The sequence below is a fragment of the Microbacterium halotolerans genome, from assembly GCF_003569805.1.
In the GTDB taxonomy this organism is placed as follows: Bacteria; Actinomycetota; Actinomycetes; order Actinomycetales; family Microbacteriaceae; genus Microbacterium; species Microbacterium halotolerans.
Genome location: NZ_KZ984053.1, coordinates 1 through 114,887, shown reverse-complemented (window position 1 = coordinate 114,887; position 114,887 = coordinate 1). Strand labels below are relative to the sequence as shown.

At 68.7% G+C, this 114,887-nt stretch carries 107 protein-coding genes and 1 rRNA gene (1 of these 108 running past the window's edge); 84 read left to right on the top strand and 24 right to left on the bottom strand.

Annotation, left to right across the window (positions count from 1 at the left end):
- A protein-coding gene (locus DZG09_RS12620) for a DUF5719 family protein (protein WP_119698113.1) crosses the window boundary here: on the top strand, positions 1-756 show its 3' portion. The gene continues 1,002 nt to the left of window position 1, outside the view; only the last 756 of its 1,758 coding nucleotides appear in the window; its start codon lies off the left edge, out of view; the stop codon is at positions 754-756.
- Between the two features lie 13 nt (positions 757-769).
- On the opposite strand, the gene DZG09_RS12615 is transcribed toward DZG09_RS12620, so the two are convergent.
- Positions 770-1,198, bottom strand: coding sequence for a hypothetical protein (locus DZG09_RS12615; protein ID WP_338039999.1), 429 nt, complete (start codon positions 1,196-1,198; stop codon positions 770-772).
- 63 nt (positions 1,199-1,261) lie between these two features.
- Between DZG09_RS12615 and DZG09_RS12610 the strand changes: the two genes are divergently transcribed.
- Positions 1,262-1,465, top strand: coding sequence for a DUF3499 family protein (locus DZG09_RS12610; protein WP_205529171.1), 204 nt, complete (start codon positions 1,262-1,264; stop codon positions 1,463-1,465).
- 8 nt (positions 1,466-1,473) lie between these two features.
- Here DZG09_RS12610 and DZG09_RS12605 read toward each other — a convergent pair whose 3' ends face one another.
- A complete protein-coding gene (locus DZG09_RS12605) occupies positions 1,474-2,310 on the bottom strand; it encodes an RDD family protein (protein WP_119698110.1) in 837 nt (278 codons plus the stop codon).
- Positions 2,311-2,326: 16 nt separating this feature from the next.
- On the opposite strand from DZG09_RS12605, the gene DZG09_RS12600 reads away from it, so the two are divergent.
- Positions 2,327-3,322 carry a stage II sporulation protein M gene (locus DZG09_RS12600; RefSeq protein ID WP_119698109.1) on the top strand — a complete coding sequence of 332 codons (996 nt, stop codon included), beginning with the start codon at positions 2,327-2,329 and terminating at the stop codon, positions 3,320-3,322.
- A gap of 136 nt (positions 3,323-3,458) precedes the next feature.
- Here the strand turns inward: DZG09_RS12600 and aqpZ are convergent, their stop codons facing one another.
- The 8 genes from aqpZ to DZG09_RS12560 form a co-directional block, all read right to left on the bottom strand.
- A complete protein-coding gene (aqpZ, locus tag DZG09_RS12595; protein WP_119698108.1) occupies positions 3,459-4,211 on the bottom strand; it encodes an aquaporin Z in 753 nt (250 codons plus the stop codon).
- 186 nt (positions 4,212-4,397) lie between these two features.
- Positions 4,398-5,846, bottom strand: coding sequence for a catalase (locus DZG09_RS12590; protein ID WP_119698107.1), 1,449 nt, complete (start codon positions 5,844-5,846; stop codon positions 4,398-4,400).
- The gene (locus DZG09_RS12585) at positions 5,839-6,282 is read right to left on the bottom strand and encodes a Fur family transcriptional regulator (protein WP_119698106.1); all 444 of its coding nucleotides are present in this window, start codon (positions 6,280-6,282) and stop codon (positions 5,839-5,841) included. Before DZG09_RS12585 ends, DZG09_RS12590 begins: the two co-directional genes overlap by 8 nt.
- A 126-nt stretch (positions 6,283-6,408) precedes the next feature.
- Entirely contained in the window at positions 6,409-7,719 is a 1,311-nt protein-coding gene (locus tag DZG09_RS12580; RefSeq protein WP_119698105.1) for a DUF58 domain-containing protein, read from the bottom strand.
- A 10-nt stretch (positions 7,720-7,729) separates the two neighbouring features.
- A complete protein-coding gene (locus DZG09_RS12575) occupies positions 7,730-8,851 on the bottom strand; it encodes an AAA family ATPase (protein ID WP_240424014.1) in 1,122 nt (373 codons plus the stop codon).
- Entirely contained in the window at positions 8,848-10,050 is a 1,203-nt protein-coding gene (locus DZG09_RS12570) for a DUF4350 domain-containing protein (protein WP_240424012.1), read from the bottom strand. The genes DZG09_RS12575 and DZG09_RS12570 overlap by 4 nt, the downstream gene beginning before the upstream one ends.
- Positions 10,047-10,718, bottom strand: coding sequence for a DUF4129 domain-containing protein (locus DZG09_RS12565; RefSeq protein ID WP_119698104.1), 672 nt, complete (start codon positions 10,716-10,718; stop codon positions 10,047-10,049). Before DZG09_RS12565 ends, DZG09_RS12570 begins: the two co-directional genes overlap by 4 nt.
- The gene (locus DZG09_RS12560; protein WP_162893310.1) at positions 10,715-12,085 is read right to left on the bottom strand and encodes a glycerophosphoryl diester phosphodiesterase membrane domain-containing protein; all 1,371 of its coding nucleotides are present in this window, start codon (positions 12,083-12,085) and stop codon (positions 10,715-10,717) included. Before DZG09_RS12560 ends, DZG09_RS12565 begins: the two co-directional genes overlap by 4 nt.
- Before the next feature lie 173 nt (positions 12,086-12,258).
- Between DZG09_RS12560 and mtrA the strand changes: the two genes are divergently transcribed.
- The 5 genes from mtrA to hpf all read left to right on the top strand — a co-directional run bounded on the left by mtrA (position 12,259) and on the right by hpf (position 17,930).
- Entirely contained in the window at positions 12,259-12,945 is a 687-nt protein-coding gene (gene mtrA, locus DZG09_RS12555) for an MtrAB system response regulator MtrA (protein WP_119698102.1), read from the top strand.
- A 51-nt stretch (positions 12,946-12,996) separates the two neighbouring features.
- Positions 12,997-14,574 (top strand): MtrAB system histidine kinase MtrB, encoded by a 1,578-nt coding sequence (mtrB, locus tag DZG09_RS12550; RefSeq protein WP_119698101.1) that lies wholly within the window; start codon positions 12,997-12,999, stop codon positions 14,572-14,574.
- On the top strand, positions 14,571-16,280 hold the full coding sequence (locus DZG09_RS12545; RefSeq protein ID WP_119698100.1) for an LpqB family beta-propeller domain-containing protein: 1,710 nt from the start codon (positions 14,571-14,573) through the stop codon (positions 16,278-16,280). Before mtrB ends, DZG09_RS12545 begins: the two co-directional genes overlap by 4 nt.
- A 129-nt stretch (positions 16,281-16,409) precedes the next feature.
- On the top strand, positions 16,410-17,081 hold the full coding sequence (locus tag DZG09_RS12540) for a ComF family protein (RefSeq protein ID WP_119698099.1): 672 nt from the start codon (positions 16,410-16,412) through the stop codon (positions 17,079-17,081).
- A 192-nt stretch (positions 17,082-17,273) separates the two neighbouring features.
- Positions 17,274-17,930 (top strand): ribosome hibernation-promoting factor, HPF/YfiA family, encoded by a 657-nt coding sequence (hpf, locus tag DZG09_RS12535; RefSeq protein WP_119698098.1) that lies wholly within the window; start codon positions 17,274-17,276, stop codon positions 17,928-17,930.
- Positions 17,931-18,012: 82 nt separating this feature from the next.
- Here the strand turns inward: hpf and DZG09_RS12530 are convergent, their stop codons facing one another.
- The 4 genes from DZG09_RS12530 to DZG09_RS12515 all read right to left on the bottom strand — a co-directional run bounded on the left by DZG09_RS12530 (position 18,013) and on the right by DZG09_RS12515 (position 23,819).
- The gene (locus tag DZG09_RS12530) at positions 18,013-19,329 is read right to left on the bottom strand and encodes a coiled-coil domain-containing protein (RefSeq protein ID WP_119698097.1); all 1,317 of its coding nucleotides are present in this window, start codon (positions 19,327-19,329) and stop codon (positions 18,013-18,015) included.
- Positions 19,330-19,376: 47 nt separating this feature from the next.
- On the bottom strand, positions 19,377-22,274 hold the full coding sequence (locus tag DZG09_RS12525; RefSeq protein ID WP_119698096.1) for an ABC transporter permease: 2,898 nt from the start codon (positions 22,272-22,274) through the stop codon (positions 19,377-19,379).
- 37 nt (positions 22,275-22,311) lie between these two features.
- The gene (locus DZG09_RS12520; protein ID WP_119698301.1) at positions 22,312-23,019 is read right to left on the bottom strand and encodes an ABC transporter ATP-binding protein; all 708 of its coding nucleotides are present in this window, start codon (positions 23,017-23,019) and stop codon (positions 22,312-22,314) included.
- 200 nt (positions 23,020-23,219) lie between these two features.
- Complete coding sequence (locus DZG09_RS12515; protein ID WP_119698095.1) at positions 23,220-23,819, bottom strand: PadR family transcriptional regulator; 600 nt, start codon at positions 23,817-23,819, stop codon at positions 23,220-23,222.
- A 235-nt stretch (positions 23,820-24,054) separates the two neighbouring features.
- Between DZG09_RS12515 and secA the strand changes: the two genes are divergently transcribed.
- Positions 24,055-26,814 carry a preprotein translocase subunit SecA gene (gene secA, locus DZG09_RS12510; protein WP_119698094.1) on the top strand — a complete coding sequence of 920 codons (2,760 nt, stop codon included), beginning with the start codon at positions 24,055-24,057 and terminating at the stop codon, positions 26,812-26,814.
- Between the two features lie 102 nt (positions 26,815-26,916).
- Positions 26,917-28,143, top strand: coding sequence for a pyridoxal phosphate-dependent aminotransferase (locus DZG09_RS12505; protein ID WP_119698093.1), 1,227 nt, complete (start codon positions 26,917-26,919; stop codon positions 28,141-28,143).
- 248 nt (positions 28,144-28,391) lie between these two features.
- On the opposite strand, the gene DZG09_RS12500 is transcribed toward DZG09_RS12505, so the two are convergent.
- On the bottom strand, positions 28,392-30,491 hold the full coding sequence (locus DZG09_RS12500; RefSeq protein WP_119698092.1) for a S9 family peptidase: 2,100 nt from the start codon (positions 30,489-30,491) through the stop codon (positions 28,392-28,394).
- Positions 30,492-30,566: 75 nt separating this feature from the next.
- Between DZG09_RS12500 and DZG09_RS12495 the strand changes: the two genes are divergently transcribed.
- Both DZG09_RS12495 and DZG09_RS12490 read left to right on the top strand, forming a co-directional pair.
- Positions 30,567-31,463: a phosphodiesterase gene (locus DZG09_RS12495; RefSeq protein WP_119698091.1), complete on the top strand. Its 897-nt coding sequence runs from the start codon at positions 30,567-30,569 to the stop codon at positions 31,461-31,463.
- A gap of 87 nt (positions 31,464-31,550) precedes the next feature.
- Complete coding sequence (locus DZG09_RS12490; protein ID WP_119698090.1) at positions 31,551-32,993, top strand: aspartate ammonia-lyase; 1,443 nt, start codon at positions 31,551-31,553, stop codon at positions 32,991-32,993.
- A 13-nt stretch (positions 32,994-33,006) separates the two neighbouring features.
- Here the strand turns inward: DZG09_RS12490 and DZG09_RS12485 are convergent, their stop codons facing one another.
- The gene (locus tag DZG09_RS12485; protein WP_119698089.1) at positions 33,007-33,876 is read right to left on the bottom strand and encodes a fumarylacetoacetate hydrolase family protein; all 870 of its coding nucleotides are present in this window, start codon (positions 33,874-33,876) and stop codon (positions 33,007-33,009) included.
- Positions 33,877-33,933: 57 nt separating this feature from the next.
- Between DZG09_RS12485 and DZG09_RS12480 the strand changes: the two genes are divergently transcribed.
- The 3 genes from DZG09_RS12480 to DZG09_RS12470 all read left to right on the top strand — a co-directional run bounded on the left by DZG09_RS12480 (position 33,934) and on the right by DZG09_RS12470 (position 36,541).
- On the top strand, positions 33,934-35,163 hold the full coding sequence (locus tag DZG09_RS12480) for a PrsW family intramembrane metalloprotease (protein ID WP_240424010.1): 1,230 nt from the start codon (positions 33,934-33,936) through the stop codon (positions 35,161-35,163).
- 273 nt (positions 35,164-35,436) lie between these two features.
- Entirely contained in the window at positions 35,437-35,808 is a 372-nt protein-coding gene (locus tag DZG09_RS12475) for an FKBP-type peptidyl-prolyl cis-trans isomerase (protein WP_119698088.1), read from the top strand.
- Between the two features lie 184 nt (positions 35,809-35,992).
- Positions 35,993-36,541 (top strand): YceI family protein, encoded by a 549-nt coding sequence (locus DZG09_RS12470; RefSeq protein ID WP_119698087.1) that lies wholly within the window; start codon positions 35,993-35,995, stop codon positions 36,539-36,541.
- Between the two features lie 191 nt (positions 36,542-36,732).
- Here the strand turns inward: DZG09_RS12470 and DZG09_RS16640 are convergent, their stop codons facing one another.
- On the bottom strand, positions 36,733-36,912 hold the full coding sequence (locus DZG09_RS16640) for a hypothetical protein (protein WP_162893309.1): 180 nt from the start codon (positions 36,910-36,912) through the stop codon (positions 36,733-36,735).
- Positions 36,913-37,024: 112 nt separating this feature from the next.
- Here DZG09_RS16640 and rpsO point away from each other — a divergent pair, with 112 nt between their 5' ends.
- The 15 genes from rpsO (at position 37,025) to DZG09_RS12390 (ending at position 53,577) form a co-directional block, all read left to right on the top strand.
- On the top strand, positions 37,025-37,294 hold the full coding sequence (rpsO, locus tag DZG09_RS12460; protein WP_119698085.1) for a 30S ribosomal protein S15: 270 nt from the start codon (positions 37,025-37,027) through the stop codon (positions 37,292-37,294).
- Between the two features lie 216 nt (positions 37,295-37,510).
- Positions 37,511-39,163 carry a thiamine pyrophosphate-binding protein gene (locus tag DZG09_RS12455; protein ID WP_205529170.1) on the top strand — a complete coding sequence of 551 codons (1,653 nt, stop codon included), beginning with the start codon at positions 37,511-37,513 and terminating at the stop codon, positions 39,161-39,163.
- Positions 39,164-39,205: 42 nt separating this feature from the next.
- On the top strand, positions 39,206-40,192 hold the full coding sequence (locus DZG09_RS12450) for an ABC transporter substrate-binding protein (protein WP_119698084.1): 987 nt from the start codon (positions 39,206-39,208) through the stop codon (positions 40,190-40,192).
- A complete protein-coding gene (locus tag DZG09_RS12445) occupies positions 40,170-40,991 on the top strand; it encodes an ABC transporter permease (RefSeq protein WP_119698083.1) in 822 nt (273 codons plus the stop codon). The genes DZG09_RS12450 and DZG09_RS12445 overlap by 23 nt, the downstream gene beginning before the upstream one ends.
- Complete coding sequence (locus tag DZG09_RS12440) at positions 40,988-41,767, top strand: ABC transporter permease (protein WP_119698298.1); 780 nt, start codon at positions 40,988-40,990, stop codon at positions 41,765-41,767. Before DZG09_RS12445 ends, DZG09_RS12440 begins: the two co-directional genes overlap by 4 nt.
- 11 nt (positions 41,768-41,778) lie before the next feature.
- On the top strand, positions 41,779-42,576 hold the full coding sequence (locus DZG09_RS12435) for an ABC transporter ATP-binding protein (protein WP_119698082.1): 798 nt from the start codon (positions 41,779-41,781) through the stop codon (positions 42,574-42,576).
- 44 nt (positions 42,577-42,620) lie between these two features.
- The gene (locus DZG09_RS12430) at positions 42,621-43,550 is read left to right on the top strand and encodes a LysR family transcriptional regulator (protein ID WP_205529168.1); all 930 of its coding nucleotides are present in this window, start codon (positions 42,621-42,623) and stop codon (positions 43,548-43,550) included.
- Positions 43,551-43,796: 246 nt separating this feature from the next.
- Positions 43,797-44,993: an LLM class flavin-dependent oxidoreductase gene (locus DZG09_RS12425; RefSeq protein ID WP_420845909.1), complete on the top strand. Its 1,197-nt coding sequence runs from the start codon at positions 43,797-43,799 to the stop codon at positions 44,991-44,993.
- A complete protein-coding gene (locus tag DZG09_RS12420; RefSeq protein ID WP_119698079.1) occupies positions 44,990-45,637 on the top strand; it encodes a CE1759 family FMN reductase in 648 nt (215 codons plus the stop codon). The genes DZG09_RS12425 and DZG09_RS12420 overlap by 4 nt, the downstream gene beginning before the upstream one ends.
- Before the next feature lie 220 nt (positions 45,638-45,857).
- Positions 45,858-47,876: a glycosyltransferase gene (locus tag DZG09_RS12415; RefSeq protein ID WP_119698078.1), complete on the top strand. Its 2,019-nt coding sequence runs from the start codon at positions 45,858-45,860 to the stop codon at positions 47,874-47,876.
- 254 nt (positions 47,877-48,130) lie between these two features.
- Positions 48,131-50,377, top strand: a complete 2,247-nt coding sequence (locus DZG09_RS12410) for a polyribonucleotide nucleotidyltransferase (RefSeq protein WP_119698077.1) — start codon at positions 48,131-48,133, stop codon at positions 50,375-50,377.
- Positions 50,378-50,490: 113 nt separating this feature from the next.
- Positions 50,491-51,564 carry an aldo/keto reductase gene (locus DZG09_RS12405; RefSeq protein WP_338039998.1) on the top strand — a complete coding sequence of 358 codons (1,074 nt, stop codon included), beginning with the start codon at positions 50,491-50,493 and terminating at the stop codon, positions 51,562-51,564.
- Positions 51,565-51,701: 137 nt separating this feature from the next.
- Positions 51,702-52,304, top strand: a complete 603-nt coding sequence (locus DZG09_RS12400; protein ID WP_119698076.1) for a histidine phosphatase family protein — start codon at positions 51,702-51,704, stop codon at positions 52,302-52,304.
- Between the two features lie 29 nt (positions 52,305-52,333).
- Positions 52,334-53,140, top strand: coding sequence for a 4-hydroxy-tetrahydrodipicolinate reductase (gene dapB, locus DZG09_RS12395; protein WP_119698075.1), 807 nt, complete (start codon positions 52,334-52,336; stop codon positions 53,138-53,140).
- The gene (locus DZG09_RS12390) at positions 53,137-53,577 is read left to right on the top strand and encodes a tetratricopeptide repeat protein (protein ID WP_119698074.1); all 441 of its coding nucleotides are present in this window, start codon (positions 53,137-53,139) and stop codon (positions 53,575-53,577) included. Before dapB ends, DZG09_RS12390 begins: the two co-directional genes overlap by 4 nt.
- A 79-nt stretch (positions 53,578-53,656) precedes the next feature.
- Here the strand turns inward: DZG09_RS12390 and DZG09_RS12385 are convergent, their stop codons facing one another.
- Entirely contained in the window at positions 53,657-54,079 is a 423-nt protein-coding gene (locus DZG09_RS12385; RefSeq protein WP_119698073.1) for an OsmC family peroxiredoxin, read from the bottom strand.
- A gap of 240 nt (positions 54,080-54,319) precedes the next feature.
- On the opposite strand from DZG09_RS12385, the gene DZG09_RS12380 reads away from it, so the two are divergent.
- The 16 genes from DZG09_RS12380 (at position 54,320) to dapF (ending at position 70,209) form a co-directional block, all read left to right on the top strand.
- Positions 54,320-54,754, top strand: coding sequence for a TlpA family protein disulfide reductase (locus tag DZG09_RS12380; protein WP_119698072.1), 435 nt, complete (start codon positions 54,320-54,322; stop codon positions 54,752-54,754).
- Positions 54,751-55,347 (top strand): DUF4395 domain-containing protein, encoded by a 597-nt coding sequence (locus tag DZG09_RS12375; protein ID WP_119698071.1) that lies wholly within the window; start codon positions 54,751-54,753, stop codon positions 55,345-55,347. The genes DZG09_RS12380 and DZG09_RS12375 overlap by 4 nt, the downstream gene beginning before the upstream one ends.
- A 67-nt stretch (positions 55,348-55,414) precedes the next feature.
- Positions 55,415-56,224, top strand: a complete 810-nt coding sequence (locus tag DZG09_RS12370; protein WP_119698070.1) for a thymidylate synthase — start codon at positions 55,415-55,417, stop codon at positions 56,222-56,224.
- A 4-nt stretch (positions 56,225-56,228) separates the two neighbouring features.
- Positions 56,229-56,735 (top strand): dihydrofolate reductase, encoded by a 507-nt coding sequence (locus DZG09_RS12365; protein ID WP_119698069.1) that lies wholly within the window; start codon positions 56,229-56,231, stop codon positions 56,733-56,735.
- Between the two features lie 59 nt (positions 56,736-56,794).
- On the top strand, positions 56,795-57,772 hold the full coding sequence (gene dapA, locus DZG09_RS12360; protein WP_119698068.1) for a 4-hydroxy-tetrahydrodipicolinate synthase: 978 nt from the start codon (positions 56,795-56,797) through the stop codon (positions 57,770-57,772).
- 90 nt (positions 57,773-57,862) lie between these two features.
- Positions 57,863-59,539, top strand: a complete 1,677-nt coding sequence (locus tag DZG09_RS12355) for a ribonuclease J (RefSeq protein WP_119698067.1) — start codon at positions 57,863-57,865, stop codon at positions 59,537-59,539.
- Positions 59,540-59,763: 224 nt separating this feature from the next.
- Positions 59,764-62,529, top strand: coding sequence for an FtsK/SpoIIIE family DNA translocase (locus DZG09_RS12350; protein WP_119698066.1), 2,766 nt, complete (start codon positions 59,764-59,766; stop codon positions 62,527-62,529).
- A gap of 1 nt (position 62,530) precedes the next feature.
- Positions 62,531-63,109: a CDP-diacylglycerol--glycerol-3-phosphate 3-phosphatidyltransferase gene (gene pgsA / locus DZG09_RS12345; RefSeq protein ID WP_119698065.1), complete on the top strand. Its 579-nt coding sequence runs from the start codon at positions 62,531-62,533 to the stop codon at positions 63,107-63,109.
- Positions 63,106-63,591: a CinA family protein gene (locus DZG09_RS12340; protein WP_119698064.1), complete on the top strand. Its 486-nt coding sequence runs from the start codon at positions 63,106-63,108 to the stop codon at positions 63,589-63,591. Before pgsA ends, DZG09_RS12340 begins: the two co-directional genes overlap by 4 nt.
- 160 nt (positions 63,592-63,751) lie before the next feature.
- The gene (locus DZG09_RS12335) at positions 63,752-64,060 is read left to right on the top strand and encodes a helix-turn-helix domain-containing protein (protein WP_119698063.1); all 309 of its coding nucleotides are present in this window, start codon (positions 63,752-63,754) and stop codon (positions 64,058-64,060) included.
- A 4-nt stretch (positions 64,061-64,064) separates the two neighbouring features.
- Positions 64,065-64,286 (top strand): DUF3046 domain-containing protein, encoded by a 222-nt coding sequence (locus tag DZG09_RS12330; RefSeq protein ID WP_119698062.1) that lies wholly within the window; start codon positions 64,065-64,067, stop codon positions 64,284-64,286.
- Positions 64,287-64,576: 290 nt separating this feature from the next.
- Complete coding sequence (recA, locus tag DZG09_RS12325) at positions 64,577-65,632, top strand: recombinase RecA (RefSeq protein WP_119698061.1); 1,056 nt, start codon at positions 64,577-64,579, stop codon at positions 65,630-65,632.
- Positions 65,633-65,707: 75 nt separating this feature from the next.
- Positions 65,708-66,610: a regulatory protein RecX gene (locus tag DZG09_RS12320; RefSeq protein ID WP_119698060.1), complete on the top strand. Its 903-nt coding sequence runs from the start codon at positions 65,708-65,710 to the stop codon at positions 66,608-66,610.
- 71 nt (positions 66,611-66,681) lie between these two features.
- On the top strand, positions 66,682-68,229 hold the full coding sequence (gene miaB / locus DZG09_RS12315; RefSeq protein ID WP_119698059.1) for a tRNA (N6-isopentenyl adenosine(37)-C2)-methylthiotransferase MiaB: 1,548 nt from the start codon (positions 66,682-66,684) through the stop codon (positions 68,227-68,229).
- Between the two features lie 4 nt (positions 68,230-68,233).
- Positions 68,234-69,172 (top strand): tRNA (adenosine(37)-N6)-dimethylallyltransferase MiaA, encoded by a 939-nt coding sequence (gene miaA / locus DZG09_RS12310; RefSeq protein WP_205529167.1) that lies wholly within the window; start codon positions 68,234-68,236, stop codon positions 69,170-69,172.
- Between the two features lie 155 nt (positions 69,173-69,327).
- The gene (gene dapF, locus DZG09_RS12305) at positions 69,328-70,209 is read left to right on the top strand and encodes a diaminopimelate epimerase (RefSeq protein WP_119698058.1); all 882 of its coding nucleotides are present in this window, start codon (positions 69,328-69,330) and stop codon (positions 70,207-70,209) included.
- An 80-nt stretch (positions 70,210-70,289) separates the two neighbouring features.
- On the opposite strand, the gene DZG09_RS12300 is transcribed toward dapF, so the two are convergent.
- Positions 70,290-70,928: a class I SAM-dependent methyltransferase gene (locus DZG09_RS12300; RefSeq protein ID WP_119698057.1), complete on the bottom strand. Its 639-nt coding sequence runs from the start codon at positions 70,926-70,928 to the stop codon at positions 70,290-70,292.
- Between the two features lie 49 nt (positions 70,929-70,977).
- Here DZG09_RS12300 and hflX point away from each other — a divergent pair, with 49 nt between their 5' ends.
- Positions 70,978-72,510: a GTPase HflX gene (hflX, locus tag DZG09_RS12295; protein WP_119698056.1), complete on the top strand. Its 1,533-nt coding sequence runs from the start codon at positions 70,978-70,980 to the stop codon at positions 72,508-72,510.
- A 21-nt stretch (positions 72,511-72,531) separates the two neighbouring features.
- Here hflX and DZG09_RS12290 read toward each other — a convergent pair whose 3' ends face one another.
- Together DZG09_RS12290 and lexA are read right to left on the bottom strand one after the other, a co-directional pair.
- A complete protein-coding gene (locus tag DZG09_RS12290) occupies positions 72,532-74,514 on the bottom strand; it encodes an alpha/beta hydrolase family protein (protein ID WP_119698055.1) in 1,983 nt (660 codons plus the stop codon).
- A gap of 171 nt (positions 74,515-74,685) precedes the next feature.
- A complete protein-coding gene (lexA, locus tag DZG09_RS12285) occupies positions 74,686-75,381 on the bottom strand; it encodes a transcriptional repressor LexA (protein ID WP_119698054.1) in 696 nt (231 codons plus the stop codon).
- Between the two features lie 255 nt (positions 75,382-75,636).
- On the opposite strand from lexA, the gene DZG09_RS12280 reads away from it, so the two are divergent.
- From DZG09_RS12280 to DZG09_RS12255, 6 genes are all read left to right on the top strand, one after another.
- A complete protein-coding gene (locus DZG09_RS12280; RefSeq protein ID WP_119698053.1) occupies positions 75,637-75,987 on the top strand; it encodes a LysM peptidoglycan-binding domain-containing protein in 351 nt (116 codons plus the stop codon).
- A 46-nt stretch (positions 75,988-76,033) separates the two neighbouring features.
- Positions 76,034-77,116, top strand: a complete 1,083-nt coding sequence (locus DZG09_RS12275) for a histidinol-phosphate transaminase (protein WP_119698052.1) — start codon at positions 76,034-76,036, stop codon at positions 77,114-77,116.
- Positions 77,117-77,209: 93 nt separating this feature from the next.
- Positions 77,210-77,815, top strand: a complete 606-nt coding sequence (hisB, locus tag DZG09_RS12270) for an imidazoleglycerol-phosphate dehydratase HisB (RefSeq protein WP_119698051.1) — start codon at positions 77,210-77,212, stop codon at positions 77,813-77,815.
- Entirely contained in the window at positions 77,812-78,456 is a 645-nt protein-coding gene (gene hisH, locus DZG09_RS12265; protein ID WP_119698050.1) for an imidazole glycerol phosphate synthase subunit HisH, read from the top strand. The genes hisB and hisH overlap by 4 nt, the downstream gene beginning before the upstream one ends.
- A 178-nt stretch (positions 78,457-78,634) precedes the next feature.
- A complete protein-coding gene (gene priA / locus DZG09_RS12260) occupies positions 78,635-79,381 on the top strand; it encodes a bifunctional 1-(5-phosphoribosyl)-5-((5-phosphoribosylamino)methylideneamino)imidazole-4-carboxamide isomerase/phosphoribosylanthranilate isomerase PriA (protein WP_119698049.1) in 747 nt (248 codons plus the stop codon).
- A 4-nt stretch (positions 79,382-79,385) separates the two neighbouring features.
- Positions 79,386-80,168: an SseB family protein gene (locus DZG09_RS12255; RefSeq protein ID WP_119698048.1), complete on the top strand. Its 783-nt coding sequence runs from the start codon at positions 79,386-79,388 to the stop codon at positions 80,166-80,168.
- Between the two features lie 30 nt (positions 80,169-80,198).
- Here the strand turns inward: DZG09_RS12255 and DZG09_RS12250 are convergent, their stop codons facing one another.
- On the bottom strand, positions 80,199-80,627 hold the full coding sequence (locus DZG09_RS12250; protein ID WP_119698047.1) for a DUF1844 domain-containing protein: 429 nt from the start codon (positions 80,625-80,627) through the stop codon (positions 80,199-80,201).
- A gap of 222 nt (positions 80,628-80,849) precedes the next feature.
- Here DZG09_RS12250 and infC point away from each other — a divergent pair, with 222 nt between their 5' ends.
- The 10 genes from infC to DZG09_RS12200 all read left to right on the top strand — a co-directional run bounded on the left by infC (position 80,850) and on the right by DZG09_RS12200 (position 88,464).
- Positions 80,850-81,479, top strand: coding sequence for a translation initiation factor IF-3 (gene infC, locus DZG09_RS12245; RefSeq protein ID WP_119698046.1), 630 nt, complete (start codon positions 80,850-80,852; stop codon positions 81,477-81,479).
- A gap of 74 nt (positions 81,480-81,553) precedes the next feature.
- The gene (rpmI, locus tag DZG09_RS12240; RefSeq protein WP_087056570.1) at positions 81,554-81,748 is read left to right on the top strand and encodes a 50S ribosomal protein L35; all 195 of its coding nucleotides are present in this window, start codon (positions 81,554-81,556) and stop codon (positions 81,746-81,748) included.
- A gap of 29 nt (positions 81,749-81,777) precedes the next feature.
- On the top strand, positions 81,778-82,161 hold the full coding sequence (gene rplT / locus DZG09_RS12235; protein WP_119698045.1) for a 50S ribosomal protein L20: 384 nt from the start codon (positions 81,778-81,780) through the stop codon (positions 82,159-82,161).
- Between the two features lie 178 nt (positions 82,162-82,339).
- On the top strand, positions 82,340-83,140 hold the full coding sequence (locus tag DZG09_RS12230) for a glycosyltransferase family 2 protein (protein ID WP_119698044.1): 801 nt from the start codon (positions 82,340-82,342) through the stop codon (positions 83,138-83,140).
- The gene (locus tag DZG09_RS12225; RefSeq protein WP_119698043.1) at positions 83,137-84,231 is read left to right on the top strand and encodes a lysylphosphatidylglycerol synthase transmembrane domain-containing protein; all 1,095 of its coding nucleotides are present in this window, start codon (positions 83,137-83,139) and stop codon (positions 84,229-84,231) included. The genes DZG09_RS12230 and DZG09_RS12225 overlap by 4 nt, the downstream gene beginning before the upstream one ends.
- Positions 84,232-84,240: 9 nt before the next feature.
- Positions 84,241-85,035: a TrmH family RNA methyltransferase gene (locus DZG09_RS12220; RefSeq protein WP_119698042.1), complete on the top strand. Its 795-nt coding sequence runs from the start codon at positions 84,241-84,243 to the stop codon at positions 85,033-85,035.
- 116 nt (positions 85,036-85,151) lie between these two features.
- The gene (locus DZG09_RS12215; RefSeq protein WP_119698295.1) at positions 85,152-85,892 is read left to right on the top strand and encodes an amino acid ABC transporter ATP-binding protein; all 741 of its coding nucleotides are present in this window, start codon (positions 85,152-85,154) and stop codon (positions 85,890-85,892) included.
- A 56-nt stretch (positions 85,893-85,948) separates the two neighbouring features.
- Positions 85,949-86,845 carry a glutamate ABC transporter substrate-binding protein gene (locus DZG09_RS12210; RefSeq protein WP_119698041.1) on the top strand — a complete coding sequence of 299 codons (897 nt, stop codon included), beginning with the start codon at positions 85,949-85,951 and terminating at the stop codon, positions 86,843-86,845.
- Positions 86,846-86,905: 60 nt separating this feature from the next.
- Complete coding sequence (locus DZG09_RS12205) at positions 86,906-87,562, top strand: amino acid ABC transporter permease (RefSeq protein WP_119698040.1); 657 nt, start codon at positions 86,906-86,908, stop codon at positions 87,560-87,562.
- Positions 87,559-88,464 (top strand): amino acid ABC transporter permease, encoded by a 906-nt coding sequence (locus DZG09_RS12200; RefSeq protein ID WP_119698294.1) that lies wholly within the window; start codon positions 87,559-87,561, stop codon positions 88,462-88,464. The genes DZG09_RS12205 and DZG09_RS12200 overlap by 4 nt, the downstream gene beginning before the upstream one ends.
- A gap of 60 nt (positions 88,465-88,524) precedes the next feature.
- On the opposite strand, the gene DZG09_RS12195 is transcribed toward DZG09_RS12200, so the two are convergent.
- The gene (locus tag DZG09_RS12195) at positions 88,525-89,397 is read right to left on the bottom strand and encodes an IclR family transcriptional regulator (protein WP_119698039.1); all 873 of its coding nucleotides are present in this window, start codon (positions 89,395-89,397) and stop codon (positions 88,525-88,527) included.
- A gap of 132 nt (positions 89,398-89,529) precedes the next feature.
- On the opposite strand from DZG09_RS12195, the gene DZG09_RS12190 reads away from it, so the two are divergent.
- From DZG09_RS12190 to DZG09_RS12135, 12 genes are all read left to right on the top strand, one after another.
- Positions 89,530-90,192, top strand: coding sequence for an ABC transporter permease (locus DZG09_RS12190; protein ID WP_119698038.1), 663 nt, complete (start codon positions 89,530-89,532; stop codon positions 90,190-90,192).
- Positions 90,189-91,253 (top strand): ATP-binding cassette domain-containing protein, encoded by a 1,065-nt coding sequence (locus DZG09_RS12185; RefSeq protein WP_119698037.1) that lies wholly within the window; start codon positions 90,189-90,191, stop codon positions 91,251-91,253. The genes DZG09_RS12190 and DZG09_RS12185 overlap by 4 nt, the downstream gene beginning before the upstream one ends.
- Before the next feature lie 17 nt (positions 91,254-91,270).
- Positions 91,271-92,035: an ABC transporter permease gene (locus DZG09_RS12180; RefSeq protein WP_119698036.1), complete on the top strand. Its 765-nt coding sequence runs from the start codon at positions 91,271-91,273 to the stop codon at positions 92,033-92,035.
- Between the two features lie 61 nt (positions 92,036-92,096).
- Positions 92,097-93,029: a glycine betaine ABC transporter substrate-binding protein gene (locus tag DZG09_RS12175; protein WP_119698035.1), complete on the top strand. Its 933-nt coding sequence runs from the start codon at positions 92,097-92,099 to the stop codon at positions 93,027-93,029.
- Between the two features lie 109 nt (positions 93,030-93,138).
- On the top strand, positions 93,139-93,915 hold the full coding sequence (locus tag DZG09_RS12170; RefSeq protein ID WP_119698034.1) for an SDR family oxidoreductase: 777 nt from the start codon (positions 93,139-93,141) through the stop codon (positions 93,913-93,915).
- 68 nt (positions 93,916-93,983) lie between these two features.
- Entirely contained in the window at positions 93,984-95,459 is a 1,476-nt protein-coding gene (locus DZG09_RS12165; protein ID WP_119698033.1) for an FAD-binding oxidoreductase, read from the top strand.
- Between the two features lie 10 nt (positions 95,460-95,469).
- The gene (locus DZG09_RS12160) at positions 95,470-96,927 is read left to right on the top strand and encodes an FGGY-family carbohydrate kinase (RefSeq protein WP_119698032.1); all 1,458 of its coding nucleotides are present in this window, start codon (positions 95,470-95,472) and stop codon (positions 96,925-96,927) included.
- Positions 96,928-96,938: 11 nt separating this feature from the next.
- Positions 96,939-97,979, top strand: coding sequence for a phenylalanine--tRNA ligase subunit alpha (gene pheS / locus DZG09_RS12155; protein ID WP_119698031.1), 1,041 nt, complete (start codon positions 96,939-96,941; stop codon positions 97,977-97,979).
- A complete protein-coding gene (gene pheT, locus DZG09_RS12150) occupies positions 97,979-100,477 on the top strand; it encodes a phenylalanine--tRNA ligase subunit beta (RefSeq protein WP_119698030.1) in 2,499 nt (832 codons plus the stop codon). Before pheS ends, pheT begins: the two co-directional genes overlap by 1 nt.
- Positions 100,478-100,610: 133 nt before the next feature.
- Complete coding sequence (locus tag DZG09_RS12145; RefSeq protein ID WP_119698029.1) at positions 100,611-101,300, top strand: DUF2306 domain-containing protein; 690 nt, start codon at positions 100,611-100,613, stop codon at positions 101,298-101,300.
- 10 nt (positions 101,301-101,310) lie between these two features.
- Complete coding sequence (locus tag DZG09_RS12140) at positions 101,311-102,468, top strand: sensor histidine kinase (protein ID WP_162893307.1); 1,158 nt, start codon at positions 101,311-101,313, stop codon at positions 102,466-102,468.
- The gene (locus tag DZG09_RS12135) at positions 102,465-103,124 is read left to right on the top strand and encodes a response regulator (protein WP_276116246.1); all 660 of its coding nucleotides are present in this window, start codon (positions 102,465-102,467) and stop codon (positions 103,122-103,124) included. Before DZG09_RS12140 ends, DZG09_RS12135 begins: the two co-directional genes overlap by 4 nt.
- A 159-nt stretch (positions 103,125-103,283) precedes the next feature.
- Here DZG09_RS12135 and DZG09_RS12130 read toward each other — a convergent pair whose 3' ends face one another.
- Complete coding sequence (locus DZG09_RS12130; protein ID WP_162893306.1) at positions 103,284-104,630, bottom strand: CoA transferase; 1,347 nt, start codon at positions 104,628-104,630, stop codon at positions 103,284-103,286.
- 337 nt (positions 104,631-104,967) lie between these two features.
- Between DZG09_RS12130 and argC the strand changes: the two genes are divergently transcribed.
- From argC to DZG09_RS12085, 9 genes are all read left to right on the top strand, one after another.
- Entirely contained in the window at positions 104,968-106,011 is a 1,044-nt protein-coding gene (argC, locus tag DZG09_RS12125) for an N-acetyl-gamma-glutamyl-phosphate reductase (RefSeq protein WP_119698026.1), read from the top strand.
- Complete coding sequence (gene argJ, locus DZG09_RS12120; RefSeq protein ID WP_119698025.1) at positions 106,008-107,165, top strand: bifunctional glutamate N-acetyltransferase/amino-acid acetyltransferase ArgJ; 1,158 nt, start codon at positions 106,008-106,010, stop codon at positions 107,163-107,165. Before argC ends, argJ begins: the two co-directional genes overlap by 4 nt.
- Positions 107,162-108,064, top strand: a complete 903-nt coding sequence (gene argB / locus DZG09_RS12115) for an acetylglutamate kinase (protein ID WP_119698024.1) — start codon at positions 107,162-107,164, stop codon at positions 108,062-108,064. The genes argJ and argB overlap by 4 nt, the downstream gene beginning before the upstream one ends.
- Positions 108,061-109,278, top strand: coding sequence for an acetylornithine transaminase (locus tag DZG09_RS12110; protein WP_119698023.1), 1,218 nt, complete (start codon positions 108,061-108,063; stop codon positions 109,276-109,278). The genes argB and DZG09_RS12110 overlap by 4 nt, the downstream gene beginning before the upstream one ends.
- Positions 109,275-110,213: an ornithine carbamoyltransferase gene (argF, locus tag DZG09_RS12105; RefSeq protein WP_119698022.1), complete on the top strand. Its 939-nt coding sequence runs from the start codon at positions 109,275-109,277 to the stop codon at positions 110,211-110,213. Before DZG09_RS12110 ends, argF begins: the two co-directional genes overlap by 4 nt.
- Positions 110,214-110,235: 22 nt before the next feature.
- Positions 110,236-111,357 carry a heparan-alpha-glucosaminide N-acetyltransferase domain-containing protein gene (locus DZG09_RS12100; RefSeq protein WP_240424006.1) on the top strand — a complete coding sequence of 374 codons (1,122 nt, stop codon included), beginning with the start codon at positions 110,236-110,238 and terminating at the stop codon, positions 111,355-111,357.
- 9 nt (positions 111,358-111,366) lie between these two features.
- Entirely contained in the window at positions 111,367-112,806 is a 1,440-nt protein-coding gene (gene argH, locus DZG09_RS12095) for an argininosuccinate lyase (RefSeq protein WP_119698021.1), read from the top strand.
- A gap of 87 nt (positions 112,807-112,893) precedes the next feature.
- Positions 112,894-114,189, top strand: a complete 1,296-nt coding sequence (gene tyrS / locus DZG09_RS12090) for a tyrosine--tRNA ligase (RefSeq protein ID WP_119698020.1) — start codon at positions 112,894-112,896, stop codon at positions 114,187-114,189.
- Positions 114,190-114,786: 597 nt separating this feature from the next.
- Positions 114,787-114,887: ribosomal RNA gene (locus DZG09_RS12085) — 16S ribosomal RNA — on the top strand; the annotation flags it as partial.

Sequence of the window (114,887 nt, the reverse complement as noted above, 5' to 3'; positions counted from 1 at the left end):
GGTGTCGCCGGTGGTGAGGAAGCGCCCGTGGTGCGGGTGACGGCGGAGGGGGCACCTGTCCGCGCGGCGCTGCAGTCGACGAGGGTGAGCACACTCGATCCGGTCGGAGTGGACGCGCAGGATGCCGTCACCGCCGGTGAGAGCCAGGTGTTCCCCGGCGTCGCGATCGCCGAGGACGCCATCGACGCTGATGAGACGCCCGCGGCCGTTCGCCTGCTCGCGCGGAAGGACGGCGAGGCGACGGTGACCATCACGGCGCAGGGCGAGACCAGTCCCTCCTCGACGCTCTCGCTCGACGTGCAGGCGGACGTGCCGGTGCAGGCGGCCCTCGACGCCCTCGAACCGGGGCGCTACACCGTGACGGTGTCGGGGGACGTCGGCCCCATCGTCTCGGCGGTGTGGCAGACGACGGGCCCGAACGGCGACGAGGACTTCGCCTGGCAGACCCCGTCGCCCGAGGTCGCCGACCCCGTGACCGTCGCGGTTCCCGACGGCCCGCTCGCGCGGGCCTACCTCGTGGGCGATGCGGACGAGGCCACGACGGTGACCATCGCCGGCGGAGACGTCGACGAGGAGATCAGACTCGCGGCAGGAGACAGCGCGTATGTGACGCTCGACGCTGACGAGGCATACACCCTCGCCTCGGACGGGGCGCCCGTGCACGCTGTCGTTGCATACCGTGACGGCGGCTCGCTCGCGACGCTGCCGGTTTGGCCCGACCCGGCCACCTCGGACGACGTGACCGTCTTCCCCTGACCCGCCCGCAGGTTCAGAGAGCGGGCCCGAGATCCCACGGATCGCGGCCGAGATACTCACCGACGGCCCTGAAGACGATGCCTTCGATGATCAGTCTGCGCTGGAACGCGTCGACGCGATCGAGGCGTTCGAACCGTTCGATGGGTGTGCGGTAGAGCACGATGCGGTTCTGCGAGCGGTCGATGCTCCAGCGCGGCACGCCGTCCTGACCGGCCGCAAATGGGATCCCGCCGATCTCGAAGTGCACGTCGCGCAACTCCGGCCACGCGCCTCTGAGGTACTCCACCGTTGAGCCGAGAACGACGTCGAACCGCTCGTAGCGCGTGTCGATCGGCGGCAGGGGAGGACGCACGACGGGGCTGCGCCAGACGCGTCCGTGCCGTCCGTGCCGTGCCGCCCGCGCTCGGGGCGCAGGGCGAGAGAACCGCCCCCATGTCACCATGCCTCAAGGCTACCCGGCGTGGGGCGGCATGCGCGGCGGGCCGGAGCCGTAAGGTGGCACTCGATGGAGAGAATCTGCTCGAAAGTGGCATGCACGCGCGAGGCGGTGTCGACGCTGACCTTCGACTACGAGGGCCAGATGGCCGCAATCGGTCCGCTCGGCGCGGGAGACGACCCGCACGCTCACGATCTCTGCGCGATCCACACGGAGCGAATGAGCGTTCCCACGGGCTGGACGGTGCTGCGCCACTCGACCCTGTCGTTGTAGCGGCGGTCTCAGCGCGTGAGCTGAGCGACCCGTTCCGTCTCGAGTGAGAGTGCTCGCAGCTCCCGCTCGCGCCGCACGGCCGCGATGGCACGCACGACGCTCTCCGGGTCGCCGACCGGCATGGGGGAGACGAAGGGAGCCAGCTCGGCGGCCAGCTCCGCTGCGACGCGTGCTCGCGCAGGCGGGAACATGGCGGCCGCTCCGGAGACGAACTGATTCATCCGGCGCCCCGCGCGATCCGGGACCCGCGCCACGTCGGCGACTGATGCCCACCCCTCCATGCCTGGCGGGAGCAGCGGCACCACGTCGGGCAGCTTCGGAGTGCGGGTGCGTTCGGCATAGGTTCCGGCGGCGAGGTCGCCGAGGCGCTGTGCGCGCGGCGTGAACATCCCGACGATCACGGCGAGGGAGCCGACCGTCATCACGATCTCGAGCACGCCGAGGATGCCGCGGATGAAGGCGTGGCGGAAGCCGATCGAGCCGCCGTCGCCGCGCACGATCCTGGCACCGACCGCGAGCTTGCCGAGACTGCGACCCTTCGTCGCCGTCTCCACCGTGACGGGGATGCATACGAACACGATCACCAGCAGCACGATCGACGCGATCCTGACGGCCGGGGCGGGAATGACCCCGATGCGCAGCAGCTCGTTGGCCGCCCAGACGAACCCGATGTACAGCACGGCGTACGTGACGAGGTCGATGAGCGACCCCGCGGCGCGGAGGATGAGCCCGATCGGCTGCACGTCGAGGGCGACGGCCTCGCCGGTGAGCACCTCGTCCTCGTGGATCTGCGGCCGCGTTCCCGCGCCGTTCGGGCGCGGGGCGTGTGCATGGGGCGTCGACATGGATACAGTTAATCAGGTGGACCTCGATGCGCTCAGTGCCGCTCGCCGTGACGAATGGAAGCGGTTGGACGACCTCTCGCGATCGCGCGGCCTCGACGGGCCGAGTGTCGACGAGTTCGTGGCGCGCTACCAATCGGCGTCGGCGGACCTCGCCGACATCAAGACGTCGGCGGGGCGCACGCCGCAGGGCGACCACGTCTCGACGATGCTCTCGCGCGCCCGACTGCGGCTGACCGGGACGCCGGACAACGTGCTCCGCCAGATTCCGCGCTTCTTCATCGACCAGCTTCCGGCAGCCCTCTACCAGTTGCGATGGACGACTCTCGCCCTCACGTTCGCGTTCATCGGCATCGTGTGGCTCACGGGCGCGTGGATCGTGTCCGATTCCGCCTTGGTGGCGACCCTGGGCTCGGAGTACCAGCTCGAGCAGTACGCGGAGGAGGACTTCGTCGCGTACTACAGCGCGCACAGCGAGGCGATGTTCGGTGCGATGGTGTGGACCAACAACGCCTGGATCGCCGTGCAGAGCGTGATCTTCGGCATCTCCGGTGTGTGGCCGCTCTACGTGTTCGTGCAGAACGCGGTGGGCCTGGGCACATCGGCCGCGATCATGTTCGAGTACGACAGGGGAGCCGACTTCGTTCTCTACATCCTTCCGCACGGCCAGCTCGAGATGACCAGCATCTTCGTGGCGTGCGCCGCGGGTCTGCATATGTTCTGGGCGTGGGTCGTTCCCGGACACAGGAGTCGGATGGACGCGCTCGCAGGGCAGGGAAGGGCACTGGCGACGGTCGCCATCGGACTGGTGCTCTCGCTCGCGCTGTCCGGAGTCGTCGAGGGATGGGTGACGCGCCAGGAGTGGCCGTGGGCGATCAAGATCGGAATCGGCACGCTCGCGCTCGCGGCGTTCCTCGCCTACATGCTCGTGCTCGGGCGGCGAGCGGCGACAACCGGAGAGACGGGCGATCTCACGGAGTACGAAGCCGGCACGCCGCGGCTCGTCGCGGGCTGACGCTCGACGGCGTGTGCTGAGACGCCGCTCTCAGCACACGCCGTCGAGCGTCAGCCGTCGGAGAGCGGTCGCCGAGGAGGACGCTTCCGACGGCCCGGCACACGGAGGTCTGCGGGGCCGCTTCGAGCAATCGCGACTACATCTTCTCTGTGTCGAACAGCGCCCGGTAGGAGAACCCGGCGATCAGGGCGCCGACGATGGGGAACACGAGGAACACCCACAGCTGCACCAGGGCCTCCGGCCCGCCGTAGATCGCGGCGGCGATCGATCGCGCCGGGTTCACGGAGGTGTTGTCGACAGGGACCGAGATGAGGTGGATGAGCGTCAGCGTGAGACCGATCGCCAGGCCGGCGAACGCTGTTCCGCGCTTGGCGTGCGTGACGCCGAGGATCACAACGACGAACAGTCCCGTCAGCACGATCTCGACGATGATCGCAGCCGGCATGCCGAACCCGCCCGGGGAGAGCTCGTCCCAGCCGTTGCTGGCGAAGCCGCCGTCCTGCGCCGTCTGCAGCCATCCCTCCGGGCCGAACAGGGCGATCAGGAAGACGACCGTCGATGCGATGGCGCCTCCGACGACCTGTGCGGCGATGTAGCCGCCGACGTCCTTCCACGGTGTGCGGCCCGCGGCAGCGAGCCCGAGCGTGACGGCCGGGTTGAAGTGTCCGCCGGAGATCGGCCCGAACGCGTAGACACCGATGACGACGGACAGACCGAACGCGAGCGCGACGGCCGTGTAGATCGAGCCGATCGGTGCGCCGTCGACGAAGGTGTTCGACGCGAACACGGCAGTTCCCACACCGCCGAGCACGAGCAGGAAGGTGCCGAACGCCTCTGCCGTGAGCTTGGCGGTCGTCGTCGGGTTGACGGTGGTTTCTGACTCGGACATGGTGCCCCCTCTGAGATGGAGTCCGCGATCTCGCTTCGGGACCGCGGCTGATCGTGACACGCACGCATCACCCGCATAGTGGCAGAAAAAAGCGGGGCAGGCGGTACAACCCGCCCACCCCGCTTCGGGAACGTGATGTCGAATCGTCGGATTCCGTGCTCCCGGATCGGACGATTCAGACGCAGATCAGCCCAGTTTCGCCCTGATTCCGGTGACGATCTTCTCGTCGACCTGGCCCCAGTACCAGAAGAAGCGCTCCTTGATCGCGTCGATCGTCAGGCCGGAGTACTGCCCGGCGAGCGTCTCGTGGAAGCGGTCCTTCGTCTCGGCGTCGAACACGTCGTTGTAGAGCGTGCGCGCTTGGCCGAAGTCGTCGTCCTCGCTGTGCAGCGTGTACGCCGAGCGCACGAGTTCGCCGTCGGACTCCCAGCTTGCCTCCACGGCGCGCTCCGGCTCGGCGTGCGGGTAGCCGAATGAGTTCGGCGCATACACCGGGGTGCCTGCGGGGTTGAAGTGGTACTGCATCGGACCCTCGTGCATGTAGTTGAACGCGGGTGCAGCGTGTGCCTGGTTCACCGGCAGCTGGTTGAAGTTCGCGCCGATGCGGTGGCGGTGCGCGTCGGGGTAGGAGAACACCCGGGCCATCAGCATCTTGTCCGGCGAGATACCGGTGCCGGGCACCTGGTTGCCGGGCGAGAACGCTGCCTGCTCGATCTCGGCGAAGAAGTTCTGCGGGTTGCGGTTGAGCACGAACTCGCCGACCTTGATGCGCGGATAGTCCTCGAAGGGCCACACCTTCGTCATGTCGAACGGGTTGAAGCGGTAGCTCTTCGCGTCGTCGTACGGCATCACCTGCACGTAGACGTCCCATCCGGGGAACTCTCCGCGATCGATGGCCTCGTAGAGGTCGCGCCGGTAGTAGTCGGCATCCTCACCTGCGATGCGCTCGGCGTCTGCCGCGTCCATCCGCTCGACGCCCTGCTTCGAGACGAAGTGGTACTGCACCCAGAAGCGCTCGCCCGCGGCGTTGACCCACTGGTAGGTGTGCGAACCGTAGCCGTTGACATGGCGCCACGACTTGGACAGGCCGCGGTCGCCCATCAGATAGGTGACCTGATGCGCCGACTCGGGCGAGAGGGTCCAGAAGTCCCACTGCATGTCGGCATTGCGCAGAGCGGAGGATCCGAGACGCTTCTGCGAGTGGATGAAGTCGGGGAACTTCATCGCGTCGCGGATGAAGAAGATCGGGGTGTTGTTGCCGACGATGTCGAGGTTGCCCTCTTCGGTGTAGAAGCGCAGCGCGTAGCCGCGTACGTCGCGCCATGTGTCGGGGGAGCCCTGCTCGCCGGCGACCGACGAGAAGCGCAGCACGACCTCGGCCTCGGCACCAGGCTGGAAGACCTTGGCGCGGGTGTACTGCGAGACGTCCTCCGTGACGGTGAAGGTGCCGAAGGCGCCGCCGCCCTTGGCGTGCGGGTTGCGCTCAGGCACCCGCTCGCGGTTGAACGACGCCAGCTTCTCGACCAGATAGCGGTCGTGCAGGGCGGTGACGCCGTCGGCGCCGGTGGTGAGCGAGTACTCGTCGCTCGTCACCGGGGTACCGGTCTGCGTCGTGGTGTAGGAGATGTCAGCCATTGCCGTTCCTTTCACATTCTGGACAGATGGCACGGAACGTCACGCTCGCCTCGAGGACGCGCATGCCGTGATCGTGCGACGGATGAAGACACGGGGCATCGCCGACGACGCACGGCACGTCTTCGACGCGGCCGCACACCACGCACTGCATGTGGTGGTGGTTGTCCCGCGCCGCGATCTCGTACAGCGCGCTCGCCGCGCCCGGCAGGCTCACCCGCTGCGCGATGCCCGCTGCGGTGAGGTCGTTGACCACACCGTGCACGGTCTGCAGGGCGATGCCTGGAATGCGGCCGAGCACGTCGGCGTGCAGCACATCGACTGCGGCGTGCGGGTGGGCGGCCATGCTCTCCAGAACGGCGACGCGCTGGGCGGTCACGCGAAGACCGGCGCGTCGGAGCGCGTCCGTCTGTTCCGAGGAGGGTGCCGTGGTCGTCATCGTGATGACATCCTAGCTTGTTCTGAGTCGTTCGTAAAAACGAACGGCACGTAAAAGGTGCGTGGCGTGTCTCATGATCTGAGCCGTAGCGACCTGCGCAGCAGGCGACTGATCGTGCGACACGCCCTAGAGTCGGCCGGCCTTCTTCAGCGAGAGGTAGCGGTCGGCGATGCGCGGAGGGAGGTCATCCGGGGTGTCGGCGATGGCGTCGGCGCCCGATCGCCGCACGCCGTTCGCGACCTGAGTCGCCGAGGCCAGCGCGGCTTCCGCGGCGGCTGCGCGATAGATCTCGTCGCTGGTGCCCCTGCCGAGTGCCAGGTCGTCGAGCCCAGTGTCGGTCGCCGTGCCGACCAGCACGGCGGTTCCCGCCCTCACCATGGTCCCGAGCGTGCCGAGGAAGCCGCGCGCGGCATCCGGGGCCTCCTGCGCCGTGAGCACGACGAGCAGAGACGGATTCGCGTACAGAGACCTGGCCTGAGCGAAGGCGGCGTCCCAGTCGGTGTCGATCAGCTGAGCCTCCACGGGCGCGAGCGCATCGACGAGCGCGGGAAGCAGGCCGGGGCCGTCGATGCCCGTCACGCGCGCGCGCACAGCACGGTCGAACGCGACGAGGTGCACGTGGTCGCCCGCGCGGTTCGCGAGCGCGGCCAGGAGCAGCGCGGACTCGAACGCCGCATCCAGGCGGGTGCCGTCGCCCACACGTGTCGCGGCCGTCCTGCCCGAGTCGATCACGATCACGACATGCCTGTCGCGCTCGGGACGCCAGGTGCGCAGCATCGTGGTGCCCGCCCGCGCCGTCGCCCGCCAATCGATCGAACGGACGTCATCGCCGCGCACGTACTCGCGCAGCGAGTCGAACTCCGTGCCCTGGCCCCTGACCTGGATGCTCGTGTTCCCGTCGAGCTCCTTCAGCCTGGCGACGCGGCTGGCGAGGTGCCTGCGCGCATGGAACGGAGGAAGCACGCGGATGGCGCCTGGCGCCGCGATAGACCGCTGCTTCCCGGCGATGCCGAGCGGACCGGCGACGCGCACCACGACGAACTCGCTGCGCAGCTCGCCACGACGGCGGGGCAGCAGCGGAACGGGAACGGTGCGGGACTCGCCGGCGGGAACATCGATCGCGATGCGGTCGCCGGGCGCACCCGCCGTCGGCTGCCACGCGTCGCGCACGCGCCCCCTGACGCGCCTGTTCGTGGGGTTTCCGAATCGGATGCGCGTGCGGACCGGGTCGGAGAGCTTGGCGCGCCGCGGCACGTCGCGGGAGACGATCAGGCCGCGGGGATCGACCGCCGCCAGCACGTCGATCCAGGCGAGCACGATGCACAGCCCGATCCACAGCCACGCCACGAACCACGGGTCGGCGCCGACCGCGTTCAGCAGCACGACGGGGATGATGCCGACCGCGACGACGATCGACGAGCGTCCGGTGAGGAACACGAGCGCGGCCTCAGATCGGGACGCGGGTCTGCTGCAGCACCGAGTTGAGCACGGCGTCGACCGAGACCCCCTCGATCTCCGCATCGGGACGCAGCTGGATGCGGTGGCGCCACACCGGTACGATCATCGCCTGCACGTGATCGGGCGTCACGGCGGGGTAGCCGCTCAGCCACGCCCACGCCTTCGCCGCCGCGAGCAGACCGGTCGAGGCGCGAGGGCTCGCGCCGACCTGAACGGAAGGGCTCTGCCTCGTCGCCCGCGCGAGATCCACGACGTACGCGAGCACGTCGTCCGTGACGGTGACGGCCGCAGCGGCGCGCTGTGCATGGAGGATCTCGTCAGCGGTGACCACGGCTTCGACCCCGTCGAGCTCGCGCGGGCGGAACCCGTCGGCGTGGCGGCGCAGCACCGTGACCTCGGCATCGCGCTCAGGAAGATCGATGACCAGCTTGAGCAGGAAGCGATCGAGCTGGGCCTCGGGGAGGGTGTAGGTGCCCTCGTGCTCGATCGGGTTCTGCGTCGCGCAGACGATGAACGGGTCGGGGAGTGCGCGCGTGACACCGTCCGCCGACACCTGGCGCTCCTCCATCGCCTCGAGCAGCGCCGACTGCGTCTTCGGGGGCGTCCGGTTGATCTCGTCGGCGAGCAGCACGTTGGTGAACACCGGTCCCTCGCGGAACTCGAACTCGCCGGAGCGCGCGTCGTAGATCAGCGAGCCCGACACATCACCTGGCATCAGGTCCGGCGTGAACTGCACCCGCTTGGTGTCGAGGCCGAGAGCACGGCTGAACGCACGCACCATCAGCGTCTTCGCGACGCCCGGCACACCCTCCAGCAGCGCGTGCCCGCGGGCGAGCAGCGTGATCAGCAGACCGGTGACGGCACCGTCCTGGCCGACGACGGCCTTGGCGACCTCGTCGCGCACCCTGGCGATGGCCTGCTGCGACTCGTTCTGCGCTGGCCCTGATGCCGGGGCGGGCACGTTCGCGACCGGGGGCTGCGACGCCGGCACAGGCTGCTCGGGCGTCGGCGAGTACCGGGGTGCACCCGGCTGCTGCGGTGCCTGCGGCTGACCGTGCTGCGGAGCTGCCTGTTCGCCTGGCGGGGCGGGGCGGGGCGGGATGTCGCTCATAGCGTCTTCCTTTCGGTTCGGACGGCGGCGTCGACGGCCGCCTCGAGGTCTCTGATGCGGTTCCCGAAATCGGCGAGGTCCGCGTCGGTCGTCGGTCGGTGTGCGAGGATCGCTCGCGCATCGGCGCGGTTCGCGCCGATGCGCGCCGCAGCGGCATCAGCGACCTCTTCCGGCGCGACCCCGAGGTTCAGGCCGAGCCGCACCGCCATACGAGCGACCGCGCCACGACGCACGAGGTCCGCGGCATGCGCCGCATCGCCTGTGCGCTGGTAGAGCCTGGCCCGGCCTTCGAGCGTTTCGCTGCCGCGCACCGTGACGGGAAGCGTCTCCGCCACCAGTGGTCCGAATCGGCGCCCGCGCCAGATGCCGCAGGCCACGGCGGCGACGGCGGCCAGCATGATCGCAGGCGACAGCCACGGCGGGGTCAGCTCGCCGAGCGTCGGGGGAGCAAGCGTCTCGTCGACGTCGCCGGGGCTCGGCACGTACCAGACGAGCTCGCCGGCTGTGCCGAGCAGGCCGATGCCGAGCGATGCGTTGCCGTTCTGGGCGAGGTGCTCGTTGTCGAAGAGTCGGGTCCCGTCGACGAGCACGACCTCCGCACCCGCCGCGTCTCCCGATAGGAGGCCGAAGGCCGATCCGACCGGGTAGCACCCCGTGTCTGCGGATCCCTGCTGCCAGATCATCCCCGGCTGCACGCCTCCCGCCCGTTGCGGTTCCGGCAGATCGCAGGCGGGCTCGGCGACGACATCCGCGGTGCCGGCGTAGAGCGAGGTCTCGCCGTCGCCGAATGTGATGCGCGTATCGCGCGAACTCGGGTCGATCAGCACGGCGCTCTGCGCAGAGCCGATCAGTTCGGTGAGGTCGGCGTCGCTGAGCACGCCTGTGTCGTTGATCACGAGCGTGCCGTCGGCCGCTGCGGCCATGGCGTCGTCGCGGCTGCGGACGATCTCGACGTCGATTCCCTGCCCGCGCAGCAGCTCGGCCAGCGCCATGCCGCCCGTAGGGCCAGGATGCTCCGGATCGAGCGCGTCCTTCTCCTGCCACTGCTGGATGGGAATCAGGGCCATCCCGATCCCCACGACCACGAGTGCGACGACGAGGGCGACCCATCCCCACGCGCGCCGCCGTCTGCCGCGGGAGGCCGCGTCAGCGGCCTGGCCGACGCCGGCCTCGTCCGATGCGACAGCGATCTCGCTCACGACGCGGCTCCGAACGCGAAGGCGAGCTTGACCGGCGTCGTGTGCGCGACGTCGTCGTCCACGCGGGTGACCTCTGCGTATGTCTCGGCGGTGCCGGGCCGGCGGAGATACCTCACGTCGTCGAAGCGGGCCGCCGCGCGCCGCAGCGCATCACCGTGCTCTGGGAAGAACTCGGCGGCCACGTCGGCCAGACCGATCGCCGTGATGCCGGGCACCGGGTCGAGGATGTCTCGCTCGTCGAGGGCGCGCGCGAGCGCGCGGAAGCGGTCGGTGATCGCCTGCTCCCACCGACCGGAGGCCGCGTGGGAGTCAGCGTCCGCGCGCAGGTCGGCGGCCGAGCGGCGGTCGTCCTCGCCGAAGAGCAGCGCAGACGGCTGCGACTGCCGATGTGCGAGCTTCGGCCTGCCCCAGAGGATGAGGCCGGCAGCGATCAGCGCCGCGAGCAGCACGATCACGACGATGACGACGAGCGGGCTCCACGAGACGCCCACTCCGCGCAGCGTGAGCGAGGAGAGGAAATCGGCGATGGCGAGGGCGATCCTGTCGATGAGGTTCGGCTGCGCCGCCTCGTACACCTGCCGGGACAGCTCCTCTTCGGCGAGCCTGCGGGCGTCGTCGGGCTCGGGCAGATCGGGGAGCGCGGTCAGAACGTGGGCGAATGGACTCACGGCGCGGGTGCGCCCCCCTGTGTGCCTCGGTCATCGTGCTCGCGCGGCGGGGCGTAGGGCGGGACGGGCGGCGCCTGGGGCGGGTACGGCTGCTGCGGAGGCCGGCCGTACGGCGCTGCCGATGTACCGGGCGCCGCGTATGGATCGGGCTGCACGCCCGGTGCCCGGTACGGGGCCTGCTGCCCGTAGCCGGCCTGCTGCCCCGGCGCGGCGTACGGGCCCTGCGGCTGGTAGCCGTATGCGCCCTGCTGTGCGTAGCCGGGGGCGCCCTGCACCGGGAATCCCGGAGCGGGATATCCGTAGCCGAACGTCGCGCGCGGAGGGGCGACGTCGTTCGGGTCGTAGACGTAGGGGTCGTCGAGCGCCGTGCTGCCGGCGTCGCGCGACTCGACGTAGCGCTGCATCTTCATGTCGATGCCCTCGCGTCGCATCCGGAGATCGAGGTACACCAGCGCAGACGACGTGCTCACGACGACCGCCGTCACGCACTGCACGAGGAACGAACCGATCATGGAGAGCCCGAACGCGAAGACGAACATCACACCGTCACCCGCAGCCCCGCCGGTGGGAGCGATGATCGTTCCGAGCATCATGCCGAGGAACATCAGCGGGTAGGAGACCACGGAACCCGCGGTGCCGAGAATCAGCGACAGCAGGATGTAGATGCCGAAGGTCGGCCAGAACCGCCCTTTGGTGAGCGTCCAGGATCGCGAGATCGCATGGAATACGCCGGCGCGCTCGAGCACGATCGTCGGCGTGACGACGTAGAGCTTCGTGTAGAGCCAGAAGAACAGGACGAGGCCGCCCGGGATCCCGAGCAGCAGGGCGATGACGCCGAGCACCGGTCCCGCCTCGGTGAGAGAGAAGAACGCGATCATGGCGGCGACGATGGCGACGACGATGATGAGCGCGAGGGACATCAGCAGGGTGTAGCCGACGAGCGTCCAGATGCGGCCCTTCACCCTGGCCCATATGCGCCCGAACGTCGCCTTCTCGCCGAGGGCGGAGAACGACACCTCGCCGACGACGACCGCCTGCACGATGATCGCCAGTGCTCCGACGGCCAGGCCGAGCACGACGGCGCTGCCGCCCGTGATCACGGCGGCGCCGGCTTCGAGCTCGCGGTAGTCGGCGGAGCTCATGGACACTGTGTCGAGGCGGGAGTACGCCCAGAACGAGATCGCTCCGACGGCGGTGGCGAGGATCACACCCGCGGCCATCTGCAGGCCGATGGCGAAGCCGAGCAGCACCTTCGGGTTCCCCCGCAGAGCACCGAAAGACTTGCCCAGCACGGTGCCGAACCCGAGCGGATGCAGCGGAATCAGGCCACCGCGCGATGCGGGCGTCCATGAGGGCGCGTTCGTCATGTCATCCTCCTCGCGGGCGCGCGCACGACGAGCGTCACCCGGCACCATCGTTTCACAGATGGACGGCGCTCGTACCGCCGCAGCATCGGGCAGAACTGCCCGCTTTCGCCCGCCGATCGGCGAAGTCGGCACGCCTCATCCGGATGTGACCGGCCTTCGGATAATCTGGGCAGATGACAGCCCGGATCCTGGTCGTTGACGATGACACCGCGCTCGCCGAGATGATCGGTATCGTGCTGCGCACGGAGGGCTTCGAGCCGTCCTTCTGCTCCGACGGCGCACTGGCGGTCGAGAGCTGGCGGCGGGAGAAGCCCGATCTCGTGCTTCTCGATGTGATGCTGCCCGGAAAGGACGGCATTCAGATCTGCACGGAGATCCGGCAGGAGTCAGGGGTGCCTGTGATCATGCTCACGGCCAGAACCGACACGACGGACGTGGTCAGCGGGCTCGAGGCCGGCGCAGACGACTACATCGTCAAACCCTTCAATCCCAAGGAGCTCGTCGCGCGCATCCGCACGCGGCTGCGCACGGGGACGGACAACGAGTCCGCGGAGACGATGAGGGTCGGCGACCTCACGATCGACGTCGCCGCGCACGAGGTCAAGCGCGACGAATCGGTCATCGCGCTCACGCCGCTCGAATTCGAGCTGCTCGTCGCGCTGGCGTCGAAGCCGAACCAGGTGTTCTCCCGCGAGATGCTGCTCGAACAGGTGTGGGGCTACCACTACAAGGCAGACACCCGTCTCGTGAACGTGCACGTGCAGCGTCTGCGTGCCAAGGTCGAAGTCGACCCTGACGACCCGAAGATCGTGACGACGGTGCGGGGCGTCGGCTACCGCGCCGGAGCCGTCGTCTCCTAGATCGTGTCCCCTGCGCCGGCCGTTCCAGCGCCATCGGCCGGCCGCGGTCCGATGCGAACGGTTCGTCGCGTCTCGAGTCTGTGGCGCGGCTCGCTGCGGTTCCGAACCACCCTCATCGCGGTCATCACGACCGTCGTCGCCGTGATGATCGCGTGCGTGTGGATGGCGGCGCAGATCCAGAGCGACCTGTTCGAGTCGCGCAGCGCGCAGGTGCAGTCGGACGCGGCCCGCGCCGTGCAGATGGCGCAGGAGGAGCTCAGCGAGGCGGAGGACGCGACGGAGCGCACCGAGGCGGACGGCCTCATCAAACGCGCTTTCGGCGTGCTCGTCGAGCAGTCGCGCACGTCGAGTGTCGTGTATCAGCGCGTCGACCAGACACCGTCGACGATTGCGCCGCCGGATGGGGGCGCCGCCGATCTGCGGCCCGAGCTGGGGCTGATCAGTGAGGGACTGAGCGAGCGTGTGAGCACGAGCGACCAGCAGTGGTGGCAGTCGGTCGAGCTGCGCGCGGAGGACGGCTCGGCGAATCCCGGCATCATCGTCGGGCAGCAGCTGAACGTGCCGGGTGTCGGTGCATACGCGATCTACTTCGGCTACGACCTGGTCGATTCGAACGAGACGCTCGGCTTCGTGCAGCGTACGCTGTGGATCGCCGGCGCACTGCTCGTCGCCATCGTCGGCCTGATCACCTGGCTGGTGCTGCGCTCGATCGCAGATCCCATCATCGAGGTGGCCGAGACCAGCCGCCGCATCGCGGACGGCGATCTGCAGGTGCGCATTCCGGTCGAGGGCGAGGATGAGCTCGCCGCGCTCGGCGCATCGTTCAACCAGATGGCTGACAGCATCGAGGAGCAGATCCGCGAGCTGGCGGAGCTCTCGCTCGTGCAGCAGCGGTTCGTCTCGGATGTCTCGCACGAGCTTCGCACGCCGCTGACGACCATACGGCTGGCGGCGGAGATGATCAACGACCAGCGCGAGAACCTCGACGGGGCGATGGCGCGCGCGGCCGAGCTGCTGTACGCGCAGGTCGCGCGCTTCGAGGAGCTGCTCGGCGACCTGCTGGAGATCAGCCGCTACGACGCCGGCTCCGTGCAGCTCGAGCATGAGGCGATCGCGCTCGCGGCCATCACCGAGGACGTCGCCGACTCGATGCACCAGCTGGCGGAGCAGCACGGCACAGACCTGAACGTGGTCGCGCCGGGCGGTCACACACCCGTCGACATGGACCCCCGTCGTGTGCGGCGCGTGCTGCGCAACCTCATCGGGAACGCGATCGAGCACGGTGACGGCAGGCCGATCACGATCACCGTCGACAGCGATGAGACCGCCGTAGCCGTCGGCGTGCGCGATCAGGGCATCGGCATGACCGAGGAGGACAGCCAGCGCGTGTTCGATCGCTTCTGGCGCGCTGACCCCTCGCGAAAGCGATCGATCGGCGGAAGCGGTCTCGGCCTGTCGATCGCCCTGGGCGACGCCGTTCTGCACGGCGGCAGGCTCGAAGTGTGGTCGAGGCCCGGCAGCGGCACGAACTTCGTGCTCACGCTGCCGCGCGGCGCGGGGGAGCGGCTGTCATCCACGGGACCCGTGCCGCTCGAACCGGACGACGCGACTGAGGAGGTTCTCCCGTGAAGAAACCTGGTCGTCTGATCCGGGCAGTCGCGGTGCTCGCCGGGGGTGCCGCCCTGCTCGCCGCGTGCGCCGGCCTGCCGACCTCCGGGCCCGTCAACCCCGGAGTTCCGGCGGACGAGGTCGCCGATGCACCGTTCCTCTACTATCCGGGGGGCCCGGCGGTCGGAGCGACGCCGGAGCAGATCGTCAGCGGTTTCGTGGAGGCAGCGACCAGTCCTGCGGAGGGCTGGACGACCGCCAGGGAGTTCCTCACCTCCGCGTTCGCCGCCGACTGGGAGCCGGATGCGCACGTGACGATCGACGTCCCGAGCGCCAGGGCGTACGACGCCGCGCGGCTCCAGGATGAGGGGATCGTCGAGGTCAGCGTCGAGCCCGTCGCCACAGTCGACGAGCGCGGCGTCTACCGCGTGTCGGACACGCCCCAGACCCAGCTGGCGTTCGAACTCGAGCAGCGCGAGGACGGCGAATGGCGCATCTCACGGGCACCGGCCGGCATCGTGCTCGATCGCGATGTGTTCCCCGACGTGTACCACGACTACACGCTGCAGTACTACGACCCGACCTGGAGCTACCTCGTGCCAGACGTGCGCTGGTACCCGGCGGAGACGAGTGAGAGCAGGATCGCGGCCGAACTGCTCCGCGGTCCGAGTCCGTATGTCGCAGGCGGCGTCAAGACGGCTTTCCCTCGGGGTACGCAGCTGGCGGCGGCCGGTGTCGTCGTGGACGGTTCGACCGGCGCCGACATCACGCTCACGCAGGACGCAGCGTCAGCGGACGCGGCGGAGACGAGCCGGATGCGCGCGCAGATCGCGGCGAGCCTGGCGAGCTTCGGCGTACTGAGCGTCAGGCTGCACGCGGGCAACGGGGATCTCACCGCCGAGGCGCATGTGCCGGCGTCGACTCGACCCGATTCGCGCGCCCTCGTGCTGGGCGACACGGGGTACGACGAAGGCTTCGGCTTCCTCGACGCGGGCGGATCGATCGACGACCTCTCGAGCTTCGGCGACGTCGCGGACGAGATCGGCGACGCCACCTCGATCTCGTTGTCGTCGGACCGCACGGCGCTGATCGTGCAGGGCGAGGACGGTGTGGTCTCGCGCCGCACCACCGACGGCGGTGCACCGCTCGACCAGCGCGACGACCTGATCGAGCCGACGCTCGATCCGCAGGGCTTCCCGTGGAGTGTCCCACAGGACGCGCCGGGCGATCTCGTGGCCTACACGCAGGACTACCAGCCGCTGCCGATCGACAACGCCTTCGACGGCGCGCGGCGCGTTCTCGCGATGCAGGTGTCGCGGGACGGCGCCAGGATGGCCGCACTGATCTCGACCGAGTCCGGCACCTGGGCCGTCGTCATCCCGATCATCAGGGATGCGGACGGAACGCCGACTGCGCTCGGGGATCCGGTGGGCGTGACCGCGCTCGACGGAGCGGGCATCGACGTGGCATGGCTCGACGACAGCTCGATCGGCATCGTCGCACGCGATTCGGCCGGCATCGAGGTCATCCAGCAGCAGGTCGGCGGACCGGCGAACCGGATGTCGGCCGAACCGGACACCACGGGCATCGCAGCGGGGTCTCAGCAGACGGTGGCGCGCCTGCTCAGCGAGGGCGGCACCATGTACGTGCGCCGTGGCTCAACCTGGCAGGCGGCCGCAACCGGTATCGACGTGCTCGGCACCCAGCTCGGATCCCCGCGCGGCTGACCCGAGCCCCGCTGCCGAGATGCGCACTTCTCACCGAGATGCGCCGTTCTGGTCGCCGTTTCAGACAATAAGTGCGCATCTCGGCGGCCAGCCCGCGGGCGTCCGGATGATCGGCGGCACAGTGGGGGAATGGACCGGATGCGCGGGGCCCTGAGCGAGGCACTCTCCTTCGTGCTGCCGGTCGCGTGCCCGGGGTGCGGTGCGCGCGGCACGGCCCTGTGCGAAGTGTGTCGCGAGCTGCTGGCGGAGTGCGTGCTGGCTCGCGAACTCGGCGGCGGCATCGTCGCGCACGCCGCACTGTCCTACGAGGGAGTCCCCGCTATGGCGATCAGGGCGATGAAGGAGCGGGGTCGCACCGACATCGCCAGGGCGTTCGCGCCGGCGATGCGCTCGGCGATGGCTGCTGCGGTGCGCGACCTCGATCGCGCGGCGTTCGTGCCGGTGCCGACATCGCGCAGGTCGATGCGCCTGCGGGGCTACCGGGTTCCCGACCTGCTCGTGCGCCGCGCCGGCGCGCCGGCTGTGCGACTGCTCCGCCCGGCGTTCGCGGCTGGCGATCAGCGCGCACTCGGGCGCGACCAGCGGCGCCGCAACGTCGCAGGGGCGCTGCGCGCTCGCCGGGGTGCGCAGCGAGGCGACCCGCCCGTCGTGATCGTCGACGATGTCATCACAACCGGTGCGACGTGCCAGGAGGCGGCGATCGCGCTGAGGGATGCGGGGTTCGATGTGGCCGGTGCCGTCGCACTCGCCAGCACACCGATGAGACAGGGCCGAGAGCCCGGCGCAGGCGGCACGGAGTGATTACACGATATCGATTTCGGACGGTGTTGTGAACCCGAATCGCCGACCGGATCGACAGACGGAACATATGCAGAAACAACCGCCGTTCGGGTAGTGACAGGAGCGTGAATGGCGGACTAAGTTTTAGGGAACGCGACGCCAGGTCGCCCGAACAAGGGTCGGCGGCAACGCCGACCGGAATGGGAGGCACCAATGGACATCGACATCACGGGAGTCGGCGTGAGCATCAGCGATCGCTTCCGCACGGTGGTGGAGGAGAAGTCCGCGCGGATCGAGAACATCGCGCCGCGCGCGCTGTCCTTGGACGTCAAGGTCACGCATCGCCTGCACCGCAACCGGGTGGAGGAGGAGACGGTCGAACTCACGCTCGAGGGCAAGGGCCCGCTGGTCCGAGCTGAGGCGCGGGACGGCGACAAGTTCGCAGCCTTCGAAATGGCGATCGACAAGCTGATCGAGCAGGTGCGCAGGGCGAAGGACAAGAGGGTCAAGGCCCGAATCCACCCCAAGCGCGCACACTTCGAGAAGGAGACCGGGGCGCTCGAGGGGATCGACGTGAAGCCGGCTCCGGTCGATGTGATCCAGGCCGTGGCGACAGGTGCGGTGCCCGTCGCGCAGCAGGAAGAGGACGAGGAGTACTCGCCCGTCGTCATCAGGACGAAGGAGTTCCAGCCGGAGTGGATGACGGTCGAGGAAGCGGTCGACCGGATGGAGCTGGTCGGTCACGACTTCTTCCTCTTCATCGACTCGCGCAGCGACCACCCGAGCGTCGTGTACCGGCGCCGTGGCTGGGACTACGGCGTCATCTCCCTCACGACGCAGACGCAGCCCGAGGCGGCGCTGGTCGGCTGAGGCGCCCGCGCAACCCCGCAGAATGACGATGGGTGCTCCGATCCGGCGGATCCGGAGCACCCATCGTCATCGTGGCGGGGCGTCAGTCGAACATGTCGCCGATGATGCCGCCGAGGAGGAGGCCTCCGACGGCGGGGCCCAGGATGCCCCCGCCGCCCATGCCGCCTCCGCGGCCGCCCATGCCCCAGTCGTCGTAGCCGCCGCGGTGTCGGTCGTCGTCGATGTCGCGTTGGGCGAGCTGCATCGCCTCGTTCGCGAGCCGGGAGATGCGCCTGGCCATGCCCTGCGCCTCTCGCCGGGTGTCCTCGCTCGGCACCAGCGGCTCGACGTCGATGCGGAGCCGTTCGGCCTCGGCGAGCCTGGTGCGGGCGTCCGCACCGATGTGGCCGCGGTGGCCGCTGATCAGACTGCGCGCGATCGACAGAGCACGGTCCGCTGCGTCGATCTCGTGCCGCACGTGCGTGATCGACGGCACGGGGTTCGCCGCCCGATCCCTCGCCTTGGCGACGGCGTCGTCCAGTGCGGCATTCGCTTCGCGGAGCTTGGCGAGATCGTCGAACGGGTCAGTCGGGTCCCCGGGCCCCGGCAGATCGGACAGCGCGCGCTCGAGCGCGGCGACCGCCGACGTGACGCCGGAGGTCTGCGGCTCCCGCCTGGCGGCGGCGATGTCGCCGCGGGAGTCGGCCACCACGTCTGCCAGCGTCGACTGCGCACGCATCGCCTCGATCTCGAAGTCCTCGACGCCGTCGAGGATGGCCTTCGCCCGTCGGACGGACTCCGTCGAAGTCTCGAGTGCGGCAAGCGACTCCGGCGTGCGCCCGTCGTCGCGCCGCCGTTCGGCGACACCAGCGGAGCGCGCGGCGAACTCGAGCAGCTGCTCGGCCTCATCCGGGTTCGATGACACGCGCTGCATCGCAGCGGCGCTGTAGCGCCCGGTGAGCCGATCGACGACGGCCTTCGCGTGCGGAATCCGTTCACGCAGACGCTCGGCGTCGCGCCGCACGCCTTCGATGATCTGCGGTGCGCGCCTGACCCGCTCGATCTGCTCCTTCAGCGCGTCGGTGCGCTCATCGAGCACATCATCGGCCCACTCGCACAGCTGCACGATCCGTGCGTTGCGCGTGCGCAGCTCCTCCGGAGTGTCGGGAATGTCGTCGTGGTTGAGCTGGTGCAGCTGGAAGGCCTCGCCCATGTGTGTGCGGACCGCCTCGATGCCCTGTCGCACGTCGCGAGTCGCCTCGTCGCCGAGCTCGGCCTGCGCGAACGCGACCTCATCGGCCGTCGACCTGATCCGCTCGTCCGTCGCCACGAGAGCCGCCTGCGCACGCTTGGCGAGATCGGCGTCCTCCGCGGACTGCCGCTCGTCGGCCTGGCGACTGCGCTTTCCCCAGAAACCCATGCTCCGATCCTACGGTCGCAGCCTGTGTCCCGGATGCCGCTGTGCGGTCATGAGATCGCCGTGCGGCGGGACAGGTCGCTCCGCCGCGGCGGCACGAGCCAGGAAGCGGCGGCGAGCGCGAGCGGCAGCCCGACGCCGAGCAGGACGAGGAAGAACCACGGCACATCGGCCATCGACTGATCGAGGCCGCCGTGTGAGCCGCTGATCATCACGCCGCCGAGCACGGGAAGGATGCCGGTGACCGCACCGGTGAGGCATCCGAATCCGGCGATGATCAGCCCCTGCCAGAACGTCACCGACCGGCGCAGTCGGGGTGCGCCGCCCACAGCGGCGAGGGTCGCGTCATCGGATCGGCGCTCGACCCGCGACAGCCCGAGCGCGACGGTGCTCGCTCCGATGACCAGCACAGCGGTGCCGACGAGCACGAGCCACAGCCAGGTCGCCGTCTCCTCCGGACCGGATTCGAGGGTCGCTCCCGCTGAGTCGGTGCCGTCGGGGAACCGGAGTGCGATCGACGACAGCTGCTCGGTGAGACGGTCCTGCACCTCCTGGCTCGGCGGTTCGTCGTAGGCGGCGACGGCGCCCTGGAAGGACACGGTGAGCCCGAGCTCCTCCGCTGTGTCGGGTGCGACGAAGATCTCCCGTCCCATCTGCATCGGGCCAGCATCGATCGCGATGCCGGGCAGCGCCGTGGCGGCCACCGGTTCGGGGGAGGCGTCCGGATCGCTGCGTTCGAACTGGCCGTACGTCCAGGTGTTGATGATGAGCTCGTCATTCGCCTCGCTCAGCCATGCCTCGTCGGTGACGATCGCTGCGCCGTCGGCATAGCCGGCCATGGCGGCATCAGGGATCGCTGTTCCCGTCACGGTGGCGAGCTCGTCCGCGGCGACCACATTGATCTGCGAGCGAGCGCCTGATCCGGCCACCTCCCCGAGCTTCGCCCCGAGAGCGCTCTGGCACAGGTCCCAGCCGGCGTCGCCGTCGGACAGATCGGCGCACGAGACGTAGCGCTGCAGCTCGGGGCTGACCACCTCGGCATCCTCCTGGAGACCCGGGCTTCCCGACCGGACGTCGAGGGTGGCCCGGACGACACCGACCGACGCGGGAGAGGTGGCATCGAGTGCCGCCATCGCCGCCTCCTCCGCCTCCGTGGCATCAGGGAAGACCTCGAGGGTTTCGTAGTCGTAGGTGCTCACCCACATCCCGACGCTGCCGACCGGCGCCTGGTAGTACCAGTTCCGCGCGCTCTGCTCGCCCGTGACGCCGACGAGTCCGAGCACGACGGATGCGGCGAAGGCGCACGCCGCGATCGCGCCGAACGCGGGGACGACGCGCGACGGTGCGGCTGCGGCATCCCTGGCGGCCAGCCGGGCACCCAGGCTGACCCGGCTGAGCAGGCGGGCGAGCACCGTGAGCAGCCAGTGCCCGGCGAGGATCACACCGGCCTGCAGCACGAGCGGCCCGGCGATGACGCCCGCCATCCCGGCGAAGACGAGCAGCGATGTCAGCTCCGTCCACGGCTGTTCGCTCACCCAGACCACGAAGCCTGCGCCCGCGAGGGTCAGGCCGACACCGACGAGGATCAGCAGGGAGCCCCATTTCGGCCGATCGGTGCGCAGGACGACGGGCCTGCGGGCGCCGCGCAGCGCACCGATCACATTCTGTCGCGATGCGCTGCGGGCAGGGGCGAGTGCGGCGAGCGTGCCGACGACGACGGCGAACGCGGCGACACCGATCAGCGCGAGCCACGGAATGTGCAGCCCCCACGGATGGGTCGACGAGCCGTCGGCGGTTGCCGTCGTCAGCCACGCCCCGACCCCGATGCCCGCACCGGTGCCGATGACGCCGCCGAGCAGCCCCAGCGCCGTGCCCTGCAGCAGCACGATCCGGAAGATGTCAGAACGCGTCGCCCCGACTCCGGCGGCCATCGCGAGCTGTCGCTGCTGGCGTCGGGCGCTCACTGCGAGCGCCGCCCCGGCGAGCAGGACGATCAGGTAGGCGGAGAACGCCAGCGCCGCGGCCATCATGCCGGTGACGACCAGTCCGCTCAGACTGCTCGTGTCGAAGGCAGGCGATGCGTCGTCACCCGGATCCGCCGCCAGGCCGGGGACGTAGGCGACCACGCCCTCGGCGTTGAGGTCGTGCACCTCATCGGGAGTCGGAGCCCAATCGGCAGAGAACCACGTCGTCGCAGTCGGGGAGGCGTCGACGCCCGCAGACAGCGCGGGATTGTGCGGCAGGAAGAGCCGAGCGACCTCGTCGGAGTCACGTGCCTCGCGCATCACCGCCGCGATGGTGAACGTGGCATCCGGATCGTGCAGGCGGAGCACGTCGCCGACGTCGGCGCCGAGCCGGTCGAGCGCCGCCGGCGACACCGCCGCTTCGTTCGGTCCGAGCGGTCTCGTGCCGGAGACGATGTCGAGTCTGCCGTTCAGCCGGGCGTCTCCGATGTCCCCGATCACCGCGGGCAGATCCGCTTCTCCGCCTGCTGTCTCGGTGCGCACGCTGGTGCTGGTCAGCGACAGCAGCTCCGTGTCCTGCGGAACGAACGGCTCGGGGGAGTCGGGCATCTCACCCTCGTCGTGCACACGGCTGCCGTCGGCGGCGGTGTCGTACTTCACCCACTCCGGATCGTCCAGGTACTGCCGACGCGACGGATCCGCGCCGCCCACGACGCGCAGCCACCCTTCGGTCTCGCCGACCGAGACGGTGGCCTCCTCCTGGGCGGTCGGGGTCTGACTGTCGGCGTACACGGCGGCGCCGGATGCCGCCACCAGCGGCAGCGCGACGAGGACCGTGACGAGTGCGCTCGTGCGCCAATCGCGCAGCACCTGCCTCGCGGCGAGCCGTGCCGCTGCGCGCCAGCGCGCGGATCCGGAACGTCGCTGCGGCGGTTCACCGGTTTCGGACGGCGTGCGCTCCGGAACGTCGAGCGTGACCGTCATGCGCCGAGCACCGCGCCGTTGTGACCCGTGCGGCGCATCATCGTGCCCCCGCCAGCAGCGACTCCGCGCTCTGGCGGCGCGACTCGTCGATGATCCTGCCGTCGCGCAGGAACACGATCCGGTCGGCCCACGCCGCGTGCCGCGCCTCGTGGGTGACGAGGATGCCGGCCGCGCCCTCGTCGATGCGCGAGCGCAGCATCCGCATCACCGCTTCGCCCGTGACGGAGTCGAGCGCCCCTGTCGGTTCGTCCGCCAGGATCAGGCGGCGCCCGCCGACGACCGCCCGTGCGATCGCGACCCGCTGCTGCTGACCGCCGGAGAGATCGTCGGGGAACGCGTCGTGCTTGGCGTCGAGGCCGACGGAATCGAGCGCCTCGCGCCCCGCCCTGCGCGCCACGCGCCGCGAGAATCCGTCCAGCTCGAGCGGAAGCGTCACGTTCTCGATCGCTGTGAGGGTCGGGATGAGGTTGAAGTCCTGGAACACGAAGCCGAGCGAGCGGCGACGCAGCTGCGCGATCCGCTTCTGCGGCATGCCCTGAAGATGCTCGCCTTCGATCACGACCTGGCCCGACGTGGTTTCGGTGAGCCCCCCGGCGATCGACAGCAGCGTCGACTTGCCCGATCCGGATGCCCCCATCACGGCGACGAGTTCGCCGCGTGCGACATCGAGGTCGATCCCTCGCAGCGCGGAGACGGCAGTGGCGCCCTCGCCGTACTGTCGGCTGACGGCGACGAGGCGGAGCACCGCGTCGGTGCGGACTTCGGGGGCGTGCCGCGACGCCGCCCGCGCCGCGGCGTCGATCGCCTCGGTGGTGAAGCCTCCCGTATTCGAAGGTTCCGTCGCCTCCTCGGGGGCGGGGTCGGGATTGGGACTGCGGCGGTACCGCGGTCCGAGATCCTCTTCGCCCTCCGCCCTTCGCGACCTGCGGCGTCGCGGCTCGCCGCTCACGCGCGGACCCCCTGCTTCGCCGGGCGCCCGCGCTTGGGGCGCTTCGTCGACAGCTCGAGCCCGATGGCGTGATCCGGATGCATCATCAGACGCTGCTCGGTGTGGTCGAGCCAGCGTGCCTCCGCCTCCGCGGCGAAGATCATCGATTCGACGACCAGCGACCACGCCAGCTCCTCCGGGCCGTCCGGATTCTGACCGGCGTACTTCGTGCGCTGCAGCGATTGCAGCTGCGCGAGCGTGGCGCGGCGCTGCGTCTGGATCACTCCCGCGACGTCCACCCCAGGCAGCGTCGCGGCCAGCGAGAGCTTGATCGCCAGCTCGTCGCGGGTTCCGCCGCCGCGCTCGACTGGGCTGCCGAGCCATCCGATCACCTCCTGCGACCCGGCGTCCGTGATCCGCCAGAAAACGTGACCGCGCTCGTCTGCGTCTGAGCGGGTGACGAGCCCGTCTCGCTCGAGCCGCTCGAGCGTGTTGTAGATCTGTCCGACGTTCAGCGGCCACGTCGATCCGGTGCGCCGGTCGAACTCTGCTCGCAGTTGGTAGCCGTAGCAGGGGCCCTGATCCAGGATGGCCAACAGGCTCAATCGCACCGACATCCGGTTCTCCTCGTGGTCGACATTGGAATTGGTTTCCGCGTATGTATGTACCGAGTATATGCATACTGGGAAAACTGACAACGTCTCCGGTGTCGGCGCGTCGCTGCCGGAGGTCTGTGCCTGTTCATAGTCACGGGCGGATAACATGGCTTTGTATGTCCGCGCCGGGCCGGTGCGGTACGAGCGTCAACCGGCAGTCCGCGACCCGCGAGACGCGCCGATGAGGAGAAAACACGTGGCCAATCCCTTCGAGAAGCTCCTTCGTGCCGGCGAGGGACGCGTCCGCCGCAAGCTGAACCAGGCCGTCAAGGCTGTGAACGCCCTCGAAGAGGACTACGAGCAGCTCAGCGATGAGGAGCTGCGCGGCGAGACCGTCGAGCTGCGCGCGCGCTATCAGAAGGGCGAGACGCTCGACCAGCTGATGCCGGAGGCCTTCGCCGCCGTGCGGGAGGCGGCCAAGCGCACTCTCGGCATGCGCCCGTACGACGTGCAGGTGATGGGTGCGGCCGCGCTGCACTTCGGCAACATCGCGGAGATGAAGACCGGTGAGGGAAAGACCCTCGTGGCGACGCTGCCTGCGTATCTGAACGCGATCGCCGGTGAGGGCGTGCACGTGATCACGGTGAACGACTACCTCGCCTCCTATCAGGCAGATCTGATGGGTCGTGTCTTCCGGGCCCTCGGCATGACGACCGGAACGATCATCTCCGGCCAGAAGCCGGCCGAGCGCCGGGAGCAGTACGAAGCCGACATCACGTACGGCACGAACAACGAGTTCGGCTTCGACTACCTCCGCGACAACATGGCGTGGCGCAAGGAGGACATCGTCCAGCGCGGCCACTTCTTCGTGATCGTCGACGAGGTCGACTCGATCCTCATCGACGAGGCACGCACGCCGCTGATCATCTCCGGACCATCATCGGGCGAGGCCAACCGCTGGTTCGCGGAGTTCGCCAAGATCGCGAAGACGCTCGAGCGCGAGGTCGACTTCGAAGTCGACGAGAAGAAGCGCACGGTCGGCGTGCTCGAGCCCGGCATCGAGAAGGTCGAGGACTACCTCGGCATCGACAACCTCTACGAGTCGGCGAACACGCCGCTGATCTCGTTCCTGAACAACTCGATCAAGGCTCTGGCGCTGTTCCACCGCGACCACGACTACGTCGTCATGAACGACGAGGTCATGATCGTCGACGAGCACACCGGTCGCATCCTCGCCGGCAGGCGATACAACGAGGGCATCCACCAGGCCATCGAGGCGAAGGAGGGCGTGCCGGTCAAGGCCGAGAACCAGACGCTCGCCACCGTGACGCTGCAGAACTACTTCCGCCTGTACGACAAGCTCTCGGGCATGACCGGTACGGCAGAGACCGAGGCCGGCGAGTTCATGTCGACCTACAAGCTCGGCGTCGTGCCGATTCCGACGAACAAGCCGATGATCCGCAAGGATGAGGCCGACCTCGTCTACGCCACGGAAGAGGGCAAGTTCACGCAGGTCGTCGATGACATCGCCCGGAGGCACGAGGCCGGCCAGCCCGTGCTGGTGGGAACGGTCAGCGTCGACAAGAGCGAGCACCTCTCGCGGATGCTCCGCAAGCGCGGCATCAGACACGAGGTGCTGAACGCGAAGAACCACGCGCGAGAGGCCGAGATCGTCGCGCGCGCCGGTCAGCTGGGTGCCGTCACCGTCGCCACCAACATGGCAGGTCGCGGAACCGACATCATGCTCGGCGGCAACGCCGAGTTCATGGCGGTGCAGCGGATGAAGGACGCCGGTCTCGATCCGAAGGAGACCCCCGAGGAGTACGAGGCCGAGTGGGACGGCGTCTACGAGCAGGTCAAGGCGGAAGTCACCGAGCAGGCTGACAAGGTCCGCGACGCCGGCGGTCTGTACGTGCTGGGCACGGAGCGGCACGAGTCGCGCCGCATCGACAATCAGCTCCGCGGTCGCTCGGGACGACAGGGCGACCCCGGCGAGAGCCGTTTCTACCTCTCGCTGCAGGACGACCTGATGCGCAAGTTCCAGCGCGGCTCGGCCGACGCGCTGATCGCGCGCGGTGTGCCGGAGGATGTTGCGATCGACTGGAAGATCGTGGGCCGCCTGATCAGGAGCGCGCAGGGCCAGATCGAGAGTCGCAACGCCGAGTCGCGCAAGAACGTGCTCAAGTACGACGATGTGCTCAACCGCCAGCGCGAGGCGATCTACTCCGACCGCCGTCACATCCTCTCCGGCGACGACATCGCCGATCGCGTCCAGCACTTCCGCGAAGATGCGATCAACGCGGTCGTCGACGAGCACATCGTCGGCGGGCACAGCGACGGCTGGGACTTCGACGCGCTGTGGACCGAGCTGAAGACGCTGTACCCCGTGAACGTCACGATCGACGAGGTCGTGGACGAGGCGGCCGGCCGTAAGGGCGGGATCACGGTCGACGGACTCAAGCGCGAGCTTCTCAGTGATGCGGCGATCGCCTACACATCGCGCGAGGAGCAGCTCGGCGAGGCCGCGACTCGCGAACTCGAGCGACGCGTCGTGCTGCAGGTGCTCGACCGCCGCTGGCGCGACCACCTCTACGAGATGGACTACCTCAAGGACGGCATCGGTCTGCGGGCCATGGCCCAGCGCGATCCGCTGATCGAGTACCAGCGCGAGGGCTTCCAGATGTTCCAGACGATGATGGGGCAGATCAAGGAGGAGGTCACCGGCTACCTGTTCAACCTCGAGGTCGAGGTGCGCCGCAAGCAGGACGGCGGCGATGCTCAGCCCGAGGTCGAGGCGAAGGGCCTCGCCGACGACGCAGGCCCCCAGCAGCTCGAGTACTCGGCGCCCAGCGAGGACGGCGACATCGAGGTTCGCAACGACAACGGGCAGGTGCGCCACCAGAGCGAAGAGGCGCCGAAGCAGCAGGGAGCGTTCGGGCAGGCGGCTGACAGGGCCAAGGCGCAGCAGGGCGGTGCCAACCGCGCGGCGCGCCGCGCGAACGCCAAGAAGAAGTAGCGCATCGCGCGAGGGCGGCAGGCACCGGATGGGCCTGCCGCCCTCGCGCGCCGGGGCGTCCGGATGTCCGGAGCAGCCGGGTGCCGCGCGTATCCTGGTTCGATGAGCACTCTGCGCCCGCTGGATCAGTCGTCGAAGTTGAAGAACGTCCTCTATGAGATCCGCGGCGCAGCGCTCGAACAGGCCGCACAGCTGGAGGCCGACGGCCACAACATCCTGAAGCTCAACACGGGGAACCCCGCGGTGTTCGGCTTCGAGGCGCCGCACCAAATCGTGCGCGACATGATCGAGACGATCCCGCAGTCGCACGGCTACAGCGACAGCAAGGGCATCCTCGGTGCGCGCCGCGCGATTGCGAGCCGCTACGAGAACGAGCCCGGCTTCCCGGAGGTCGACGTCGATGACGTCTACCTCGGCAACGGGGTGTCCGAGCTGATCACGATGACGATGCAGGCGCTGCTCGACGCCGGCGACGAGGTGCTCATCCCGAGCCCCGACTACCCGCTGTGGACGGCGATGACGAGCCTCGCCGGCGGCACCCCCGTGCACTACGTCTGCGACGAGCAGAGCGACTGGCAGCCGGATCTCGAGGACATCAGGGCCAAGGTGACGCCGAACACCAAGGCGATCGTCATCATCAACCCGAACAACCCGACCGGTGCCGTCTACAGCCGCGAGGTGATCGAAGGGCTGGTGCAGATCGCGCGCGAGAACTCTCTGCTGCTGCTCAGCGACGAGATCTACGACCGGATCCTGTTCGACGACGCCGAGCACGTCTCCACCGCGTCGGTCGCGCCCGATCTGCTGTGCCTGACGTTCAACGGCCTGTCGAAGACCTACCGCGTCGCCGGGTTCCGCTCCGGCTGGCTCCTCATCACCGGCCCGCGCGAGCACGCCTCGGGCTTCCTCGAGGGCATCCAGCTGCTCGCCTCCACCCGCCTGTGCGCGAACGTGCCGGCGCAGCACGGCGTGATCGCCGCTCTCACCGGGCAGCAGTCCATCGATGCGCTGATCGCGACCGACGGCCGCCTGCATCAGCAGCGAGACGTCGCGTGGGAGGCGCTGAACGCCATCCCCGGCGTGAGCTGCGTCAAGCCGCGCGGCGCTCTCTACGCCTTCCCGCGCCTCGACCCGGAGGTGCACGAGATCCGCGACGACTCCAAGCTCGTCTACGACTTCCTCGTGAGCGAGCACGTTCTGCTGGTTCCCGGATCCGGCTTCAACTGGCCCACCCACGACCACCTGCGCATCGTCACGCTGCCAGAGCCCCGTGTCATCGCCGAGGCCATCGAGCGCTTCGGCAACTTCCTCGCGAGCTACCGGCAGTAGGCGAGCGTCCTTCTCCGGACCGGAGCGCCCCTCCGGTTGCGGTCACATCTGCCGCCCGGCTTCCGAGGTGCGAGGTGCCCTTGCCCGGGCCGGAGGGAGCGGTCGTCCGAACGCTGGCACCGGGTTCGGCGGGAGCGGATGCGCAGCATCCGCGAGGGAATGCCGGCCGGACGACCGCGCCCGCAGGCCCGACGCGCACCCACAGCCGCGGGCCTGAAGCTGCGGACCCGCACCCGCCGCCCCGACCCCTACGTCTCCGAGACCCCCAGCACGTCGAACACCCACGCCAGCTGGTAGGCGCGTTCGCGCCACGAGTTGTACCTGCCGGAGACACCGCCGTGGCCCGCGCTCATCTCGCACTTCATCAGCACGTCGGCGCCGACCTCGCGCAGGCGCTGGACCCACTTGGCCGGCTCGACGTACAGCACGCGGGTGTCGTTCAGGCTCGTCATGGCGAGCACGCGCGGGTAGTCGACGCCATCGCGCACGTTCTCGTACGGCGAGTACGACTTCATGTACTCGTACACGTCGGCGTTGTGCAGCGGGTCGCCCCACTCGTCCCATTCGATCACCGTCAGCGGGAGCGACGGGTCGAGGATCGAGGTGAGCGCGTCGACGAACGGAACGTCGGCAAGGATGCCGGCGAAGGCATCAGGTGCCATGTTCGCCACGGCACCCATCAGCAGACCGCCGGCCGAGCCGCCCTCGGCCACGATCCGATCCGGGCTCGTATAGCCCTCGTCGCTCAGGAACCGCGCCACATCGACGAAGTCGGTGAACGTGTTGCGCTTGGCGAGCGTCTTGCCGCTCTCGTACCACTGCCTGCCCATCTCGCCGCCGCCGCGCACGTGCGCAACGGCGAACAGCACGCCTCGGTCGAGCTCGCTCAGCCTGGCGACCGAGAAGCCCGGATCGATCGAGTGCTCGTAGGAGCCGTAGCCGTACAGGTGCACCGGCCGCGCGGAGGAGCCGGGCTCGCCGAACGAGCGCTTCCACACCAGTGACACGGGGATGCGGGTGCCGTCGGCGGCCGACACCCATACACGGCGCTGATCGTACTCGGCGGCGTCGTAGCCGCCCAGCACCTCGGCGCGCTTGCGCAGCAGCAGTTCGCCCGTCGCCAGCTCGTACTCGTACAGCGAGCCCGGCGTCGTGAACGAGCCGTAGGCGACCCGGATGACCGGGGGCGCCCACTCCGGATTGCCTGTCGCACCCGCCGAGTACAGCGGATCGGGGAACACGATCTCGCTCAGCTCGCCCGTGCCGTAGTCGAGCACGCCGACGCGGGGGAGTCCGTCGGCGCGGTACTCGACTATGGCGAAGTCGCGGAAGCAGTCGACGTCGATCAGGCGTCGGCCGGGCTCATGGCCGAGCACGACCTCCGTCGCAGCCGGGGCATCGACCCGAGCGCGGACCAGCTCGAAGTCGAGGGCGCCGTCGTTGTGCAGGATGTAGAGCCAGTCCTCGCCGTCGATCACGGCGTGGTCGACGCCGTACTCGACGCCGTCGCGCCGCGGCCAGACGACGACCGGCGTCGCCTGCGGGTCCGCGGCATCGACGATGCTGACCTCGCTGGTCACACTCGATCCGGACTCCATCACCAGGAACCGGTCACTGCGCGTCACGCCTGCGCCGACCCAGAACCGCTCGTCGTCGTCTCCGTAGAGTTCGGCATCGTCCACGGCATCCGCTTCGCCCACGGCGTGCAGCCAGACCCTGTACGGGCGCCACGCATCGTCGACGGTCGAGTACACGATGTGCTCGCCGTCCGGCAGGAACTGCGCGCCGCCGAAGGTCTCCGCGATCGTGTCGGGAAGCAGCTCGCCCGTGGTGAGGTCCTTGACGCGGATGGTGTAGCGCTCGTCGCCTGTCTCGTCCACGGCCCAGAGCATCCGGGTGCCGTCGTCGGAGACGTCGAAGGAGCCGAGGGAGAAGAAGTCCTTGCCTTCGGCCTCGACGTTGGCATCGAGCAGCACCTGCTCGCCGGGGACGTCGGCGTCGGGGGAGAGGACGGGAGGCGTCCAGTCGTCGGGGGATGTCAGCGGTGCTCTGCATTGGATTCCGTACTGCTTGCCGGCGACGGTGCGTCCGTAGTACCACCATTGGCCGCGACGGCTCGGCACCGACAGGTCGGTCTCCTTCACCCTGGAGCGGATCTCGTCGAAGATCCGCTCCCGCACGGGTTCGAGGTGCGACAGCGCGGCATCGGCGTGCGCGTTCTCCGCTTCGAGGTGCGCGATCACCTCGGGGTCGTCCTTGGCGCGTAGCCACTCGTACGGGTCGTCGAAGGTGTCGCCGTGGTGTGCGCGGCTGGTCGGGCGGCGGTCGGCGGAGGGCGCGGAAGTCACCCGTCCACGCTACCCGGGCGACCGCATCCGGATGCTGTTCCACACGTGCGCCGTGGGCGAACGTAGGATCGGACCATGCAGTTCGGAACGCATCCGCCGGCCCACCGCACCCTCGTGCACATCAGCGACACGCACCTGCTGGCAGGCGGGGCGCGTCTCCACGATCGCTTCGCCGTCGAGGACAACCTGCGTCGGGCGCTCCGACGCGTCGAGCAGACGGGCATCGCGCCCGATGCACTGGTGTTCACCGGCGACCTGACCGACCTGGGCGAACCGGATGCCTATGCGCGGCTGCGGGGCATCGTCGAGCCCTTCGCCGAGCAGCTGGAAGCGCCGATCGCCTGGGTCGCCGGGAACCACGACGAGCGGCCGCAGATGCGCCGAGACCTGCTCGACGAGGAACCCAGCGAGAAGCCGATCCACCACGCATGGGACCTCGGCGGGCTGCGCCTCATCGCACTCGACTCCACGGTTCCCGGATGGCACCACGGCGATCTCGACGAGGCGCAGCTGGAGTGGCTGGCGGCACGGCTCGCCGAGCCGGCCCCGCTCGGCACGATCCTGGCGCTGCACCATCCGCCGCTCCCCAGCCACGTGCCGATGTTCGACATCCTCGAGCTGCGCGGCCAGGACCGTCTCACCGAGGTCCTTGCGGGCAGCGATGTGCGCGCCATCCTCGCAGGGCACCTGCACTACTCGATGCACGGCACCTTCGCCGGGATCCCCGTGAGCGTCGCCGCCGCCACCTGCTACACGATGGACGTCGCCAGGGAGCCGCAGCGAGTCAACGGCATGGACGCCGGTCAGGCGTTCAATCTCGTGCACGTATACGACGACACGATCACGCACACCGTCGTGCCGGTCGACGGCGCGGATCCCGCTGGTGCCTTCTCGCCGGAGTTCTACGCGCGACTTGCCGCCATGACGCCGGATGAACGGCTCGAGGCGTTCTCCCGCAAGCGGCCCCGCTGACGCCGTTTCTCCGAGTCTCCCTCACGTCCTCTGCGAACCGCAGCGAAGATGTGGGAGGCGTGAGGACTTCCGGCGTAGGGTCGAGGCGTGACCGCAGCGACGCGAACCGAATCAGACTCTCTCGGGCCCCTCGAGATCCCCGCCGACGCCTACTGGGGGGTGCACACGGCCCGAGCCCTCGAGAACTTCGACATCACGAAACGGCCGATCTCGGTGTACGCCGAGCTCGTCACGGCTCTGGCGATGGTGAAGCAGGCCGCGGCGAGGGCCAACCGCGATATCGGCGACCTCGACGCCGAGCGCGCCGATCTCATCGACCGCGCGTCGCAGCGTGTGATCGACGGCGAATTCCACGACGAGTTCTGCGTCGGCGTGGTGCAGGGCGGGGCGGGAACCTCGACCAACATGAACGCCAACGAGGTGATCACCAACATCGCCCTCGAGCTGGCGGGGCGCGAGAAGGGCGACTACGCCTACCTGCATCCGATCGACCACACCAATCGCAGTCAGTCGACCAACGACGTCTATCCGACGGCCATCAAGGTCGGACTGTCGCTCATCCACGTCTCGCTGCTCGACGAACTGGAGCTGCTGCGCGACTCGTTCCTGCGCAAGGCCGAGGAGTTCGCCGATGTGCTCAAGGTCGGCCGCACCCAGCTGCAGGACGCCGTGCCGATGACGCTCGGACAGGAGTTCCACGGCTTCGCCACAACGGTGGACGAGGACGTCAGGCGGCTGCGCGAGAACGCATCGCTGCTCACCGAGATCAGCATGGGCGCCACCGCCATCGGCACGGGCGTGACAGCGAGGCCCGGCTACGCCGATCGGGTGCGCGTGCACCTCGCGGAGATCACGGGGCTGCCGCTGCGCACCGCGAGGGATCTCGTCGAAGCGACCAGCGACATGGGCGCGTTCCTGTCGTTCTCCTCGTCGCTGAAGCGCAATGCGATCAAGCTGTCGAAGATCAGCAGCGACCTGCGTCTGCTCTCATCCGGACCGCAGGCGGGTCTCGGCGAGATCAACCTTCCCGCCATGCAGGCGGGCTCATCGATCATGCCGGGCAAGGTCAATCCGGTCATCCCAGAAGTCGTCAACCAGGTCGCGTTCTCCGTGGTCGGAGCCGATCTGACGGTGACGATGGCTGCGGAGAACGGGCAGCTGCAGCTGAACGCGTTCGAGCCGATCATCGCGCACTCGATGCTGCAGTCGATCACCTGGATGCGCCGCGCCTATCAGACGCTGCGCGTGAACTGCATCGACGGGATCACCGCGAACCGTGACCGCCTCGGCGCGATGGTGGGGTCGTCGGTCGGCGTGATCACCGCACTGACGCCGTTCATCGGATATGCAGCGGCGGCCGCGCTCGCCAAGACCGCGCTGCTGACGCACCGCAACGTCGCCGACCTCGTCGTCGACGCCGAGCTGATGACCCGCGAAGAGGTCGACAAGCAGCTCCGTCCCGAACGCCTCAGCGGCATCGAGCCCATCACGACAGCCGTCCCCATCATCTCCCCGGAGGACCTGCCATAACCCCCGCGTCTGGTCAGTCGGTGACGCGGCAGTGGGTGGTGAGCTCGCCGATGCCGTCGATGCCGACGGTGACGGTGGTTCCGTCGCCGAGGAGTACCTGGGGGGTGCGGGAGAAGCCCGAGCCGCCGGGGCTGCCCGTCGAGATGAGGGTGCCAGGCAGGAGCGTGATGCCCTGCGACAGGTGCGCGATCAGCTTCGCGACGGAGCGCACCATCTGACCGGTCGACGCATCCTGCATCGTCTCGCCGTCGACCGTGGTCCAGATGTGCAGGTCCTGAGGGTCGACGACTTCGTCGGCCGTGACGACGTCCGGGCCCGTCGGCGTGAAGCCGTCCAGTGACTTGCAGCGCGACCACTGCGCCTCGGAGTACTGGATGTTGCGCGCCGATATGTCGTTGACCACGGTGTAGCCGAAGACGTGATCGAGGGCCTCGTCCTCGGTGACGTCGCGCGCCGGCCGTCCGATGACCACGCCCAGTTCGGCTTCGTAGTCGACGGCCTCGCTCATCCGGCGCGACCACGTGGTCGTCCGATCGTGACCGGAAAGCGAGTTCGGCCAGAGAGTGAACACCGTCGGCGTATTGTCCGTCTTCAGGTTCAACTCACCGGAGTGGGCGGCGTAGTTGAGTCCGACCGCCATGATCGCCGGCGGCCGGTTCACCGCGGAGGCGTACTCCGCGCCGTCGAACGGCTGTCGGTCTCCGCCGCCTGCGGCAACGGCTTCGCGCACTCTGGCCCACTCATCCGGCCCCCGCTCGAGCAGATCCTGAAGCGTGCCCGGTGCGTTCTCGACGAGGGACGAGACGGGAACCGCCTGGTCGCCGACCTTCACCACGAAGGTCGGTTCCGGCTCGCCGTCGAGATGCAGGTGGGAGAAGCGCATTGCCCCATTCTATGGATGAGATGAGAACCACCAGCCCTCCCCAATAGAGTGTTCGATATGACGTACGGGACGCAGCCCCATCAGCCGGGCTATCAGCCGACGTACCAACCGGACTTCCATTCGTCGCTCGCCCAGCCCCACCACGGGCAGCCGGCACCGATCGCGCCGGCACGGCGGCAGCAGCATCTGCAGCTGCCGCCGGTTCCGTCGCGCGTGCACCCGCTGTGGTTCCTCGGCTGGATCGGCGTCGGGCTGCTCGCGCTGTGGGTGATCGTCTCGTTCGTGCTGCCGATGCTCTCCTTCGGCGCCGTGCCGTTCGTCGTGGCGATGACGCTCGCGCTCGTCCCGTTTGCGATCGTGATCCTCACGGTGATGTGGATCGACAACTGGGAGCCGGAGCCGAAGCGGCTCATCGTGTTCGCTCTCGCGTGGGGTGCGCTCGCCTCCATCGGCCTGACGATGCTCTTCCTGTACGTCTTCGACTGGCTCTCACTGGCGGTGCTGCAGATCGCCCCCGAGACACACGATGTGCTCGCGACCATCCTTCGGGCGCCCCTGCTCGAAGAGGCGTGCAAGATGGTCGGCGTCTTCGTGATCATCCTGATCGCGCGCAACACCATCGACGGCCCGATCGACGGGCTCGTGTACGGCGGCCTGATCGGTGCGGGCTTCGCCTTCACCGAGAACATCCAGTACTTCTTCAACTACGGCGCCAGCGAGGGCATCGGCGCGACGGTCGGCATCTTCTTCATGCGCGGCATCCTGTCGCCGTTCGCCCACGCGATGTTCACCGGCGTCTTCGGCCTGCTCGTGGGCCTCGCGCTGCGCAACAGGCGCAGCGTCGCCCTGTATGCGCTGCTCGGCTACGTCATCGGCGTCGGCATGCACGCACTGTGGAACTCGTCGAGCTACGTGAACTTCCTGGTGATGTACATCGTGCTGCAGGTGCCGCAGTTCGTGCTGTTCATCATCGCGATCGTGTACCTGCGCAAGGAGAAGGCGACGATCACGCACGAAAGGCTCAGCGATTACGCCAGGGCAGGGTGGTTCACGCCGCAGGAGGTCGACATGCTCGCGACCCCTCGCGGACGCAAAGTCGGTATGGCATGGGCTCGCGCCCTGCGCGGGAACCGCTCGGCCCTGATGAAGACGTTCGTGCGCGACGCGACCCAGCTGGCGATGGCCCGCGAGCGAGGACTCAGCGGCCGCGATCCGAAGGCGCCGGTGGTCGAACAGCAGTTGCTGACCCGCGCGCTCGCCACCCGACAGGCGCTGCTGGCCCCATAGGCACCGGATCGGGCCGCCGAGAAGCGCACTTCTTCGACAGCGCCACGCCAGAAGCGGCGCATCTCGGCGAGATGTGCGCATCTCGGGAGCGGGGGCGGACAACATTCAGCGCCCGGGCTGCGGCGATGCCTGCGAGTCCTCCGAGCGCTGAATGAACCTCTCATCAGAATGCGACGGAATCGCAAGGGTGTCAATACCTCCTCGTTGAGGGAACCCGGGCGCGGTGCGCCGCGGCGGTTTCCGGCACATGCGGTGACGTGTTTGGATGGGTGCATGAGCGCAGATCGCACCAAGCCAGAGTTCGATGCTCCGCAGGGCCCTGCGCCCAGTGAGCTGGTCATCGAAGACATCAACGTCGGCGAGGGCGCCGAGGCACAGCCCGGCGCAACCGTCACCGTGCACTATGCGGGCGTCGAATACGACACGGGTGAGGAGTTCGACGCGTCGTGGAACCGCGGCGAGACGCTGCAGTTCCCGCTGCGCGGTCTGATCCAGGGCTGGCAGGACGGCATCCCCGGTATGAAGACCGGCGGGCGCCGCAAGCTCACCGTGCCGCCGCACCTCGCGTACGGCCCGGCCGGTTCCGGTCACTTCCTCAGCGGCAAGACCCTCATCTTCATCATCGACCTGATCGACGTCGCCTGATTGCATCCCTTCGGAGTCGCCCGTTCCATCCGGATCGGGCGACTCCGTCGTTCCTGCGCGCGGCTCATCCGGAGTTCAGGAACATTTCCTCGCGACGTTGGAATACATGCGGACGCATACGTATTGTAGTGTGTGTGCGCCTCATCCGATGGCGCGACGACGGCACGACCACAGGAGCAGCACAATGACGATCGACATCCCCGGCTACAAGGCAGGAACCTACGCTCTCGACCCGGCGCACAGTGAGGTGGGCTTCGAAGTGCGCCACATGATGATCTCGAAGGTGCGCGGCGCATTCGCCGTGAAGGAAGCGACCATCGTGCTGCCGGACAACCCGCTCGAGGCGAGCGTGACGGCGAAGGTCGACGTGGCCTCGATCGACACCAAGGACGAGGGTCGCGACGGCCACCTGCGCAGCGGCGACTTCTTCGACACGGAGAACTTCCCGACCATGACCTTCGTCAGCACCGGTGTGCGCGAGGACGGCGGCGACTATCTCGTCGACGGCGAGCTGACCGTCAGGGGCACCACCAAGCCCGTGACCTTCGACCTCGAGTTCGGCGGATTCGGCACGGACCCGTGGGGCAATTACAAGGTCGGCGCGACGGCGAAGGGCAAGATCGACCGCGAAGAGTTCGGCCTGACCTGGAACGCGGCGCTCGAAAGCGGCGGTGTTCTCGTCGGCAAGGACATCAAGATCACGCTCGACCTGCAGGCGGCACTGCAGGAGTGAGGCTGAGCGGGGCGGTTGCACTCCGACCGCCCCGCCGTGCCGTCACGGCCGCGGAACTCGTCGGACACCGCGGTCTGCAGCATGATCCGGCGAAAGATCGAACCGCATCCGGATGCTCCTCGCCCGCTTCAGAAAGCCCAGTCCCTGTTTCAGCGACGCCGAGCCCGGTGCGGATGAGCCGCCGTCCGGCTTCAGCGGCGGCAGAGTCCAGAGCCCGAGGAACAGCGACAGCATGCCGCCGCGGGGCCCGCGACGATCATCGGTGCGAGCCCGCCGAGCCCGCCCAGCAGGTTGCCGACCCACAGGCGCGCGAATGCGGGGCGGTGGGTGAGGGGGCGCAGATCGATGACGTGCGAGGAGCGGTTCGGCACGATCAGATCGTACGGTAGACTTTCGTGGTTGCCGTTCAATCGGCCGCGGATAAAGAGAGCTCGCACATCAGGTGACGGGCGCCGCGCAACGAGGAGAAAGGGGATCGACTACATGGCACTGGCAGCAGACGTCAAGAAGGCGATCATCGAAGAGTACGCGACGCACCCCGGTGACACCGGATCCCCCGAGGTGCAGGTCGCGCTGATGTCGAAGCGCATCAAGGACCTCACCGAGCACCTCAAGGACCACAAGCACGACCACCACTCGCGCCGTGGTCTGTTCCTGCTCGTCGGTCAGCGCCGTCGACTGCTCACGTACCTGCACGACCTCGACATCGAGCGCTACCGCTCGCTGATCGAGCGCGTCGGATTGCGTCGATAAGCAGCGCGACCAGCGTTCAATCGCTTTCTCGAAGGCCCGTCCCCGGTGTGGGGCGGGCCTTCTTGCGCGCGGGGGACCGTCGACTCGGCAGGACATTGCACGCGAAGCGCTATTGCAATAAGGCTGAGTTATGGGGACGCCAAGAAATGATTAGTCGTAGTGGCGGCGGAGTAGCCCTACGCTCGGACGCACACTCACCGTTGAGAGGAAGCCCTGGTGTCCGAGATCATCACTGTTGCCGAGGCCGTTGGGCGCACACTTGCACGACTGGGAGTCGATCGCGCCTTCGGCGTGGTGGGCAGCGGCAACTTCCATGTCACGAACGCGCTGATCGACGAGGGAGTGGAGTTCGTCGCCGCTCGGCATGAAATGGGTGCCACCTGCATGGCCGACGCTTATACGCGAGCATCCGGAGTCCCCTCGGTGGTCAGCGTGCATCAGGGCTGCGGACTGTCGAATGCGCTTACCGGGATCGGGGAGGCTTCGAAGGCACGAACGCCGATCATCGTGGTGACCGGCGATACTCCGGCCGACCAGTCGATGTCGAACTTCTTCATCGATCAGGACGCTGCCGTGACGGCGCTCGGTGCTCGCGCGACCCGCATCCATCGTGCTGCGACGGCTGTGAAGGACGCGTACCGCGCCTTCGTCTCCGCGGCGGTCGACCGCCGCACTGTCGTGCTCTCCCTGCCGCTCGACGTCCAGGCGGCGGAGATCGAATGGGATGACGCGCTCGTGCCATCGATGCCGGACAAGGCGGCCGCGACGGCCTCGGGCGATTCGGTCGACCGCATCGCTGCCGCGCTGCGCGGGGCGGAGCGCCCCGTGATCCTCGCCGGCCGCGGCGCGTGGCACGCGGAGGAGGAACTGGGTCGGCTCGCCGAGCTCTCGGGTGCGCTGCTGACGACGTCGGCGGCTGGTCGCGGGCTGTTCCGCACCGACCCGTGGCATCTCGACGTGATGGGCGGCTTCGCCACCCACGGATCGGCTCAGCTCGTCGCCGAGGCCGACGTGCTCATCGTGTTCGGAGCCGCGCTGAACCGCTGGACGACGCTCGGCGGAAGCCTGCTGCGGGACAAGACGGTCATCCAGGTCGACGACACGCGCGAGGCGATCGGCTGGCACTACCCGGTCACGGCCGGCGTGCTGGGCGATGCGGCACTCACAGCTGATGCGGTCGGCGAGCAGCTGCGTGAGGCAGGCTGGTCAGGAGAGGGCTACAGGACGCCCGAGGTCGCGGAGCGCGTCGCGGCCAACCGGCACTGGAGGGACCAACCGTTCGACGAGGTCGTCGAAGACGGAAAGATCGACCCCCGTACGCTGACGATCGCCATCGATGACGTCGTGCCGGATGAGCGCGTCGTCGTGCCGGACGGAGGCAACTTCAACGGCTATCCCGGCGCGTTCCTCCGAGTCCCGGATCAGCGCGGATACAGCGTTCCGCTTGCGTTCCAGTCGATCGGACTCGCACTGTCGAGCGGGATCGGGGCAGCACTGGCCAACCAGGGGCGCGTGCCCGTCGTCGGCGTCGGCGACGGCGGCTTCATGATGTCGCACGTCGAGCTCGACACCGCGGTGAGGCTGCGACTGGGAATGCTCGTGATCGTCTACAACGACAGCGCCTACGGCGCCGAGGTGCAGCACTTCAAACACGAGACGGACAAGCTCGACACGGTCTCGTTCCCCGAGACCGACATCGCGGCGCTCGCTCGCGGCTACGGGTGCGATGCCATCACCGTCCGTCATGAGCGCGACCTCGCTCCCGTGGCCGAATGGCTCGCAGGAGACAGGCTCACCCCGCTGGTCATCGACGCGAAGATCGCGGCGTTCCCATCGTGGCTCCTCGAGCACTCGATGGAAGAGAACTAGACCTCGGGGCCGCTCGGCCTCGTGCACACAGGAGGAAAGACAATGACGTACCGACTCCGACGGACCACGGCGATCATCGCCGGGGCCGCAACCATTGCGCTGGCGACGACCCTCACAGCGTGCGGGCCGGACGGCGGGGCCAGCGAGCAGAACGCCGAGGGCGAGCAGACGATCACCATCGCCGCGCTGGCGACGGCGAACATGGCGCCGATCTACATCGGAATCGAGCAGGGGTTCTTCGACGAGGTCGGCATCGATCTCGAGGTGCAGACCGTCCAGTCGGGGAGCGAGATGATCACCGGCGCTGTCGGCGGCACCTTCGACATCATCTGCGGCGGATACGTGCCCGTGTACACGGCGATCAGTCAGGGGCTTCCGCTGAAGTTCATCGCGGGCAACGATGTCGGCGGAGCGACCCCGGATGTCGACTGGCAGGTCGTCGTCGCCGGCGCGGACAGCCCGGTGCAGGATGCGGACGATCTCGCGACAGCGACGATCGGCGTGAACGTGCTCAAGGGCGTCGCCGAGATCCAGGTCCGGTCCTCCCTCGAGAATCAGGGCATCGATGACGCGGACGTCGAGCTGACCGAGATCCCGTTCCCCGAGATGCCGGCCGCGCTCGAGCAGGGACACCTCGATGCGGCGCTCGTGCCGGAGCCCTTCGTCACGCAGGTGCTCGATGCGGGAGGTCGTGTGGTGGATACCCCGTACGCGAACCTGGGAGCTGATTTCCCCAACGGCGCCTATCAGGCGACCGAGCAGTTCATCGCGGAGAACTCCGAGGCCGTCGAGGGGTATGTGCAGGCGATCACGAAGTCGATCGAGTTCGCGACGGACAACCCGGATGAGGTGCGCGCGGCGATCCCGACGTTCACCCAGGTGCCGGAGGACGTCGCGGAGCGCATGCGGCTGCCCGTGTTCAACGCGGAACTCGACATGGACAGGATGATGCAGCTGCTCGACTTCACCGAGGAGTACGGCACGATCGAGGAGCGACCGAGCGCAGATGACCTCATCCACACTCCCTGACCGGGGGACTGCGCGATCGGCCATCCGGTGGTTCGTGCACGGAATCGGCTCGCTCGGCGGGGTCGTCGTCGTGCTGCTCCTCGCGGAGCTGTCGACCAGGACCGACCTGCTGCCGAGCCGATTCCTCCCACCTCCGACCGAGACGTTCGCGACACTGTTCGAGCTGCTCGGCGGCGCGACGGCGTGGATCGCGATCGCCGAGACGCTGCGGTCCTGGGCGCTCGGCCTGCTGATCGCCGTGCTCGCCGGCGTCCTGCTCGGTCTTGTCGTGGGGGCGAACGAGCTGGCCTATCGCGCGACCCGTCCGATCGTCGAGTTCCTGCGCCCCGTGCCCTCGGTCGCGCTGATCCCGCTGGTGTTCCTGCTGTTCGCGGACAACCTCTCGGGCGGCACGGTGTTCCTCGCGGCGTTCGCCTCGCTCTGGCCGATGCTCGTGCAGACGACGTACGGCATCAGGAACGTGATGCCCACTCAGGTCGATACGGCCCGTTCCTTTCAGATCCGCAGGATGGACGTCGCGCTTCGCGTCGTCCTGCCGAGTGCGATTCCGTACATCGCCACCGGCGTCCGGATCGCCTCGACTGTGGCGCTGATCCTCGTGCTCACGGGGGAGATCGTCGTGGGTGCAGGCGGCATCGGGCAGCAGATCAACGAGGCCAGGCAGGGCTCGGCGGTCGCCGCCATGTACGCGTACGTGCTGCTCGCGGGCATCCTCGGTGTGATCCTGAACGCGCTGTTCGCCGCGGTGGAGCGGCGCATGCTGCGATGGCATCCGTCGCACCGGGAGGCATCGGAATGACCAGCTCACGTCGGAATGCACTCTACGTGTCGGCCGAGATCGCGACGCCGCTGCTGGTCGTCGCGGCGATCTTCGTGTTCACCAACGCGGCCGGCAGCTTCTACTTCCCGCCCTTCCAGGACGTGCTCGTCGCTTTCCAGCAGAACTGGCTGTTCTCGCGAGTGATGAGCGATGTGGCGCCGAGTCTGGTGAGGCTGCTGATCGGGTTCGCGATCGCGATCGTCGTGGGCGTCGGCCTCGGTCTGCTGCTCGGCAAGGTCGCATGGCTGCGGCGACAGGCGGGCCCGGTCGTCGAATTCCTGCGCGCCGTTCCGCCTCCCGCACTGCTGCCCTTCACGATCATCGCCATCGGCGTCGACTCGACGGCCAAGGTCGCCCTGATCGCGTTTGTGTGCGTGTGGCCGATCCTGCTGAACACGATGGACGGCATCGCGGGAATAGAGCCGACGCTGCGCAGCACCGACCGCGTCTACCGCATCCGGGCGTGGGATCACCTCGTGCACGTCGAGCTCCGTGCGGCATCGCCGCAGATCTTCGCCGGCATCAGGACCGCGCTGCCGCTGGCGATCATCCTGATGGTGATCAGCGAGATGGTCGCGTCGACGAACGGCGTCGGCTACTTCATCGTGCAGGCGCAGCGTTCGTTCGCGCTCGCCGACATGTGGTCGGGCATTCTGCTGCTCGGAATCCTCGGCTACCTCCTCAATCTCGTCTTCACCGGGGTGGAACGGCTCGCCCTCGGATGGCACCTCAGGTCGCACGCGGCCGTCAGCTGATTGGACAACCTATGCTCACGCTCGAATCCGTAAGCAAGCGCTACGGCGATCCAGGCACCGGCACGCTCGCCGTCGAAGACCTCAGCTTCACCATCGAAGAGGGGCAGATCGTCACGATGGTCGGTCCATCCGGCTGCGGCAAGACGACCGTGCTGAAGCTGATGGCAGGACTGCTCAGACCGACGGGAGGCCGGGTCAGCGTCGACGGCGTCGACGTCACAGGTCCGCCAGAGCAGATCGCGCTGGTGTTCCAGGACTATGCGAACTCCCTTTATCCGTGGATGCGTGTGGCGGACAACATCGCGTTCCCGCTCAGAAGGCTGAGGCTGTCGAGATCGGAGGTCGTCGCGCGAGTCGAGCGGACCCTGCAGGCCGTCGGCCTGCGCGGTCTCGGCGACAGGTACCCCTGGCAGCTCTCCGGCGGCATGCAGCAGCGCGTGGCGATCGCGCGCGGACTGGCCTATCAGCCGCGGATCCTGCTGATGGACGAGCCGTTCGGCGCGCTCGACGCGCAGACCCGCGCGGACCTCGAGGATCTCGTCTTCCAGGTGCGGAAGGAATTCGGCATCACGGTCGTCTTCGTCACGCACGACATCGACGAGTCGGTGTATCTGGCCGACAGCATCCTCATCATGGGGCCGCGTCCGACCTTCATCGACGAGAAGCTGATGGTGCACCTGCCTGAGCCGCGGGACCAGCTCGAGACCAAACAGCTGCCGGAGTTCGCTCGACTGCGCTCCATCGTGTGGCGCAACATCAAGGAATCGAGCCTTATCATGTCGACTGGTGCGGTTCAGGCGGCTCCGTGACAGGTCAGCCCGTCGGCCGTCGGCAGGAAGCCCCCTCGTCAAAGGTGTCGACTCTGGACCTGAATCTCTTGCGCGTGTTCATCGCCGTCTACGAGGCGCGCAGCCTCACGGGCGCGGCGCGGGTGATGCACGTCACCCAGCCGGCGATCAGCCAGTCGCTGGCGCGCCTTCGACGCGATCTCGCTGACGACCTGTTCTTCCGGGAGGCGCGCCGGATGCTGCCGACGCCCTTCGCGGAGGAGCTGTACCCGTCTATCCGCGAATCGCTCGAACGCATCGACGGGGCCGTGGCGACGCGGGGCTTCGACCCCGCTTCGTCGCGACGGCGATTCCGGATGGCACTGTCCGAACTCGGCGAACTGCACTGGTTCGACGACATCGCGGCAGCGCTGATGGGAGCAGGGCCGCTCATCGCCCTCGAAACGGAGGCACTCGACCACGCGACGATCGCCGACAGGCTGACGCGCGGCGCCGTGGACCTCGCGATCAACTCTGCGCCGATCCCCGGCGACTTCGAAACCCACACGATCAAGGTCGAGCAGTACGTGGCGCTGATGTCGCGCAGCCACCCTCTGGCGACGCGGCGCCTGGACTTCGACGCGTACCGCACCGCCGACCATGTGGCCGTCGTGCGCGACTCCGGGCGGCCGAATGTCGAGAACGCGCTGCACGCGCTCGGCGGCATTCCGCAGGCTCGGTTCAGCGTGAACCACTTCTCGACGCTTCCGACGCTTCTCGAGCGAGGCACCCTCGTCGCGACGACGCCCCGCAGCCTCGCCGAAGCGTGGTCGGCTTCCCAGTCGCTCGTGTACCGAGCGCTTCCTTTCCCGATCGCGCCCGTCGAGGTGAAGCTGTACGCCCGAACGGCGCACAGCGATGCGCCCGCCCTGCGCTGGTTCCAGGACACCGTGCTCGCAGCCATCCGGAACGGCCAGCAGAACATCCTCGCGCCCGCGCTGCCGCGGTCGCCGTGAGCCCCCTACCGTGTCCCCAGCAGGTCCGTGTGCCAGCGCTCCGCGACGTCCGGGTGGGCGCCGCAGGCGGGGGACGGGAACCTCTGTTGCCGAGCGCTACGCGCATCGTCGCGACGGTGAGCCGCGGCGGACCGGGCGATGCCGACGCAGGGGAATAGATTCGTGTCGCGGGCGTTGCACCGTGTATATTCATTCGCATACAAATCGATCGGAGATGCCATGAGCGACACGACCGCCTCCCCGGCCATGCAGTTCGGCCTGTTCTCGGTGAGCGACATCACCCGCAACCCCGTCACGGGGGAGACGCCGAGTGAGGCGCAGCGCATCCGCGACGCGGTCACGATCGCGACGCACGCCGAAGAGGCGGGGCTCGACGTCTTCGCGATCGGCGAGCACCACAACCCTCCGTTCTTCTCCTCGTCTCCGACCACGACGCTGGCGTACATCGCGGCTCAGACGGAGCGGATCATCCTGTCGACCGCGACGACGCTGATCACCACGAACGACCCGGTGAAGATCGCCGAGGACTATGCGATGCTGCAGCACCTGTCGGGAGGCCGCGTCGACCTCGTGATGGGCCGCGGCAACACCGGCCCGGTCTACCCGTGGTTCGGCCAGGACATCCGGCAGGGTCTGCCGCTGGCGATCGAGAACTACCAGCTGCTGCACCGGCTGTGGCGCGAAGACGTCGTCGACTTCGAGGGGAAGTTCCGCACCGCGCTGCAGGGCTTCACGTCGACGCCACGACCGCTGGACGATGTGCCGCCGTTCGTGTGGCACGGCTCGATCCGCACCCCGGAGATCGCCGAACAGGCCGCGTACTACGGCGACGGCTTCTTCGCGAACAACATCTTCTGGCCGAAGGAGCACTACCAGCGGCTGATCGGTCTGTACCGGCAGCGCTTCGAGCACTATGGCCACGGCACGGCCGAGCAGGCGATCGTCGGCCTCGGCGGTCAGGCGTTCATGGCGAAGAACTCGCAGGACGCGATCGACCAGTTCCGGCCCTACTTCAACGAGGCACCCGTGTACGGCAACGGACCGACTATGGAGGACTTCACGGAGATGACACCTCTCACGGTCGGCTCGCCGCAGCAGGTGATTGACCGGTACGCGTCTATGCGCGATGCCTACGGCGACTACCAGCGCCAGCTGTTCCTGATGGACCACGCAGGTCTGCCGCTGAAGATCGTGCTCGAGCAGATCGACTTCCTGGGGCAGGACGTCGTGCCGGTGCTCCGCAAGGAACTCGACGCCGGGCGGCCGGAGACGGTGCCGGATGCCCCGACGCATGCGGCGCGTGTGCGAGCCGCCTACGGCGACGGTCCGGCGCGTCAGCCGCGGCCCAACGCGAACCGCGGCGACAACGTCACGGGCGGCTCGCCCTACCAGGACACGCGGGCCCCGCAGGGCAGCGCATTCGGACTCGGAGGGGCGAAGTGACGGGCGCTACGCAGATCGCGGTCGTCTCGGCGGGCCTCAGCGACCCCTCGTCGACACGCCTGCTCGCCGACCGCATCCTGCAGGCGGTGACGAAGGATCTCGCGGGGCGTGGAACGGAAACCTCCTCGCGCGTGTTCGAGCTTCGCGACTTCGCACACGACATCACCAACAGTGTGCTCACCGGCTTCGCGCCGAAGCCGCTCGCGGAGATGAATGACTTCGTCGCTGGGGCTGATGCCGTCGTCGTGGTCTCGCCGATCTTCTCGACCAGCTACTCGGGTCTGTTCAAGAGCTGGGTCGACGCGCTCGACCGCGACGCGCTCGCTGGAATGCCGGTGCTGCTGGCGGCGACGGCTGGCACGCCTCGCCACTCGCTCGCCATCGACTACGCGATGCGTCCGCTGTTCACGTACCTGCACGCGGAGCCCGTCTCGACGGGAGTGTTCGCCTCGAGCGACGACTGGGGTGAGAGCGCCGATCGGGTTGCTCCGCTGCAGCAGCGCATCGACCGGGCCGCGCGCGAGCTGGCCGACCGGATGACCGAGGCAGAGCGCGCGGTGCCAGCCGATCCGTTCAGCCCGGAGTCGTATCTGGGAGAGAACGGCTCGTTCGCCGACCTGCTCGCGAACCCTCCCGTCCGCTGAGCGTCACGGGAGTCCGGGTCGTCGCCTGCGGGGGAGGGAGACCTCTGCGCACAGTGCGGTCGGTCGTCGTCGCCCCATGCGGCACGACACCGCGCGACAGCCTGAGACCGCGGACCGCGGACCGACAAAGCGGCGAACGAACGGCGGACGCTTCGTGAACAGTTGCCGAACCCGGGCGTGAACGGCCGTCTGCGGCGTGCTGATCCGGGATTCTGGAGCCATGCGAGTCGCGATCGTCGCTGAATCGTTCCTTCCTCATATGAACGGGGTCACAGGCTCCGTTCTGCACGTCGTGCACCATCTGCGCAACCTGGGGCACGACACACTGGTCATCGCTCCGAAGGCACCAGGGCAGCCCGAGGACGTCGCGGGCGTCGAAGTGCCGGAGACGACGTACCTGACGTCGGTGCCGCTGCCGAGCTACCCGGATGTCAGAGTGGCGCTCGCTCCCGTCGTGCAGCTGAAGCGGATCCTCGCCGAGTTCGAGCCGGACATGGTGCACCTCGCCTCTCCGGCGGTCCTCGGGTGGCAGGGCCTCGTCGCCGCCGACGGGCTCGGCCTGCCGACCGTCGCGATCTACCAGACCGATGTCATCTCGTACGCGGAGCGATACGGGGTGCCCGGTGCGGCTCCGCTCGTGCAGTCGCACATCGCGCGCCTGCACAAGCGCGCCACGCTCACGCTCGCTCCCTCCTCGCACGCGCACGATCAGCTCGAGGGCCTCGGCGTCGATCGCATCGGGCGCTGGGGCAGGGGCGTCGACGCCGCGCGGTTCTCGCCGGCGCGCCGCAGCGACTCCTGGCGGCGCGACGTGCTCTCCGGGTGGAACGGGAGCGAGCTCGTCTCGGCACCCTCCGGCGAGGAGAAGATCGTCGGCTACGTCGGCAGGCTCGCGCCGGAGAAACAGGTGGACGATCTCCGTGCGGTCGCCGATCTGCCCGGCACACGGCTGGTGGTCGTCGGGGACGGGCCGGAGCGCGAGCGACTGGAGCGCGAGCTGCCCGGCGCCGTGTTCACCGGTTTCCTCGGCGGTGACGACCTCGCCGAGGCGGTCGCCAGCTTCGACGTGTTCGTGCATCCGGGGGAGAGCGAGACGTTCTGCCAGACCGTGCAGGAAGCACTCGCATCCGGCGTCCCCGTCGTCGCGACCGGCCGCGGCGGACCGGTCGACCTGGTGCGCTCCAGCGTGGACGGCTGGCTCTACCGGCCGGGCGATCTCGACGATCTGCGGGCGAGAGTCGCCGATCTGCTCGGCGACGACGCGAAGCGGGCGTCGTTCGCCCTCGCGGCGCGCGACAGCGTGCGCTCGCGCACCTGGGCGGCGCTGACGGAACAGCTCGTCGACCACTACGGGGAGGCCGCCCGTCTGCGGCGCTTCGACGGCGCGCTGATGGCCCGCGGAGACCGGCGCGTCGCGGCGGCGGAGGCCGCGCCGACACGTCGCTGGGCGAAATTCGTGGCGCTCGGGGACTCACTCACAGAGGGGCTGTGCGACAGCTCGCGGATGCCGGACGGACAGTACAGAGGCTGGGCCGACCGGCTCGCGATGCTGCTCGGGCAGGACGCCTCCCGTTCGCGGCGCAAGCCGTTCCGGTTCGCGAACCTCGCCGTGCGCAGTCGGCGCGTGCGCGACCTCGCCGCGGAGCAGGTGCCTGCGGCGCTCGAACTGAAGCCCGACCTCGTCTCCATCCTGATGGGGCACAACGACCTCGTGGGCCACTCGGCCGACCCGTACGCGCTCGCCGCAGAACTCGAGCATTCGGTGCGCAGGCTGCGAGCGGCGGGGATCGACGTGATGCTGATCACGCCCTTCCTGCCTCGGCGCCTCGCCGCCAGAATGTTCGCCAGGCGCTTCGCCGCGTACTCGAGCGAGCTGCGCCGCATCGCGAAGGAGACGGGGAGCATCCTCTTCGACAGCGACGCGCTGCCCGAGCTGAGCGACGTCGACAACTGGGCGGCCGACAAAGTGCACCTGCGCTCGTCGGGGCACCGGCTCATCGCCTATCGTGCCGCCGAGGTGCTCGGGGTGCGTGATGCCGAACAGCTCGCGGCACTGGACAGGGCGTTCCACGAGGATGCCGACGACCCTGATGGGCGCTGGATCACCAGGCACGTGCTGCCGTGGGCGTGGCGCAGGATGCGCGGACGCACGGCGGGCGACGGCCTCAGCGCCAAGCACACCGACTATGTCGAGGTGCGGGGCAGGCGGAGCCGCCACGACGGCGCGGAAGCGCTGTGACCGTTCGCCCCGCCCCGTTCATCCGGGTTCGCAGACCCGAGGCGGGCGCCGCTGATAGGATCGGTCGGGAAGACCTGTGCGGTCTTCGCCAACTGAATACGTTCGTGGAGCAGGCTCGCAGGAGCTGGTCCCTAGAAGTGGCTTCCCGGCAGATCGGCCGGTGGGTTTCTCCTGGTGGCCAGCACGGAACTCCTTAGCTCCTGCTCCTGAAGTTCGCCCGCGTGCGTCGCGGGCTCGAAAGAAGGAGAGACCTCTTGGAAGGTCCTGAAATCACCGCAGCCGAGGCCGTTCTCGATAACGGCCGCTTCGGCACCCGCACCGTTCGCTTCGAAACCGGCCGTCTCGCGCAGCAGGCGCAGGGGGCGGTCGCGGCGTACCTCGACGACGAGACCATGCTGCTCTCGGCCACGAGCGCGTCGAAGAACCCCCGTGAGGGCTTCGACTTCTTCCCGCTCACGGTCGACGTCGAGGAGCGCGCATACGCGGCGGGGAAGATCCCCGGATCGTTCTTCCGCCGCGAGGCCCGCCCCTCGACCGACGCGATCCTCGTCTGCCGACTGATCGACCGCCCGCTGCGCCCGTCGTTCGTCGACGGACTGCGCAACGAGGTGCAGATCGTCATCACGGTCCTCTCGATCGCACCGGGCGAGTACTACGACGCGCTCGCGATCAACGCGGCCTCCGCGTCCACCCAGATCTCCGGTCTGCCGTTCTCCGGCCCGATCGCCGGTGTGCGCCTCGCGCTCATCCCCGGCTTCGGCTCGAACGAGGACCAGTGGGTCGCGTTCCCGAACGCCGAGCAGGTCGACCAGGCGGTGTTCGACCTGATGGTCGCAGGCCGCGTGCTCGACAACGGCGATGTCGCGATCATGATGGTCGAGGCCGAGGCGACCGAGAGCAGCTGGAACCACATCTCCGGCGGCGCCGTGAAGCCGAACGAGGAGATCGTCGCCGGCGGTCTCGAGGCGGCCAAGCCGTTCATCAAGCAGCTCGTCGAGGCGCAGTCGAAGATGGCCGCGGGTTCGACCAAGGAGCCGCTCGAGTTCGCGACGTTCCCCCCGTACAGCACCGAGACGTACGACTTCGTCGAGGGCAAGGCGCTCGCCGAGCTCGAGAAGATCTACCAGATCGGCGACAAGCAGGAGCGGCAGAACGCCGACGACGCGCTGAAGGCCTCCGTCAAGGAAGCCGTCGCTGCGAAGACGGAGTCCGGCGAGCTCCCCGCCGCCGCGACGGCGGAGTTCTCCGCGGCGTGGAAGTCCGTCACGAAGAAGATCGTGCGCGGGCGCATCCTCACCGAGGGTGCGCGCATCGACGGCCGCGGGCTCGCCGACATCCGGCCGCTCGATGCCGAGGTGCAGGTCATCCCGCGCGTGCACGGCTCCGCGATCTTCCAGCGCGGCGAGACCCAGATCATGGGCATCACGACGCTGAACATGCTCAAGCTGGAGCAGCAGATCGACTCGCTGTCGCCCACGACGAGCAAGCGGTACATGCATCACTACAACTTCCCGCCGTACTCGACCGGTGAGACCGGTCGAGTGGGAAGCCCGAAGCGCCGCGAGATCGGTCACGGGTTCCTGGCAGAGCGTGCGCTCCTGCCGGTGCTGCCCAGCCGCGACGAGTTCCCCTACGCGATCCGTCAGGTGTCGGAGGCGCTCAGCTCCAACGGCTCGACGTCGATGGGCTCCGTGTGCGCCTCGACGCTCTCCCTACTGAACGCGGGCGTGCCGCTGCGCGCACCCGTCGCCGGCATCGCGATGGGCCTCGTCTCCGAGGAGACCGACGGTCAGACACGCTATGCGGCGCTGACCGACATCCTCGGCGCGGAGGACGCGCTCGGCGACATGGATTTCAAGGTCGCAGGCACCAGCGAGTTCGTCACCGCACTGCAGCTCGACACGAAGCTCGACGGCATCCCCAGCGAGGTGCTCGCCGGCGCGCTGACGCAGGCCAAGGAGGCGCGTCTGCGCATCCTCGACGTGCTGAACTCCGCGATCGACTCGCCGGACGAGATGGCGCCGACGGCGCCGCGCGTGATCAGCGTGCAGATCCCGGCTGACAAGATCGGCGAGCTGATCGGCCCCAAGGGCAAGACGATCAACGGCATCCAGGACGAGACCGGGGCCACGATCTCGATCGAGGACGACGGCACCGTCTACATCGGCGCGACCGACGGCCCGACGGCCGAAGCGGCCCGCGCGCAGGTGAACGCGATCGCCAACCCGTCCAACCCCGAGGTCGGCGAGCAGTTCCTCGGCACGGTCGTGAAGATCATCCCGTCCGGTGCGTTCATCTCGCTGATGCCTGGCAAGGACGGCCGCCTGCACGTGACGCAGATCCGCAAGCTCAACGGCGGCAAGCGCGTCGAGGAGATCGACGCCGTGCTCTCGGTCGGCCAGAAGATCCTGGTCCGGATCGCCGAGATCGACGATCGCGGCAAGCTCGCGCTCGAGCCCGTCATCGAGGAGCAGGCGGAGGAAGCCGCTCCGGCGGAGTAAGGCAGCGCCCGCCCCGCGGCGGCGCATTCGGGCTCGGTTCTCGGCTTCCCGGTGAGGGAAGCGGGGAACCGAGCCCTTCCGCTGTATGGTGACGCGTGATCAGGGGAGGGATCGTGAACCACCGGCTCCGCCGAAAGACGACAGGCTTCGAGCAGACGGGTGCGCCGCAGATGGCTTCGCACGCCGCAGACCTCACGCTGGCGCAGGTCGACGGACCGGTGCACCCGTCCGAGCCGATCCCCACGATCGGGCCGGGGCTCGGCGCCGCGCTGCGCGAACCCCTCGGCGAATCCGGGCTCGACGTGTTCCCGCTGATCCTCGGCGGCGGAGAGTTCGGCTGGACGATCGACCAGCAGACGAGCTTCGACGTGCTCGACCGCTACTTCGAGTACGGCGGCAACGCCATCCACACTGCGGACAGCTTCGCGGCAGGGCGCAGCGAGCACATCATCGGTCGGTGGCTCGCCAGCCGCGGCGTGCGCGAGGACACCGTCGTCGGTGTGCGCATCGGCGGACATCCGGATCATCCGGGGCTCGGTTCCGTGCCTCTCGTCCGCGCGGTCGAATCGTCGCTGGAACGACTGGGCACCGATCGCATCGACCTGCTCTACTTCGACGCATCCGAACTCGACGACGTGCCGCTGGAGGACGCGCTGGCAACGGCTGACTGGCTCGTCGAGACCGGCAAGGCACGTGTGATCGGCGCGTACGGACTCACCGCGAATCAGCTCGTCGAGATGCGCATCCTCGCTTCTGCGGGCTATCCGCGCATTCCCGTGATCGACGTGCCGTACAACGCGCTGCGGCGCGAGGACTACGAAGGCGATCTGCGCCTGGTCGCCCGTGCTCAGGGCATCGCGCTGACCCCGTCACATCCCCTCGAGCACGGGTTCCTCACCGGCAGGCACCGATCGCGCTCCCAGGCGGCCGCATCCACCAGGGGCGCGCAGCTCGCCGAGCGGATGAACCGCAGGGGCACGAAGGTGCTCAGGGTGTTCGACCGGATCTCCGCCGAACTGAGCGTGCCGCTGGCGGCCGTCGCCGTCGCGTGGCTGCGCGCGCAGGCCGGCGTCGTGGCGCCGATCGCCAACGCCTTCGAAGCGCTCCACGTCGACGAGCTGGTGCAGGGCGCGGGCATCTCGCTCTCCAGGGCCCACATCGCCGACCTGCAGAAGGCCGCGCACTAGAACGCGCTGTTCACCCGCGGTTGGGAAGGTGGTCGATCGGGCGCGGCGCGCGCGGCGCCGTGCTCCGATAGGCTGGACATGGCCGCGCAATGTGGCGCGCGCCGACCAACAGGACAGGTTCTGGAGAAGAAGAGCGGATGACGCACTACATCTACCTCGTCCGTCACGGTGAGCACCAGGATGCCGAATACGGCCTCGAAGACGGCCCGCTCTCCGGCAAGGGACAGCGTCAGGCGGCCGCGATCGCCGATCGGCTCTCCGGACTCACGTTCGATGCCGTGTGGCATTCGCCGCTCGAACGGGCCAGCGAGACGGCCAAGTACGTGGCTGAGCGACTGCCCGCCGTCGATCCTCAGCCGCACGCGCTGCTGTTCGACTGCGTGCCGACGGGCATGACGGAGGAGACGCCAGGCACGTTCGAACCGTTCTTCGGCTCGTACAGCGAAGCGGAGATCGAGGCGGGCGGAGCGCAGATGGCCGACGCGACGGCCGAGTTCCTCGTGCGCAGGAACGAGGAGGTGCACGAACTGCTCATCACGCACAACTTCGTGATCTCCTGGTTCGTGCGCGAGGTGCTCGAGGCGCCCGAGTGGCGATGGATGACGCTGAACCAGGCGCACTGCGGGCTGACGGTGATCGCTCAGAAGCCGGGGCGGCCGTGGACGCTGCTCACGCACAACGATCTCGGACACCTCCCGCACGAGCTGCGCACAGGGCTCCCCGACGAGAACCCGATCTGAACCCTCCCGCCGGATCGTAGGATGGAGCCATGGCGTCTCGTGTGGCCCTCGTCGGCGGAAACGGCAAGCTCGGTTCGATCATCAGGCAGGTGATCGAGGAGCACGACGAGTTCGACGTGCACTCGGTGCTGGGCTCGGGCAGCGATCTCGCTGAGATCGAGGGCGCCGATCTGGTGGTCGACGCCTCCGTCCCGCAGATCAGCGTCGACGTGGTGCGCGCCGCGACCCAGCGGGAACTGCCCGTCCTCGTGGGAACGAGCGGCTGGTCGTCCGAGCGGATCGCGTCGGTGCGTCCGCTCGTCGAGGCGGCGGGCACGGGTGCCGTGTTCATTCCGAACTTCTCGCTCGGCTCCGTGCTTGGCACGGCCCTCGCCGCTGCGGCATCGCGGTTCTTCCCGTACGCCGAGATCGTCGAGGCGCACCGCGACACGAAGATCGACTCGCCGAGCGGCACGGCGGTGCGCACCGCGGAGATGATCGCCTCGGCGAGGGATGAGCCGGTCGAGGCCCCCCACGTCGATCAGCGCGCCCGCGGCCAGCAGGTCGGCGGCGTGCCCGTGCACGCGCTGCGTCGGCCGGGCGTGGTCGCAAGGCAGGAGACGATCCTCTCCGGCCAGGGCGAGAGCCTGTCGATCGTGCACGACACGATCGAGTCGGCCGCGGCATACGCCCCGGGCATCCGGATCGCGCTCGAGCACGCGGCTGGTGTGCGCGGGGTGGTCGTCGGACTGGAGAACTTCATCGACATAGGCATCGGCGCTCCCCGCGCGAGCGCGCGGCCGCCGGTCGACGAGGGCGGCGTGACGGGCCAGGTCGCCGGCGCCACGGGCGCGTGAAGGTCCGCATCGGCGTCGCCGTGATGGCGGCGGCGCTCATCCTCTACATCGTCGTCGCCGGCGGCCGCGCCGCGGCGTTCCTCAGCACGGGCGACCCCGTGGGCATCGCGATGGGCGTCGCCCTCATCGTGCTGCCGATCATCGCCGTGTGGGCGCTGGGGCGCGAGCTCTGGTTCGGCGTCCGCGCCGACAGGCTCGGCCGCCGCCTCAAGTCGGAGGGCGAGGTTCCGGAAGACCAGGTCGCCGTGTCGCCGAGCGGTCGCGTCGAACGCGCGGACGGCGAGGCGGTGTTCCCGAAGTACCGCGCGCAGGTCGAGCAGTCGCCTGAGGACTGGCGAGCGTGGTACCGGCTCGGCCTCGCCTACGACGCGGCAGGCGACCGTCGCCGTGCTCGCGAGGCGATCCGAGCGTCCATCCGCCTCGCCCCCCGCAGCTGACACAGGGCACGGGTCGACGGAGCACAGACGCGCCCCGACCTTCGAGAAGGACGGGGCGCGTGGCGGTGCGGCCGAGAGGTCAGGCCAGCGCCGCCTCGAGGGTGATCTCGATGCCGGCGAGTGCCTGCGAGATCGGGCAGCCGGTCTTGGCCGCTTCCGCGATCTTCGCGAACTCCGCCTCGTCGATGCCGGGCACCTTCGCGCTCACGTTGAGGTGGCTGCCGGTGACGCCCGTGCCTGGTACGAAGGTGACCGACGCGGTGGTGTTGACGCTCTCCGGCGGCGTGCCGTTGCTGGTGAGCTCGTTCGACAGCGCCATCGAGAAGCACGACGAGTGCGCGGCCGCGATGAGCTCCTCCGGCGTCGTCGTGGCCGCTGCGCCCTCGCTGCGCGCCTTCCAGTTGACGGCGAAGGTGCCGATGCCCGATGCGGGTGCGACGGTGCCGGAGCCCTCGAAGAGAGACCCGTTCCAGTTGGTGGTTGCTTCGCTCGTAACGCTCATGGGGAACTCCTTCGATCGACGGCCCCTGTTCACGGCCAGCCTACTGACGATGGCCGGTGCTGTCGCCCGTCCTGAGCTGCGGCCGCCGTGTTGCGCGCGTCGTGCCGTTCCGCGTCGCATGGGCGGCCGTCGCAGCGCCGTTCGCACCGTGCGATCCGGATGCGCCGCAGCCGGCGACAGCGTGCTGTCACAACGGGTCACACTCGAGCCCTGATGAGCGGCCGGAGGTAGCGTGGCGGCATGAACCCGCTCGTCGCTGCTGTCGTCGTGGTCGTCGTGGTCGCCGTCGCCGCGATCGCGGGGCTGCTGTGGAGGCGCCGCGACGGGCGCGTCAGAACGATCGAACCGGACCGCGTGTCGCCGCTCGAGCTCGGGTACGACACGGCAGCCTTCGGCGACAGAGCCACGCTGGTGCAGTTCAGCACCGAGATGTGCGCCAGGTGCCCGAGCGTGCGCCGTCTCCTGACGGGGTTCGCCGCTGCCGAAGGTGTCGGACACGTCGAGGTCGACCTGACGCATCGTCCGGATCTCGCAAGTCGGTTCCACGTGCTGCAGACCCCGACCACGCTTCTGCTCGACGGGTCGGGGATCCTCAGGGCGAGAATCGGCGGGATGCCGAGGCGCGACGATCTCGAGGCGGAGATCGCACGCGTGACGGAAGGCGCTGACGCATGAGCGCATCGTCGTCAGGATCCGCACCGATCGGCATCGACCCCAGGGGTCCCCGCTTCGCCGCAGCGATCACCTCCGTGCTGCTGCTGGCGGCCACGTTCCTGGCGCTCATCGGGGTCGCGACCGCGACATCCGGTGCGGTGTCGTTCGGATGGTTCGCGTACCAGCCACTCGCCGATGCGACGTTCTCGCCCGGCGCGGGCTGGGCCATCCGGTCGGCGTCACCGGCAGAGCGGGCGGCGGATGCCGGTTTCATCGCCGTCGCGGTCGTCGCCGTGCTGTTCGCCTGGGCAGTCGCGTCACCGCGCACGGCACCGTGGGGAGCGCTCTATCGGCGGCTGGTCTCGCCGCGCCTCGCGCCCCCGAGCGTGCGGGAGGACCCGCGTCCTCCCCGCTTCGCACAGGGCGTCGGCCTGGGCGTGACGCTCGTCGGCCTGATTCTGCACCTGACGGGAGTGCCGCTGGCGCTGCCCATCGCGGCGGCGGCCGCCCTCGTCGCGGCGCTGCTCAACGCCGTCTTCGGGCTCTGCCTGGGATGTCAGCTCTACCTCGTCCTGCAGCGCGTCGGACTCGTAGGCCGCGGCCGCTCGGCGTGAGCCCCGACGTCGCGAAGCACCGGACGCGCCGCGGCCGGATGCCGGATGTCGGGCGTACGATCGAGACATGAGTGCCGCGATCCCGACCCCGTACGAAGACCTGCTGCGTGACGTGCTGGCGGGCGGCACCCACAAAGACGACCGAACGGGCACGGGAACGACGAGCGTCTTCGGGAGACAGATCCGGTTCGATCTGTCGGAGTCGTTCCCGCTGATCACGACCAAGCGCGTGCACTTCCGCTCGCTCGCGCTCGAGCTGCTGTGGTTCCTGCGCGGCGATTCGAACGTGCGCTGGCTGCAGGATCGCGGTGTGCGCATCTGGAACGAATGGGCCGATGAGAACGGCGATCTCGGTCCGGTGTACGGCGTGCAGTGGCGCTCGTGGCCAGCGCCGAACGGCGAGCAGATCGACCAGATCGCGCGCGTCGTCGACGGAATCAAGCGCAACCCCGATTCCCGACGCCACATGGTCACGGCGTGGAACCCCGCAGAGATCGAGGGGATGGCGCTGCCCCCGTGCCATGCGCTGTTCCAGTTCTACGTCGCGGACGGGAAGCTCAGCTGCCAGCTGTACCAGCGCAGCGCCGATCTGTTCCTCGGCGTCCCGTTCAACATCGCCTCCTACGCGCTGCTGACGCAGATGGTGGCTCAGCAGACGGGCCTCGGGCTCGGCGACTTCGTCTGGACGGGCGGCGACTGCCACATCTACGACGACCACCGCGAGCAGGTCGCAGAGCAGCTCTCGCGCGACCCCTACCCGTACCCGCAGCTGCGGATCAATCGGAAGCCGGAGTCGATCTTCGACTACGACTTCGAGGACTTCGAGGTCGTCGACTACCAGCATCACCCCACGATCCGCGCGGCCGTGGCGGTGTGACCGAATGACGCTCCGCGCGATCTGGGCGCAGGCGAGAGGCGGCGCGATCGGTGCGGACGGCGACATGCCGTGGCATCTGCCGGAAGACCTGGCGCACTTCAAACACGCCACACTGGGCCGTCCGGTCGTGATGGGCCGTCGCACCTGGGAGTCGTTCCCCGAGCGCTTCCGCCCGCTGCCGGGCCGCGAGAACATCGTCGTCACCAGCCGCGAAGACTATGACGCCCCCGGCGCAGCGCTTGCAGGCTCCGTCGACGACGCCATCGCCGCGGCACTCGCCGCGGACTCTGAGCCGTGGATCATCGGCGGCGGGTCGATCTACACGGCCACCATGGACCGCCTCGACGAGCTCTGGATCACCGAGATCGACGTCGACGTCGTAGCCGACACCCACGCCCCGCACGTCGGCGAGGAATGGCACCTCGCCTCCCGCGACCCTGCCGCCGGATGGCACGAGAACCGAGAGGGCATCCGCTACCGATTCCTCACATACGTGCGCACCAGGCCGTAGGCCACCTCCGCAACCCCGGGAAGTATGTTCCACGCCTCCGCGGCGCTACGCTGGGAATCATGACGCAGGCAGCCAATCCGTTCGGGCAGGTTCTCGTCGCGCTCGTCACACCGATGACGGCCGACGGCGAAGTCGATTGGCCGGCCGTCGAGAAGCACATCGACGGCGTCATCGCCAGCGGCGCCGACGGCATCGTCGTCACGGGTACGACGGGGGAGACGTCGACCCTCACCGATGATGAGAAGCTGCGTCTCGTCGAAGTCGCGGGGAGCGTCGCGGGCGACCGGGCGAAGATCATCACGGGCGGCGGGTCGAACGAGACCGCCCACGCCATCGACCTCTACCAGAAGAGCGAGAAGGCGGGCGCAGACGGCATCATGATCGTCACGCCGTACTACAACAAGCCCACCCAGGCCGGCCTGCTCACGCACTTCAGGCTGATCGCCGACTCCACGGATCTGCCGGTCATCCTCTACGACATTCCCGGCCGCACCGGCGTACCGATCATGTACGAGACGATCCTGCGCCTGGCCAAGCACCCCAACATCCTCGCCGTGAAGGACGCCAAGGGCGACTTCAGCGAAGTCAGCCGTGTGCTGAACCAGACCGACCTGATGTACTTCTCGGGCGACGACGCGAACGCGCTGCCGCATATGTCGATCGGGGCATCCGGTCTCATCGGCGTCACGGCGAACATCGCGGCCTCGCCGTACCGGGCGATGGTCGACGCCGTCAACCGGGGCGACCTCGCCGCCGCGACGGAGCAGCACCGCAAGCTCGAGCCTCTCGTGCGTGCCGTGATGACGCACGTGCCTGGCACGGTCGCCGCCAAGTACATCCTGCACGGCCTCGGCTACATCTCGAGTCCGCGCGTGCGGCTGCCGCTGGTCGGTCCCGAGGAATGGGAAGCCGCGATCATCGAGGACGAGCTGGCGCTCGTGGACGGGATCGACAGCATCGACCTGACCGACTTCCGTCCCGACCGCAACGCGGCGGCAGGCGGCGCGCTGCCCGCCATCTCCGGCACCACGCGCTGACGCCGACACCAGACCCCGCGGACGATGATGCCGCACACAACAGAACACGCACGACGAACCGGACGCTGAGGCGTCCCGGGAAGGCGGACCATGTCCACACCTGTTCACGACCCGCAGCCGCTGAAGAACGGCACGCTGCGCATCACACCGCTCGGCGGCCTCGGCGAGGTCGGCCGCAACATGATGACGTACGAGTACGACGGCAAGATCCTGATCATCGACTGCGGTGTGCTCTTCCCTGAGGAGCACCAGCCGGGCGTCGATCTGATCCTGCCCGACTTCGAGTCGATCAGGGATCGCCTCGACGACATCGAGGGCGTCGTCCTCACCCACGGTCACGAGGACCACATCGGAGCCGTGCCCTACCTGCTGAAGCTGCGCGAGGACATCCCGCTGATCGGTTCCGGCCTCACGCTCGCGCTGATACAGGCGAAGCTCAAGGAGCACCGGATCAAGCCGATCGTCGAGAAGGTCGTCGAGGGGGAGCGGTGGGACATCGGTCCGTTCGACCTCGAGTTCGTCGCGGTGAACCACTCGATCCCGGATGCGCTGGCCGTCGCCGTGCGCACGGCCGCCGGCACGGTGCTGCACACCGGCGACTTCAAGATGGATCAGCTGCCGCTGGACGGCCGCATCACGGACCTGCGCGCATTCGCCAGGCTGGGGGAGCAGGGCGTCGATCTGTTCCTGCCCGACTCGACGAACGCCGACGTGCCGGGTTTCACACCGACGGAGCGCCAGATCGGCCCGGTCATCGACCAGGTGATCTCCAAGACGCCAGGCAGGGTGATCGTCGCGAGCTTCTCCAGTCACGTGCACCGCGTGCAGCAGGTGCTGGAGGCGGCGAACAACAACGGCCGCCGCGTCGCACTGCTGGGTCGCAGCATGGTGCGCAACATGAAGATCGCCGCTGACCTGGGATATCTGAACGTTCCGGACGGTGTTCTCATCGACTACAAGAAGGCTCGCGACGTGCCAGACGACAAGATCGTCTACATGTCGACGGGTTCGCAGGGTGAGCCGATGGCGGTGCTGAGCCGCATGGTGAACCTGAACCACGAGATCGAGCCGGGCGAGGGCGACACGGTCATTCTGGCCTCCAGCCTGATCCCAGGCAACGAGAACGCCGTGTACCGGGTGATCGACGGGCTGACCAAGCTCGGGGCGAACGTCGTGCACAAGGCCAATGCGAAGGTGCACGTCTCCGGCCACGCCGCGGCGGGCGAGCTGCTGTACTGCTACAACATCCTGAAGCCGAAGAACGTCTTCCCGGTGCACGGCGAGTACCGCCACCTCACCGCCAACGCCAAGATCGCGCGGGACAGCGGCATCGCACACGAGAACGCGATCGTCGGCGAGAACGGCACGGTGCTCGACCTGCGCGACGGGCGGGCCACGGTGGCCGGCCAGATCGACATCGGCTACGTCTACGTCGACGGGTCGAGCGTCGGGACGATCACGGACGCCGATCTCAAGGACCGCCGCGTGCTCAGCGAGGAGGGCTTCGTCTCCGTCATCGTCGTCGTCGATTCGAAGACGGGAACCATCGTCTCCGGCCCCGAGATCCACGCCCGCGGCGTGGCGGAGGACGACAAGGTGTTCGACAAGATCAAGCCGAAGGTCGCGGCAGCGCTCGAAGAGGCGATCAAGAACGGCGTGCGCGACAACCACGCGCTGACGCAGACCGCGCGCCGCGCGATCGGACGCTGGGTCGGCACCTCCCTGAAGCGACGCCCCATGATCGTCCCCGTCGTCATCGAGGCCTGACCCCACACCCCCACACCCCCACACCCCCACACCCCCACACCCCCACACCCCCACACCCCCACACCCCCACACCCGCACACCCGCTTCTCTTCATTTCTGGCACATCTCGGGTGCTGTGCACCCCATGAGATGTGCCAGAAATGAAGAGATGGGCGAGGGCAGAGTGCCGCGGAATTGCGCGTCACTGAGGGGGAATGTCGTCGGTGCCGCGTACCCTGATTGATATGGCACGTGCGAGCACCGGTAACAAGAGCGCGCGCTCGAAAACGTCCTCGAGCGCGCGCAAGTCTGCGCCCGCGCCGAAGAAGTATGTCGGTGACGAAGACAAGCCGGGCGTTCCGGCACGGATGTGGTACGGGCTGGCCCGCGCGATCGGCGGGCTGTTCCGCGCGTTCGGGCCTGAGACTCTCGACAAGAGCGACAGGCGCGACGGCTTCCCGTTCCTCATCGTGCTGCTGGCGATCGCCGGGGCCGTCACGGAGTGGTTCTTCATCGGCGACCCCATCGCGGCGAACATCAGCGCGTACACATTCGGCATGCTCATCGGCCGCACCGCGTTCGTCTTCCCCGTGCTGCTGCTGCTGCTGGCGGGGTGGCTGTTCCGTCACCCATCGTCGGTGCACGACAACGGCCGCATCGGCATCGGATTCGGGCTGCTCACGATCGTGATCGCGGCGTTCTGCCACGTGGCGGGAGACCGCCCCGAACCGCAGCTCGGCATGCCTGCGCTCAGTGCATCCGGCGGGCTCTTCGGCTGGATGCTGGGCCAGCCGCTCACCTACCTCACTCCGGTGGGCGCGTACATCGTGCTCTCGCTCCTCGGCGCGCTCAGCCTGCTGATCGTCACGAAGACCCCGCCGAACCGCATCATCAGCAGGCTCGGCGAGCTCTATGACTGGATGTTCGGAGCGGACAGGACGCAGACCGGCTCCGACACGGCGGCCACGGAGGTGCTCGAAGAACCGGAGCCGAAGAAGAAGCGTCGCGACCGGAAGAAGACGGATGACGCCGCAGACGGAGACGACGAACTGCCGTGGTGGCGTCGGAACAAGACCGGGCGCGAGGAGGACGGCGACGTTCTCGCCGATCCGCAGGAGCTCACGGATCTCCTCCCGACGCAGTCGGATGGGGGCTATGACAAGGCGGTGGTCGTCGATGCCGAACCGGTGGACGCCGCGACCGAGGTGCTCAGCGACATCGGCGGTGTCACTGCCGGCCTGAGCGAGTCGGGGTCGACCGCGCTCATGGGCGACGGCGACGACACCGGAGACCTCTCGGAGGCGCTGCCCGGCCTGAGCGGTTTCGGTACGGAGGGACCGGGCGCGCGCGGCCCCCAGCCGCCCGCAGCGCCCTATGAGCTGCCGTCCGTCGGCACGCTGTCCGCCGGTCCGCCCGCCGTCGTCAAGTCGGACGCGAACGACCGGATGGTCGCCCAGATCGAGAGCGTGTTCGAACAGTTCAAGATCAACGCGGGCGTGACGGGCTTCTCGCGCGGCCCGACCGTCACACAGTACGAGGTCGAGCTCGGCCCCGGTGTGAAGGTCGAGAAGATCACGCAGCTGTCGAGCAACATCGCCTACGCCGTCGCGTCGAACGATGTGCGCATCCTCGCCCCGATCCCCGGCAAGAGCGCGATCGGCATCGAGATCCCGAACGTCGACCGCGAGACGGTCGCGCTCGGCGACGTGCTGCGCTCGAACGCCGCCCACAAATCGACGCACCCGCTCACGATCGGTGTAGGCAAAGACGTGTCGGGCGGATTCGTCGTGGCGAACCTCGCCAAGATGCCCCACCTTCTCGTGGCAGGTTCCACCGGATCGGGAAAGTCCAGCTTCGTGAACTCGATGATCACGAGCCTGCTGATGCGCGCGAAGCCGAGTGACGTCCGGATGGTCCTCGTCGACCCGAAGCGCGTCGAACTGACGAACTACGCGGGCGTTCCGCACCTGATCACGCCCATCATCACGAACCCGAAGAAGGCAGCCGAGGCGCTGCAGTGGGTCGTGAAGGAGATGGACATGCGGTACGACGACCTCGCGTCGTTCGGGTACCGCCACATCGACGACTTCAACAAGGCGGTCGTCGCGGATGAGATCGAGCTCCCGCCCGGAAGCGAGCGCGTGCTCAAGCCGTACCCCTACCTCCTCGTCGTCGTCGACGAACTCGCCGATCTGATGATGGTCGCCCCGCGCGACGTCGAGGAGTCGATCGTGCGCATCACCCAGCTGGCGCGCGCATCGGGTATCCACCTGGTGCTTGCGACGCAGCGGCCGTCCGTCGACGTGGTCACAGGGCTGATCAAGGCGAACGTGCCGTCGCGTCTCGCCTTCGCGGTGACGAGCGTCACCGATTCGCGTGTGATCCTCGATGGGCCGGGCGCCGACAAGCTGATCGGCCAGGGTGACGCGCTCTTCTCGCCGATGGGCTCGGGGAAGCCGTTCCGGCTGCAGGGCGCGTGGGTGACGGAGGACGAGATCAGCACCGTCGTCAAGCACGTCACGCGGCAGGCACAGCCGGAATATCGCTCGGACGTGGCGGAAGCCATCGACGCGCCGAAACGCGAGATCGACTCCGACATCGGTGACGACCTCGAGGTTCTCCTCGCAGCCGCCGAGCTCGTGGTGTCGAGCCAGTTCGGCTCGACGTCGATGCTGCAGCGCAAGCTGCGCGTAGGGTTCGCGAAGGCGGGGCGGCTGATGGACCTGCTCGAATCTCGCGAGATCGTCGGGCCGAGCGAGGGTTCCAAAGCGCGCGACGTGCTCGTCGCTCCGGAGCAGCTGGCGACCGTGCTAGCCAAGCTCAAGGGCGAAGAGCCGCCCGCAGCGCCAGGGGCTCCCGCTGCGCAGCCGTCAGCAGAGACGTCACCAGCCTCTGCTGACCCGGATCGCTATGCGGCCGACCCGATCGAGGCGCAGTTCCAGGGAACCGAAGTCGATGACCGCGACGATGATGGCGACGAAGACGCCTGGCAGCTGACGGGCAGAGACTGAGATGGCCTTCCCTCGTCAGTTGCCCAATGCGATCACGATCGCGCGCATCCCGCTCGCCGGAGTGTTCTTCGTGCTGCTGCTCGTCGGGGGCACCTGGGGTGATGCGAGCATGCCGCTCAGAGTGACGGCCGCGATCCTGTTCATCGTCGCGATCTCGACCGACTGGGTCGACGGCTTCCTCGCACGCAGATTCGACGTGGTCAGCGACTTCGGGAAGCTGTGGGATCCGATCGCCGACAAACTGCTCACCGGGCTCGCCTTCGTCGGGCTCGCCGTGCTCGGCGAAGTCGCGTGGTGGATGGTCGTGGTGATCCTGATCCGCGAATGGGGCATCACGGCACATCGCCTCATCGTGCGCAGGTCGCACGTCGTGGCCGCGGCGTGGATGGGCAAGGTCAAGACAGCGGCGCAGGGCGTCGCACTGGCGTGGGCGCTCCTACCGGGGCACCTCGTGGTCGGTGAGAGCTGGTGGGCGACCGCGACGACGATCCTGATGTGGGTTGTGCTCGTGCTCACCATCGCCAGCGGCATCGACTACGTCGCCGCCCAGGCGCGCGGGGCGCGGGCGAGCAGGGGATGACCGACGCCCGCGCCGCAGAGCGGCTGCTCGCGCGCCTGCGGGCACGCGGATGGCGTGTTGCCGTCGCCGAATCGCTCACCGGCGGTCTCGTCACCTCCGCCTTGGTCGAGGTGCCGGGCGCATCCGCGAGCCTTGTCGGGAGCGTGACGGCATATGAGACGTCGCTGAAGCACGATGTGCTCGGCGTCGACGTCCGTCTGCTCGCCGAGCACGGTCCCGTTCATCCGGATGTGGCTGCGCAGATGGCTGTCGGCGTGCGTCAGGTGCTCGCCGTCGACGGGCGGGAACCGGAAGTCGGCCTCGCCACGACGGGGATCGCGGGGCCACAGTCACCGGACGGGCAGCCGGTCGGCACCGTGCACGTCGCGGTCGCCGCACCATCGGGGACGCTCACGGCGAGCCACGTGTTCTCCGGGACGAGGGCCGAGATCCGCGCACAGACGGTCGCCGCAGTGCTCCGGCTCGCGCTCGATGTCCTATGAATCTGCTTCGAACACGGTCGAGTCGGCGACTTTTCGGCCGAGATTCGGCTCGTCGTGGCCCAGACCCGGTTAGATTGTCAGTGCGGGATTAGATTTCGCGTCTCGGTCGTTGTACTGTGATGCACCGCGAAGACCACGGCTGCAGGAGGAGGGGCCCGACATGATCCTGGTACGTCAAGAGATCGGCGACGTCCTGCGCGAGCTCCGCCAGCGGCAGGGGCAGACGCTTCGACAGGTTGCGAGCAAGGCTTCGGTCGCGCTCGGGTACCTGAGCGAGGTCGAGCGCGGTCAGAAGGAGGCCTCGAGCGAGATCCTCGCCTCGGTCGCCGAGGCGCTCGACATCCCGATCTCCATCATCATGCGCACGGTCGGCGATCGGCTCGCCGTGCTCGAAGGTGTCGATCACTTCCCGGACGTCGTGCCGGACGACCTCGTGGCCGAGGTCGGACCAGAGCTGTCGCTGCGCTGATCGCGTGAAGCGCAGCGAGTTCCATCGCGCCGTCGACGATGAGTTCGGCGCGCGCGCAGCGACACTCGTCGCAGATCTCGTGCTGCCGCCCTTCGGACGTACGGCGGCTGAGGCGCTCGATGTCGGCATCGCGCCGCGCGACATCTGGCAGGCGCTCTGCGATGAGACCGATGTCCCTGCCCAGCGCCGCCACGGCGCGGGACGCAGGGAGCCGAAGCGCCGCTGAGCGGCACGATCGCGCTCGATGGGCGCGGTCGACGTGACCCGCACGCTCCTTCGAGAGACACTTCGGCGTGTCGTCGAAGATCCGTTCGATTCGGGCGCGTAGTGTGTTCCACACGTGGGGAAGTTCCGCGATCCATCCACAATCGCGGGGTCTCCGGCCTGAATGTCGGAGGTCCCTCGTAGCGTATGGACCACGGTACGAACCACGCGCCTTGTCGCCAGAGTCGGGTCATCCGATCCGACCGCGACAGCCTAGAGGCAGCGGAACACCAAGAGACGAAGGAGAACGCGATGCCCGCTTCAGCAGACCGTGAGAAGGCCCTTGAGACAGCCCTCACGCAGATCGACCGTCAGTTCGGAAAGGGCTCAGTCATGCGGCTGGGCAGCGACGAGCGAGCTCCCGTCGAGGTGATCCCCACAGGTTCGATCGCGCTCGACGTGGCACTCGGCGTCGGAGGCATCCCCCGAGGCCGCGTCGTTGAGATCTATGGCCCGGAATCGTCAGGTAAGACGACGCTCACACTGCACGCGATCGCCAACGCGCAGAGGGCGGGCGGCATCGCCGCATTCGTCGATGCGGAGCACGCACTCGACCCTGAGTACGCGAAGAAGCTCGGCGTCGACATCGACGCCCTGCTCGTGTCGCAGCCGGACACGGGCGAGCAGGCGCTCGAGATCGCCGACATGCTGATCCGTTCCGGTGCGATCGACCTTGTCGTGATCGACTCCGTCGCCGCGCTCGTGCCGCGTGCCGAGATCGAGGGTGAAATGGGCGACTCGCATGTCGGTCTGCAGGCCAGGCTGATGTCGCAGGCGCTGCGCAAGATCGCCGGTGGTCTGAACCAGTCCAAGACGACGGCGATCTTCATCAACCAGCTGCGCGAGAAGATCGGCGTGTTCTTCGGGTCGCCCGAGACCACGTCCGGTGGAAAGGCACTGAAGTTCTACGCGTCGGTTCGCCTCGACATCCGTCGTATCGAGACGCTGAAGGACGGCGCAGAAGCGGTCGGCAACAGGACCAGGGTCAAGGTCGTGAAGAACAAGATGGCCCCGCCGTTCAAGCAGGCGGAGTTCGACATCCTGTACGGCACCGGCATCTCCCGCGAGGGCAGCCTCATCGACTTCGGTGTCGAGCACTCGATCGTCAAGAAGTCCGGCTCCTGGTACACGTATGACGGCGACCAGCTCGGCCAGGGCAAGGAGAATGCGCGCAACTTCCTGCTGAGCAATCCTGATGTTGCAGCCGAGATCGAGAACAAGATCAAGGTGAAGCTCGGCATCGGCGGCGCTGTGAAGGCCGAGGCGCCGGAGCCGGTGCAAGAAGCTCCCGTCCGCAAAACGGCGTAGACGATTCGACGCGGTGGGGCGGCTGAAGGCCCGAGAGACAGCAGCCCCTCGCCGCAATCGTGACGAGGTGAGAGTATGACGGCGAATGAGCCCGATGACGACGTCGCGCCGGTGATTCCACTTTTCGGCGGCCGGCACACGCCGAGCGGCGCGCGCGCGGAGCAGGGAGAGACCGCGAGAGAAGAGAGCGGAGGTCCGCGCACGTTCCCCGTACGACGTATCTCTGCGGACGGTGCCGAAGGTGAGAAGGACGGGGCTGCGGAAGCGCCGGACGGCGCCGTCGGCGACGGCGGTCACAGTGAGCGTCGAGGCGACGACGAGCACGATGTTGCTGCAGGGCCGGAGGGCGAAGCGTGGCACACGACGTGGCGCGACCTGAGGCTGACCGACAAGGGCATCCGCCCTGCGCCGAGAGTCGATACCACGGAGCGCGACGGCCTGCGCTTCGTCGCGATCTCAGATGTCGAAGACGATCCGGCAGACGACCTCGACGAAGCCGCAGCGAAGGCCGAGCGCAAGCTGCTGCGCTCGCTCGGCGCGCGCGGGCTGTCGATCTCGGAAGCACGGGGCAGACTGCGACAGCAGGAGGTGCACGCCGACGCGGCAGACGACATCATCGACCGGCTCGAGCGCTCCGGTGCGCTCGACGACGAGCGTCTCGCCGAGCAGATCGTGTTCCAGGCGACCACGCATCGCAACGAGGGGCGGCGCGCCATTTCGCAGTCGCTGCAGAAGCGCGGCATCGCCCGCGACGTCGTCGCCCGCGTGATCGCGGAGCTTCCGGATGACGACTACGAGCGCGCGCTCGAGTTCGCCCGTTCGAAGGCACGGCAGCTTGCGCGCTACGACGACGAGGTGGCGCTGCGCAGGCTCGTCGGGCAGCTCTCCCGGCGCGGGTACGGTGGGTTCGCCATGTCTGTGGCCAGGCGCGCGCTCGACGAGCAGAATGCACCGTCCGGCCGTGTGCGCTTCGAATAGCCCGGGTCAGTCGGGGCGGCCGGAAACCGGGCAGGTCCCGCATCAGGGTCGCGGCGTACAATGGAGAGGTCATGACTACGCCATCCAGCGCTCCGACCCTGATCGAGCCGTCGTTCGCCGCCGTCACGTCTGACGGCCGCGCGCGGTCCTATGAAGTGCGCACCTTCGGCTGCCAGATGAACGTGCACGACTCCGAGCGTCTCTCCGGGTCGCTCGAGAGCGCGGGGTACGTGAAGGCACCCACCGGCGAAGACGCCGACGTCGTGATCATCAACACCTGTGCGGTCCGCGACAACGCGGCAGGGAAGCTGTACGGCACGCTCGGCTACCTGAAGTCCCGCAAAGAGAAGCACGAGGGGATGCAGATCGCCGTCGGCGGCTGCCTCGCACAGATGGACAAGGACACGGTGCAGGAGAAGGCGCCGTGGGTCGACGTCGTGTTCGGCACGCACAACATGGGCTCGCTTCCGCAGCTGCTCGAGCGGTCGCGCCACAATGAGGAAGCCGAGCTCGAGATCCTCGAGTCGCTCGAGGTCTTCCCGTCGACGCTGCCGACGAAGCGCGACAACATCTACAGCGGCTGGGTCTCGATCTCGGTCGGCTGCAACAACACCTGCACCTTCTGCATCGTGCCGAGCCTGCGCGGCAAGGAGAAGGACCGCCGACCGGGCGACATCCTGAACGAGATCCGGCTGCTCGTCGATGACGGCGCGATCGAGGTGACGCTGCTGGGGCAGAACGTCAACTCGTACGGCGTGGAGTTCGGCGACCGGCACGCCTTCAGCAAGCTGCTGCGCGCCGCCGGCGACATCGAAGGGCTCGAGCGTGTCCGCTTCACGAGCCCCCACCCCGCGGCGTTCACAGATGACGTCATCGACGCGATGGCCGAGACCGAGAACGTGATGCCGCAGCTGCACATGCCGCTGCAGTCGGGCAGCGACCGCATCCTGCGCGCCATGCGCCGTTCGTATCGCAGCCGGAAGTTCCTCGGAATCCTCGAGAGGGTTCGCGAGCGAATGCCCGACGCTGCCATCACGACCGACATCATCGTCGGTTTCCCCGGCGAGACGGAAGAGGACTTCCAGGAGACGCTGCGCGTCGTCGAGGAGGCACGTTTCTCCAGCGCCTTCACGTTCCAGTACTCGATCCGCGAGGGCACGCCGGCGGCCACGATGGCCGACCAGGTGCCGAAGGATGTCGTGCAGGAACGCTACAACCGCCTCATGGCGCTGCAGCAGCGCATCACGCTCGAAGAGAACCAGAAGCAGCTCGGGCGCACGCTCGAGGTGCTCGTCTCGAAGGGCGAGGGGAAGAAGGACGCGGCGACGCACCGCCTCACAGGCAGAGCCGAGGACAACCGGCTCGTGCACTTCGAGGTGCCCGATGGCTCGGAGATGCCGCGCCCCGGTGATGTCGTCACCGTTGTGGTCACGCACGCTGCCCCTTCTCACCTGCTTGCCGATGCGCCGGCCGACGCGGCGCTGCAGATCCGTCGCACGCGCGCCGGTGACGCGTGGGAGAACGCGGATGCCGCGAGCTGCGGCGTCCCGAGCAGCGACTCGACGCAGCAGGCCGGCCCGGTCAGGCTCGGGCTGCCCGCGCTGCGCGTCGGCGTCTGAGCGGATGACGGAGGCCGTTCCGCTGCGCCCTCGGATGATCGCGGTCGTCGGTGCCACCGGCACGGGCAAGAGCGAGTTCTCGCTCGACCTCGCCGAGGCGCTCGGCGGTGAGGGCGCCGAGATCGTGAACGCCGATGCCATGCAGCTGTACCGCGGCATGGACATCGGCACGGCCAAGGTCGCCGTCGACGAGCGCCGCGGCATCGCCCACCACCTGTTCGACGTGCTCGATGTGACCCAGGTAGCGGCCGTCGCCCGCTACCAGGAGGCGGCCCGCGAAGCCGTTCTCGACATCCTCGCGCGGGGCAGGCATGCGATCCTCGTCGGAGGCTCCGGCCTGTACGTTTCGAGCATCGTGTACGACTTCCGGTTCCCTCCCCGCGATCGCTTCCAGCGCGCCCGCCTCGAGGCAGAGCTCGAAGCGGAAGGCGCGAGCGCCCTGTTCGCCCGCCTGCGTGAACGCGATCCGGAGACAGCGAAGCGCATCGACCCCCGCAACGGCCGCCGTCTCGTGCGTGCGCTCGAGGTGCTGGAACAGGGCGAGAGCGGGCATCGTGCCGCGCTTCCGGAACGACCCGTGCCGTGGCGAGAGGACACCGCGATCATCGGCCTGCGTGCAGAGCGTGCCGCACTCGTGGAACGGCTCGATCGTCGCGTCGAACGGATGTGGCAGGACGGCATGCTCCTCGAGACCGCTCGCCTGCGCGAGGCCGGACTGGAGCACGGTGCGACCGCCAGCCGCGCCATCGGATACGCGCAGGCGCTGGCGCAGCTGACGGGCGAGCTCACCGAGCAGGAAGCTATCGAGCGAACCCAGGCGCTCACCCGCCGCTACGCCCGTCGGCAGGTGAGCTGGTTCAACCGCTACGCGGACACCCACTGGCTCGACACCCCCCTCACACCCGCCGCCGCAGCCGACATCGCCGCGTCCCTGCGTCCCTAGGCTGCCGAGATGCGCACATATCGCCGAGATGCGCCGATTTCTGCGCCCCTGCGTCGAAAAGTGCGCATCTCGCGAGCCGTGTGGCCGGGTGCGGGGCGTCGTCCGTATGCGCGGCGAGCACATCTCACGGCGGCTTCGAAACGTAGACTGGGGCCATGACGGACATCGCGTTCACCAAGGGGCACGGCACGGGCAACGACTTCGTTGTGATCTCCGACCCCTCAGCGGCGCTGGAGCTCTCGGATGAGCAGGTCGCCGCACTGTGCGACCGGCACGTCGGAATCGGGGCGGACGGCCTGCTGCGTGCGGTCAGGTCGGCGAACATTCCGGATGGCGCTGCGGCCCTCGCCGAGAACGCAGATGCCGAATGGTTCATGGACTACCGGAACGCCGACGGCTCCGTCGCCGAGATGTGCGGCAACGGCGTGCGCGTGTTCGCCAGATACCTGATCGACTCCGGCCTCGCAGAGCTGGCATCGGACGGATCCCTCCCCATCGGCACCCGTGCCGGCGTGCGCGAGGTGACCCGCAGCGACGATGGCTTCCTGGTCGACATGGGCGGCTGGCGCGCTTCGTCGACCGAGCCGACCGTGCGCGGCCGCGGCGTCAGCGTCGCCCGGCCCGGTCTCGGCATCGACGTCGGCAATCCGCACATCGTCGTCGCGCTCGCCTCGACCGACGAGCTGGACACCCTCGACCTCGCCGTGCAGCCGATCGTCGAACCCCTGCCTGAGCACGGTGCGAACATCGAGTTCGTGGTGCCGGAAGACCCACTCGTCGTGGACGGCATCGGGCACGTTCGGATGCGCGTGTTCGAGCGCGGGGTGGGGGAGACGCTCAGCTGCGGCACCGGCGTGGTGGCCACGGCCCTCGCGGTGCGCGAATGGGCAGGGAAGGGGGCCCCGAACCGCTGGCGCGTCGATGTCCCCGGCGGCACCCTCTCGGTCGAGATGACTGAGCATCCCGAAGGGGAGCGCGTCTCGCTCTCCGGGCCTGCGGCACTCGTGTACACGGGCACGGTCACGCTGGCCGACTGACAGCTCGCTGCTCGCTCGGACGGCGGCGTGCGAGAGACATCCGGCGCCGTATGCCTCAGACGGCATGCGAGCATCCGGTGTCAGTCGATCGCGAGCGGCTCGGTCCTCGGCGCACCGTGGTGGCGCACCTTGATCACGCGGAAGCCCTTCGCGGTCGCGTGCCTGTGCACGCTGAAGTCGTGTGCGAGGGAGGCATCGAGCCACCGCTGCAACGAGTCGCTGCCGAGATCGCGCTTGACCACGAGGTAGGCGTCGCTGCGCTCGTCGAGCCGCGGGATCCACCCGTCCATCAGGTCGTGCAGCACCGCCTTGCCGACCCGGATGGGAGGGTTCGACCGGATGGTGCGGAACCGCACGTCGGCGGGAACATCCTCCGGCCTGACCGCGTTGATGTTGTCGAGACCGAGTTCGGCCGCATTGCTGCGCACGAGGTCGAGCGCCCGTTCGTTCACGTCGACCGCCCATACCCGTGCATGCGGTGAGGTGCCTGCAAGATCGAACGAGATCGGCCCCCAGCCGCATCCGAGGTCGAGGAAGTCACCGCCCGAGGGCGGGGCCGGCGTATGCGTCAGCAGGACCCGTGTACCGACGTCGAGTCGATCGGGGCTGAAGACGCCGGCGTTCGTCGTCACCTCCACCTCACGGCCTGCAACCGGGATGCGGATGCGTCGAGGTTTGTCGACGCTGGAGGGAGCTTCGCTGAAATAGTGGTCTCCCATAGCCCGCAACGTTACCCTTAAAGGCTCCCGTTTCCCATCGAAGGATTACATGACTGATACGACGTCCCCCCTCCCGACGTCCGACGACGCACCGCACAATGCAGCCGATGACGCGGTCGATCGCGTCCTGGCCCGCGCGGCCTCCCGCAGCGGAGTGCGGATCTTCGGAGCGGCCCAGGCGCTGCAGGAGGCGTCGACGGCCGCAGGAGGCGCCGACGGCGACCAGTGGGACGTCGAGGACAGGCATGCGCTGCGTCGGGTGCCGAGCCTGTCGACGGAGCTCGAGGACGTCACGGAAGTCGAGTACCGCGAGACGAGGCTGGAGAACGTCGTGCTCGTCGGCGTGTACTCGCAGGGCTCCCTCGCCGACGCGGAGAACTCGCTGCACGAGCTCGCCGCGCTCGCGGAGACCGCCGGTGCGATCGTCCTCGACGGCGTGCTGCAGGGCCGTCCCCATCCGGATCCGGCGACCTACCTCGGCAAGGGCAAGGCGGAGCAGCTGCGCGATCTGGTCGCGTCGGTCGGCGCGGACACGGTGATCGCCGACACGGAGCTCGCCCCATCGCAGCGCCGCGCGCTCGAGGATGTGGTCAAGGTGAAGGTCGTCGACCGCACGGCCGTGATCCTCGACATCTTCGCCCAGCACGCCAAGACGCGCGAGGGCAAGGCCCAAGTGGAGCTGGCGCAGCTCGAGTACCTGCTGCCGCGTCTGCGCGGCTGGGGCGATTCGATGAGTCGGCAGGCCGGTGGCCAGGTCGGCGCAGCAGGGGCGGGGATGGGCTCGCGCGGGCCCGGCGAGACGAAGATGGAGCTCGACCGTCGCCGCATCCGCACCCGGATGGCGATCCTGCGCAAGCAGATCGCCCAGTTCGCCCCTGCTCGCGACGCGAAGCGGTCCGAGCGCAAGCGGCACACCATCCCGTCCGTCGCGATCGCCGGGTACACCAACGCGGGCAAGTCGAGCCTGCTCAACCGGCTCACGGCCGCCGGCGTGCTCGTCGAGAACGCGCTGTTCGCCACCCTCGACTCGACCGTGCGGCGCGCCCAGACCTCGGACGGTCGGGTGTTCACCTTCGCCGATACCGTCGGCTTCGTGCGCAATCTGCCGCACCAGCTCGTCGAGGCGTTCCGTTCCACCCTCGAGGAGGTCGCGGAGGCCGACGTCGTGCTGCACGTGGTCGATGCCAACCATCCGGATCCGGCGAGTCAGATCCGGACAGTGCGCGATGTGATGGGCGACGTGGGCGCTCGCGACCTGCCCGAGATCGTGGTGTTCAACAAAGCCGACCTGGTCGACGAGAGTGCGCGTCTGGTGCTGCACGGACTCGAGCCGCGCGCCGTGTTCGTTTCGTCGCACACAGGGGAGGGCATCGACGAGCTGCGTCGCATCGTGGAGGAGACGCTTCCGCTGCCCGAAGTCGAGGTGCGCGTGGTGGTGCCGTACGACCGCGGAGATCTCGTCTCGGCGGTCCACGAGACCGGTCAGCTGCTCGAGCGTCGCCACGAGGCGGACGGCACCTTCATGCACGCCCATGTCAGCCCTCGGCTCGCCGCGGACCTCGAGGCGTTCCGCGCCGAGTGAGCAGCTCCGACCACGCGGTGGTCAGGCGAGGTCGACGGGGCTGACGCCTGGAGTTTCGAACCCGAGCACCTGACCGAGGAAGGCCAGCTCGGACGCGAAGCACTTCACGATGGTGTCGGACTGCCGGAACCCGTGCCCCTCTCCTTCGAACAGCAGATAGGCGTGCGGCACCCCGTTGTCCGCGAGCGCGTCGCGCAGCGCCTCCGACTGCGACGGCGGCACGACCGGGTCGTCGCTGCCCTGCAGGATGAGCAGCGGCGTGGTGAGGCTCTCAGGGCGCGACAGGGGCGAGCGCTCGATGTAGTCGGCCTCCGCCTCCGGCCACGGACCGACGAGGCCGTCGAGGTAGCGGGCCTCGAAGTCGTGCGTCTCGGCCAGCAGCATGCGCAGGTCGGCGACGCCGTAGCGGCAGATGCCTGCGGCGAACACGTCGGTGTCGGCGAGTGCGCACAGCACGGTCCAGCCGCCGGCCGACCCGCCCTTGATCGCGATGCGGGCGGGGTCGGCGAGCCCCGCGTCGACGAGTCCGCGCGCCGCAGCGGCCACATCCTGCACGTCGGAGAGGCCCCACCCGCCGGACAGCCGCTCGCGGTAGGCGCGCCCGTAGCCGGATGAGCCGCCGTAGTTCACATCCAGCACGCCGATTCCGCGGCTGGTGAAGAACGCCGCATTCTGCGACAGATCGCCCGTGACATGACCGGTCGGGCCGCCGTGCACGAGCACGATGACGGGTGGCAGCTCCCCGTCGAGACCGACGGCGCTGGGGCTCGACGGCGGGTAGAAGAACGCATGCACCGGGCCGAGGGGGCCGGCGAAGGTCATCGGAGAGGCCGGAGGGCGCGGTCCCGACGCCGGGTCGACCTCGCCGCCGCGCAGCGGTGCGAGAGACCGGGCCGACACGTCGAGCTCCCAGAGCCCGCCAGGCACGGTCGCTCCCGCGCCGGTGAGCAGCACCCGCCTGCCGCGCACGTCGTGCACCTGAACATCGCCGGTCAGCGGCGTCTCCAGCTCTGTGACGCTGCCGGAGACGGGCTCGATCAGCATCAGCCTGGAACGGCCGTCCGTGACGACCGCGACGACGTTGCCGTCGTCGAGCGCCGCATACCAGCGCGATCCGAGGCTCCACAGCGGGCCTCCCGTGTCGCCGTCGACGACGCAGACCGGGGCGGGCGACGCGTGCGCGAGATCATCGTCGAACCGGATGACGAACAGATTCCATCGCGCGCCGCGAGCGGGATCGGACCGGGCCGCGCTCGGGGGGTCCTGCGTGAACAGCAGCTCGTCGTCGCCCGTCCACTCCGGCTGCAGGGCTGAGACGTCGGCGCCGCCCGCCGCGCCGTGCCCGCCCGCGACGACGACCCAGTCCGATACGGTGCCGTCCTCATCGAGCGTGCCTACTCGCAGCTCCGCCGCGTCCCACGGCATGTCGGGGTGGTTCCAGGCGATCCACGCGATCCTTCCCGCGCGCGGTGACGGGTAGGCGACGAAGTCGCTTCCTCCGACGACGATCGTGACCGCATCCGGATCCGCCGCACCCGAGCCGTCAACCGGGATTCTGACGATCTCCCGTCGCGGCGTCGACAGCGCAGCGTCGTGCGTTTCGCGCACCGCCCACAGTGCGCCGTCCGCCCACACGAGATCGCCGTGGGCGAGGCCGGCGTCCTCGGCCGTCAGCGGGGACGGCTCGGCGCCGATGCGGGTGACGTAGACGCGCTGGTCAGCCTGGTTCACGAAGGCGATTCGTCCGTCGTCGAGAGCAGTCCACGCGCCCCCACCGTATTCGTGCACGCGGGAGCGCGCGCTCCACGGGGCGGGCAGCACAGCCTCAGAGCCGCCGGAGCGGAGGATCGCCGTGCGGCCCCGCTCCGCCGGCACGGATTCGGCCCACCAGACCTCGCCTGAGACGTACTGGGCGCGACCGAGTCTGAGGGATCCGGACGGCATGTCCTCTGGACGAATCGGCGACGGCCAGGTGCCGTACGCGAGCTGGTCGATAGGGGCCATGCCACCACGCTATTGCACGCCGGAGCAAACGCGCACGACGTCGGATACGACATCATGCAGAGACCATGCCGACACATGCCGATGCGTCGCGCGAGTCGTCGCACACCGACGCGTTCGTGAACGCAGAAGGGGCGGTGCCGGATGGCTTCGGCACCGCCCCTCCCCGTGCGCTCAGACCGCGCGCAGCACCGCGACGACCTTGCCGAGCACCGTCGACTCGTCGCCGAGGATCGGCTCGAAGTTCGTATTGCGGGGGAGCAGCCAGGTGTGACCGTCGCGCTGCCGGAACACCTTGACGGTCGCCTCGCCGTCGAGCATCGCCGCCACGATGTCGCCGTTCTCCGCGGTGCTCTGCGTGCGTACGACGACCCAGTCGCCGTCGCAGATGGCCGCGTCGATCATCGACTCCCCGTTGACCTTGAGCATGAACAGCTCGCCCTTGCCGACCAGCTGCCTGGGGAGGGGGAACACCTCTTCGACCTGCTGCTCCGCCGTGATCGGAACGCCTGCGGCGATCTGGCCGACGAGCGGGATCATCGCCGCGTCTCCTACGGGAGGAGCGGCGTCAGCCGGGTTCTCGCCCGACACACCGGGCAGGTCGATGAGCACCTCCATCGCACGGGTCTTGCCAGGGTCGCGCCGCAGATAGCCGCTCAGCTCGAGCTGGCCGAGCTGATGGGTGACGCTGGAGAGCGACTTGAGGCCGACGGCGTCGCCGATCTCCCGCATCGACGGCGGGTAGCCGTGCTTCTGGATCGACCGCTGGATGACCTCGAGGATCGCCATCTGCTTGTCGCTGAGGCTGCGACGCCGCCGCGTGCGCGGGGTCGAAGGGGCGGTGCCGCTGTGCGCTGCGTCGTCGCTCATGAGTGCTCCAGGTTCGATTCGACATCTCGAATGTCGGAGGTCCGTGGTGAGGTTGCCTCCGACACCACGACAGTACCTCAGTCGCCGGGAGTTTCGAGAGCTTTGTTCGAGCGTGTTCTGAGAAATCTCGAAGCACGGTTCGAAGAAAGACTTGACTCGACGATGAATTCGAAGATAGATTCGGTACGTAGCTTCGCACTCGGCTCTCCCGGCCGAGCAGTCGAGTGCGAAGCGCGTTCCATCCGAGGAGGAGACATGACCACCGTTGCACTCGCCGCACCGCACACGCGCCTTCGGCTGACGGTTCGCGGTCGCCGCGTGCTCGCGGCCTTCGCCGCGCTCCCCGTCGTCGCCGGTCTCGCCGTCGCCGTCGTGATGGGCTCCGGCGTCGCACTCGGCTCGATCGACGGCGGCGCGCCCGCGGGGTCGTTCGAGACCGTCACCGTTCTGTCCGGTGACTCGCTCTGGAGCATCGCGCAGCTGGTGGCACCGGGCCACGATCCCCGCGACGTCGTCGATGACATCGCCCACCTCAATCAGCTTCAGGGCGGCGCGCTGATGGTCGGCCAGGAGCTCGCGATTCCCACGGAGTACGCGCAGAAGTGATCCTGGTCGGTGCTTCGATAGGGGTCGCGCCGCGTACGATTGACCGGTGGCACTCTCCTTCGAAGACCTCCCGATCCGCGACGACTTGCGCGGCCAGTCGCCGTATGGCGCACCGCAGATGCCGGTCCCCGTGGCGCTCAACGTCAACGAGAACACCCATCGGGTCCCCGACGAGGTGATCGCAGACGTGACATCGTCGGTCGCGGCGGCACTCAGCGGAGTCAACCGCTACCCCGACCGCGAGTTCACCCGACTGCGCGAGGGCTTCGCGCGCTACCTCGGCCACGGTCTCGAACCCTCGAACATCTGGGCGGCGAACGGCTCGAACGAGGTGCTGCAGCACATCCTCCAGGCCTTCGCCGGCCCCGGCCGGTCCGCCTTCGGCTTCACGCCGACCTATTCGATGTACTCGTTGCTCGCGCGCGGCGTCGGTTCCGACTGGGTGGCAGGAACCCGCGGCCCCGACTTCGAACTCGAGCCGGCCGATGCTGCGGCGCAGGTGCGTGCGGCGAAGCCGGATGTCGTGTTCCTGTGTGCGCCGAACAACCCGACGGGGACGCCGCTTCCGCTCGCGGTGATCGAAGCGGTCTACGACGCGGCGGACGGCATCGTGATCGTCGACGAGGCCTATGCCGAGTTCTCGCACGGTGGAGGATCTGCGCTCGCACTGTTGGAAGGGCGCGAGCGTCTTGTCGTCTCGCGCACGATGAGCAAGGCCTTCGCTTTCGCCGGTGCGCGCGTCGGCTACCTCGCGGCCCACCCCGCCCTCGTCGACGCGCTGCGACTGGTCCGGCTGCCGTACCACCTCAGTGCGATCACGCAGGCGGCCGCCGAGGCCGCGCTGCGGCATGCGGACACGATGCTCAGAACGGTCGAGGACATCATCTTCCAGCGCGATCGCATCTCGGCCGGGCTCGACGAACTGGGCTACCGGGCGTACCCGTCAGGAGCCAACTTCGTGCTGTTCTCAGGCGTGACCGACCCGCGGGAGACGTTTGCTCAGCTGCGCGACCGAGGCATCCTCATCCGGGATCTGGGCATTCCCGGTCACATGCGCGTGACCGCGGGCACGGAGGCCGAGACGACGGCCTTCCTCGACGCGATGGGTGAGCTGACGCCCACCAGCTGACGACCGGTGAGAAGCTGCGGTGCGCTGCGGCACCGGCGAGTCACCTGCGATCGGCGCGGCACGGGGACTCGCCGCGCACTCTAAACTGGTGCCATGACCAGCGACCGCATCGCACGCCGCACCCGTTCCACGAGCGAATCGTCGGGCGAGCGCGAGCTCGGCCTCGACGGCACCGGGCGCAGCGACATCTCGACGAGTGTGCCGTTCTTCGATCACATGCTCACCGCGTTCGCGAAGCACTCGCTGACAGACCTCACCGTGAAGGCGACGGGCGATACTCACATCGACGTGCACCACACCGTGGAGGACACCGCGATCGTGCTCGGCGAGGCGATCCGCGAGGCGCTGGGCGACAAATCGGGCATCTCGCGCTACGGCGATGCGCTCGTGCCGCTCGACGAGGCGCTCGCGCAGGCGGTCGTCGACATCTCGGGTCGGCCGTACCTCGTGCACACCGGGGAGCCGACGGGCTTCGAGATGCACCTGATCGGCGGTCACTTCACCGGCTCGATGGTGCGCCACGCGTTCGAGGCGCTGACCTTCCACGCGGGCCTCACCGTGCATGTGCGGGTGCTCGGCGGCCGCGACCCGCACCACATCGCCGAAGCGGAGTTCAAGGCGCTCGCCCGCGCGTTCCGCCAGGCGAAGTCGTTCGACGCGCTCGTGCAGGGGATTCCGTCGACCAAGGGAGCCCTGTGACAGTCGGGGCGCCGCTCGTCGCCGTCCTCGACTACGGCTCTGGCAATGTCCACTCCGCCGTCAAAGCGCTGCAGGCAGCAGGAGCGGAGGTGCGGCTCACGCGCGATCGCGGCCTGGTCGCCGATGCGGACGGCCTGGTCGTTCCGGGGGTCGGTGCGTTCGGCGCCGTGATGGAGCAGCTGAACGCGATCCGCGGCGGCGAGCTCGTCGAGCGGCGGCTCGCAGGAGGTCGCCCCGTGCTCGGCATCTGTGTCGGCATGCAGATCCTGTTCTCCCGAGGCGTCGAGCGAGGCGTCTCCACCGACGGACTGGGGGAGTGGCCGGGCGAGGTCACGAGGCTCGAGGCCGAGGTCGTGCCGCACATGGGGTGGAACACCGTCGTGCCCGGCGAAGGCTCCGTGCTGTTCGACGGCCTCGAGAACGAGCGGTTCTACTTCGTGCATTCGTATGCGGCGCAGAGCTGGACGCTGGACGTCATCCCGCCGTTCCCCGAGCCGTCCGTGACCTGGGCACAGCACGGCGGACGCTTCATCGCCGCCGTTGAGAACGGGCCGTTGTCCGCGACCCAGTTCCACCCCGAGAAGTCGGGCGAGGCGGGTGTGCGTCTGCTGCGCAACTGGGTGACGTCTCTGAGCGACTGATCGGCGCACCAGCAGCGGCGCTCGCGGGGCGCGGGCGCGCACCGGTTTCCGGCGCCGGTCGGTGTGTGCGACACGCCGAAGCGGCGTCCGAAGCCTCGGATTGGAAAGTTGGGTGCCAGCACGCGTACTCTCAGTGCTCGTGCGACACGGTGGGAGAGCCCTGCCGGCACGAGGAGCTATGAACGATTTCGCGTCTACGCCAGGACTGACCCTGCTTCCCGCCATTGATGTCGCGGACGGCAAAGCCGTGCGCATGACGCAGGGGGAAGCCGGTACCGAGACCAGCTACGGCAGCCCCGTCGAGGCCGCCGAGAACTGGGTCGACCAGGGGGCGGAGTGGATCCACCTCGTCGACCTCGATGCGGCCTTCGGTCGCGGGAACAATGCCGGCATCATCCGCAAGGTGATCAAGCAGGTCCGCGGCGTCAAGATCGAGCTGTCGGGCGGCATCCGCGACGACGCGTCGCTGGAGGCGGCGCTCGAGAGCGGTGCGCACCGGATCAACCTCGGCACGGCAGCGCTCGAGAACCCGGAGTGGACCGGATCGATCATCAGTCGCTACGGCGAGGCGATCGCCGTCGGCCTCGATGTGCGCGGGACCACGCTCGCCGCTCGCGGCTGGACGCAGGAGGGCGGCGACCTCTGGGAGGTGCTCGACAGGCTCGAGGCCGCCGGATGTGCGCGATACGTCCTCACCGATGTCACCAAGGACGGCACGCTGCGCGGACCGAACCTCGAACTGCTCACCCAGGTCGCCCGACGCACCGACAAGCCCGTGATCGCCTCCGGAGGCGTGTCCGACCTCGACGACATCGCGGCGCTGCGCGATCTGGTTCCCGAGGGCGTCGAGGGCGCGATCGTCGGCAAGGCCCTGTACGCGGGAGCATTCACGCTCGTCGAGGCGCTCGACATCGCCTCGAACTGACACCATGAGCCACGGGCACGAGGAGCACACGGCAGATTCCGCCGGCGTGCCGTGGGAAGGGCGAACCTTCCGGCAGAACCCCGCCGCGGGTGATGACGGTTCGGCCGATCCTCGCCTGCTCGCCGCGCTCGAAGGGTTCCGCGAGGGCTCCGGCGATCAGGTCTCGGTCGTCGACGCGCTGCGCGAGGCGCGCGTGCTGGCGCCCCTCGTCGCCGAGGCAGGGGACGTGGGCATCGGCCCGCACGGTCACGCCGTCGACAAGACTCAGGAGCTGTCGATCGTATCCGTCGCCGCTCCCGACGGACGCACGGTCCTCCCGGTCTTCACCAGCGTCGACACGATGCGCGCGTGGGATCCGAAGGCCCGTCCGATCCCGGTTCCCGGCACTCGCGCCGCGCTGGCCGCCGCCGGTGAGGAAACGGATCTGATCGTCGTCGACGCAGGCAGCGACACCGAGTTCGTCGTGCGTCGGCCGGCGGTATGGGCCATCGCGCAGTCGCAGCGGTGGGAACCGGGATGGCGCAGCCCTGAGGTCGTGCGCGGATTCCAGGAGTCGATCGGCCAGGAGCTCGCGGTCATCGACGTGGCGGTCGAGCCCGGCGACCCCGAGGCACGCATGCGCGGCCCGGAGATCACCGTGCATCTGCGCCTCATCGACGGCCTCGACCGTGCGGAGCTCGACACGGTCCTGCAGCGGCTCTCCCGCCGCTGGGCCGCCGACGACCGCATCGCAGTGCTCGTCGACTCCCTCGAAGTCAAACTCCTGGGCGCTCAGACACACACCTGAGCGCCCAGGAAGCGAGTGCTCAAACGGCCGTCAGGACACCGGGCCCGTCCACTTCTCGCCGGGGCCGGCACCGGGGGCGTCGGGCACCTGGGAGATCTCGCGGAAGCGCAGCTGCAGGGAGCGCAGACCGTCGCGGATGGGGCGGGCGTGCATATCACTGATCTCGGGCGCCGCCGCCGTGACGAGTCCTGCGAGACCGTTGAGCAGCTTGCGGGCCTCGTCGAGATCGACGAGCTCCTCGGCGTTCTCACCCTCCGACAGTCCGAGCTTCACCGCTGCGGCGCTCATCAGGTGCACGCACGCGGTCGACAGCACCTCGACGGCTCCCACATCCGCGATGTCGCGCACCGCGTCGACCGAGGCGGACGCCGCCTGCTGCTCGTCCCAGCGCTCCTGGCGCTCGGCGTCGAAGGTGCGGCGGTGATCGTCGGCTGCCGGATCGGGCGAAATGGTGCTCATTGAGGTCTCTCTGCTAGAGTGGGCCGCGGCTCCGGAATTATCCGGACGAAAGAGGATTCTCATCCCACCCGCGCTTGCCGTTCCAGGCTACCGGGTCACACACTCCGTCGGCGTCCTGCGCCGGTTGTCATTCGCCTCGCGGATGTAAGGGTGAGCCGACGTCAGTCGTGCACGGGTGGAATGCAGCATCATCTTCGCCTGTGACGCGCCCGTCGCGCCACGGTGGTCGAAGCCATCGCACCCAAGGAGTTCCGCATCAGCGATCCCCGCACCAACGAGCGCATCCGCGTTCCGGAGGTCCGTCTCGTCGGGCCGAACGGCGAACAGATCGGCGTTGTCCGCATCGAGGCTGCGCTGCGTCTGGCTCAGGAAGCCGATCTCGACCTGGTCGAGGTCGCTCCTAACTCGAAGCCGCCCGTGGTCAAGATCATGGACCACGGAAAGTTCAAGTACGAGGCCGCTCAGAAGGCCAAGGAAGCGCGCCGCAATCAGGCGAACACGATCCTCAAAGAGGTTCGTTTCCGCCTGAAGATCGACGCGCACGACTACGACACCAAGCTCAAGCGTGCGGAGAAGTTCCTGCAGGCGGGCGACAAGGTCAAGGCGATGATCCTCTTCCGCGGGCGCGAGCAGTCCCGTCCGGAGATGGGTGCGAAGCTCCTGCAGAAGTTCGCCGAGGACGTGTCGGAGTTCGGCTCGATCGAACACCGTCCCACCCTCGACGGGCGCAACATGACGATGGTCGTCGCGCCGCACCGCAACAAGTCCGACGCGAAGGCTGAACAGAACGCCACCCGCGCCAAGAACAAGCAGGCCGCGCGCGACGCGAAGTCGGCCGACCAGGCGAAGTGATATCGCACAGAACTTCCCGCGCAAGCGGGTAGCACCGGACGTCGCCCCCACGGGCGCAGACCAAGGAAGAGAAGATGCCGAAGCAGAAGACCCACTCGGGCAGCAAGAAGCGCTTCAAGATCACCGGCAGCGGAAAGATCAAGAAGCAGCAGGCGGGCATGCGCCACAACCTCGAGCACAAGTCGAGCCGAGTGACGCGCCGCCTGAACAGGGACCAGATCGTTTCGGGCAACGATCTCAAGGCAGTCAAGAAGCTCCTCGGTCGTTGAGACGCGAGATCTCGTTAGGAAGATAGACAATGGCTAGAGTCAAGCGGGCAGTCAACGCCCACAAGAAGCGTCGCGTCATCCTCGAGCGTGCCTCGGGTTACCGCGGTCAGCGTTCGCGCCTTTACCGCAAGGCCAAGGAGCAGGTCACCCACTCGCTGGTCTACGCGTACCGCGACCGCCGCAAGCGCAAGGGCGAGTTCCGTCGCCTCTGGATCCAGCGGATCAACGCGGCCAGCCGCGCGCAGGGCCTCACCTACAACCGCCTCATCCAGGGTCTGAACCTGGCCGGCGTCGCGGTCGACCGCCGCATGCTCGCGGAGCTCGCGGTCAACGAGCCCGCTGCTTTCACGTCGCTGGTCGAGACCGCGAAGAAGGCGCTGCCTGAGGACGTCAACGCGCCCAAGGCTGCGTAACGACCTCTGCACTCGAGGGGCGCTCCGGATGGGGCGCCCCTCGTTTCGTGCATCCGGGGTGCGGATGGTGGGGACAGCACGAGTGCGAAGGTGCGGATAACCAGCCGATGCTCCTCGTATTCTGCGATCTCCCGCGCGTGTGATTGCCGTCAGAGCGTCGAGCGTGTGGACTGAGCCCATGGACCACGATCTGCCGGCGCGGCCTGACGGGCTGCCGACGGTGACCGTGGTGATCCCCGCGCACGACGAGGAATCGATCATCGCAGGGTGCCTTCGGGCACTGGCCGCGCAGACCGCGCAGGCCGACGAGATCATCGTCGTCGACAACGCCAGCTCCGACCGCACCGCGGCGGTGGCCGCGTCGTTCGACCGCGTGGTGGTCGTCGCGGAGCCGCGCCCCGGCGTCACTTTCGCACGCACGGCCGGATTCGACGCCGCGCGCGGCGACGTCATCGCGCGCATCGACGCCGATTCGCTCGTGCGCCGCGACTGGGTCGAGCGCGTGCGCGAGGTGTTCTCGGAATCGGGGGTCGACGCGATCGGGGGCTCAGCGGCGATCGCCGAACTGTCGCCGGGCGAGACGAGCTGGTTCGGCTGGTGGTACCGCGGGTTCCGCGCCTGGCACCAGCGCAGCATCGGCGTGCGGCCGATGCTGTACGGCTTCAACAGTGCGATCCGCCGCGATGCGTGGCACCGTGCCAGACCGCTGTGCGCCATGGGGGATGAGCGCGTCAGCGAGGACCTCGACGTCACGATCGCGCTGCTGCGCTCCGGCCACCGGCTCGCCTTCGACCGCAGACTCGTGGTGCGCGCCAGACTGTTCCGATCGATCGACCGCGACAAGCTCGCCCGCTACTACCGCACGGACGGACTCACGCTGGCACGCCACCGCTACGGGCGCCGCACACGGTGGGTCGGAGACGACGACGTCCCGCCGGCAGCCGCGCCGCGGCGGGCCCATGGCGGGGTCAGCGGATGACCGCATCCGCACAGAGGCGGCGCCCGTCGCCGCGGTTCTGGGTCAGCCTCGTCACGGCGATCCTGGTCGGAATCATCGTCTGGCAGGCATGGCCGACCATGCTCGAAGCGGCCGAGAGTCTCTCCGACGTCGACATCGTGGTGTTCGCCCTGCTGATTCCCGTGCAGCTGGCCAGCTTCGCGGTGACGGGCGAGGTGCTGTTCTCCTTCCTGCGCGGCAGGGGAGAGCTGCACGGCATGCATCCGCTGACGGCGATGCGGATGTCGCTCGAGTTCAACTTCGCCAACCACATGCTCCCCTCGGGGGGAGCGGCGGGTATCGCCTACACGGCATGGAAGCTCAACACTCTCGGCGTCTCCGCCAGCCGAGGCACGCTCGCCCAGTTCGCCCGCTTCGCGGTCACGTTCGTCTCGTTCAGCGTCATGCTCGCCGTATCCGGCGTCTGGCTGATCCTCTCCGGACACGGAACGTCGACGGTGCTGTGGACGGCGGCGGGCATCGGGGCCCTCGCGGTCGTCGGCACGGCTTCCGGCGCGTTGCTGCTTCGTCGCCGGCGACTGCTGCACCGGTTCGCGGGTGTCATCACGCGCGTCGGCGCGTGGGGCGCCAGGCTGATCCGACGACCCGGCCTGATCGACCCGGTGCAGCTCGTCCGCTTCGTCGACGGCGTGCACATCGAGGTGCGCGAGGTGACGGCGAACGCCCGCTCGCTGGTGGTGCCGTTCCTGTGGTCGTTTCTGGTGAACGCCCTCGACGCCGGTCTGTTCTGGGTGGCGCTCGTGGCGTTCGGCATCAGACCGGACCCGGCGCTCGTCTTCGTCGCGTACGGCGTGGCGACCGTCGCGAGCATGATCGTCGTCACGCCCAACGGCGTCGGCGCCTACGAGGTCGTCATGGTCGGCACCTTCGTCGCCGGAGGCCTGCCCGCCGACACCACGATCGCCGCGATCGTGCTCGCCCGCGCGGTGCTGCTGCTCGGCACGATCGTCTTCGGCTGGGGCTTCTACCAGCACAGCGTCGCCACCGCGCACGCACCGCGCATCCGGACGAAGGGGACGGACCGGATGGGGCGACCGCGCACGCTCCCATAGACTGACCCGGTGCTGACCAACCCCCGTTCGCCGCGCGTGCGCGCAGTCGCGAAGCTCGCCAAGCGCAGTGCGAGGCGCGATACCGGGCTCTACCTGCTCGAGGGTCCGCAGGCCGTCAGAGAAGCGCTGGACTCGGCGCCGGACGTGGTCACCGAGGTGTACGCGACGGAAGGAGCGCTCGAGCGCAATCGCGACATCGTGACCGCGCTGACCGACGCGGGGCTGCGCGCCGACATCGCTGAGGAGCGCGTCGTCGCGGCGATGGCGGACACCGTCACACCGCAGGGGATCATCGCCGTGGCGCGTCAGCGGCCGGCGTCGCTGGACGACGTGCTCTCCCGCGGGCCGAAGCTGGTGGCGATCTGCCACGAGATCCGCGATCCGGGCAATCTCGGAACGATCATCCGGGTCGCCGACGCGTCGGGCGCGGACGCCGTGATCCTCACGGGCGACACCGTCGACCCGTACAACCCGAAGGCGGTGCGCTCGACGACCGGGTCGCTGTTCCACATTCCGATCGTGATGGGTGCGGAGCTCTCCGACGCCGCAGCGGCGACGCAGCGGGCGGGCCTGCGGGTGCTGGCGGCCGATGTGGGCGGGGACGATCTGATGGCGGTGCGCGCCGAGTTGGCTGCACCGACTGCGTGGCTCTTCGGCAACGAGGCACGCGGGCTCGACAGCGAGGCACTGGCGTTCGCAGATCGCGCACTGCGGCTGCCGATCTACGGGCGCGCGGAATCACTCAACCTCGCGACCGCCGCCAGCGTCTGCCTGTACGAATCCGCGTTCGCCCAGCGAACATGAGGGCGGCGTGACCACGCTCCCCGGGCAGTGCTGTGCAACTTGCTCACCTGTTACGAACTGATTACGCACAACGCATGGTCTGGCGCCGCGGTGCGCATGCGGCTTAGTGTGTGTTCATGGCAGAGCCGCTTGTGGTCATGGACAACGTACAAAAGCACTACGGAGACTTCCACGCGCTGAAGCACATCGACCTGACCGTCGACCAGGGGGAGGTCGTCGTCGTGATCGGGCCGTCCGGGTCAGGCAAGTCCACGCTGTGCCGCACGATCAACCGTCTTGAGACGATCACCAGCGGATCGATCACGATCGACGGCAAGGAGCTTCCGAAGGAGGGCAAGGCCCTCGCGACGCTGCGAGCCGACGTCGGCATGGTGTTCCAGTCGTTCAACCTGTTCTCGCACCTGACGATCCTGCAGAACGTCACGCTCGGCCCGATCTCGGTGAAGGGCATGAAGCAGGCGGACGCCGATCGCGAGGCGCGTGAGCTGCTCGACCGAGTCGGCGTGGCGCAGCAGGCGGAGAAGCTGCCCGCCCAGCTCTCCGGCGGCCAGCAGCAGCGCGTCGCGATCGCCCGTGCCCTGGCGATGCGCCCGAAGGTGATGCTCTTCGACGAGCCGACCAGCGCGCTCGACCCCGAGATGATCAACGAGGTGCTCGACGTCATGGTCGGCCTCGCCAAGGAGGGGATGACGATGGTCGTCGTCACCCACGAGATGGGCTTCGCCCGCAAGGCCGCCGACCGCGTCGTGTTCATGGCGGACGGCGAGATCGTCGAGCAGGCGACCCCTGAGGAGTTCTTCACCAACCCCAGCTCAGACAGGGCGAAGGACTTCTTGTCGAAGCTGCTGACCAACTGACCGTTCAACGAGTGCCGCGCACAGCAACCGGGCACCACCACACACCAGGAGGAATCATGCGAAAGATTCGCAATCTCGCCGTCGTCGGCATCGCCGCGACGGCGCTGCTCACGCTCAGCGCGTGCAACAGCGGCAGCCCGGACGGCACGGACGGCGGCGGTGCCCCAGAGGCCGATGTCGAGGAAGAGGTCACGCTCGAGGGGAGCGCCACCTACGACGCGATGGTCGAGCGGGGAGGTCCTGTCATCGGCGTGAAGGAGGACCAGCCCAACCTCGGCTACCTCGATGCGACCACGAACGAGCGCAGCGGCTTCGACATCGAGATCGCCCGCTGGATCGCCGGCTCGCTCGGCTTCGAGGAGGGCGATATCGAATACGAGCCGATCGCCTCGGCCAACCGCGAGCAGGCGCTCGTGAACGGCGACGTCGACTACTACGTAGGCACGTACTCGATCACGGACCAGCGCAAGGAGCAGATCGACTTCGCAGGGCCGTACTTCGTCACCGGCCAGGGCTTCCTGGTCGGTGCCGACAGCGAGATGACCGAGGTCTCGGGCGTCGAGGACTTCAACGGCATGACGGTGTGCTCTGCGACCGGCTCCACGCCGATCCAGAACATCAAGGAGAACTTCCCCGAGATCGAGACGGAGGAGTACGACCTGTACTCCGCCTGCGTCGACGACCTGCTCAACGGAAAGGTCGACGCTGTCACCACCGATGCGGCCATCCTGATCGGGTACGCCGCGCAGTATCCGGACGAGGTGAAGGTGCTCGACGGGCTGTTCACCGAGGAGCGCTACGGCGTCGGCATCCCGAAGGGCGATGCCGCTCTGCAGGAGCACATCAACACGCTGTTCACGGACGGCGGCGACACCTGGCAGGAGATCTTCGACGCCACGCTCGGCCAGTCGGGCATCGAGGTCGAGCAGCCGGCCGTCGACCCGGTCGAGTAGTCCGCAACGGTGAGGGGCCCAGGAGGGCCCCTCACCGTCATCCGAGAAGAAGGAGGGCGCGTGGACGCCATCTTCGGCAACCTCGACCTGTGGCGAGAGGGCATCTCCCTCACGCTGCTGGTGTTCGTCTTCGGTGCGCTGCTCGCCCTCGTGCTCGGCACCATGGTCGGCGCGATGCGCGTCTCGCCGGTGCCGATCGCGCGTGGGGTGGGCACCGTGTACGTCAACCTGGTGCGGAACACGCCGCTGACACTGGTGTTCTTCTTCTTCGTGTTCGGCTACAGCGCGCTGGCGCTGCCGACGCTGTCGAACACGGTGCTCGGCATCCTCGCGGTCGGTTTCTATACTGCCACCTATGTCGCCGAGACGATCCGGGCCGGCATCAACACGGTGCCGGTGGGGCAGGCGGAAGCCGCTCGCGCGATCGGTCTCCCGTTCGGACAGGTGATGACCAAAGTTGTGCTGCCGCAGGCCTTCCGTTCGGTGGTGCCTCCGATGATGAGCGTGTTCATCGCACTGCTGAAGAACACCACCGTCGCGGCCGGGTTCTCCGTCGCGGCACTTCCTGCCCTTAGGGCGACCATCTCTAACTCGCACACACGGCCCGGTTCGCCGCCGGAGGTGCTGCTCTGGGTGGCGCTGATCTTCGTGGCACTGGTGATGCTGCTCACCTGGCTGCAGCGCACGCTCGAGAACAAGTGGAGGATCGCGCGATGACTTCCGTCCTCTACGACGTTCCGGGCCCGAAGGCCAGGCGTCGCAATGCGATCCTCGCGGTCGCCACCGTGGTCGTCGTCCTCGCGGTCATCGCCTTCATCGTCTGGCGGTTCAGCCTGACGAACCAGTTCAGCGCCGAGAAGTGGCACGTGTTCACCTTCTCCGCAGTGTGGGTCTCCATCGGCGAGATGCTGCTGAACACGCTCAGGGCGTTCGCCGTCGCCGCGGTGCTCAGCCTCGCCCTCGGCTTCGTGCTCGCGATCGGCCGGGTCTCCGAGCACATCTGGGTGCGCGTTCCCATCACCGTGATCACGGAGGCCTTCCGCGCCGTTCCCGTGCTCGTGATGATGATGATCCTGTACTACGGCCTGCCGAGCCTCGGGGTGTCGATGAGCCCGTACTGGGCCGTTGTGATCGCACTGATGGCGTACAACGGCTCCGTGCTCGCCGAGGCGCTGCGCGCCGGCATCGAATCGCTCCCGCGCGGACAGAAGGAGGCCGGGTACGCGATCGGCCTGCGCAAGAGCGGGGTGATGGTCAAGATCCTGCTGCCGCAGGCGGTGCGGGCGATGCTGCCCGTGATCATCGCGCAGCTCGTCGTCACCATGAAGGACACGGCGCTCGGCTTCCTCATCACCTACCAGGAGCTGCTGTACTACGCCAAGCTGCTCGGCTCGCAGCAGGGCAGGCCGATTCTGCAGGCGGCGTTCATCATCGGCGGGATCTACATCGTGATGTGTCTGCTGCTGAGCTGGCTGGCGAAGTGGGCGGAGAAGCGCACCAGCAGGTCGCCGAAGGTCGTTGCGGCCCCGCACGATCCGGCCGCGGACGACGACTCGACGCTGACAGAGGTCATCGCCACGCAGAAGGGCGAAGCCCGTTTCGACCAGGGGAAGCGCTGAGGCCGACACGGCCGAGGTGCTGTTCCTCTTGGCGAGCCTGCCCGTGCGGCAGGCAGCACATCATCCCGATGCGTCGCCGACCTGTGCGCCGAGTGACGTGGACATCTCGGCGCCCACTCGCGCGATGTACGTCCCGAGCGGCACCGGATCCGGGCCGACGCGTGAGATGGGCGCGCTGATGTTGACCGCGGCGACGACGGTCCCCGTGAAGTCGAGGATCGGCGCCGACGCCGCGACGATGCCCCGTTCGAGCTCCTCGACGGACGGCGCATAGCCCAGCTCCCGCACTCTTGCCACTTCGGCCAGCAGCGTCGTCAGGTCGTGCACATGGTCCGAGGCCGGTGACGGGTCCTGGACGACGGCGAAGGGGGAGGTGATCACGCTGCGATCGGCACGTCCGACGATCGGCGTCTCATCGGCGTGCTCGACGAACCACTCGCGAAGTGCCGTGTCATCCCATTGGCTGAGCAGAGCGCGCCCCGACGGCGTGCGCCAGGCCGATGTCGTCACACCCTCCCACCCCGTCGCACGGAACTCGTGCGGGCTCAGCTCGCTCAGCACCGTCAGCACATGCCCTCCGCGCAGGACGTTCAGGCTGGCGGTCTCGCGCGTCTCATTCGCAATGCGACGCAGGATGGGCCGGGCCACGGACGTCAACCGGGTCTCGCGCGTGTGCGCGGCGAGGGCGTAGAGGCGCGGACCGAGCCGATAGGCACGCGTCAGAGGGTCGCGCTCCGCGAGCCCTGAGTCGGCGAGGGTCGCCAGAGAACGCGAGACGACGCCTTTGTCTCGGCCGCTCAGCTCCGCCAGGCGCACGACGCCGAGACCGTCGGCACGCGCGGACTCGGCGGAACCGAGCAGCTCGAGCAGCTCCAGATCGCGGGTGAGGCCGGAGGTGTTGCGTCGCGCGGGACGGTGCGGCACGTCGGTCATACACACAGCATATCGACAAGTTGCCATATGAACAACCAGCTTTGTGTAAATGAAGACCATTTCGTATGGTTGTCGACACGAAGACAACAGCGTCCGGCGGCGCGGAGGAGCGCCTCGGCGGTGAGGAGCGGAATGAACGGGTTCGATCTCGAGAACCTCGCTCGGTTCGTCGAGCGCCGATGGGACGAGATCCTGACGCTCGCAGCCGAGCACCTCGCGGTCGTCCTGCTGTCGCTGGCGATCTCCGCCGTGATCGGCGTCGGCCTCGGCATGCTCGTGTGGGATCGCCCGGGTGCGCGCAGCGCCGCCATCACGACCGCGTCGGTGGCGATCACCGTCCCATCGCTTGCGCTCCTCGCCCTGCTGAGCCCCGTGCTCGGCCTCGGCTGGGGAGCCACGATCGTGGCGCTCGTCGTGTACGCGCTGCTGCCCGTCATCCGGAACACGGCCGTCGGGCTCAGCGAGGTGCCGCGTCACGTCCTCGAGGCAGCCAGCGGCGTCGGGATGTCACGCGTGCGCATCCTGTTCTCGATGCAGCTGCCGATCGCCTGGCCCGTCATCCTGACCGGACTGCGCGTCGCGACGCAGCTGTCGGTCGGCGTGGCGGCCATCGCGGCGTATGTCGCAGGCCCCGGTCTCGGCACGTACATCTTCCGGGGGCTGTCGACGCTCGGCTCGGCGAACGCGCTCAACTACGCGCTCGTCGGCACGGTGGCGACGATCGTCATCGCGCTCGTGCTCGACGGCCTCCTCGTTCTGCTCGCCCGTACGACGACCTCAAGGGGACTCCGATGACCGCATCCACCCGCAGCGGGAACAGCACGTCGATCAATGGCGCCACGGCCGCGTTCGCCGACGCGGGATCGAGTGTGAACATCGAGCTCGACGGCGTCACCAAGAAGTACCAGGGACAGGAGCGCCCGGCCGTCGAGGACTTCACCATGTCGGTGAGTCCCGGGGAACTGGTCATGTTCGTCGGCCCATCCGGATGCGGCAAGACGACGACGATGAAGATGATCAACCGGATCATCGAGCCGACGTCGGGTTCGATCCGGATCGCGGATCAGGATGTGCTGTCGCTCGAGCCGAACGAGCTGCGCCGGCACATCGGATACGTGATCCAGCAGATCGGTCTCTTCCCGCACCTGACGATCTTCGACAACATCGCGACGGTGCCGAAGCTGCTCGGCTGGTCGAGGTCTCGAATCGCCGAGCGCGTGGACGAACTGCTGCGCCTGGTCGACCTCGACCCCGGTGTGTTCGCGCGCCGCTACCCGAAGGAGCTCTCCGGCGGTCAGCAGCAGCGGGTCGGCGTCGCCAGGGCGCTCGCCGCCGATCCTCCCGTCATGCTCATGGATGAGCCGTTCGGCGCCACCGACCCGATCACCCGTGACGGGCTGCAGGCCGAGTTCCTGAGGATCCAAGAGGGCATCGGGAAGACGATCGTCTTCGTCACGCACGACTTCGACGAGGCGATCAAGCTCGGCGACCGGATCGCCGTGCTCAGCGATCGCAGTCAGATCGAGCAGTTCGACACGCCTGCGAACATCCTCGCCGCCCCTGCCAACGACTACGTACAGTCGTTCATCGGCAAGGGAACGGCGCTGAAGCGACTCGCTCTGATCGGCCTCTCGCACGTCGAACTGGCCGGTGTCTCGGCGTCGACCTCTGCGCTCGAGGTCGATGAGCGCGACTCGCTGCGGGACGCACTCGACATGCTGGTCCGGTCGGGAGCCTCGAGCGTGCGCGTCACACGCGGAGGCCGCGTCGTGGGCGCAATCGACTTCGACACCATCTCGACGCTCCTCGACGCAGACGCCCGCAAGATCCCCTCTCGTGAGCAGGGCGCACCGTGAGCGCCTCGAACGCGACCATGCCCGTCACGGTCACGGCGCTCGGAGCCGGCGACCCGGCCGGCCGCCGCTGGCTGCGTCGATTCGTGCCGCTCATCACCGTGGCCGCCGTGCTCGCGGTGCTGGCGATCTGGGCGTCGTCGCGCGAGCTCGACTCGATCGAGGCTCGCACCCTCAACTGGGACTACATCATCGCGAAGACCGGCGAGCACCTCATCCTGACGCTCGTCGCCTCTGCCCTCGTCGCCGCTCTCGCCATCCCGCTCGGAATCGCGGTGTCGCGCTCGCGCTCGCGCATCTTCCGGGGTGCGGTCGGCGTCGTCGCGAACATCGGGCAGGCCACGCCAGCCGTCGGCCTCATCATCCTGCTCGCCATCGCGTGGCAGACCGGGTTCGTCACGGCGCTGGTGGCCCTCGTCGCCTACTCGTTCCTGCCGGTCCTGCGCAACACGGTGGCCGGCCTCGACCAGATCCCCGCCAGCGTTCGAGAGTCGGCACGCGGCATGGGCATGACCGCCTGGCAGTCGCTGCGCCGCATCGAACTCCCGCTCGCATCGCCGGTGATCATCGCCGGCCTGCGCACGGCTCTCGTCTTCGCCGTCGGCGTCGCAACCGTCGCCACGTTCATCAACGCCGGCGGCCTCGGCGACATGATCGTCAACGGGCTCAAGCTGCAGCGCTATCCGGTGATCGTCGTGGGCGCTGTGCTGGTCGCCTCGATCGCCGTGCTCGTCGACTGGCTCGCTGGCCTCGTCGAAGACCTCGTCAGGCCGAAGGGCCTGTGAACACCCCCACCGACCGCATCGGCGCCTCGCGCCGCCGCGGTTGCCACCGAAAGGAACGCACATGAACAAGCGCATCGGCGCTCTCGCACTCGTCGCGGCCTCGGCCGTCGCCCTGGCCGGCTGCTCGGGCGGAGCCGGAGCAGGAACGGAGACCGGGTCGCAGGGCGACGAACTCGACAGCCTGACCGGCGTCATCGGAAGCAAGGACTTCGCCGAGCAGTACGTGCTCGCCTACATCACGACCGAGCTGTTCCGTGCGCACGGTGCCGATGTCGAGGCGAACATCGATCTCGTCGGCTCGACCAATGTGCGTCAGGCCTTCGAGAACGACGAGTTCCTGGGCTACTGGGACTACACCGGAACCGGCTGGATCACCTACCTCGGCGAGACCGAGCCGGTGCAGGGCGCGGAAGCCCAGTTCGACGCCGTCGCCGAGGCGGACCTCGAGCAGAACGGAATCGTATGGCTCGAGCCCGCTCCGCTCAACAACACCTACGCGCTCGCCGGTGCGAGCGGCACGCTCGAGGACCTCGGCGTGTCCACGCTCAGCGACGTCGCAGCCCTGCCCGCTGACGAGCAGACGTTCTGCATCGAGAGCGAGTTCTCCACGCGCGATGACGGGTGGCCCGGCCTGCGTGACGCATACGGCTTCGAGGACAGCACCGCACTGCTCGACACGGGCATCATCTATACCGCGACCGCGGAGGGCGCCGACTGCACCTTCGGCGAGGTCTTCGAGACCGACGGCCGCATCCCCGCCATGGACCTGACGGTGCTCGAGGACGACCAGGAGTTCTTCCCGGCCTATCAGGGTTCGTTCACGGTGAAGCAGGAGACCCTCGACGAGCACCCAGCCATCGCCGACGTGATCGGCCTGGTCTCGCCGCTGCTCACCACCGAGGTGATGCAGGATCTCAACAGCCAGGTCGACGTCGACGGCGAGGACCCGGAGGACGTCGCGATCGACTGGCTGACCGAACAGGGTCTGATCTGACCCGAGGCGGACGGACGCGGCACCCGATTCCTGCGACCGCGAGAACCGGATGCCGCATCCGACGCCCTTCCCCTGACAGCCGCATCGCCTCCCGTCGAGAAGGACCCTGTTGGACATCACCGAATTCTCCCTCGCCCAGTTCTCGCTCAACGGCCGCATCGCCGTCGTCACCGGTGGCAACAGCGGGCTCGGCCAGGCATTCACCCTGGCTCTGGCGACGGCCGGCGCCGACGTGTTCGTGCCGAGCGCGAGCGACGACGGCGGAGAGACAGAAGCGCTCGTCGAGGCGGCCGGCGCCCGGTACTCGGGGATGATCGCCGATCTGACCGAGCCGGGCGCTCCCGAGCGCGTCATGGCCGAGGCAGTCGAGGCGTTCGGCCGCGTCGACATCCTCGTCAACTCCGCGGGGGTCAACCTCGTCGCGCCATGGCGCGAGTTCGGCCGTGCCGAATGGGACAGGATGATCGCCGTCAACCTCACCGCCGCCTTCGAACTCGGCCGTCTCGCCGCAGCGCACATGAGCGACCGCGGTTCGGGCAAGATCATCAACATCGCCTCGCTCTTCTCCTTCCTGGGGGGCGTCGGCTCACCTGCGTACGCCGCGACGAAGCACGGCATCGTCGGGTTCACCCGCGCCTATGCCGACGAGCTCGCTTCGTCGGGGGTGCAGGTCAACGCCATCGCCCCCGGATACTTCGAAACCGCGCTCACCGCAGAGACGCGGTCGGAGCCCGAAGCGAACCGCAGGGTGCTCGACCATGTGCCAGCCGGCCGCTGGGGGCGGCGCGACGATCTCATGGGCGCCGCGGTGTTCCTCGCCAGCCCCGCCTCCGACTATGTGAACGGTCAGGTGCTCGCCGTCGACGGCGGGTACCTCGTCCGCTGACGGCCGTCCCGCGCCGCCGCCGACATCCGCCATCAGACCGAATCCCCTCAGACCGAAACGAGGAAACCATGGCCGTGCCCACCTTCACCAGGCCGACGCCGACGATCGACCGCGCGGCGATCGTCGCGCGACTCGTCGACATGCTCGGAGCCGACAGGGTCGACACCGACGAGCAGCGACTGCGCGAGGCGAGCGTCGACCGCTTCCACAAGTACGAGGCCGCTCACGGCATCTACGACGGTCCGTTCCCCGCCGCGATCGCCTATGCGACCTCGACCGAGCAGGTCCGCGCCGTGCTCGTCTTCGCCGACGAACACGGCGTCAACGTCGTGCCGCGGACGGGCCGCACGGGCACGGAGGGCGGTCTCGAGACGGCCGCCGAGGATTCGATCGTGCTCGACTGCTCGCGCATGGACGCCGTGATCGAGATCGACGAAGTGAACATGCAGGCGACGGTGCAGGCAGGGGTGCCGCTGCAGCGGCTCGACGACGCACTGCGCGACCGCGGGCTGACGACTGCGCACTCGCCCCAGTCGAAGCCCCTCGCGCAGTTCGGAGGCCTCGTCGCGACGCGTTCGATCGGGCAGCTCTCCACCCTCTACGGGGGGATCGAAGACATGGTCGTCGGGCTCGAGGCGGTGTTCCCGGACGGCAGCGTCACGCGCATCAAGAACGTGCCGCGCCGAGCGGCAGGTCCCGACATCCGGCACGTGGTGATCGGAAACGAGGGGGCGCTGTGCGTCGTGACCGAGGTCACTGTGAAGCTGTTCCGCTTCGAGCCCGAGAACCGTCGAGCGCTCGGCTTCGTCGTCGATGAGTTCTCAGACGGCATCGACGTCCTGCGCCGTATCGTGCAGGCCGGGTACAGGCCGAGCGTCGCTCGCGTCTACTCGGCAGGCGATGCCGGTCAGCACTTCAGCGACGTCGCCGATGGAAAGCCGGTGGTGATCGTCGTCGCCGACGGCCCGAAGCGCATCGCCGACGCCATCGCCGACGGCGTCGAGGAGGAGCTCACCGCCATCCCGCATCGGGCGCTCGCCCCGCAGTACGTGGCGAACTGGCTCGATGGCCTCAACTGGGGAGCCGACAAGATCGAGGCCGAGCGGCGCGACATGGTCGAACACGGACGCCTCGGCTACACGACCGAGGTCGCTGTCGACTGGTCCCGCACGCACGAGCTGTACGAAGCCGTGATGAATCGCATCCGCACGGAGTTCCCCCGCCGCGACGACCTGCACCTGCTCGGGGCGCACTCTTCGCACAGCTATCAGACGGGAACCAATCTCTACTTCGTGTACGACTACACGATCCGCTGCGAGCCGCGCGAGGAGATCCGCGAGTACCACGAGCCGCTCAACGCGATCATCGTCGAGGAGGCGCTGCGGGTGGGCGGGTCGATGGTGCACCACCACGGCGTCGGCAAGTACCGCGCTCGCTGGACGCGCGAAGAGCACGGCAGCGCGTATCGCATCCTCGCCGGCCTCAAGCGCGAGTTCGACCCGAACGGCGTGATGAACCTCGGCACGATCTATCCGGTCGAGTAGCGGGCACCGGATGGACGGCCCGCTGCTGCTCGCGATCGACAACGGATCGCAGAGCACGAAGGTCTCGATCGTCGACGCTGCCGGTGGCGTGTGCGCGCGCGGACGCGCCGCTCTGCGCCCGGCGGTCCGTCTCGCGCCCGGCCGGGTCGAGCATCCGGACGACGATCTCTGGGACTCCGTCGTCGCGGCCTGCCGCGAGGCGATGGACGACTTCGATGGTGACCCCGCGCGCATCGTCGGGGTCGGACTGTGCACGATCCGGTTCTGTCGTGCACTGCTGCGCGCCGACGGTTCGCTCGCCGCGCCGGTGATCAACTGGATGGATGATCGGCTGTCCCGTCCGTATGAGCACGAGGACGACGACGTCAGGTACGTGGCGACGTCGACGGGCTACATCGCCGGGCGGCTGACGGGCCGACTCACCGATGCCGCGGGCAACACCGAGGGGCACTGGCCGGTCGACCATGACACCTGGCGCTGGAGCGACGACGACGCCGCGATCGCCCGGGAGGGCGTGCCGCGCGACATGCTGCTGCCCCTCGTCATGCCGGGCGAGCTGCATGGGCGGGTCGCGGCGGCGGCCGCAGATCTGACCGGACTGCCCGAGGGACTGCCGGTGTACGCGACGTCGAACGACAAGGCCGTCGAAGCACTCGGCTCCGGTCTCATCGACGAGAGCGACGCGCTGCTGTCGCTCGGCACCTATGTCGCGGCGATGACTCCCGGCGAGAGCGGCTTCGCTCCCCGGCGCCTTCCGGGCCTGTGGCGCAACTTCGGCGCGACGCCGGGCGGCACGTTCTACGAGAGCGGCGGAGTGCGTCGCGGCATGTGGACGGTGAGCTGGCTGCGCGACCTCGTCTTCGACGCGCGCCCCGGTGAGAACGCAGCGCCCGCGTTCGGCGACGGCGAGCGCGAACGGGCGCTGGAGACCGAGGCGGCCTCGGCACCCGCCGGTGCAGGCGGGCTCGTGACCGTACTGGACTGGCTCGCCCCGGCGGACGAACCGTGGCGCCGCGGTGCCATGATCGGGTTCGACGGCTCGCAGGGGCGCGGCCATCTGCATCGCTCGGTGCTCGAGGCGCTGGCGCTGACGATGGCCGACGAGACCCGCGGCCTCTTCGACGCGCTCGGTCGCGCGCCGCGAACGCTCATCGTCGCGGGTGGTGGTGCGCGCTCCGATCTGATGCGGCGGATCCTGGCGGCGACCTTCGAGATCCCGGTCCGTCGAATGCGCGTCGCCGACGGCGCGGGGATGGGGGCGGCTGTCTGCGCCGCGATCGGCTCCGGCGTGCACGCGACATGGCACGGCGCCGTCGAGGCGATGGTCCATGCCGAGCCCGAAGTCCTGCCCGATCCCGTCCTCGTCGAGGCGTACCGCGAGATCGCCGTTCGGCACCGGATGATCCGTCGTCGAACGGGAGGCATGCTCGCCGAAGCGGGTTCGTCTCCGTCCGCGGCCGCCACGTAGAATCGTGTCTTGTGTCCGAACCACTCGAAATCACGCCAGAGGCGGTGGATGCTGCGGTCGCCGAAGCACTCGCCGCCGCGGCCGCCGCAGCCGACATCTCCGCTCTGAAGGCCGCCCGTTCCGCCCACCAGGGCGACGGCAGTCCGCTCGCCGCGCTCAACGCGCGGATGCGCAGCGTGCCGAAGGAACGCAAGGCCGAGTTCGGCAAGCTCGTCGGCGGCGCGCGCGCCACGGTGAACCAGGCGTTCGCCGCACGTGAGTCCGAGCTGGCCCAGGCGGAGCTGGCAGCGCGTCTCGAGGCGGAGCGCGTCGACATCACGGCCGTGGCCCATCGCACGCGCACCGGAGCGCGCCACCCGATCAGCGTGCTGCAGGAGCACGTCAGCGACATCTTCGTCGGCATGGGATGGGAGATCGCGGAGGGGCCGGAGCTCGAGCACGAGTGGTTCAACTTCGACGCGCTGAACTTCGACGTCGACCACCCCGCCCGCCAGGAGCAGGACACGTTCTACGTCGACCCCGTGGAGCGCCACCTCGTGATGCGCACGCACACCAGCCCCGTGCAGGTGCGCTCGATGCTCGACCGCGAGGTGCCGATCTACGTGCTGTGCCCCGGCCGCACGTACCGCACCGACGAGTTCGACGCGACCCACCTGCCCGTGTTCACGCAGTTCGAGGGGCTCGTGGTCGACAAGGGCATCACGATGGCACACCTGAAGGGCACCCTCGACCACATCGCGCGGCAGATGTTCGGCGACGAGGCGAAGACCCGCCTGCGCACGAATCACTTCCCGTTCACCGAGCCCAGCGCCGAGTTCGACCTGTGGCACCCGACCTTCGCAGGCGGTGCGCGTTGGATCGAGTGGGGCGGCTGCGGCATGGTGAATCCCAACGTGCTGCGCGCGGCGGGGATCGACCCGGAGGAGTACAGCGGCTTCGCCTTCGGCATCGGCATCGAGCGGGCGGTCATGTTCCGCAGCGATGTGCAGGACATGCGAGACATGGCAGAGGGCGATGTCCGCTTCAGCGAGCAGTTCGGGATGGTGGTGTGATGCGCGTCCCCGTTTCGTGGCTGCGTGAGTTCGTCGAGGTTCCGCAGAAGGCGACGCCGGATGACGTGTTCGCGTCCCTCGTGTCGGTCGGCTTCGAAGAGGAGGAGCTCGTCGCGTTCGATGTGACGGGCCCCGTCGTCGTCGGGCGGGTGGTCTCCTTCGAGGTCGAACCGCAGAAGAACGGCAAGAACATCCGCTGGTGCCAGGTCGATGTCGGCGAAGCGAACGGAGGCGTGCGCGGCATCGTCTGCGGCGCGCAGAACTTCCGTGAGGGCGACAAGGTCGTGGTGACGCTGCCGGGCGCCGTGCTGCCTGGCGGTTTCGAGATCGCCGCGCGGCAGACGTACGGCCATGTCTCCGACGGCATGATCGCATCGGCGACCGAGCTCGGCCTCGGCGACGAGAGCGACGGCATCATCCGGCTCGTCGAATGGGGTCTCGACCCCGAGGCCGGCACGGATGCGATCGCTCTGCTCGGCCTCGATGACGCGGCCGTCGACGTGAACGTCACCCCGGACCGCGGCTATGCGCTGTCCATCCGCGGCATCGCCCGCGAGTACTCGCTCGCAACCGGCGCAGCGTTCTCCGACCCCGCGGTCGGCGCAGCGATCGCCGAGGCCTCCGGCTTCGACGTCGAGCTGAGCGACGACGCACCGATCCGCGGCAACGACGGCGCGACGCAGTTCGTCGCCCGCGTCGTGCGCGGCGTTGACCCGTCGCGCCCGACGCCCGCTTGGATGGTATCGCGGCTCGCGCTTGCGGGCGTGCGATCGCTCGGCCTGCTCATCGACATCACCAACTACGTGATGGTCGAGCTGGGACAGCCGATCCACGGCTACGACCTCGACGCTCTCACCGGCGGCATCACCGTGCGCCGCGCGCGTGCGGGGGAGACCCTCACCACGCTCGACGGCCACAAGCGCGAGCTGTTCGCCGAGGATCTGCTGATCACCGACGGCTCCGGCCCGATCGGGCTCGCCGGTGTCATGGGCGGCGGCACCACCGAGATGACCGAAGCGACGAAGAACGTGCTCGTGGAGGCGGCGACGTTCGATCGCGTCTCCATCGCCCGCACGGCCCGTCGCCACAAATTGTCCAGTGAGGCCTCCAGGCGCTTCGAACGCGGCGTCGACCCCGCTGTCGCACCCGTCGCGGCGCAGCGGGTCGTCGACCTGATGATCGAGCTCGCCGGCGGCACGGCGACCGATGAGGGCACCCAGGTCGGGGGCGTCGCACTGCCCGATCCGGTTGAGCTGCCGACGGGCTTCGCCAGCAGCCTGATCGGCGTCGACTATGCGCCGGAGCGCATCCGCGAGGTGCTCGAGGCGATCGGCTGTGCTGTCGCCGACGCCTCGGACGGTTGGAGCGTCACGGCGCCGACATGGCGAGGCGATCTGACGGACAAATGGGCGCTCACCGAGGAGATCGTGCGCGTCGACGGTCTGGACAAGGTGCCGTCGATCCTGCCGACGCCGCCCTCGGGCCGCGGCCTCACCGCCGCCCAGCAGGGGCGCCGTCGCGTGTCGAACGCGCTCGCCGCAGCCGGATTCGTCGAGACGCCGGCGTTCCCCTTCGTCTCCGCCGAGCAGAACGACCTCTACGGATCAGCGTCGGGGGAGTCGCTGCCAGGGGTACGGCTCGCCAACCCGATCAGTGCTCAGCAGGCGTTCCTGCGCCGTTCGCTGATCCCTGGCCTGGCGCAGAACGCGCACCGCAACATCTCGCGCGGGCTGACCGATCTCGCGCTGTTCGAGGTCGGCAGCGTGTTCCTGCCGGAGCCAGGCGCCGCTTACGGCACCGATGCGGTGCCGCCTCTCGCCGAGCGTCCGGATGACGAGACCCTCGCGGCGCTGAACGCCTCGATCCCGCCGCAGCCGCGCCATGTCGCGATCCTGCTGGCGGGCAACGTGACGCCGAAGCAGCCCGGACGCGCAGCGGAGCAGGCAGGGCTCGAGACCGCGCTCGATGCTGTGCGCACCATCGGTGTCGCTGCGGGGATCGACATCGCCGTCTCGCAGGGCGAGCGGGCGGCGCTGCACCCGGGTCGCACCGGCATCTTGTCCGCTGCAGGCGAGGAGATCGGGTACGTCGGCGAACTGCTGCCCAGCGTGGCAGCCGACGCCGACCTGCCGGCACGCACGATCGTCGCCGAGCTGAACGTCGACCTGCTCCTCGGGCTCGTCGGGCGCCGTGTCGTGGCCGCTTCGCTGTCGACCTACCCCGCGGCGACGCAGGACGTCTCTCTCGTCGTGGACGCCGCACTGCCGGCGGCCGAACTGCGCGGCGCTCTCGTCGATGGCGCAGGCGACCTCCTCGAGCACATCCGACTCGTCGACGACTACCGCGGCGAGGGCGTGCCGGAGGGCACGAAGAGCCTCACCTTCGCTCTGCGGTTCCGTGCCGACGACCGCACGCTGACCGCTGCGGAGGCCACGGAGGCGAAACTGTCGGGCGTGACGCAGACCGAGGAGCGCTTCGGCGCGAAGATCCGCGACTGACGCGATCGGACGACGGGGGTGCGGCATCGCGAAGGCGGTGTCGCACCCCCGTCGTCCGATCGGATGATCTGCGGCGGCAGGTCGGGCCGGTCGGCCGATGTGCGCACCGCTGCCCGGACGCGAACATGGGCGCATGACCACAACAGCGCGAACCGTCGCTCCATCTTCGAAGCCCCGCATCCCCGCACGGGAATGGTGGCTGATCGTCGGCCTCCTGGTTCTCGCCATGGTGCCGTCGATCGCGGGTTCCGTCCGCGTCGGCGGCGTCGCGGCGTCCGACCCGTCCACACCCGACCGATTCGCGGACGACCCGCTGCCGGTCGTGCTGCACATCGTCGGCGCGGTCGTCTACGCGGTGGTCGGTGCGTTCCAGTTCCCTCCGACCTTCCGCCGCCGCCACATCGTGTGGCATCGCTTCGCCGGTCGCTACCTGCTCGTACCCACGGGGTTCGTCGTCGCGCTGTCGGGGCTGTGGATGAACGCGACATACGTTCTTCCGCCGATCGACGACGGGCTCGCGCTGCTCCTGTCCCGGTACGCCGTCGGTGTCTGGATGTTCGCCTGCCTCGTGCTCGCTCTCGTCGCCGTCGCCAGGCGACGCTTCGACGCGCACGGGGCGTGGATGATCCGCGCTTACGCGGTCGCGATGGGAGCGGGCACCCAGGTGCTCACGTCGATGCCGCCCATGCTCCTGCTGGGGGAGCCGGATGAGCTGCGCCGCCTCATCGAGATGGACGCCGGCTGGCTGATCAACATCGTCGCCGCGGAGATCGTGATCCGGGTGCGGCACGCGCGTGCCGCGCGCCCGCGTGCGGCGGCGTAGCGTGGCAGTCATGGAAGCGCGCATCGCCTCGGCCGCCGCGGCACCCGCCGCCGCAGGCGCGTCAGGGCCGGGCGTGCGCGACGTCGTGCTCGTCGTCGTCGCGACCGCCGTCGCCGTCGCCGAGACTCTCGTACGGCCGGACCTGGTCTGGCCGGTGGCCTCCCTCATCGTCACCCTTGTCGTGCTCCCGGGGCTGCTGTGGCGGCGTACGCATCCGCTCATCGTCGTGGCCGGCATGACCGCGGTCTCCGCTGGCTACGAGATCACGGGATGGGCGGCGGGCGAGCAGACGAGTGCGCTCGGCGCCGTGGCCGTGATGCTTCTCGTGCCCTACGCGCTGTTCCGCTGGGGGAGCGGCTTCGCGCGGATGCTGGGCGGCGCGCTGCTGGCGCTCGGCGTCGTCGTCTCACTCGCCGCGAGCCGCGGCGAGTGGACAGGCGCGGCGGCGGCCGTCGTGATCGTGGGAGGCGCCTGCCTGGTCGGTGTCATCCGCCGCCAGCGCGTCGAGGCGCACACCGCCGCGCTGGAGCGCGAACGGAGCAGGGAGCGCGAGGGGCTGGCCCGAGACCTGCATGACACGGTGGCGCACCATGTGTCGGCGATCGCGATCCGCGCCCAGGCCGCACAGGCGCTGCCGCCGGACGTCGAGCGATCGACGACCGCGTTCGGTGCGATCGAGCGGGAGGCGCGCGAGGCGCTGACCGAGATGCGATCGCTGGTCAGGGTGCTGCGCGGCGATGAAGCGTCGGCGCCGCTGCAGCCCATCGCAGGGCTCGCCGAGATCGAGGCGCTCGCCGCCGTCGGTCCTCCGGTCGTGCAGGTCCGCGCCGCCTCCGCCGCCCGCGTCGCCGTCTCGCAGATGCCGCGGATGGCGCAGAACGCGCTCTTCCGCATCGCGCAGGAGGCGGTTGCGAACGCGCGGCGCCACGCGACCGGCGCCACGCGCGTCGTGGTCGAGCTGGTCGTCAGCGCCGCCGATGTCGAACTGCGCGTGACGGACGACGGCTCCCCGGCCTCGCCTGGCGCGTCCGGCGGATACGGCATCACGGGGATGACGGAGCGCGCGTCGATGCTCGGCGGCCGCCTGCACGCGGGGCCGGGAGAGACCGGATGGATCGTGTCGGCAGTCGTGCCGTCGGCGCGCGATGAAGGGAGCGGAGCGTCGTGATCAGTGTGCTCATCACGGACGACCAGGAGTCGATCCGCGCCGGCCTGCGCATGATGCTCGATGCGCAGCCGGACATCGAGGTCGTCGGCGAAGCCGCGGACGGGATCGTCGCCGTCGATCTGGCCAGGCGGCAGCGCCCTGACGTCGTGCTGATGGACATCCGGATGCCCCGTATGGACGGGCTGGAGGCGACCCGTGCGCTCGCCGCGGACGATGCGCCGCCCGCGGTCGTCATCCTCACCACCTTCGATCTCGACGAGTACGTGCACGGCGCTCTGCGCGCCGGAGCGAAGGGCTTCCTGCTCAAGGACTCGGGACCACGGCTGCTCGCCGAGGCCGTGCGGGCCGCCGCGACCGGTGACGCCCTGATCGCCCCCGAGATCACGGCGCGGCTGTTGGCGGAGTTCGCGCCGGCCGCGCCGCGATCGGCAGAGCCGGCCGAGCCTCTCACGTCGCGGGAAGAAGAGGTGCTCGTCGCGCTCGCCGCGGGCTTCACCAACGCCGAGATCGGAGCGCAGCTGAACCTCTCGCTCGGCACGGTGAAGGCGCACATCGCCGCCGTGCTCGGCAAGCTCGGCGTGCGCAACCGGGTGGAGGCGGCGATGTGGGCGTACGAATCGGGGCGGGTGCGCGGCTCGAGGCACGGCACCGGATGACGGTGCGATCCGATCCGAGCGGAGCCGGTGGCGTCGTCCGCGGCGATGGTCGGTCGGATGGGTGAGGAGTGTGACGAACGAACAGTACGGCGGAGATGGACATCGCCTGCCTGATGCGGATCTGCCTGACCTCCTGCCGGTGCAGCAGCCGCCTTTCGGTCAACCGAGCGCGACCTCCTGGTTCAGAAACCGCGGCTCGGCCGTGCCGTAGTCGTCGGGCGCTGCGGCGTGGTCCAACGCTGCCCCGTCGCGCGTCACCGCGGGTGCGGCCAGCTCGAGCGGACCGTAGGGCGAGTCGAGCCTCCGGATGACGGGAGTCGGTGTCGGCGAGAGCGCACCGGTCGCCGACGGCTGGTCGAGCAGCAGGTGCGCCGTCCGGGCGAGCGACATCCGTGCCGATCCGCCGCGCCTCGTGCGGGCGCGGCGATTCAGCAGCGCGCAGACAGCGGCGGCGATGCCGAAGCCCGTCGCATAGTCGAGTGCCTGCACCGGCAGGGCGCCAGGGGTCCCGTCGTCGTGTCGATACGCGTCGGCGACTCCCGTCGCGGCCTGCACGATCGAGTCGAACCCGCGTCGCCCGGCCCATGGGTCGTCGAAGCCCCATGCCGAGAACTCTGCGACGACGAGATCTGCGCGTCGTTCGCGCAGCGTTCCGGCGTCGAGCCCGAGGCGTGCGAGAGCGCCGGGCCGGTAGCCGGTCACCACGACGTCCGCATGCGAGACGAGGTCGTCGATCACGGCACTGTGCGCTCGGTTGTGCGCGTCGAGCAGGCTGGTGCGCTTGCCAGCATTGCGATCGACGTGCATGTCGATGAGCTCCGGCAGACCGGGCGGATCGACCCGCAGCACGTCTGCTCCCAGCTGGGCCAGCAGCTGCGTCGCCGTCGGCCCGGCGATCACCCTGGTCAGATCCAGCACCCTGACGCCGGCGAGCCCGCCGCTCGCCGGCACCTGTGGTTCCGTGCCAGCGCGCTCCTCGATATCGAATTCGATCCACGGCGACCCGTCGACGGCACGCGCCGGCTCAGAGCCTCGCCACTCCTGCGCTGTTCTGACCCGTGCGGCCGCACCTCCCGCCGCGACGATGTCGTGCTCGGCGTCGGCGGCGACGACACCGGCCAGCGCCTCTGCCAGCGCTGCAGCATCCGTCGCGCCGTAGAGGCGCTCCAGGACTGCTGCGTGATGCGGGTAGTTCGCGTGGGTGCGCAGCCACCCGTCGGAGGTGGGGAAGAACCCGGACAGCGGCGCGAATCCCTCAGGCTTCCGGCCATCGATCCTGGTGTGACGGATCGAGCCGAAGGCACCGGCGACGAGGTCGGCCCGTACGCCGAGCCGGTGTCCCGTCAGCGCGGCTGCGGCCGACGCCGCCGCTGCCACGCTTGCGAGGGCGAGCCCCTCCACGTCGAGCGGGCCGCCCCACCAGCGCCGCGGCCCGTCGAACGGAACCCTCGGCATCGCGGTGATCGTGCGGAGCTCGGCCGTCAGGTCGGGGAGCGGGTCGTCCATATCGGCGATTCTGCCGGACTGACCGCGCCCAGAACAACGGTTTGCGCGCTCCCGCGCACTGCTCCGCGCACGGGGCAGGCGGGAACGAACGTTCCGCTGAGCCGTGGCGCGGAGATCCGAGCGGTGCACTCGCTGGGCGGCGGATATCCGGGACAGGTCTGCTAATGTCGTCGCCATGGCCTCGATCGCGACCGTCTCGCCGCTCTCACCGAGCAGCGTCGTCGCGCGCCGTCCGCGTGCCCGCCGAGTCTGGGCGGCACTGCGAACCTTCGTGTCTGCGTGAGGGAGCGGTGTCGCCGAAACGGCAGCCCATCCACACGGACTTAAGGTAGATGCTATGACGTATTCGGTCGCTGTCTCCGGCGCCTCTGGCTACGCGGGCGGCGAGATCCTGCGCCTGCTCGCAGGCCATCCCGACATCGAGATCCGCACGGTCACCGCGCATTCCAACGCGGGCGACGACCTCGTGGACCACCAGCCGCACCTCAGGTCGCTGCGCCATCTGACGCTGCAGCCGACCACACCGGATGTCCTGTCCGGTCATGACGTCGTCTTCCTCGCGCTCCCGCACGGGCAGTCGGGGCAGTACACCGACGCACTCGGCGACGCGGCGCTTGTGATCGATGCGGGGGCGGACCACCGTCTCACCAGCGAGGCAGATTGGGCGGCGTTCTACGGCGGAGAGTTCCACGAGCCATGGGCGTACGGCGTGCCGGAGCTGCTGATCGGCGGCGCCAAGCAGCGCGAGAGCCTGCGCGGTGCGACCCGCATCGCGGCGCCCGGATGCAACGCATCGACGGTGTCGCTGTCGCTCGCCCCCGGCGTGGCCGGCGGGGTGATCGACGCGGGCGACGTCGTCAGCGTGCTCGCCGTCGGGCCCTCCGGTGCGGGCAAGAGTCTGAAGCCGCACCTGCTCGGGGCCGAGCTGATCGGCACGGCCAACCCGTACGCCGTCGGCGGTACGCACCGCCACATCCCCGAGATCCAGCAGGCGCTGCGCGCGGCGGGGGCGAGCGACCCCCGCGTCTCGTTCACACCCGTGCTCGTGCCGATGTCGCGCGGCATCCTCGCCACCTCGTCGGCTCCGATCGCCGACGGTGCCTCCGATGCGCAGATCCGCGACGCGTGGGAGTCCGCGTACGGAGAAGAGCACTTCGTGCAGCTCCTGCCAGAAGGGCGGATGCCGCGCACGGCCGACGTCGCCGGCGCCAACACCGCACTGATCGGCCTCACCATCGACCGCAGGGCGAATCGGGTCACGGTCGTCGCAGCCGTGGACAACCTCGCCAAGGGCACGGCGGGGGCCGCCATCCAATCCATGAACATCGCGCTCGGCCTCGACGAGTCCACGGCGCTGACCACGAACGGAGTCGCACCGTGAGCGTGACCGCACCAGCGGGCTTCGAAGCGGCAGGCGTCGCAGCCGGCCTGAAGTCCACAGGCAAGAAGGACGTCGCCGTCATCGTGAACCGCGGCCCGCAGAGAACTGCGGCGGCGGTGTTCACTTCGAACCGCGCCAAGGCGAACCCGATTCTCTGGTCGCAGCAGGCGATCAAGACGGGTGCGGCCGACGCGGTCGTGCTCAACTCGGGCGGAGCGAACTGCTTCACCGGCGACTTCGGGTTCCAGACCACGCACCAGACCGCCGAGCGGGCGGCCGAGCTGCTCGGCGTCGGCGCCGCGGGCATCCAGGTGTGCTCCACCGGTCTGATCGGCACGGGTGACGAGACCTTCCGCACCAGGGTGCTCTCCGGCACCGCAGACGCGATCTCGCGCCTGTCCGCAGACGGAGGCGACGACGCGGCGCATGCGATCATGACGACTGACTCGGTACCCAAGACCGTGCGGATCGAGGGCGATGGATGGACGATCGGCGGCATGGCGAAGGGCGCAGGCATGCTCGCCCCGGGCCTCGCCACGATGCTCGTCGTGCTGACCACCGATGCACAGCTCACCGGCGAGGAAGCCGACGCCCACCTGCGTGCGGCCACCCGCGTGAGCTTCGACCGCCTCGACTCCGACGGCGCGATGTCGACCAACGACCAGGTCACCCTGATGGCGAGCGGGGCATCAGGGCGCACGCCGGATGCCGCCGCGTTCCGTGCGGCTCTGACCGAGGCGTGCATGTCGCTCGCAACCCAGCTGATGGCCGACGCCGAGGGTGCCGGTCACGACATCTTCATCCGAGTGCTGCATGCAGCGAACGAGGACGAGGCCGTCACCGTTGCGCGCTCCGTCGCGCGCAACAACCTGTTCAAGACCGCGATCTTCGGGGAGGACCCGAACTGGGGGCGTGTGCTCGCCGCGATCGGCACGACCGATGCCGAGTTCGACCCGTACGACGTCGACGTGACGATGAACGGTGTGCGGGTGTGCACCGGCGGCGGTCCCGACCGTCCTCGCGAGGAGGTCGACCTCTCCGGCCGAATGACCAGGGTCGACATCGACTTGCGGGTCGGCGAGGCGGAGGCGACCGTGATGACCAACGACCTCACGCACGCCTACGTCCACGAGAACAGCGCATACAGCTCATGAGCGAGATCGACCTCCAGCAGACCACACCGGAACAGGCCGCCCTCAAAGCGACGACGCTGATCGAGTCGCTGCCGTGGCTGAAGCAGTACCGTGACGAGATCGTCGTCGTGAAGTACGGCGGCAACGCGATGATCTCCGAGGAGCTGCAGGACGCGTTCGCCCAGGACATCGCCTATCTGCGCTACGTCGGCATCAAGCCCGTCGTCGTGCACGGCGGGGGGCCGCAGATATCGAGCATGCTCGACCGCCTCGCCATCCCGAGCGAGTTCAAGGGCGGCTACCGTGTCACCTCGACAGAGGCGATCAGCGTCGTGCGGATGGTTCTCACCGGGCAGATCAATCCGCAGCTCGTGGCGAAGATCAATTCGCACGGCCCGTTCGCCGTCGGCCTGTCCGGCGAAGACGCTGCGCTGTTCGGCGGCCGTCGCCGCGGCGTGGTGATCGACGGCGTCGAGGAGAGCCTCGGTCGGGTCGGCGACGTCACCGAGGTCGATCCGCAGCCGGTGCTCGACCAGCTGGCGGCGGAGCGCATCCCCGTCATCGCCGGCGTCGCGCCCGATCTCGACCATCCGGGCCACACGCTCAACATCAACGCGGACGCCGCAGCCAGCGCGCTCGCCCGCGCTCTCGGGGCGAAGAAGCTCGTCGTCCTGACGGACGTGCCTGGCCTCTACGCCGACTGGCCCAATCGCGACTCGCTCGTCTCGCACCTGTCGGCGGGCGAACTGCGCGAGCTCATGCCGAAGCTCGAGTCCGGCATGATCCCGAAGATGCAGGCCTGCCTCGACGCGGTCGAGAACGGCGTGCGCAGAGCATCGATCATCGACGGGCGCGTGCCGCACTCGGTGCTCGTGGAACTGTTCACCAGCGACGGAATCGGAACGGAGGTGTCGGCATGAGCGATGCGAACTGGAAGGTGGCCGCAGAGCGCGACCTGATGAGCCTCGGGACGCGCCCGCGCCTGCTCGAGAGCGGTTCCGGGTCGTACGTGACCGACGACGTCGGCCGCGAGTACCTTGATTTCCTCGGCGGCATCGCGGTCAACAGCCTCGGCCACGCACATCCGGTGTTCGTCTCCGCCGTCGCCGAACAGGCGGCGAAGCTCGCCCACGTGTCGAACCTGTTCGCCTCACAGCCGCAGCTCGACCTCGCCGCACGCCTGAAGCGGCTGGCGGGAACCGGAGACGCCGGCCGGGTGTTCCTGGCCAATGCCGGAAGCGAAGCCAACGAGACAGCGCTGAAGCTCGCGCGTCTGCACGGCAACCCGCGGGGCAAGACGGCGATCGTGTCGCTGGCCGGCGCGTTCCACGGCCGTTCGATCGGCGCACTGTCGATCACGCCCAAGGCCGCCTACCAGGATCCGTTCGCGCCGCTGCTCCCCGACACCCGGACCATCGAGCCGACGCTCGACGCGCTCGATCAGGCGTTCGCCGCAGACGACGTCGCGGCGATCTTCATCGAGCCGATCCAGGGCGAGGCCGGGGTCCGCGAGCTGCCGGAGGGCTTCCTCGCCCGCGCCCGCGAACTCACGCGCCGGCACGACGCGCTGCTGATCCTCGACGAGGTGCAGACGGGATCGGGGCGCACGGGGGAGTGGTTCGCCTTCCAGCTGCCTGGCATGCTTCCGGAGGGGGAGCTGCCGGACGCCGTGACCTTCGCCAAGGCAGTCGGCGCGGGCTTCCCTCTGGGTGGCCTGATCACGTTCGGCCGGGCGAGTGAGCTGTTCTCACCGGGGATGCACAACTCGACCTTCGGCGGCAACCCGTTGGCGAGCCGCGTCGCCGATCGCGTGCTCGCCCATGTCGAGGACGAAGGACTTCTCGCGAACGTGACCCGCCGCGGTGCGCAGCTGCGCGAGGCGGTCTCGGGGCTGCCCGGGGTCTCGGGCACTCGCGGGGCAGGACTGCTCATCGGCATCGCTCTGGAACGGCCGATCGCCGCCGACGTGGTCGCACACGCTCTCGACGGCGGCCTGATCGTGAACGCGCCGGCGCCCGACACCATCCGGATCGCTCCGGCGTTCACCGTGGGCGACCCCGAGATCGAAGATTTCATTCGGAGGTTCGGCGACGCGCTGAACGCCGCAAGCCAGAGTTCGGAGACGACAGCATGACCCGCCACTTCCTGCGCGACGACAGCATCACACCGGCAGAGCAGAACGAGATTCTGTCGCTCGCCGCCCAGATGAAGCGCGACCGCTTCTCGCACAAGCCGTTGGACGGCCCGCAGACGGTCGCCGTGATCTTCGACAAGTCGTCGACGCGCACGCGCGTCTCGTTCGCGGTGGGCATCGCCGACCTCGGCGGATCGCCGCTGATCATCGCCACAGCCTCGAGCCAGCTGGGCGGCAAGGAGACACCGGCCGACACGGCCAGGGTGCTCGAACGGCAGGTGGCGGCCATCGTCTGGCGCACCTATGCTCAGGCGGGCCTCGAGCAGATCGCCGACGGCACGACGGTGCCGGTCGTCAACGCGCTCAGCGACGACTTCCACCCCTGCCAGCTGCTCGCCGACCTGCTCACGATCCGGGAGCACAAGGGCGGAACCGAGGGCAGGACGCTGACGTTCTTCGGCGACGGCCAGAGCAACATGGCGCATTCGTATGTGCTGGCCGGTGCCATGGCGGGAATGCACGTGCGCATCGCGTCGCCCGCCTCGTACTTCCCCCGGGCGGACATCGTCGCCGACGCCGTCTCTCTCGCACGCGAGACCGGCGGATCGGTGACGCTGCTCAGCGACGCGCGCGAGGCCGCGGCCGGGTCGGACGTCGTGATCACCGACACCTGGGTGTCGATGGGCAAAGAGGAGGAGAAGCAGCGCCGCATCGACGATCTCGGCGGCTACAAGATCACCGAGGAGCTGATGGCTCTCGCGAACGATGACGCGATCTTCATGCACTGCCTCCCCGCCGACCGCGGCTACGAGGTCGACTCCGCGGTCATCGACGGGCCGCAGAGCGTCATCTGGGACGAGGCGGAGAACCGCCTGCACGCGCAGAAGGCGCTGCTGACCTGGCTGCTCGAGCAGCCCCCGCAGCCCATGGCGTGACCCGGAGACCGTGAGGCCGGCCGTGCGACCATCCGAGTCATCCGCGCCTGGCACGGTCGGGGCGCGGCGCGGATGGGTCCGTTCGCGCTGGGAGCGCTTCGATGCCGACGGGCGCATGCCTGGCATCGACCTTGCGCGCGGATCAGCCGTGGTCGGGATGTTCGCGGCGCACATGCTCCCGCTGCCGCCGCTGATGTGGACGGTGCAGTCGACGTGGCAGGGCATCGCCGACGGGCGATCCTCCATTCTGTTCGCGGTGCTGGCGGGCGTCTCGATTGCGCTCGCTTCCGGGGGAGCGTCACCGATCCCGCGCAGGAATGCGGCGCCCGCGCGGGTCAGGATGCTCGTGCGCGCCGGCTGCATCTGGCTGCTCGGCGTCGCTCTCGCGCTGACACCCGTGCCCGTCTACGTGATCCTGCCCGCATACGGCCTGCTGTTCCTCTTCGCCGTTCCTGCGCTGCGCTGGCGGGCACCCGCGCTGTTCGGTGCGGCCGCGACGGTCGCACTCGTCGGGCCGTTCATCGTGCATGCGGCGAACGCCTCAGCATGGTGGGACACGCAGGCGGGCGGGTATGCGGCCGCAGCCCTCGGCTGGCACTACCCGGTTCCGCTGTGGGCGGCGTTCATCGCCGCGGGCATGGGCATAGGGCGGCTTCGGCTGGACGACTGGCGTGTGCTGATCGCGCTGCTCTGCTCCGGCACCGCCCTCGCAGTGATCGGATACGCGGTGATCGCGCCGGCGTCGCGCTCTCTCCCGTGGGGGGAGGTGCTCAGCGGTGCGCCGCACTCGAGCGGACTGGGCGAGTCCGTCGGCTCCGGCGGCTTCGCCGTCGCGGTCGTCGCAGCGTGCGTGCTGGTATGTCGGACACCGGTGCGGTGGCTCGCGATCCCGTTGCGCGCGGTCGGCGCGATGCCGCTGACGGCGTACACGGCCCAGTTCGCGGTGTGGTGGGCCGCGACGGCGGGTGAGGCTGCTCCGCTCGGGGCGTTCCGCGACATCGAGCCGTTCTGGCCGTTCACTCTGTGCACACTCGCGGCGTGCACCGCATGGACGCTGCTGATCGGCCGGGGACCCCTCGAGCAGGCGATCGGGGCGGCCGCGCGCGCCGGGGCGGGAAGGGGGAGCAGGACGCGTATGCCGTAGCCTTGGACCGTGAGCAGCACTGGCGACAGCACCACGGGCAAGACGGGCGACGGAACCCTCTGGGGAGGGCGGTTCGCGAGCGGACCTTCTCCCGAACTGCAGGAGCTGAGCCGCTCCACCCAGTTCGACTGGGCACTCGCCCCCTATGACCTTGCGGGCTCGCACGCGCATGCCAAAGCGCTCGCCGCGGCCGGCTACCTCACAGAAGACGAGGAGCGTCGGATGCACGAGGGCCTCGACGCCCTGCTGCGCCGCTTCGAGGACGGAACGCTGCGGCCCCGTGCCGAGGACGAGGACGTGCACGGCGCGCTCGAGACCGCGCTGATCGCCGAACTCGGCGCCGACCTCGGTGGGCGCCTGCGCGCCGGACGCAGCCGCAACGATCAGATCGCCACGCTCGTGCGAATGTACCTGCTCGACCACGCCCGCGTCATCGCGCGGGAGCTGCTCGGCCTCATCGACGCGCTCGTCGCGCAGGCGGAGGCGCACCCCGACGCGATCCTGCCGGGCAGGACGCACCTGCAGCATGCACAGCCCGTGCTGCTGGCGCACCACCTGCAGGCGCATGCCTGGCCGTTCGTGCGCAACCTCGAGCGCCTGCGCGATTGGCGTTCGCGCGCCGCTGTCTCGCCGTACGGCGGTGGAGCCCTCGCGGGCTCCACGCTCGGGCTCGATCCGCAGCTGGTCGCCACGGAGCTCGGCCTCGACCGGCCCAGTGAGAACTCACTCGACGGCACGGCAGCGCGCGACGTGGCTGCGGAGTTCGCGTACATCGCCGCGCAGATCGGCATCGACCTGTCCCGGATCTCGGAGGAGATCATCCTCTGGAACACGCGCGAGTTCGGCTTCGTCACGCTCGACGACGGGTACTCGACCGGTTCGAGCATCATGCCGCAGAAGAAGAACCCCGACATCGCGGAACTGGCGCGAGGCAAAGCCGGTCGCCTCGTCGGCAATCTCACGGGACTGCTGGCGACGTTGAAGGCGCTGCCGCTGGCATACAACCGCGACCTGCAGGAGGACAAGGAGCCGCTGTTCGACTCCGTCGCCACTCTCGAGGTCGTGCTGCCGGCGTTCCGCGGCATGATCGCCACCGTGTCCTTCCACACGGAGCGGATGGCCGAGCTCGCCCCCGAGGGCTTCTCGCTCGCCACCGACGTGGCGGAGTGGCTGGTCAAGCACCGCGTGCCTTTCCGCGATGCGCACGAGATATCCGGTGCGCTCGTGAGCGCCTGCGAGGGTCTCGGCATCGGCCTCGAGGACGCGGACGATGAGCTGCTTGCATCGGTGTCGGCACATCTGACCCCGGACGTCAGGGACGTGCTGACGATCACCGGCTCAGTGGAGTCGCGCCGCGGCGTCGGCGGAACCGCGCCGGAGCGCGTCGTCGAGCAGCGCGCAGAGCTGGTCGAACGCGCCCAGCACGCGGTGCACGCGCTCGGGCTGTAGTCCACTCGACCGGTCAGCGCCCGCAGCGGAGGGCGATGACGGGTGACGGGCACCGGACGAGGGTCGTCCAGCCACTAAACTGAACGGGTGACCGACACAGCAATCGCAGAGCAGGCGAACGACCCCTCGTTCGAGAACGTCTTCGACGAGTTGGAGTGGCGCGGCCTCGTGCACGTGTCAACCGATCGTGACGCTCTTCGTGATGTCCTGGGCGGCGATCCGATCACGTACTACTGCGGTTTCGACCCGACGGCGCCCAGCCTGCATCTGGGAAACCTCGTGCAGCTGCTGACGATGCGGCGGCTGCAGCTGGCCGGTCACCGTCCGCTCGGCCTCGTCGGCGGGGCGACGGGGCTGATCGGCGACCCGAAGCAGACAGCGGAGCGAGTGCTCAACGACGCGGAGACCGTCACGGGCTGGGTCGCCAAGCTGGGCGGTCAGGTGGAGCGCTTCCTCAGCTTCTCCGGTGAGAACGCGGCTCGAATGGTGAACAACCTCGACTGGACGGGGCAGCTGAGCGCAATCGACTTCCTCAGGGATATCGGCAAGCACTTCCGCGTCGGCACGATGATCAAGAAGGAGACCGTGAGCGCGCGGCTGAACTCCGACGCGGGCATCAGCTACACCGAGTTCAGCTACCAGATCCTGCAGGGCATGGACTACCTGCGCCTGCACGAGAGCTACGAGTGCGTGCTGCAGACGGGCGGCAGCGATCAGTGGGGCAACCTCACCAGCGGCGCCGACCTCGTGCACAAGGTCACGGGTACGTCGGTGCATGCCTTCGGCACCCCGCTGATCACCGACGAGAACGGCAGGAAGTTCGGCAAGAGCGAGGGCAACGCGATCTGGCTCGACGCCGAGATGTGCAGCCCGTACGCGATGTACCAGTTCTGGCTCAACGTCGATGACGCCATAGTCGTGAAGCTGATGAAGGTGTTCACGTTCCTCCCCAAGGACGAGATCGCGGAGTACGAGCGCCTCGTCGAGGAGGAAGGGTTCCGCCGTGCAGCGCAGAAGCGGCTCGCCCTCGAAGTGACCACGCTGGTGCACGGTGCGGAGGCGACCTCCTCGGCGATCGCGGCTTCCGAGGCGCTGTTTGGGCGGGGCGATCTGGCCGCCATCGACGCCGGCACGCTGGCCGCCGCGCTGCGCGAGCTCCCGCACGCGGAGTTCGACGCCGACACCCCGGTGATCAATGCAATGGTCGAGACCGGGCTGGTGTCATCGACATCCGAGGCCAGGCGAGCCATCGCGCAGGGCGGTGTCACTCTCGACGGCGAACGGGTAACCGCAGACGACGCGACTGTGCGGGGGACGCTCCCTGGGGGAGTGTCGGTCATCAAGCGCGGCAAGAAGTCTCTCGCCGGCGTCTTCGTCGCATGAGCGGGCGGTCACGCGCGACACGCCATGAGGTGCGAAGATTTGCCGCGGTGACCGGATCCGCGTAATGTTTTCTCCTGTCGCCGCCAAGAGGTGAGGTTGAGCCGGAAGGCTCCCATCCCAAGACGGAGACACGGACTCATCCGAAGATCACGTGACAGCTCAGCTGGAACGCGGTAGGATGGGGATCTCGACTTCACGGCGTGTCGCAAGTTGCGACGGTCGCAGAGGAGAGTTAAGCTACTGAAGTTGCCTCAAACGGTTCTGAACGGATGAGGTGGCGGAAGAATGAAGCCTTCCGAACTCACGGCGTGTCGAATTGCGAGGCGCCAACGGCTCGGTTAGACTGAGGAAGTTGCCCCGGAGGGCTGCGGCGGGAGTCGCAGGGCTGGGAGCGTCCGTTCCTTGAGAACTCAACAGCGTGCACTTGTCAAATGCCAAATTATCCTCGGCTTGTGTGATTTGTTTCACATGGGTTGAGAATTCCTTTGGATCAATTATATATGAATCGTCAGCTTTTTGATGGTTCGTCTTTTTGGTCATGATTGAACTCGCTGCTTTGTCACTGTTTTTTTGCGGTGGTGGGGTCAGCAGCTGTTTTTTACGGAGAGTTTGATCCTGGCTCAGGATGAACGCTGGCGGCGTGCTTAACACATGCAAGTCGAACGATGAAGCTCCAGCTTGCTGGGGTGGATTAGTGG

Bases quoted from the DNA above. Each gene is read 5' to 3' on its own strand.
- priA (WP_119698049.1), top strand. From the start codon at position 78,635: ATGAACGATTTCGCGTCTACGCCAGGACTGACCCTGCTTCCCGCCATT.
- DZG09_RS12560 (WP_162893310.1), bottom strand. From the start codon at position 12,085: ATGACGAACGCGCCCTCATGGACGCCCGCATCGCGCGGTGGCCTGATT.
- DZG09_RS12350 (WP_119698066.1), top strand. From the start codon at position 59,764: ATGGCACGTGCGAGCACCGGTAACAAGAGCGCGCGCTCGAAAACGTCC.
- DZG09_RS12335 (WP_119698063.1), top strand. From the start codon at position 63,752: ATGATCCTGGTACGTCAAGAGATCGGCGACGTCCTGCGCGAGCTCCGC.
- DZG09_RS12525 (WP_119698096.1), bottom strand. From the start codon at position 22,274: ATGACGGTCACGCTCGACGTTCCGGAGCGCACGCCGTCCGAAACCGGT.
- DZG09_RS12250 (WP_119698047.1), bottom strand. From the start codon at position 80,627: ATGAGCACCATTTCGCCCGATCCGGCAGCCGACGATCACCGCCGCACC.
- DZG09_RS12145 (WP_119698029.1), top strand. From the start codon at position 100,611: ATGACCACAACAGCGCGAACCGTCGCTCCATCTTCGAAGCCCCGCATC.
- dapF (WP_119698058.1), top strand. From the start codon at position 69,328: ATGACGGACATCGCGTTCACCAAGGGGCACGGCACGGGCAACGACTTC.
- DZG09_RS12515 (WP_119698095.1), bottom strand. From the start codon at position 23,819: ATGTCGGTGCGATTGAGCCTGTTGGCCATCCTGGATCAGGGCCCCTGC.
- argC (WP_119698026.1), top strand. From the start codon at position 104,968: ATGACGTATTCGGTCGCTGTCTCCGGCGCCTCTGGCTACGCGGGCGGC.
- dapA (WP_119698068.1), top strand. From the start codon at position 56,795: ATGACGCAGGCAGCCAATCCGTTCGGGCAGGTTCTCGTCGCGCTCGTC.
- DZG09_RS12320 (WP_119698060.1), top strand. From the start codon at position 65,708: ATGACGGCGAATGAGCCCGATGACGACGTCGCGCCGGTGATTCCACTT.
- rpmI (WP_087056570.1), top strand. From the start codon at position 81,554: ATGCCGAAGCAGAAGACCCACTCGGGCAGCAAGAAGCGCTTCAAGATC.
- pheT (WP_119698030.1), top strand. From the start codon at position 97,979: ATGCGCGTCCCCGTTTCGTGGCTGCGTGAGTTCGTCGAGGTTCCGCAG.
- DZG09_RS12300 (WP_119698057.1), bottom strand. From the start codon at position 70,928: ATGGGAGACCACTATTTCAGCGAAGCTCCCTCCAGCGTCGACAAACCT.
- DZG09_RS12185 (WP_119698037.1), top strand. From the start codon at position 90,189: ATGACCGCATCCACCCGCAGCGGGAACAGCACGTCGATCAATGGCGCC.
- DZG09_RS12175 (WP_119698035.1), top strand. From the start codon at position 92,097: ATGAACAAGCGCATCGGCGCTCTCGCACTCGTCGCGGCCTCGGCCGTC.
- lexA (WP_119698054.1), bottom strand. From the start codon at position 75,381: ATGAGCGACGACGCAGCGCACAGCGGCACCGCCCCTTCGACCCCGCGC.
- DZG09_RS12445 (WP_119698083.1), top strand. From the start codon at position 40,170: ATGACCTCATCCACACTCCCTGACCGGGGGACTGCGCGATCGGCCATC.
- DZG09_RS12200 (WP_119698294.1), top strand. From the start codon at position 87,559: ATGACTTCCGTCCTCTACGACGTTCCGGGCCCGAAGGCCAGGCGTCGC.
- miaA (WP_205529167.1), top strand. From the start codon at position 68,234: ATGACGGAGGCCGTTCCGCTGCGCCCTCGGATGATCGCGGTCGTCGGT.
- DZG09_RS12230 (WP_119698044.1), top strand. From the start codon at position 82,340: ATGGACCACGATCTGCCGGCGCGGCCTGACGGGCTGCCGACGGTGACC.
- DZG09_RS12480 (WP_240424010.1), top strand. From the start codon at position 33,934: ATGACGTACGGGACGCAGCCCCATCAGCCGGGCTATCAGCCGACGTAC.
- DZG09_RS12140 (WP_162893307.1), top strand. From the start codon at position 101,311: ATGGAAGCGCGCATCGCCTCGGCCGCCGCGGCACCCGCCGCCGCAGGC.
- DZG09_RS12340 (WP_119698064.1), top strand. From the start codon at position 63,106: ATGACCGACGCCCGCGCCGCAGAGCGGCTGCTCGCGCGCCTGCGGGCA.
- DZG09_RS12450 (WP_119698084.1), top strand. From the start codon at position 39,206: ATGACGTACCGACTCCGACGGACCACGGCGATCATCGCCGGGGCCGCA.
- aqpZ (WP_119698108.1), bottom strand. From the start codon at position 4,211: ATGTCCGAGTCAGAAACCACCGTCAACCCGACGACGACCGCCAAGCTC.
- DZG09_RS12615 (WP_338039999.1), bottom strand. From the start codon at position 1,198: ATGGTGACATGGGGGCGGTTCTCTCGCCCTGCGCCCCGAGCGCGGGCG.
- rplT (WP_119698045.1), top strand. From the start codon at position 81,778: ATGGCTAGAGTCAAGCGGGCAGTCAACGCCCACAAGAAGCGTCGCGTC.
- DZG09_RS12255 (WP_119698048.1), top strand. From the start codon at position 79,386: ATGAGCCACGGGCACGAGGAGCACACGGCAGATTCCGCCGGCGTGCCG.
- rpsO (WP_119698085.1), top strand. From the start codon at position 37,025: ATGGCACTGGCAGCAGACGTCAAGAAGGCGATCATCGAAGAGTACGCG.
- hflX (WP_119698056.1), top strand. From the start codon at position 70,978: ATGACTGATACGACGTCCCCCCTCCCGACGTCCGACGACGCACCGCAC.
- DZG09_RS12160 (WP_119698032.1), top strand. From the start codon at position 95,470: ATGGACGGCCCGCTGCTGCTCGCGATCGACAACGGATCGCAGAGCACG.
- DZG09_RS12385 (WP_119698073.1), bottom strand. From the start codon at position 54,079: ATGAGCGTTACGAGCGAAGCAACCACCAACTGGAACGGGTCTCTCTTC.
- DZG09_RS12610 (WP_205529171.1), top strand. From the start codon at position 1,262: ATGGAGAGAATCTGCTCGAAAGTGGCATGCACGCGCGAGGCGGTGTCG.
- hpf (WP_119698098.1), top strand. From the start codon at position 17,274: ATGGACATCGACATCACGGGAGTCGGCGTGAGCATCAGCGATCGCTTC.
- DZG09_RS12575 (WP_240424014.1), bottom strand. From the start codon at position 8,851: ATGAGCGACATCCCGCCCCGCCCCGCCCCGCCAGGCGAACAGGCAGCT.
- DZG09_RS12605 (WP_119698110.1), bottom strand. From the start codon at position 2,310: ATGTCGACGCCCCATGCACACGCCCCGCGCCCGAACGGCGCGGGAACG.
- DZG09_RS12165 (WP_119698033.1), top strand. From the start codon at position 93,984: ATGGCCGTGCCCACCTTCACCAGGCCGACGCCGACGATCGACCGCGCG.
- DZG09_RS12355 (WP_119698067.1), top strand. From the start codon at position 57,863: ATGTCCACACCTGTTCACGACCCGCAGCCGCTGAAGAACGGCACGCTG.
- DZG09_RS12415 (WP_119698078.1), top strand. From the start codon at position 45,858: ATGCGAGTCGCGATCGTCGCTGAATCGTTCCTTCCTCATATGAACGGG.
- DZG09_RS12400 (WP_119698076.1), top strand. From the start codon at position 51,702: ATGACGCACTACATCTACCTCGTCCGTCACGGTGAGCACCAGGATGCC.
- DZG09_RS12370 (WP_119698070.1), top strand. From the start codon at position 55,415: ATGAGTGCCGCGATCCCGACCCCGTACGAAGACCTGCTGCGTGACGTG.
- DZG09_RS12210 (WP_119698041.1), top strand. From the start codon at position 85,949: ATGCGAAAGATTCGCAATCTCGCCGTCGTCGGCATCGCCGCGACGGCG.
- DZG09_RS12540 (WP_119698099.1), top strand. From the start codon at position 16,410: ATGGACCGGATGCGCGGGGCCCTGAGCGAGGCACTCTCCTTCGTGCTG.
- argF (WP_119698022.1), top strand. From the start codon at position 109,275: ATGACCCGCCACTTCCTGCGCGACGACAGCATCACACCGGCAGAGCAG.
- DZG09_RS12290 (WP_119698055.1), bottom strand. From the start codon at position 74,514: ATGGCCCCTATCGACCAGCTCGCGTACGGCACCTGGCCGTCGCCGATT.
- DZG09_RS12280 (WP_119698053.1), top strand. From the start codon at position 75,637: ATGACCACCGTTGCACTCGCCGCACCGCACACGCGCCTTCGGCTGACG.
- DZG09_RS12435 (WP_119698082.1), top strand. From the start codon at position 41,779: ATGCTCACGCTCGAATCCGTAAGCAAGCGCTACGGCGATCCAGGCACC.
- dapB (WP_119698075.1), top strand. From the start codon at position 52,334: ATGGCGTCTCGTGTGGCCCTCGTCGGCGGAAACGGCAAGCTCGGTTCG.
- DZG09_RS12365 (WP_119698069.1), top strand. From the start codon at position 56,229: ATGACGCTCCGCGCGATCTGGGCGCAGGCGAGAGGCGGCGCGATCGGT.
- DZG09_RS12530 (WP_119698097.1), bottom strand. From the start codon at position 19,329: ATGGGTTTCTGGGGAAAGCGCAGTCGCCAGGCCGACGAGCGGCAGTCC.
- DZG09_RS12470 (WP_119698087.1), top strand. From the start codon at position 35,993: ATGACGATCGACATCCCCGGCTACAAGGCAGGAACCTACGCTCTCGAC.
- DZG09_RS12440 (WP_119698298.1), top strand. From the start codon at position 40,988: ATGACCAGCTCACGTCGGAATGCACTCTACGTGTCGGCCGAGATCGCG.
- DZG09_RS12585 (WP_119698106.1), bottom strand. From the start codon at position 6,282: ATGACGACCACGGCACCCTCCTCGGAACAGACGGACGCGCTCCGACGC.
- DZG09_RS12485 (WP_119698089.1), bottom strand. From the start codon at position 33,876: ATGCGCTTCTCCCACCTGCATCTCGACGGCGAGCCGGAACCGACCTTC.
- mtrB (WP_119698101.1), top strand. From the start codon at position 12,997: ATGCGAACGGTTCGTCGCGTCTCGAGTCTGTGGCGCGGCTCGCTGCGG.
- DZG09_RS12215 (WP_119698295.1), top strand. From the start codon at position 85,152: ATGGCAGAGCCGCTTGTGGTCATGGACAACGTACAAAAGCACTACGGA.
- DZG09_RS12195 (WP_119698039.1), bottom strand. From the start codon at position 89,397: ATGACCGACGTGCCGCACCGTCCCGCGCGACGCAACACCTCCGGCCTC.
- DZG09_RS12375 (WP_119698071.1), top strand. From the start codon at position 54,751: ATGAGCGCATCGTCGTCAGGATCCGCACCGATCGGCATCGACCCCAGG.
- DZG09_RS12130 (WP_162893306.1), bottom strand. From the start codon at position 104,630: ATGGACGACCCGCTCCCCGACCTGACGGCCGAGCTCCGCACGATCACC.
- DZG09_RS12110 (WP_119698023.1), top strand. From the start codon at position 108,061: ATGAGCGATGCGAACTGGAAGGTGGCCGCAGAGCGCGACCTGATGAGC.
- pgsA (WP_119698065.1), top strand. From the start codon at position 62,531: ATGGCCTTCCCTCGTCAGTTGCCCAATGCGATCACGATCGCGCGCATC.
- mtrA (WP_119698102.1), top strand. From the start codon at position 12,259: ATGACAGCCCGGATCCTGGTCGTTGACGATGACACCGCGCTCGCCGAG.
- DZG09_RS12590 (WP_119698107.1), bottom strand. From the start codon at position 5,846: ATGGCTGACATCTCCTACACCACGACGCAGACCGGTACCCCGGTGACG.
- hisB (WP_119698051.1), top strand. From the start codon at position 77,210: ATGACCAGCGACCGCATCGCACGCCGCACCCGTTCCACGAGCGAATCG.
- DZG09_RS12495 (WP_119698091.1), top strand. From the start codon at position 30,567: ATGCAGTTCGGAACGCATCCGCCGGCCCACCGCACCCTCGTGCACATC.
- DZG09_RS12380 (WP_119698072.1), top strand. From the start codon at position 54,320: ATGAACCCGCTCGTCGCTGCTGTCGTCGTGGTCGTCGTGGTCGCCGTC.
- DZG09_RS12190 (WP_119698038.1), top strand. From the start codon at position 89,530: ATGAACGGGTTCGATCTCGAGAACCTCGCTCGGTTCGTCGAGCGCCGA.
- miaB (WP_119698059.1), top strand. From the start codon at position 66,682: ATGACTACGCCATCCAGCGCTCCGACCCTGATCGAGCCGTCGTTCGCC.
- recA (WP_119698061.1), top strand. From the start codon at position 64,577: ATGCCCGCTTCAGCAGACCGTGAGAAGGCCCTTGAGACAGCCCTCACG.
- DZG09_RS12425 (WP_420845909.1), top strand. From the start codon at position 43,797: ATGCAGTTCGGCCTGTTCTCGGTGAGCGACATCACCCGCAACCCCGTC.
- argB (WP_119698024.1), top strand. From the start codon at position 107,162: ATGAGCGAGATCGACCTCCAGCAGACCACACCGGAACAGGCCGCCCTC.
- DZG09_RS12505 (WP_119698093.1), top strand. From the start codon at position 26,917: ATGAGCACTCTGCGCCCGCTGGATCAGTCGTCGAAGTTGAAGAACGTC.
- DZG09_RS12475 (WP_119698088.1), top strand. From the start codon at position 35,437: ATGAGCGCAGATCGCACCAAGCCAGAGTTCGATGCTCCGCAGGGCCCT.
- DZG09_RS12180 (WP_119698036.1), top strand. From the start codon at position 91,271: ATGCCCGTCACGGTCACGGCGCTCGGAGCCGGCGACCCGGCCGGCCGC.
- DZG09_RS12225 (WP_119698043.1), top strand. From the start codon at position 83,137: ATGACCGCATCCGCACAGAGGCGGCGCCCGTCGCCGCGGTTCTGGGTC.